At 74.6% G+C, this 115343-nt stretch carries 98 protein-coding genes, 4 tRNA genes and 5 pseudogenes (2 of these 107 running past the window's edge); 51 read left to right on the forward strand and 56 right to left on the reverse strand.

Features of this window, described 5'->3' with window-relative positions:
* The 5 genes from IE271_RS00850 to IE271_RS00870 form a co-directional block, all read left to right on the forward strand.
* A protein-coding gene (locus tag IE271_RS00850) for a sirohydrochlorin chelatase (RefSeq protein ID WP_190188131.1) crosses the window boundary here: on the forward strand, positions 1-411 show its end. It extends 498 nt beyond the left edge of the window; only the last 411 of its 909 coding nucleotides appear in the window; its start codon lies beyond the left edge, outside the window; it ends in the stop codon at positions 409-411.
* A gap of 169 nt (positions 412-580) precedes the next feature.
* On the forward strand, positions 581-1969 hold the full coding sequence (locus IE271_RS00855; protein ID WP_190188132.1) for a deoxyguanosinetriphosphate triphosphohydrolase: 1389 nt from the start codon (positions 581-583) through the stop codon (positions 1967-1969).
* 117 nt (positions 1970-2086) lie between these two features.
* A complete protein-coding gene (locus IE271_RS00860) occupies positions 2087-3352 on the forward strand; it encodes an NAD(P)/FAD-dependent oxidoreductase (protein ID WP_190188548.1) in 1266 nt (421 codons plus the stop codon).
* 57 nt (positions 3353-3409) lie between these two features.
* The gene (dnaG, locus tag IE271_RS00865) at positions 3410-5332 is read left to right on the forward strand and encodes a DNA primase (RefSeq protein WP_190188133.1); all 1923 of its coding nucleotides are present in this window, start codon (positions 3410-3412) and stop codon (positions 5330-5332) included.
* Between the two features lie 244 nt (positions 5333-5576).
* Positions 5577-6887, forward strand: a complete 1311-nt coding sequence (locus tag IE271_RS00870; protein WP_190188134.1) for an RNA polymerase sigma factor — start codon at positions 5577-5579, stop codon at positions 6885-6887.
* Positions 6888-6995: 108 nt separating this feature from the next.
* Here the strand turns inward: IE271_RS00870 and IE271_RS00875 are convergent, their stop codons facing one another.
* From IE271_RS00875 to IE271_RS00890, 4 genes are all read right to left on the reverse strand, one after another.
* A complete protein-coding gene (locus IE271_RS00875; RefSeq protein ID WP_190188135.1) occupies positions 6996-8921 on the reverse strand; it encodes an ABC transporter ATP-binding protein in 1926 nt (641 codons plus the stop codon).
* Positions 8921-10654, reverse strand: a complete 1734-nt coding sequence (locus tag IE271_RS00880) for an ABC transporter ATP-binding protein (protein WP_190188136.1) — start codon at positions 10652-10654, stop codon at positions 8921-8923. Before IE271_RS00880 ends, IE271_RS00875 begins: the two co-directional genes overlap by 1 nt.
* A gap of 247 nt (positions 10655-10901) precedes the next feature.
* A complete protein-coding gene (locus IE271_RS00885) occupies positions 10902-12353 on the reverse strand; it encodes an FGGY family carbohydrate kinase (RefSeq protein WP_190188137.1) in 1452 nt (483 codons plus the stop codon).
* Between the two features lie 76 nt (positions 12354-12429).
* The gene (locus IE271_RS00890; RefSeq protein ID WP_190188138.1) at positions 12430-12738 is read right to left on the reverse strand and encodes a YtxH domain-containing protein; all 309 of its coding nucleotides are present in this window, start codon (positions 12736-12738) and stop codon (positions 12430-12432) included.
* A gap of 148 nt (positions 12739-12886) precedes the next feature.
* Between IE271_RS00890 and IE271_RS00895 the strand changes: the two genes are divergently transcribed.
* From IE271_RS00895 to IE271_RS00930, 8 genes are all read left to right on the forward strand, one after another.
* A tRNA-Asn gene (locus IE271_RS00895) sits at positions 12887-12959 on the forward strand.
* 5 nt (positions 12960-12964) lie between these two features.
* Positions 12965-13037: transfer RNA gene (locus tag IE271_RS00900), tRNA-Asn, on the forward strand.
* Between the two features lie 166 nt (positions 13038-13203).
* Positions 13204-13277 (forward strand) — tRNA-Ile (locus IE271_RS00905).
* 161 nt (positions 13278-13438) lie between these two features.
* Complete coding sequence (locus tag IE271_RS00910) at positions 13439-15103, forward strand: SWIM zinc finger family protein (protein ID WP_229919071.1); 1665 nt, start codon at positions 13439-13441, stop codon at positions 15101-15103.
* A 114-nt stretch (positions 15104-15217) separates the two neighbouring features.
* Positions 15218-16627: a type I glutamate--ammonia ligase gene (gene glnA, locus IE271_RS00915; protein ID WP_190188139.1), complete on the forward strand. Its 1410-nt coding sequence runs from the start codon at positions 15218-15220 to the stop codon at positions 16625-16627.
* A gap of 408 nt (positions 16628-17035) precedes the next feature.
* Positions 17036-17350: a hypothetical protein gene (locus IE271_RS00920; RefSeq protein ID WP_190188140.1), complete on the forward strand. Its 315-nt coding sequence runs from the start codon at positions 17036-17038 to the stop codon at positions 17348-17350.
* Between the two features lie 216 nt (positions 17351-17566).
* Positions 17567-17947 (forward strand): STAS domain-containing protein, encoded by a 381-nt coding sequence (locus tag IE271_RS00925; protein ID WP_190188141.1) that lies wholly within the window; start codon positions 17567-17569, stop codon positions 17945-17947.
* Positions 17944-18873: an anti-sigma factor RsbA family regulatory protein gene (locus IE271_RS00930; RefSeq protein ID WP_190188142.1), complete on the forward strand. Its 930-nt coding sequence runs from the start codon at positions 17944-17946 to the stop codon at positions 18871-18873. The genes IE271_RS00925 and IE271_RS00930 overlap by 4 nt, the downstream gene beginning before the upstream one ends.
* Positions 18874-19034: 161 nt before the next feature.
* Here the strand turns inward: IE271_RS00930 and IE271_RS00935 are convergent, their stop codons facing one another.
* The 5 genes from IE271_RS00935 to IE271_RS00955 all read right to left on the reverse strand — a co-directional run bounded on the left by IE271_RS00935 (position 19035) and on the right by IE271_RS00955 (position 25935).
* On the reverse strand, positions 19035-20633 hold the full coding sequence (locus IE271_RS00935; RefSeq protein WP_190188143.1) for a sensor histidine kinase: 1599 nt from the start codon (positions 20631-20633) through the stop codon (positions 19035-19037).
* A 136-nt stretch (positions 20634-20769) separates the two neighbouring features.
* Positions 20770-21807 (reverse strand): rod shape-determining protein, encoded by a 1038-nt coding sequence (locus tag IE271_RS00940; protein ID WP_190188144.1) that lies wholly within the window; start codon positions 21805-21807, stop codon positions 20770-20772.
* A gap of 186 nt (positions 21808-21993) precedes the next feature.
* Positions 21994-23463, reverse strand: coding sequence for a carboxyl transferase domain-containing protein (locus tag IE271_RS00945; protein WP_190188145.1), 1470 nt, complete (start codon positions 23461-23463; stop codon positions 21994-21996).
* Positions 23456-24928, reverse strand: coding sequence for an acyl-CoA synthetase (locus tag IE271_RS00950; protein ID WP_190188146.1), 1473 nt, complete (start codon positions 24926-24928; stop codon positions 23456-23458). Before IE271_RS00950 ends, IE271_RS00945 begins: the two co-directional genes overlap by 8 nt.
* A gap of 365 nt (positions 24929-25293) precedes the next feature.
* On the reverse strand, positions 25294-25935 hold the full coding sequence (locus IE271_RS00955; RefSeq protein WP_190188147.1) for a hypothetical protein: 642 nt from the start codon (positions 25933-25935) through the stop codon (positions 25294-25296).
* Positions 25936-26394: 459 nt separating this feature from the next.
* Here IE271_RS00955 and IE271_RS00960 point away from each other — a divergent pair, with 459 nt between their 5' ends.
* The 7 genes and pseudogenes from IE271_RS00960 to IE271_RS00985 all read left to right on the forward strand — a co-directional run bounded on the left by IE271_RS00960 (position 26395) and on the right by IE271_RS00985 (position 30181).
* Positions 26395-27168: an IclR family transcriptional regulator gene (locus tag IE271_RS00960; RefSeq protein ID WP_190188148.1), complete on the forward strand. Its 774-nt coding sequence runs from the start codon at positions 26395-26397 to the stop codon at positions 27166-27168.
* Positions 27165-28040 (forward strand): SMP-30/gluconolactonase/LRE family protein, encoded by an 876-nt coding sequence (locus IE271_RS00965; protein ID WP_373308678.1) that lies wholly within the window; start codon positions 27165-27167, stop codon positions 28038-28040. The genes IE271_RS00960 and IE271_RS00965 overlap by 4 nt, the downstream gene beginning before the upstream one ends.
* A gap of 193 nt (positions 28041-28233) precedes the next feature.
* Positions 28234-28422: pseudogene (locus tag IE271_RS41590) on the forward strand (extracellular solute-binding protein); the annotation flags it as partial.
* 1 nt (position 28423) lies between these two features.
* Positions 28424-28909: pseudogene (locus tag IE271_RS00970) on the forward strand (carbohydrate ABC transporter permease); the annotation flags it as partial.
* A 2-nt stretch (positions 28910-28911) separates the two neighbouring features.
* Positions 28912-29171: pseudogene (locus IE271_RS00975) on the forward strand (alpha-L-arabinofuranosidase C-terminal domain-containing protein); the annotation flags it as partial.
* Between the two features lie 73 nt (positions 29172-29244).
* Positions 29245-29703, forward strand: coding sequence for an RrF2 family transcriptional regulator (locus tag IE271_RS00980; RefSeq protein ID WP_190188149.1), 459 nt, complete (start codon positions 29245-29247; stop codon positions 29701-29703).
* A gap of 64 nt (positions 29704-29767) precedes the next feature.
* Complete coding sequence (locus tag IE271_RS00985; RefSeq protein WP_229919072.1) at positions 29768-30181, forward strand: hypothetical protein; 414 nt, start codon at positions 29768-29770, stop codon at positions 30179-30181.
* Position 30182: 1 nt separating this feature from the next.
* On the opposite strand, the gene IE271_RS00990 is transcribed toward IE271_RS00985, so the two are convergent.
* Together IE271_RS00990 and IE271_RS00995 are read right to left on the reverse strand one after the other, a co-directional pair.
* Complete coding sequence (locus IE271_RS00990; protein WP_190188150.1) at positions 30183-30365, reverse strand: DUF397 domain-containing protein; 183 nt, start codon at positions 30363-30365, stop codon at positions 30183-30185.
* Entirely contained in the window at positions 30362-31180 is an 819-nt protein-coding gene (locus IE271_RS00995; RefSeq protein ID WP_190188151.1) for a helix-turn-helix domain-containing protein, read from the reverse strand. The genes IE271_RS00990 and IE271_RS00995 overlap by 4 nt, the downstream gene beginning before the upstream one ends.
* Before the next feature lie 130 nt (positions 31181-31310).
* Between IE271_RS00995 and IE271_RS01000 the strand changes: the two genes are divergently transcribed.
* Positions 31311-31808 (forward strand): ATP-binding protein, encoded by a 498-nt coding sequence (locus IE271_RS01000; RefSeq protein ID WP_190188152.1) that lies wholly within the window; start codon positions 31311-31313, stop codon positions 31806-31808.
* Position 31809: 1 nt separating this feature from the next.
* Positions 31810-32172 (forward strand): annotated as a pseudogene (locus IE271_RS01005) (family 43 glycosylhydrolase); the annotation flags it as partial.
* A 183-nt stretch (positions 32173-32355) separates the two neighbouring features.
* Here the strand turns inward: IE271_RS01005 and IE271_RS01010 are convergent.
* The 8 genes from IE271_RS01010 to IE271_RS01045 form a co-directional block, all read right to left on the reverse strand.
* The gene (locus tag IE271_RS01010) at positions 32356-33891 is read right to left on the reverse strand and encodes a pyridoxal phosphate-dependent aminotransferase (RefSeq protein ID WP_190188153.1); all 1536 of its coding nucleotides are present in this window, start codon (positions 33889-33891) and stop codon (positions 32356-32358) included.
* A 127-nt stretch (positions 33892-34018) separates the two neighbouring features.
* On the reverse strand, positions 34019-35170 hold the full coding sequence (locus IE271_RS01015; protein ID WP_190188154.1) for an aldose epimerase family protein: 1152 nt from the start codon (positions 35168-35170) through the stop codon (positions 34019-34021).
* A 105-nt stretch (positions 35171-35275) separates the two neighbouring features.
* Positions 35276-36520 carry a multiple monosaccharide ABC transporter permease gene (gene mmsB, locus IE271_RS01020; protein WP_190188155.1) on the reverse strand — a complete coding sequence of 415 codons (1245 nt, stop codon included), beginning with the start codon at positions 36518-36520 and terminating at the stop codon, positions 35276-35278.
* On the reverse strand, positions 36517-38067 hold the full coding sequence (mmsA, locus tag IE271_RS01025) for a multiple monosaccharide ABC transporter ATP-binding protein (RefSeq protein WP_190188156.1): 1551 nt from the start codon (positions 38065-38067) through the stop codon (positions 36517-36519). Before mmsA ends, mmsB begins: the two co-directional genes overlap by 4 nt.
* A 31-nt stretch (positions 38068-38098) precedes the next feature.
* Positions 38099-39208, reverse strand: a complete 1110-nt coding sequence (gene chvE, locus IE271_RS01030; protein WP_190188157.1) for a multiple monosaccharide ABC transporter substrate-binding protein — start codon at positions 39206-39208, stop codon at positions 38099-38101.
* Between the two features lie 6 nt (positions 39209-39214).
* Positions 39215-40210, reverse strand: coding sequence for a hypothetical protein (locus tag IE271_RS01035; protein ID WP_190188158.1), 996 nt, complete (start codon positions 40208-40210; stop codon positions 39215-39217).
* 311 nt (positions 40211-40521) lie between these two features.
* Positions 40522-41544 carry a zinc-dependent alcohol dehydrogenase gene (locus tag IE271_RS01040; protein WP_190188159.1) on the reverse strand — a complete coding sequence of 341 codons (1023 nt, stop codon included), beginning with the start codon at positions 41542-41544 and terminating at the stop codon, positions 40522-40524.
* Positions 41541-42698: a mandelate racemase/muconate lactonizing enzyme family protein gene (locus IE271_RS01045; RefSeq protein ID WP_190188160.1), complete on the reverse strand. Its 1158-nt coding sequence runs from the start codon at positions 42696-42698 to the stop codon at positions 41541-41543. The genes IE271_RS01040 and IE271_RS01045 overlap by 4 nt, the downstream gene beginning before the upstream one ends.
* Positions 42699-42961: 263 nt before the next feature.
* Here IE271_RS01045 and IE271_RS01050 point away from each other — a divergent pair, with 263 nt between their 5' ends.
* Positions 42962-43744, forward strand: coding sequence for an SCO2400 family protein (locus tag IE271_RS01050; RefSeq protein ID WP_190188161.1), 783 nt, complete (start codon positions 42962-42964; stop codon positions 43742-43744).
* A 265-nt stretch (positions 43745-44009) separates the two neighbouring features.
* Here IE271_RS01050 and IE271_RS01055 read toward each other — a convergent pair whose 3' ends face one another.
* Positions 44010-44450 carry a MarR family winged helix-turn-helix transcriptional regulator gene (locus tag IE271_RS01055; protein ID WP_190188162.1) on the reverse strand — a complete coding sequence of 147 codons (441 nt, stop codon included), beginning with the start codon at positions 44448-44450 and terminating at the stop codon, positions 44010-44012.
* Positions 44451-44575: 125 nt separating this feature from the next.
* On the opposite strand from IE271_RS01055, the gene IE271_RS01060 reads away from it, so the two are divergent.
* From IE271_RS01060 to IE271_RS01075, 4 genes are all read left to right on the forward strand, one after another.
* A complete protein-coding gene (locus tag IE271_RS01060; RefSeq protein WP_190188163.1) occupies positions 44576-45598 on the forward strand; it encodes an NADP-dependent oxidoreductase in 1023 nt (340 codons plus the stop codon).
* 113 nt (positions 45599-45711) lie between these two features.
* On the forward strand, positions 45712-45933 hold the full coding sequence (locus IE271_RS01065) for a hypothetical protein (protein WP_190188164.1): 222 nt from the start codon (positions 45712-45714) through the stop codon (positions 45931-45933).
* Positions 45934-46257: 324 nt separating this feature from the next.
* A complete protein-coding gene (locus IE271_RS01070; RefSeq protein WP_190188165.1) occupies positions 46258-47121 on the forward strand; it encodes a hypothetical protein in 864 nt (287 codons plus the stop codon).
* 163 nt (positions 47122-47284) lie between these two features.
* Positions 47285-48136 (forward strand): EI24 domain-containing protein, encoded by an 852-nt coding sequence (locus IE271_RS01075; protein ID WP_190188166.1) that lies wholly within the window; start codon positions 47285-47287, stop codon positions 48134-48136.
* Positions 48137-48182: 46 nt separating this feature from the next.
* Here the strand turns inward: IE271_RS01075 and IE271_RS01080 are convergent, their stop codons facing one another.
* From IE271_RS01080 to IE271_RS01090, 3 genes are all read right to left on the reverse strand, one after another.
* Complete coding sequence (locus tag IE271_RS01080) at positions 48183-49520, reverse strand: pyroglutamyl-peptidase I (RefSeq protein WP_190188167.1); 1338 nt, start codon at positions 49518-49520, stop codon at positions 48183-48185.
* Positions 49521-49789: 269 nt separating this feature from the next.
* On the reverse strand, positions 49790-50770 hold the full coding sequence (locus IE271_RS01085; RefSeq protein WP_190188168.1) for an aldose epimerase family protein: 981 nt from the start codon (positions 50768-50770) through the stop codon (positions 49790-49792).
* 30 nt (positions 50771-50800) lie between these two features.
* Positions 50801-51697 (reverse strand): SGNH/GDSL hydrolase family protein, encoded by an 897-nt coding sequence (locus tag IE271_RS01090; protein WP_190188169.1) that lies wholly within the window; start codon positions 51695-51697, stop codon positions 50801-50803.
* 306 nt (positions 51698-52003) lie between these two features.
* Here IE271_RS01090 and IE271_RS01095 point away from each other — a divergent pair, with 306 nt between their 5' ends.
* Positions 52004-52498, forward strand: coding sequence for a DUF3145 domain-containing protein (locus IE271_RS01095; protein ID WP_190188170.1), 495 nt, complete (start codon positions 52004-52006; stop codon positions 52496-52498).
* Positions 52499-52708: 210 nt separating this feature from the next.
* Here the strand turns inward: IE271_RS01095 and IE271_RS01100 are convergent, their stop codons facing one another.
* From IE271_RS01100 to IE271_RS01120, 5 genes are all read right to left on the reverse strand, one after another.
* Complete coding sequence (locus IE271_RS01100) at positions 52709-53980, reverse strand: beta-ketoacyl-[acyl-carrier-protein] synthase family protein (protein WP_190188171.1); 1272 nt, start codon at positions 53978-53980, stop codon at positions 52709-52711.
* Between the two features lie 82 nt (positions 53981-54062).
* Complete coding sequence (locus tag IE271_RS01105; RefSeq protein WP_190188172.1) at positions 54063-54311, reverse strand: acyl carrier protein; 249 nt, start codon at positions 54309-54311, stop codon at positions 54063-54065.
* A 69-nt stretch (positions 54312-54380) separates the two neighbouring features.
* Positions 54381-55448, reverse strand: a complete 1068-nt coding sequence (locus tag IE271_RS01110) for a ketoacyl-ACP synthase III (RefSeq protein WP_190188173.1) — start codon at positions 55446-55448, stop codon at positions 54381-54383.
* Between the two features lie 4 nt (positions 55449-55452).
* The gene (locus IE271_RS01115; RefSeq protein ID WP_190188174.1) at positions 55453-56400 is read right to left on the reverse strand and encodes an ACP S-malonyltransferase; all 948 of its coding nucleotides are present in this window, start codon (positions 56398-56400) and stop codon (positions 55453-55455) included.
* Positions 56401-56489: 89 nt separating this feature from the next.
* Entirely contained in the window at positions 56490-57695 is a 1206-nt protein-coding gene (locus IE271_RS01120) for a PucR family transcriptional regulator (RefSeq protein ID WP_190188175.1), read from the reverse strand.
* A 98-nt stretch (positions 57696-57793) separates the two neighbouring features.
* Between IE271_RS01120 and IE271_RS01125 the strand changes: the two genes are divergently transcribed.
* Entirely contained in the window at positions 57794-58444 is a 651-nt protein-coding gene (locus tag IE271_RS01125; protein ID WP_190188552.1) for a pirin family protein, read from the forward strand.
* A 56-nt stretch (positions 58445-58500) separates the two neighbouring features.
* On the opposite strand, the gene IE271_RS01130 is transcribed toward IE271_RS01125, so the two are convergent.
* Together IE271_RS01130 and IE271_RS01135 are read right to left on the reverse strand one after the other, a co-directional pair.
* Positions 58501-59325 (reverse strand): serine hydrolase domain-containing protein, encoded by an 825-nt coding sequence (locus IE271_RS01130; RefSeq protein WP_190188176.1) that lies wholly within the window; start codon positions 59323-59325, stop codon positions 58501-58503.
* 9 nt (positions 59326-59334) lie between these two features.
* Entirely contained in the window at positions 59335-59814 is a 480-nt protein-coding gene (locus IE271_RS01135) for a GNAT family N-acetyltransferase (RefSeq protein ID WP_190188177.1), read from the reverse strand.
* A 93-nt stretch (positions 59815-59907) separates the two neighbouring features.
* Here IE271_RS01135 and IE271_RS01140 point away from each other — a divergent pair, with 93 nt between their 5' ends.
* Positions 59908-60390 (forward strand): MerR family transcriptional regulator, encoded by a 483-nt coding sequence (locus IE271_RS01140; protein ID WP_190188178.1) that lies wholly within the window; start codon positions 59908-59910, stop codon positions 60388-60390.
* Positions 60387-61403 (forward strand): aldo/keto reductase, encoded by a 1017-nt coding sequence (locus tag IE271_RS01145; protein WP_190188179.1) that lies wholly within the window; start codon positions 60387-60389, stop codon positions 61401-61403. Before IE271_RS01140 ends, IE271_RS01145 begins: the two co-directional genes overlap by 4 nt.
* 38 nt (positions 61404-61441) lie before the next feature.
* Here the strand turns inward: IE271_RS01145 and IE271_RS01150 are convergent, their stop codons facing one another.
* The 3 genes from IE271_RS01150 to IE271_RS01160 form a co-directional block, all read right to left on the reverse strand.
* Positions 61442-62302, reverse strand: a complete 861-nt coding sequence (locus tag IE271_RS01150; protein ID WP_190188180.1) for a DUF4429 domain-containing protein — start codon at positions 62300-62302, stop codon at positions 61442-61444.
* 67 nt (positions 62303-62369) lie between these two features.
* Entirely contained in the window at positions 62370-63596 is a 1227-nt protein-coding gene (locus IE271_RS01155; protein WP_190188181.1) for an alpha/beta hydrolase, read from the reverse strand.
* 161 nt (positions 63597-63757) lie between these two features.
* Positions 63758-64426 (reverse strand): TetR family transcriptional regulator, encoded by a 669-nt coding sequence (locus tag IE271_RS01160; protein ID WP_190188182.1) that lies wholly within the window; start codon positions 64424-64426, stop codon positions 63758-63760.
* Positions 64427-64574: 148 nt separating this feature from the next.
* On the opposite strand from IE271_RS01160, the gene IE271_RS01165 reads away from it, so the two are divergent.
* Positions 64575-66194 (forward strand): MFS transporter, encoded by a 1620-nt coding sequence (locus tag IE271_RS01165; protein WP_190188183.1) that lies wholly within the window; start codon positions 64575-64577, stop codon positions 66192-66194.
* Between the two features lie 259 nt (positions 66195-66453).
* A complete protein-coding gene (locus tag IE271_RS01170; RefSeq protein ID WP_190188184.1) occupies positions 66454-66762 on the forward strand; it encodes a small hydrophobic protein in 309 nt (102 codons plus the stop codon).
* A gap of 607 nt (positions 66763-67369) precedes the next feature.
* Here IE271_RS01170 and aceE read toward each other — a convergent pair.
* A complete protein-coding gene (aceE, locus tag IE271_RS01175) occupies positions 67370-70117 on the reverse strand; it encodes a pyruvate dehydrogenase (acetyl-transferring), homodimeric type (protein WP_190188185.1) in 2748 nt (915 codons plus the stop codon).
* A gap of 539 nt (positions 70118-70656) precedes the next feature.
* Between aceE and IE271_RS01180 the strand changes: the two genes are divergently transcribed.
* The 6 genes from IE271_RS01180 (at position 70657) to IE271_RS01205 (ending at position 75359) form a co-directional block, all read left to right on the forward strand.
* The gene (locus tag IE271_RS01180) at positions 70657-71094 is read left to right on the forward strand and encodes a DUF3052 domain-containing protein (protein ID WP_190188186.1); all 438 of its coding nucleotides are present in this window, start codon (positions 70657-70659) and stop codon (positions 71092-71094) included.
* Between the two features lie 183 nt (positions 71095-71277).
* Complete coding sequence (locus tag IE271_RS01185; RefSeq protein ID WP_190188187.1) at positions 71278-71736, forward strand: peroxiredoxin; 459 nt, start codon at positions 71278-71280, stop codon at positions 71734-71736.
* A gap of 112 nt (positions 71737-71848) precedes the next feature.
* Positions 71849-72424, forward strand: coding sequence for a TerD family protein (locus tag IE271_RS01190; protein ID WP_190188188.1), 576 nt, complete (start codon positions 71849-71851; stop codon positions 72422-72424).
* A 123-nt stretch (positions 72425-72547) separates the two neighbouring features.
* Positions 72548-73123, forward strand: coding sequence for a TerD family protein (locus tag IE271_RS01195; RefSeq protein WP_190188189.1), 576 nt, complete (start codon positions 72548-72550; stop codon positions 73121-73123).
* A gap of 192 nt (positions 73124-73315) precedes the next feature.
* Entirely contained in the window at positions 73316-74461 is a 1146-nt protein-coding gene (locus tag IE271_RS01200) for a DUF475 domain-containing protein (protein ID WP_190188190.1), read from the forward strand.
* 160 nt (positions 74462-74621) lie between these two features.
* Positions 74622-75359, forward strand: coding sequence for a TerD family protein (locus tag IE271_RS01205; RefSeq protein ID WP_190188191.1), 738 nt, complete (start codon positions 74622-74624; stop codon positions 75357-75359).
* A 61-nt stretch (positions 75360-75420) separates the two neighbouring features.
* Here IE271_RS01205 and IE271_RS01210 read toward each other — a convergent pair whose 3' ends face one another.
* Positions 75421-76314 (reverse strand): TerD family protein, encoded by an 894-nt coding sequence (locus IE271_RS01210; protein ID WP_190188192.1) that lies wholly within the window; start codon positions 76312-76314, stop codon positions 75421-75423.
* A 190-nt stretch (positions 76315-76504) separates the two neighbouring features.
* On the opposite strand from IE271_RS01210, the gene IE271_RS01215 reads away from it, so the two are divergent.
* The 3 genes from IE271_RS01215 (at position 76505) to IE271_RS01225 (ending at position 81755) form a co-directional block, all read left to right on the forward strand.
* On the forward strand, positions 76505-77668 hold the full coding sequence (locus IE271_RS01215) for an HpcH/HpaI aldolase/citrate lyase family protein (RefSeq protein WP_190188193.1): 1164 nt from the start codon (positions 76505-76507) through the stop codon (positions 77666-77668).
* A gap of 221 nt (positions 77669-77889) precedes the next feature.
* A complete protein-coding gene (locus IE271_RS01220; RefSeq protein ID WP_190188194.1) occupies positions 77890-80685 on the forward strand; it encodes a phosphoribosyltransferase in 2796 nt (931 codons plus the stop codon).
* Between the two features lie 218 nt (positions 80686-80903).
* Complete coding sequence (locus IE271_RS01225; RefSeq protein WP_190188553.1) at positions 80904-81755, forward strand: HAD family hydrolase; 852 nt, start codon at positions 80904-80906, stop codon at positions 81753-81755.
* Positions 81756-81830: 75 nt separating this feature from the next.
* Here the strand turns inward: IE271_RS01225 and IE271_RS01230 are convergent, their stop codons facing one another.
* The 3 genes from IE271_RS01230 to IE271_RS01240 form a co-directional block, all read right to left on the reverse strand.
* Positions 81831-82052, reverse strand: coding sequence for an FmdB family zinc ribbon protein (locus IE271_RS01230; RefSeq protein ID WP_190188195.1), 222 nt, complete (start codon positions 82050-82052; stop codon positions 81831-81833).
* Between the two features lie 157 nt (positions 82053-82209).
* Complete coding sequence (locus IE271_RS01235; RefSeq protein ID WP_190188196.1) at positions 82210-83679, reverse strand: hypothetical protein; 1470 nt, start codon at positions 83677-83679, stop codon at positions 82210-82212.
* A 74-nt stretch (positions 83680-83753) separates the two neighbouring features.
* On the reverse strand, positions 83754-84491 hold the full coding sequence (locus IE271_RS01240) for a DUF4097 family beta strand repeat-containing protein (RefSeq protein WP_190188197.1): 738 nt from the start codon (positions 84489-84491) through the stop codon (positions 83754-83756).
* 345 nt (positions 84492-84836) lie between these two features.
* Here IE271_RS01240 and IE271_RS01245 point away from each other — a divergent pair.
* Positions 84837-84911, forward strand: a tRNA-Val gene (locus IE271_RS01245).
* A 486-nt stretch (positions 84912-85397) separates the two neighbouring features.
* Positions 85398-85781: pseudogene (locus IE271_RS01250) on the forward strand (VOC family protein).
* A gap of 76 nt (positions 85782-85857) precedes the next feature.
* On the opposite strand, the gene IE271_RS01255 reads toward IE271_RS01250, so the two are convergent.
* Positions 85858-86217, reverse strand: a complete 360-nt coding sequence (locus IE271_RS01255; protein ID WP_190188198.1) for a DUF8825 domain-containing protein — start codon at positions 86215-86217, stop codon at positions 85858-85860.
* 97 nt (positions 86218-86314) lie between these two features.
* Between IE271_RS01255 and IE271_RS01260 the strand changes: the two genes are divergently transcribed.
* Positions 86315-86542 (forward strand): DUF2277 family protein, encoded by a 228-nt coding sequence (locus IE271_RS01260; protein WP_190188199.1) that lies wholly within the window; start codon positions 86315-86317, stop codon positions 86540-86542.
* A 227-nt stretch (positions 86543-86769) separates the two neighbouring features.
* Here the strand turns inward: IE271_RS01260 and IE271_RS01265 are convergent, their stop codons facing one another.
* From IE271_RS01265 to IE271_RS01280, 4 genes are all read right to left on the reverse strand, one after another.
* Complete coding sequence (locus tag IE271_RS01265; protein ID WP_190188200.1) at positions 86770-87387, reverse strand: DedA family protein; 618 nt, start codon at positions 87385-87387, stop codon at positions 86770-86772.
* 396 nt (positions 87388-87783) lie between these two features.
* Positions 87784-88218, reverse strand: a complete 435-nt coding sequence (locus IE271_RS01270) for a DoxX family protein (protein WP_190188201.1) — start codon at positions 88216-88218, stop codon at positions 87784-87786.
* Between the two features lie 341 nt (positions 88219-88559).
* Positions 88560-90356 carry an alkaline phosphatase D family protein gene (locus IE271_RS01275; protein ID WP_190188202.1) on the reverse strand — a complete coding sequence of 599 codons (1797 nt, stop codon included), beginning with the start codon at positions 90354-90356 and terminating at the stop codon, positions 88560-88562.
* 160 nt (positions 90357-90516) lie between these two features.
* Positions 90517-91161, reverse strand: a complete 645-nt coding sequence (locus IE271_RS01280) for an HNH endonuclease family protein (RefSeq protein WP_190188203.1) — start codon at positions 91159-91161, stop codon at positions 90517-90519.
* Between the two features lie 524 nt (positions 91162-91685).
* Here IE271_RS01280 and IE271_RS01285 point away from each other — a divergent pair.
* Entirely contained in the window at positions 91686-92360 is a 675-nt protein-coding gene (locus tag IE271_RS01285) for an HAD-IA family hydrolase (RefSeq protein WP_190188204.1), read from the forward strand.
* A 179-nt stretch (positions 92361-92539) separates the two neighbouring features.
* Here the strand turns inward: IE271_RS01285 and IE271_RS43230 are convergent, their stop codons facing one another.
* Positions 92540-93328 (reverse strand): peptidoglycan-binding domain-containing protein, encoded by a 789-nt coding sequence (locus IE271_RS43230; protein WP_190188205.1) that lies wholly within the window; start codon positions 93326-93328, stop codon positions 92540-92542.
* Positions 93329-94361: 1033 nt separating this feature from the next.
* On the opposite strand from IE271_RS43230, the gene IE271_RS01295 reads away from it, so the two are divergent.
* A complete protein-coding gene (locus tag IE271_RS01295) occupies positions 94362-96479 on the forward strand; it encodes an MDR family MFS transporter (RefSeq protein WP_190188206.1) in 2118 nt (705 codons plus the stop codon).
* Positions 96480-96646: 167 nt separating this feature from the next.
* Here the strand turns inward: IE271_RS01295 and IE271_RS01300 are convergent, their stop codons facing one another.
* Entirely contained in the window at positions 96647-97165 is a 519-nt protein-coding gene (locus tag IE271_RS01300) for a GNAT family N-acetyltransferase (RefSeq protein ID WP_190188207.1), read from the reverse strand.
* A gap of 323 nt (positions 97166-97488) precedes the next feature.
* Between IE271_RS01300 and IE271_RS01305 the strand changes: the two genes are divergently transcribed.
* Positions 97489-98211, forward strand: coding sequence for a hypothetical protein (locus IE271_RS01305; RefSeq protein ID WP_190188208.1), 723 nt, complete (start codon positions 97489-97491; stop codon positions 98209-98211).
* Positions 98212-98213: 2 nt separating this feature from the next.
* A complete protein-coding gene (locus IE271_RS01310) occupies positions 98214-98987 on the forward strand; it encodes a hypothetical protein (protein ID WP_190188209.1) in 774 nt (257 codons plus the stop codon).
* A gap of 174 nt (positions 98988-99161) precedes the next feature.
* On the opposite strand, the gene IE271_RS01315 is transcribed toward IE271_RS01310, so the two are convergent.
* Positions 99162-99608 (reverse strand): DnaJ family domain-containing protein, encoded by a 447-nt coding sequence (locus tag IE271_RS01315; RefSeq protein WP_190188210.1) that lies wholly within the window; start codon positions 99606-99608, stop codon positions 99162-99164.
* 126 nt (positions 99609-99734) lie between these two features.
* On the opposite strand from IE271_RS01315, the gene IE271_RS01320 reads away from it, so the two are divergent.
* Positions 99735-100130, forward strand: coding sequence for a hypothetical protein (locus IE271_RS01320; RefSeq protein WP_190188211.1), 396 nt, complete (start codon positions 99735-99737; stop codon positions 100128-100130).
* Positions 100131-100177: 47 nt separating this feature from the next.
* Here IE271_RS01320 and IE271_RS01325 read toward each other — a convergent pair whose 3' ends face one another.
* A complete protein-coding gene (locus IE271_RS01325; RefSeq protein WP_190188212.1) occupies positions 100178-100846 on the reverse strand; it encodes an O-methyltransferase in 669 nt (222 codons plus the stop codon).
* Between the two features lie 55 nt (positions 100847-100901).
* Positions 100902-102329 (reverse strand): glycine betaine/L-proline transporter ProP, encoded by a 1428-nt coding sequence (gene proP, locus IE271_RS01330; protein ID WP_190188213.1) that lies wholly within the window; start codon positions 102327-102329, stop codon positions 100902-100904.
* 400 nt (positions 102330-102729) lie between these two features.
* Between proP and IE271_RS01335 the strand changes: the two genes are divergently transcribed.
* Positions 102730-104946, forward strand: coding sequence for a bifunctional glycosyltransferase 87/phosphatase PAP2 family protein (locus tag IE271_RS01335; RefSeq protein ID WP_190188214.1), 2217 nt, complete (start codon positions 102730-102732; stop codon positions 104944-104946).
* Here IE271_RS01335 and IE271_RS01340 read toward each other — a convergent pair.
* The 8 genes from IE271_RS01340 to IE271_RS01375 all read right to left on the reverse strand — a co-directional run.
* Complete coding sequence (locus IE271_RS01340; protein ID WP_373308681.1) at positions 104900-106531, reverse strand: DUF8823 domain-containing protein; 1632 nt, start codon at positions 106529-106531, stop codon at positions 104900-104902. The genes IE271_RS01335 and IE271_RS01340 overlap by 47 nt on opposite strands.
* A gap of 224 nt (positions 106532-106755) precedes the next feature.
* Positions 106756-107613: an ECF transporter S component gene (locus IE271_RS01345; RefSeq protein ID WP_190188555.1), complete on the reverse strand. Its 858-nt coding sequence runs from the start codon at positions 107611-107613 to the stop codon at positions 106756-106758.
* Between the two features lie 194 nt (positions 107614-107807).
* Positions 107808-109841, reverse strand: a complete 2034-nt coding sequence (locus IE271_RS01350; RefSeq protein ID WP_190188215.1) for an ABC transporter ATP-binding protein — start codon at positions 109839-109841, stop codon at positions 107808-107810.
* Entirely contained in the window at positions 109838-111028 is a 1191-nt protein-coding gene (locus IE271_RS01355) for a CbiQ family ECF transporter T component (RefSeq protein ID WP_190188216.1), read from the reverse strand. Before IE271_RS01355 ends, IE271_RS01350 begins: the two co-directional genes overlap by 4 nt.
* Before the next feature lie 15 nt (positions 111029-111043).
* On the reverse strand, positions 111044-111724 hold the full coding sequence (locus tag IE271_RS01360) for an SCO2322 family protein (protein WP_190188217.1): 681 nt from the start codon (positions 111722-111724) through the stop codon (positions 111044-111046).
* Positions 111721-112968 carry an SCO2321 family membrane protein gene (locus tag IE271_RS01365; RefSeq protein WP_190188218.1) on the reverse strand — a complete coding sequence of 416 codons (1248 nt, stop codon included), beginning with the start codon at positions 112966-112968 and terminating at the stop codon, positions 111721-111723. Before IE271_RS01365 ends, IE271_RS01360 begins: the two co-directional genes overlap by 4 nt.
* A gap of 346 nt (positions 112969-113314) precedes the next feature.
* Complete coding sequence (locus IE271_RS01370; RefSeq protein ID WP_190188219.1) at positions 113315-114400, reverse strand: PP2C family protein-serine/threonine phosphatase; 1086 nt, start codon at positions 114398-114400, stop codon at positions 113315-113317.
* A gap of 445 nt (positions 114401-114845) precedes the next feature.
* Positions 114846-115343, reverse strand: the 3' portion of a protein-coding gene (locus IE271_RS01375) for a TetR family transcriptional regulator (protein ID WP_190188220.1). The gene runs 147 nt beyond the window's last position; 498 of the gene's 645 nt are visible here — the last part of the coding sequence; its start codon lies off the right edge, out of view; its stop codon occupies positions 114846-114848.

Consider the following 115343-nt stretch of genomic DNA (forward strand, 5'->3'; position numbering starts at 1 on the left):
GCGGGCTGGCACGCGGGCCGCGACGAGGCCGAGCGGCGGGCGAGCGGCGTCGTCCTCGCGGCGGCCGGCTCGCGCGACCCCGAGGCGGCCGCCGACACCGGGCGCACCGCGCGGGCGCTGGCCGAGCGCCTCGGCGTGCCGGTCGTCCCCGCGTACGCCTCCGCCGCCGCGCCCACCGTCCCGGAGGCGGTGCGCGCCCTCGCCGCGGAGGGCCGCCACCGGACGGCCGTGGCCTCGTACTTCACCGCCCCGGGCCGCTTCGCCGCCGAGTGCGCGGCCGCCGCGCCGTGGCTCGCCTCCGCCCCGCTCGGCACCCACCCCGCGATGGCCCGCCTCGTGCTGCACCGCTACGACCAGGCCCTCGCCGTCCCGGAGCCCGCGGCCGGGACGCCCCGTCCCGCCCTGGTCTGACCCGGGACCCGGGTCCGCCCCGGGGACCGGGGGCCGCCGCCCGTCCCGGCCCTCCCGCACGTTCCGGCCGACCCGCACGTCCCGGCCGGGACGGGGATCCCTGTTCGAGTTCGGCCGACGACTCGGGGGAATGTCCTCATCGTCCCTGCCTGCGTCTACTGTTCGGAGCATGGAAGGCAGCACCGCACCCGAGGCGGCACCGGTACACGAGGACGGCGCGCTGGGCGCGTACGACGAGGCGGCCCTGGAGCGGTGGGCGCCCGAGCCGGACAAGCGGCCGGGCCGCACCGCCTTCCAGCGCGACCGGGCCCGCGTCCTGCACTCCGCGGCGCTGCGCCGCCTCGCGGGCAAGACGCAGGTGGTCACGCCGGGCGCCCTCCCCCAAGGCCCCGGCTCCGCTCGGACGGGGGGGACCCCCACCCGGATGTGGGACGCCAGCCCCCGCACGCGGCTGACCCACTCCCTGGAGTGCGCCCAGGTCGGCCGCGAGCTGGGCGCCGCCCTCGGCTGCGACCCGGACCTGGTGGAGGCGGCCTGCCTCGCGCACGACCTGGGCCACCCGCCGTTCGGGCACAACGGCGAGCAGGCGCTGAACGAGTTCGCGCGCGACTGCGGCGGGTTCGAGGGCAACGCGCAGTCGCTGCGGCTGCTCACCCGCATCGAGCCCAAGCGGTTCGTGCGCGGCGGGACGGTGCCCGCGGCCGGCGCCCCGGACGACGCCGAGTTCGTCGGCGTCGGGCTCAACCTCACCCGGGCCTCCCTCGACGCCGCCACCAAGTACCCCTGGCCGCGCGGCGCCCACCCCACCGACCCCGCGTCGCCCAAGTTCGGCGTGTACGAGGACGACCGCCCGGTCTTCGACTGGGTCCGCGCGGGCGCCCCCGGCCGGCGCACCTGCTTCGAGGCCCAGGTCATGGACTGGTCCGACGACGTGGCGTACTCCGTGCACGACGTCGAGGACGGCCTGCACGCCGGGCACATCGACCCCGGCTGCCTGCACGCCGAGCCCGAGCGGCAGGAGGTCTTCGCCGTGGCGGTCGGCCGGTACGTGCCCGCCGACACCGACCCCGGGGAGCTGGCCGAGGCCCTGGACCGGCTGCTCGGCCAGGAGTGGTGGCCGCACGGCTACGACGGGTCGGCCGTCGCCCAGGCCCGTCTGAAGGACGCCACCAGCCAGCTCATCGGCCGCTTCTGCCTCGCGGCGGAGACCGCCACGCGGGAGGCGTACGGAGGGGGGCGGCTGACCCGCTACGCGGCGCGACTGGTCGTGCCGCGCGCCGCGCGCATGGAGTGCGCGGTCCTCAAGGCCGTCGCCGACCGCTACGTCATGCAGCGCGCGGAGCAGGAGCTGCTCCGCGCCGACCAGCGGGTGGTGGTCCTCGAACTGGCCGAGGCGCTGACCGCGCGCGCCCCCGACGGACTCGACCCGCAGTTCCGCGCCCTGTTCGACCGGGCGGCCGACGACCGGGCCCGTCAGCGGGTGGTCGTCGACCAGATCGCCTCGCTCACGGACGCCTCGGCGCGCTCGTTGCACGCGCGGCTCACGGGACGCGTGTGACCCCCGCCCGGCGGGGAGTGTGACAGTGCGTGGCCTGATCGGGCCACCACCCCTTCCCGCATCACGCTGCGTGCGGGACGCTCGCTGGGGAGCGGCACGTTCATGAGGAGGCATCAAGTGGTCGACGCGGACCAGACGTTCGTCATCGTCGGAGGTGGCCTGGCCGGGGCCAAGGCGGCGGAGACGCTCCGCGCGGAGGGCTTCACGGGGCGGGTGATACTGATCTGCGACGAGCGCGACCACCCCTACGAACGGCCTCCGCTGTCCAAGGGCTACGTGCTCGGCAAGGAGGAGCGCGACACCGTCTTCGTGCACGAACCCTCCTGGTACGCGCGCCACGACGTCGAACTGCACCTGGGCCAGACCGTCGACGCGATCGACCGCGCGGCCCGGACGGTCCGCTTCGGCGACGACGGCACCCTCGTCCACTACGACAAGCTGCTCCTGGCCACCGGCGCCGAGCCGCGCCGCCTGGACGTCCCGGGCACCGGCCTCGCGGGCGTGCACCACCTGCGCCGGCTGGCCCACGCCGAGCGCCTCAAGGGCGTCCTGGCCGCCCTCGGCCGGGACAACGGCCACCTCGTGATCGCCGGCGCCGGCTGGATCGGCCTGGAGGTCGCGGCGGCCGCCCGCGAGTACGGCGCCGAGGTCACCGTCGTCGAGGCCGCGCCCACCCCGCTGCACGGCGTCCTCGGGCCCGAGCTGGGCCAGCTCTTCACCGAGCTGCACCGCGAGCACGGCGTCCGCTTCCACTTCGGCGCCCGCCTGACCGAGATCGTCGGCCAGGACGGCATGGTGCTCGCCGCCCGCACCGACGACGGCGAGGAGCACCCCGCGCACGACGTGCTCGCCGCGATCGGCGCCGCCCCGCGCACCGGGCTCGCCGAGGCCGCGGGCCTGGAGCTGGCCGACCCCGCGCACGGCGGCGGCATCGCCGTCGACGGGACGCTGCGCACCTCCGACCCGCACGTCTACGCCGCCGGGGACGTGGCCGCCTTCCCGCACCCCCTGTTCGGCGCCCGGCTGCGCGTGGAGCACTGGGCCAACGCCCTCGACGGCGGCCCCGCCGCCGCCCGCGCGATGCTGGGCCGCCCGGTGACGTACGACAGAGTGCCGTACTTCTTCTCCGACCAGTACGACGTGGGTCTGGAGTACTCGGGCTGGGCGCCCCCCGGCTCGTACGACCAGGTGGTGATCCGGGGGGACGCGGGCAAGCGGCGGTTCATCGCCTTCTGGCTGTCCGGGGGACGCGTGCTGGCCGGGATGAACGTGAATGTGTGGGACGTCACGGAGCCGGTCCGGAAGCTGGTCCGCTCGCGCGCGGAGGTGGACGCCGACGCCCTCGCGGACCCGTCCGTCCCGCTGGAGAACCTGCTTCCCTGAGGCGGCCGGCGGGACCGCGTGCGGCCGCCTGTCATAGGGCCCCCGTAGAATCACCTCGTGGCAGGCAGGATCAACGACGAGGACGTGAAGGCGGTCAGGGACGCGGTCCCCATCGACGCCGTCGTGTCGGAGTACCTGCAGCTGCGCAACGCGGGCGGCGGGAACCTCAAGGGCCTGTGCCCCTTCCACGACGAGAAGTCCCCGTCCTTCCAGGTCAGCCCGAGCAAGGGGCTCTTCCACTGCTTCGGCTGCCAGGAGGGCGGCGACACCATCACCTTCGTGATGAAGGTGGACCACCTCTCCTTCTCGGAGGCGGTCGAGCGGCTCGCCGCCCAGGCGGGCATCACGCTGCGCTACGAGGAGGGCGGGTACAACCCCTCCCACCAGCGCGGCGAGCGCATCCGCCTGGTCGAGGCGCACAAGGCCGCCGCGCAGTTCTACGTGGAGCAGCTCGACACCAGCCCCGAGGCCGACGCGGGCCGCGCGTTCCTCGCCGAGCGCGGCTTCGACCAGGCCGCCGCCGCCCACTTCGGCGTCGGCTACAGCCCCCAGGGCTGGGACCACCTCACCCGCTACCTGCGCGGCAAGGGCTTCAGCGACAAGGAGCTGCTCCTCTCCGGGCTCTCCCAGGAGGGCCGCCGCGGCCCTATCGACCGCTTCCGCGGCCGCCTGATGTGGCCCATCCGCGACATCGGCGGCGACGTCGTCGGTTTCGGCGCCCGCAAGCTCTACGAGTCGGACAACGGCCCGAAGTACCTCAACACGCCCGAGACGGCGATCTACAAGAAGTCGCAGGTCCTGTACGGCATCGACCTCGCCAAGAAGGAGATCGCCAAGACCTCCCGCGCGGTCGTCGTGGAGGGCTACACCGACGTCATGGCCTGCCACCTGGCCGGGATCACCACCGCCATCGCCACCTGCGGCACGGCCTTCGGCGGCGAGCACATCAAGATCCTGCGCCGGCTGCTGATGGACAACGGCAGCGCCCGCGTGATCTTCACCTTCGACGGCGACGCGGCCGGCCAGAAGGCCGCGCTGCGCGCCTTCGAGGACGACCAGAAGTTCGCCGCCGAGACCTACATCGCCATCGCCCCCGACGGCATGGACCCCTGCGAGCTGCGCCTGGCCAAGGGCGACGAGGCGGTCGCCGAGCTGGTCGAGCCGCGCACCCCGCTCTTCGAGTTCGCGCTGCGCCAGATCGTCGCCCGTTACGACCTGGAGACCCCCGCCGGGCGCGCCGCCGCGCTCGACGAGGCCGCGCCCGTGGTCGCCCGGATCAAGAACAGCGGCGCCCAGCACGAGGTGGCCGTGCAGCTCGCCGGCATGCTCGGCATCCTCGACACGCAGTTCGTCGTCAAGCGGGTGGCCCAGCTCGCCCGGTGGGCCCGCGAGCGCGGCGGCCGCGCCCCCGAGCCCGGCCGCGGCGGCCCCGGCGCGGGCCGCGGGTCCCGGCAGCCCTACGAGGCCGCGCCCCGGCCCGCGGCCTCCGGACCCGCCCTCACCCTGCGCAACCCCGTCTACGCCACCGAGCGCGAGCTGCTCAAGCTCGCCCTGCAGCGCCCGGAGCTGGTCTCCCCCGCCTTCGACGCCTACGGGGTCGACGAGTTCACCGCAGCGCCGTACGCCGCCGTCCGCCAGGCGATCATGGACGCGGGCGGCGCCGAGTGGGGCGTGCAGGACCCGCAGGAGTACCTGCGGCGGGTGCGCGAGGCCGCCCCGGACGACACGGTCCGCGCCATGGTCACCGAGCTGGCCGTCGAGGCCATCATGCGCAGGACGGTCGACGAGGTGTACGCGGGGGCCCAGCTGGTCACCGTGCGCCGCCGGGCCGTCGAGCGCCGCGTCCGCGACATCCAGTCCAGTCTCACGCGTCTCGGCCAGCACGCCGACCCGGCCCACTTCGCCGCGGTGCAGAACGAGTTGTGGGTCCTCCAGCAGTACGACCAGGCCCTGCGCGAGCGGGGCGTCGCCGCGCTCTGACGCACCGTCCGAGGCCCCGGACCCGCCCCTGGTGAGGCCCGCGCCCGCCCGTACCATCGGCGCCCCGCCCGCGCGTCCGCGCCCCGGAAGGGGCGCCCTGCCCGGGTCGGCTTGCTTCCTCCGTTTGGAATCCGCCCCGCCGCGCACCCGTACGGCAGGGTAACCGCACGGTCACGGACCGGACTCAAAAAGTCACCGCACGCCCCTCGTGGCGGCGATGTGTCGTACTCCACACTGGGTTCCGGTGCCTGAGTCCTCGGAGCGCGGCCGTCCGGCCCACAACGGGTCCCACACCCCCGCGGTTCCACTCGCCGAGTACGGGACGGACAGCGGCACGGCCGCCGGCTCCGCCCCCGACGTACCGCTGCCGCACGCCTCAGCAGCGATCATCCTGGAGGTCGCCCCCGTGCAGACCCAGACCCTCACGCAGAACGACATCAGCAGTACGGAGACGGAGGCGGAGACCGACGCCGTCCCGGCGGCCCCGGCACAGGGCCGGCCCGCCGCCCGGACCGGGGCGGAACACGCCGCCGCCCCCGACGAGGCACCGGATCCGGACGGACCGCCCGCCGACCTGGCGGCCGAGGCCGCCGAGGCGCCCGACCCCGTCGACCCGCCCCGCGGACGCGCCCAGGACACCGGCGGTCCCTCCTCCGACCTCTTCCGCCAGTACCTGCGGGAGATCGGCCGCATCCCCCTGCTCACCGCCGCCGAGGAGGTCGAGCTCGCCCGCCGCGTCGAGGCCGGCCTGTTCGCGGAGGAGAAGCTCGGCACCGCCCCGGACCTGGACACCGAGCTCGCGCTCGACCTCGACCGGCTGGTCGTCATGGGCCGGATGGCCAAGCGCCGCCTCATCGAGGCCAACCTGCGGCTCGTCGTCTCCGTGGCCAAGCGCTACGTCGGCCGCGGCCTGACCATGCTCGACCTGGTCCAGGAGGGCAACCTGGGCCTGATCCGGGCGGTGGAGAAGTTCGACTACGCGCGCGGCTACAAGTTCTCCACGTACGCGACCTGGTGGATCCGGCAGGCCATGTCCCGGGCCCTGGCCGACCAGGCCCGCACCATCCGCGTCCCCGTCCACGTCGTGGAGCTGATCAACCGCGTCGTCCGCGTCCAGCGCCGCATGCTCCAGGAGCGCGGCTACGAGCCCACGCCCGAGGAGGTCGCCGCCCACCTCGACCTGCCCAGCGAGCGCGTGAGCGAGGTGCTGCGCCTGGCCCAGGAGCCGGTCTCGCTGCACGCGCCCGTCGGCGAGGAGGACGACGTGGCGCTCGGCGACCTCATCGAGGACGGCGACGCCGCCTCCCCCGTGGAGTCCGCCGCGTTCCTGCTGCTCAGGGAGCATCTGGAGGCCGTCCTGTCGACGCTGGGGGAACGCGAGCGCAAGGTCGTGCAGCTGCGCTACGGTCTGGCCGACGGCCGCCCCCGCACGCTGGAGGAGATCGGCCGCATCTTCGGCGTGACCCGCGAGCGCATCCGCCAGATCGAGTCCAAGACCCTCAACAAGCTGCGCGACCACGCCTTCGCGGACCAGCTGCGGGGCTACCTCGACTGAGGCCGCCCGGGGCCGCGCCGGGCGCCGGGCCGCCGACGCCGGGTGCCGGGCCGCCGACGCCGGGTGCCGCCACGCGGCGGCGCCCCGGCGCCCGGACGCCCGCCCGCGTCAGTCGACCTCGGCCACGGCCTGCGCGAACTGCGCCTCGTACAGCCGCGCGTACGCCCCGTCGGCGGCGAGCAGCTCCTCGTGCGCGCCCTGCTCCACGATCGAGCCGTTCTCCATGACCAGGATCGTGTCGGCGTCGCGGATCGTGGACAGCCGGTGCGCGATGACGAACGACGTCCGCCCGTGCGCCAGCTTCGCCATGGCCTTCTGGATCAGCACCTCGGTACGGGTGTCGACCGAGCTGGTGGCCTCGTCGAGGACCAGGATCACCGGGTCGGACAGGAACGCCCGCGCGATGGTGATCAGCTGCTTCTCACCCGCGCTGACGCCGGTGCCCTCGTCGTCGATGACGGTGTCGTAGCCGTCGGGCAGGGTGCGCACGAACCGGTCCGCGTGCGCGGCCCGCGCCGCCGCCTCGATCTCCTCGCGGGTGACCTCGCGCGCCGCGCCGTACGCGATGTTCTCCGCGATGGTGCCGCCGAACAGCCAGGTGTCCTGGAGCACCATGCCGATGCCGGAGCGCAGTTCGTCCCGGGTCATCGACGCGATGTCGACGCCGTCGAGGGTGATGCGCCCGCCGGTGACCTCGTAGAACCGCATCAGCAGGTTGACCAGCGTGGTCTTGCCCGCGCCCGTGGGGCCGACGATGGCGACGGTCCGCCCCGGCTCGACGGTCAGCGACAGGTCCTCGATGAGCGGCTTGTCGGGCTCGTAGCGGAAGGACACCTTCTCCAGCGCGACCCGGCCGCGCAGCCTCTCCGGCTTCGCGCCCGGCACCGGGTCGGCCTCCTGCTCGTCGGCGTCCAGCAGCTCGAAGACCCGCTCGGCGGAGGCGACGCCGGACTGCACCAGGTTGGCCATCGACGCGATCTGCGTCAGCGGCATCGAGAACTGCCGCGAGTACTGGACGAAGGCCTGCACGTCGCCGATGGACAGCGCGCCCGAGGCGACCCGCAGCCCGCCGACGACCGCCACCAGCACGTAGTTCAGGTTCGACACGAACATCATCAGCGGCTGCATGACGCCGCTGTTGAACTGGGCCCTGAACCCGGCCTCGTACAGCGCCTCGTTCTGCTCGGCGAACTGCCGGGCCGACTCCTCCTGCCGCCCGAAGACCTTCACCAGGGTGTGCCCGGTGTACATCTCCTCGATGTGCGCGTTCAGCGCGCCGGTGGTGCGCCACTGCGCCACGAACTGCGGCTGCGACCGCTTGCCCACCCGCGTCGCCACGACGAACGACAGCGGCACGGTGACCAGCGCCACCAGGGCCAGCAGCGGCGAGATCCAGAACATCATCGCCAGCACGCCGACCACGGTCAGCAGCGAGTTGACCAGCTGGCCCAGCGACTGCTGGAGGGTCTGGCCGATGTTGTCGACGTCGTTGGTGGCCCGGCTGAGCACCTCGCCGCGCTGGCGCCGGTCGAAGTACGACAGCGGCAGCCGCGCCAGCTTGGCCTGGATCTCCTCGCGGACGCGGTACACCGTCCTGTTGATGGCCCGGTTGGACAGCCGGGTGGTCACCGCCATCAGCAGGCCGGCCACCAGGAACGTCACCAGCGCGAGCAGCAGGACCGAGCCCACCGCGCCGAAGTCGACGCCCCGGCCGGGCGTGAAGTCCGTACCGGAGAGCATGTCGGCCATGCCGCCGTCGCCGCGCTCCCGCATCGCCTCCAGCGCCTGCTCCTTGGTGAGGCCCGCGGGCAGCTGCCGTCCGACGATGCCCGCGAAGACCAGGTCGGTGGCGCGGCCCAGGATCTTGGGGCCCACGACGGACAGCGCGACGCTGAGCACGCCGCACACGAGCATCGCGGTCATCGTGGGGCGCTCGGGCCCGAACAGCGTCAGCAGCCGTCTGCCCGACTTCTTGAAGTCCATCGAGCGCTGGCCGGGGCCGCCGGCCGCCATCCGCCCCATCGGACCGGCCATCAGGCTGCCTCCGCTTCCGTCAGCTGGGAGAGCACGATCTCCCGGTAGGTCTCGTTGTCCGCCATCAGCTCCTGGTGGCGGCCCGTGCCCACGACCCGGCCCTCGTCCAGGACGACGATCCGGTCGGCGTCCCGGATGGTCGACACGCGCTGCGCCACGATGACCACCGTGGCGTCGGCGGTCTCCCGGGCCAGCGCCGCCCGCAGCGCGGCGTCCGTGGCGTAGTCCAGCGCCGAGAAGGAGTCGTCGAAGAGGTAGATCTCCGGGCGCTGCACCAGGGTGCGGGCGATGGCGAGCCGCTGGCGCTGGCCGCCGGAGACGTTGGTGCCGCCCTGCGCGACGGGGGAGTCGAGGCCGTTCTCCAGGCCCTCGACGAACTCCTTGGCCTGCGCCACCTGAAGCGCGTGCCACAGCTCCTCGTCGGTGGCGTCCGGATTGCCGTACCGCAGGTTGGTCGCCACCGTGCCCGCGAACAGGTACGGCTTCTGCGGCACCAGGCCCACGGTCCGGGCCAGCACCTCCGGGTCCACCGTGCGCACGTCCACGCCGTCGACCAGCACCTCGCCCTCGGTGGCGTCGAACAGCCGGGGCACCAGGCCGAGCAGCGTCGACTTGCCGCTGCCGGTGGAGCCGATGACGGCGGTCGTCTCGCCGGGCCGGGCCACCAGGTCGACGGCCCGCAGCACCGGCTCCTCGGCGCCCGGGTAGCGGAACCCGGCGCCGCGGAGCTCCAGGTGGCCGCGGCGGCGCAGCTCCCGCACCGGGACGGCCGGCGGTACCACGCTGGACTCGGTCTCCAGCACTTCCTGGATGCGCTCGGCGCAGACCTCCGCGCGCGGCACCATCATGAACATGAAGGTGGCCATCATCACGGACATGACGATCTGCATCAGATAGGCCAGGAACGCGGTGAGCGCGCCGATCTCCATCCCGCCGCTGTCGATGCGGTGCGCGCCGAACCACACCACCGCGATCGACGACAGGTTCACCACCGTCATGACCAGCGGGAACATCAGTGCCATCAGCCGGCCGGTGGCCAGCGACACCTCGGTCAGGTCGCCGTTCGCCGTGCGGAAGCGCTTCGTCTCGTACGCGTCGCGGACGAAGGCGCGGATCACGCGGTTGCCGGTGATCTGCTCGCGCAGCACGCGGTTCACCGCGTCCAGGCGCGTCTGCATGGTGCGGAACAGCGGGCGCAGCCGCCGCACGATCAGGCTCACCCCGAGCAGCAGGACGGGCACGACGGCGAGCAGCACCCCGGACAGCGGCACGTCCAGGCCGAGCGCCAGCACGATGCCGCCCACGCACATGATGGGCGCCGACACCATCAGCGTGAACGTCATCAGGACGAGCATCTGCACCTGCTGCACGTCGTTCGTGGTGCGGGTGATCAGCGACGGGGCGCCGAAGCGGCCCACCTCGCGGGCGGAGAAGGACTGCACCCGGTCGAAGACGGCGGCCCGCAGGTCCCGGCCGAGCGCCGAGGCGGTCTTCGCGCCGTGGTGGACGGCGCCCATGTTGCAGACGAGCTGCACCAGCGAGATGCCGATCATCAGCGCGCCGAAGGTCAGGATGTAGCCCGTGTCGCCCTTCACGACGCCGTTGTCGATGATGTCGGCGTTGAGGGTGGGCAGGTAGAGGGTGGCGCAGGTCTGCAGGAGCTGCAGCAGCACCAGGGCGGCGACGGGCTTCTTGTAGGGCCCCAGACGGGCCCGCAGGAGTCGTATGAGCACGCTGGTCTCTCGGTCGACGGCGGGACGGGTGGGCGGCGCCCCGCGCCGTCGGGGGCGTGGGCGGGAACACCCCCGCGCCCCCGTCGGCGGAGGGCACCGTGCCCCATCGTCGGGCACTCCACCGGTGTCGCCTCAACCGATTAAGCCAAGAGCCGTTCAAGAACCACCGCGAAGGGGGCGGACCGCGCGGTTCCGCCCCCGTCGCCCGCCGCACGGCCGCCGCGCCGCCCGGCGGAGCCCGGCCCCGCTACCCGAACGCCCCCGGGTGGGTCTGCTCGCGCACCGCCACGTACTGCTGCCGTACGGCCTGCCCCACCGCCAGCTCCTCGCCCGGCTCCAGCACCTGGGCGACGGGTCCCGGCCACAGCGGCGGCTGCCGCGGGTCGAGCGTGCCCTGCGACACGCCGAGCGCCCAGGCCGCCTGCCGGGCCGCGCCCAGCGCCGCGTAGTCCGCCGGCTGCGGCACCACGACCGGCACCCCCAGCAGCGGGGGCGCCGCGGCCTGCACCGCGGGCAGTTCGGCCGCCGCGCCGAGCAGGAAGATCCGCCGCACCTCCACGCCCCGGCCGCGCAGCACGTCCAGCGCGTCCGCGAGCCCGCACAGCATGCCCTCGAAGGCGGCCCGCGCCAGGTGCTCGGGCTTCATCGACTCCCGCCGCAGCCCGGCCAGGGTGCCCGCGGTGTGCGGCAGGTTCGGGGTCCGCTCGCCCTCCAGGTACGGCAGCATGACCAGGCCGTGGGAGCCGGGCGTCGACTTCATCGCCAGGTCGGACAGGCTCTCCAGGTCGGGGACGCCGAGCAGCTCGGCGGTGCCGCGCAGCGCCCGCACGGCGTTGGAGGTGGTGACGACCGGCAGGTGCATCCCGGTCGCGTCCGCGAGCGAGGTGATCATCCCGGTGGAGTCGGTCAGCGCCTCGTGGTGCACGGCCATCACCGAACCCGAGGCGCCCAGCGACACCACCGCGTCCCCGAGCCCGAGGCCGAGCCCGAACGCGGCGGCCATCGTCTCCCCGGTCCCCGCCGAGATCAGCAGTCCCTCGGGGGTGGTCCCGGCCGCGTCCGAGGGGCCCAGCACCTCGGGCAGCATGGCCTGGTGGCCGAGCGCCAGCTCGACGAGGTCGGGGCGGTACGCGCCGGTCGCCGCCGACCAGTAGCCGGTCCCGGAGGCACCGCCGCGGTCGGTGGTGCGCCGCACCGGCCGCCCCAGCAGCTGCCACACCAGCCAGTCGTGCGCCTGCATCAGCATCGCGGTGCGCGCCGCCGCCTCCGGCTCGGCCCGCAGCAGCCAGCGCAGCTTCGTCACCGGCTGCGCCGCCTGCGGGACGCAGCCCACGGCCTGGGCCCAGGCCCCGCGACCGCCCAGGGAGTCGATCAGGTCTGCGGCCGCGACCTGGGCGCGCCGGTCGCCGCCGACGAGCGCCGGCCGCACCGTGCCGCCCTGGGCGTCCAGCGGCACCAGCCCGTTCTGCTGGGCGGACACCCCGATCGCCTGGACGCCCTCGAGGAGTCCGCCGCCCGCCGCCTCGCCCAGCGACAGCAGCCACGCCTGCGGGTCCACGTCGGAGGGCCGGCCCCCATCGGGACCGGCCTCCAGCGGATGCGCTGCGTAGCCCTGCCTCAGCACGGCCCCCGTGTCCGCGTCACAGACGACGATGCGAGTGAAATCGGGCGAACTGTCCAACCCGGCGACTATCCCCATGGCGGAAATTCTGCCGTACCGCCGACGGTGGCCGTGCCGTGCCGGCGGGGGCGCCGGGCCGGTCAGGTGGTCCTCGTCACGTGCTGCTGGTGCCCCAGTCGTCCGAGGCGCCGGCGCCCTTGCCGGTGCGCTCGCGCAGCGAGCGGACGCGCTCGGCCACCGAGTCGGGGACGCGGTCGCCGACCTTGTCGCTCACCGCGTGGTACGCCTTGCCCGCGAACTGGCGGCCCTGCTGGGCGGCGGATTCGGCGGTGTTGCGCACCGCGGGGTTCTGCGTCATCTGCCGGGCGGACTTCTTCAGCTGCTCGTAGCGCTCGCGGCCGGCACGTGTTCCCAGTACGTAACCGACGGCGAGTCCGGCGATGAACGTGAGCCGTTTGAGCATGGCGGCCACCCTTCCCTTGAGGTCGGCATCGGTCGTCGGGGGGTACCGATTGGCGGAGCACCCCCCGGCTTGCGCTAATGTATGTGTCGCAGCGAGCGCACGCCCTCTGGCGATTACCCAGGTGGAAGCGTTCGATGCGACGAGGCTTTCCTCCGTAGCTCAATTGGCAGAGCAGCCGGCTGTTAACCGGCAGGTTACTGGTTCGAGTCCAGTCGGGGGAGCTCGGTCCTCCGTAGCTCAATTGGCAGAGCAGCCGGCTGTTAACCGGCAGGTTACTGGTTCGAGTCCAGTCGGGGGAGCAGCCGAAGAGGACCCCTGTGGGGTCCTTTTTCGCGTCCGGGGGAACCGCGCGGCCCGCGGCACGGTCCTCCTGTGCGTGCGGAGCCGCCCGGCCGAGGCAGGAGATCGTATGAGCGGCTATGCTGCGGCAGACGGCGCGCACACTTGTGCGCGACGCGCCGTAACGGGGCGGTAGCTCAGCCGGTTAGAGCAGCGGACTCATAATCCGCCGGCCGTGGGTTCGAGTCCCACCCGCCCCACTTCGCGCTACGCGTGCAGAATCGATCTGACGTGCGCCGAGTGACCCGTCGAGGGCCCCCGCGACCACCGCGGGGGCCCTCGCGCCGTTTTTCGGGCCCCGGCCGGGACGGGGAGGGAACGTGCCTGGCCGACGGCCCGGCGCGCGCGGTTGAATGGCCGTGTGGTGGGCGCGGCCGGATTCGACGAGGACGATCTGCGGAACCTGGCGGGATCCCGCTCCTTCACGCGGGGGCTCGGCTACCTGGACGCGGTGAGCGGCCTGGACGTGGGCGCGTGCTCGGTCACCGCCGTGGTGCGGGGCACGGACTCCTACGGGGTGGAGCTCCTCCTGTGCGAGGGCGGCGGGGTGCTCGGCGCGTGCGACTGCCCGTACGGGCAGCAGGGCCACTTCTGCAAGCACTGCGTGGCCGTCGGGCTGGCCGTGCTGCGCCGGGGCGACGAGATGCCGCGCCGCAGGGCCGCCGCCGTCGCCCGCGAGGGCGCCCTGGAGACCTGGCTGGAGGAACGGTCCCGCGGCGAACTCCTCGCGCTCGTGCGGGAGCTGATCGCCGGGGACCGCGGGGTGCGCCGCCGCCTGGAGCTGCGGGCCGCGGCCGCCCGCGCGGACCCCGACGCGGTCGGCGAGCGCGTCGCGACGCTGGTCGACCCGCGGCCGTTCGCCCGGTACGGGTACGTCGAGTGCGCCGACGCGCCCGGGTACGCGCGGCAGGTCGCGGAGGCCGCGGACGCGCTGCGCGCGCTCACCGCCGGCGGGCGGGCGGAGCGGGCGGTGCGGGCGGCGCAGGAGGCGCTCGGGGTGCTCGACCGGGCGCTGGAGGAGGTCGACGACCCCGAGGGGGTGGTGGCCGAGGCCGCCGCCGTGCTGGCCGGGGCCCATCTGGAGGCATGCCGCGCCGCGCGCCCGGACCCGCGGCGGCTGGCCGAGTGGCTGGCGGGGCGGGTGCTCGGCGACGGCGCCGTGACGGACCTCGACCCGCTCGACTACGCCGGGGTGCTCGGACCCGAGGGGCTGGCCCGCCTGCGGAACCTGGCGGACGGGGCGCGGCGCGGCGGAGCGGCGGACCGCCCCGCGGCGTACCTGCTGGAGCGACTGGCCGGAGCGCGGGACGCCCTGGACGCGCTGATCGCCCGCCACGCCGCGGACCCGGACCCGTCCGGCGCCACGCACCTGCGCATCGCCGGGAGGCTGGACGCGGCGGGCCGCTCCGACGAGGCGCTGGCGTGGGCGGAGCACGGGCTGCGGGAGGCCGGCGCCCGCGCCGACGGCCGCCTGGTCGACTACGTGGGCGACCGCTACGCGCGCGGCGGCCGGGCGGACGAGGCGCTCGCCCTGCGCCGGGACCGGCTGCGCGCCGAGCCCTCCCTGGCCGCGTACCGGAGCCTGCGGGCCGCCGCGCTGGCCGCGGACCGCTGGAAGGACGAGTGCGAGGCGGCCCGCGCGGTCCTGCGGCAGGACGCCCGCGCCGGGCACCGGGACGGCGGCTCCGTGCTGCTCGACGCGCTGCTCGACGACGGGGACCTGGACGCCGCCTGGCGGGAGGCGGCCGCCGGCGCCGACGACCGGCAGTGGCGGCGGCTCGCCGACCTCTCGCGCGCAACGCGCCCGGCCGACGCGCTCGCGGTGTACCTGCGGCTTGCCGACGCGCTGCGGCGGCCGACCGGGGACCGCGCCTACGAGCGGCTGGCCGGGCTGCTCCTCGACGTCCGCGCCTGCCACCGGGCGCTGGGCACCGAGGAGCGGTTCACCGCGTACCTCGCCGCCCTGCGCGCGGACCTGGGGCGCAGGCGCCGGCTGCTGGCCGTCCTCGACCGGCACGGACTCTGAGGCGCGCCCGGCCTTCCCCGCCCCCCGGCCCGTCCCTACAGTGCTCGTGAGGGCGGAGCCGGCGGGCCGCGCCGGCGGCCGGGCGCGCGCCAGGGAGCGGGCGGAGGGAAACCGATGTTCCGGAACGCCGACGACGCCAGGAAGTTCGTCTCGGACATGGACGTGAAGTTCGTGGACGTCCGCTTCTGCGACCTGCCCGGGGTGATGCAGCACTTCACCGTGCCGGTGGAGATCTTCGACCCGGAGGGCGAACTCGCCTTCGACGGCTCGTCGATCCGCGGGTTCCAGGCCATCCACGAGTCCGACATGGCGCTGCGCGCCGACCTGTCGACGGCCCGCCTCGACCCGTTCCGCACCGAGACCACGCTGAACGTCAACTTCTTCATCCACGACCCCGTCACCGGCGAGCAGTACAGCCGCGACCCGCGCAACGTGGCCCGCAAGGCCGAGGCGTACCTGCGGTCGACCGGCGTCGCCGACGCCGCGTACTTCGGGCCCGAGGCGGAGTTCTACGTCTTCGACAGCGCGCGCTTCAGGACCGCCGAGAACGAGGCGTACTACCACGTCGACTCCGAGGCGGGCGCCTGGAACACCGGGGCCCTGGAGGACAACCGCGGCTACAAGGTGCGCTACAAGGGCGGCTACTTCCCGGCCCCGCCCGTCGACCACTTCGCCGACCTGCGCGCCGAGATGACGCTGGAACTGATCAGGAGCGGCATCCTGGTCGAGAAGCAGCACCACGAGGTGGGCACCGCGGGCCAGGCCGAGATCAACTACAAGTTCAACACCCTGCTGCACGCCGCCGACGACCTGATGCTCTACAAGTACATCGTCAAGAACGTCGCCTGGCGCAACGGCAGGACCGTCACCTTCATGCCCAAGCCGATCTTCGGCGACAACGGCTCGGGCATGCACGTCCACCAGTCGCTGTGGCGCGGCGGCGAGCCCCTCTTCCACGACGAGCGCGGCTACGCGGGCCTGTCCGACACCGCCCGCCACTACATCGGCGGCCTGCTCAAGCACGCCCCGGCGCTGCTGGCGTTCACCAACCCGACGGTGAACTCCTACCACCGCCTGGTGCCCGGCTTCGAGGCCCCGGTCAACCTGGTGTACTCGCAGCGCAACCGCTCCGCGGCGGTCCGCATCCCGGTCACCGGTCCGGAGCCCCGGGCCAAGCGGATCGAGTTCCGCGTGCCCGACCCGTCCTGCAACCCCTACCTCGCCTTCCCGGCCATGATGCTCGCCGGTCTCGACGGCGTCCGCGCCAAGACCGAGCCGCCCGAGCCCGTCGACAAGGACCTGTACGAGCTGTCGCCCGACGAGCACGCGGGCGTCCCGCAGGTGCCGACGTCGCTCCCGGCGGTCCTGGACGCCCTGGAGGCCGACCACGAGTTCCTGCTCCAGGGCGGCGTCTTCACCGTCGACCTGATCGAGACGTGGATCGACCTCAAGCGCTCCCACGAGATCGCGCCGCTGCAACTGCGGCCGCACCCGCACGAGTTCGAGCTGTACTTCGACGTCTGAGCCGGTCCGGACCCCGGACCGGGGGAGACGGGCGGGGGAGTCCGGCTGCGCGCGGCAGATGCCGCCGCCTCCGTCACCCGGCACATGCCGGACCCGCCGGCGCACCGACCCGGCGCCGTACGCGCAAGGATCCGCGGGACCGGTCCGCCTACGCCGTCCGCTCCCCGCGCGGCGCTCCCGGACCGGCGGTCCCGAGGTCGCGGGCGGGCGGGGCGGCGTAGGCCGTCTGCACTCCCCGCGGGCCGGTCCGGGGCGGGACGGCGCACGGCGGACGCCGGCCGCGGCGGCCGACGGCGAAGGCCGTCCCATGGCGCGGAGCCGCCGTTACGGGGCAGGGGGCCCGGGTACTGGCTGGGAGCCCGGCATCCGCCGGGTGCAGTCGAACACAGCCGAACCCAGGAGGACACGATGTCCGCTGCCACGCCGGCCGGTTACCCCGAATCCGGCGCTCCCCGCAGCACCTACACCGCGGAGCGGCCGGCCACCAGGGAGACGGTCAAGGAGACCAAGCCCTCGTACAAGACCACGGAACTGATGGCCTATGTGGCGGCGGTCGTCGCCGTGCTCGTGGCCTCGGCGGTGGTGGGCGACGGCGCGTCCGGCGTCGACCGGTTCCCGGCCGACCGGGCCTGGCTCTACATCACCCTGCTGACCATCGGTTACATGGTCAGCCGGGGTCTCGCCAAGTGCGGTGCGGGCCAGGGGGACGACCGCCGCGCGTGACGGCGCCGCCGTGACGGCCCTCCCCGGGTGACGCGGGGAGCCCGCACGGGCCCGCCCCGGCACCGGTCACATGGGGCGCACCGGTGCCGGGGCGGGCCGCCGGTCGTACGCGCCGGTCGCGCACGGTCGCGCCGTGCACCACCGCCCGGATCCCCTCGCGCCCCGCCGTACGCGCCGGACTCCCGCGCGACGGGCGGCGGAGCATACTGGACCCCGATGTCCGGACAGCGCCGAGGAGAACCGGTGGACGCGGCGGCCCCGCCGACCGGGACGCCCGCCGCGCGGGCGGGAGCCGGGCTGACGGTCCGTCCCCTGGACGGGCGGGCCGGCGTGCGGGTGGCCGGGGAGATCGGTCTGGCCACGCGTGCGGCCTGGGAGAGCCTTCTGGAGCGGGTCCTGCACGAGGGGGAGGACGTGTACTGCCTGGAGCTGTCGGAGGTGGCGTTCGCCGACGTCGCGGGCGCCACGGCGCTCGCGGTCGCCGCGCAGCGCCTGGACGCCCGCCGCCGGATCGTGCTGCACCGCCCGCCCGCCGCGCTCCGCCGGACGCTGGAGGCGTTCTGGCCCGGCCTGCGGGCGATCGAGGTGACGACGTGACCGACGGCACGGCGGCCGGCCCGTTCCTGCACCCGGCCCTGTTCTACGCGGGGGAACGGGAGTACCTGGCGGGCACGGTCCCGTTCGTCCGTGAGGGGCTGGCCGCGGGCGAGCCGGTGGCGGTGGCCGTCCCCGGCGCCAACCTCCGGCGGATCCAGGAGGCGCTGGGGGCCGACGCCGACGCGGTCACCTGCCTGGACATGGAGAGAGCGGGACGCAACCCCGGCCGCATCATCCCCGGGGTCCTGCGCGCGTTCGCCGACGCGCAGCCGGCCGGCCGGGTCCGGATCATCGGCGAGCCGATCTGGGCGGGGCGCACCGCACTGGAGTACCCCGCCTGCGTCCAGCACGAAGCGCTGATCAACGCGGCCTTCCGGGGCCGTCCGGTGACCATCCTGTGCCCCTACGACGCGCGCGCCCTCGATGAGCACGTCCTCGCCGACGCGTACGCCACCCATCCGACCGTCATCGACGCCGCAGGGGAGAGCGACAGCGCGGAGTACGCGCCCGAGCGGATCGTCGCGCGCTACAACGAGCCCCTGCCGCCCGCCCCCGGAGCGGCGTCCTTCGCCTTCAAGGCGACCACCCTGCCCGACGCCCGGTACTTCGCCACCGGCCGGGCGGCCGGGCTCGGCCTCGCCGGCGCCCGCCTGGACGACCTGGCGCTGGTCACCGCCGAGCTGACCACCAACAGCGTGCTGCACGGCGGCGGCACGGGCGTGCTGCGCGTCTGGCGGGAGGGCGGGCAGGTGGTCTGCGAGGTCCGCGACACCGGCCGGCTGCGGGACCCGCTGGCCGGCCGCCGCCCGCGGGCCCCCGACCGGCGCGGCGGACGCGGGCTGCTGATGGTGCACCTCATCGCCGACCTCGTCCGCGTCCACGCCGGCGGGCGGGGGACGACGATCCGGTGCTACATGGGGTGCTGAACGGCGGGGCGCCCCTCGGAGGCGGAGCGTACGGGGGGGCGTACTCGAACGGCGCGGCGGCGGGCTGTGCGCCCGATGGTGAGCCGTGCGGTCCACAGGGCCGACAGGAGCCGACAGGACTCACGGGCCGGCAGGGCTGACGGGGCGTAGGGCCCACAGGCTCACAGGGGGGCCTGCCAGGTCACCGTTCCGCCGGTCCCGTCGGCGGGGGTGCCGACGGCGCCGGGTGCGCCGCAGGACGTGCCGGGCCCGGTGTCCGCGGCCACCGTCAGGCGGACCGCGGGCCGGCCGTCGGGCAGGGCGGCCGTCGCGTCGACCGTGACCGTGACGCCCGTGACGCCGGGGCGCGCGACGGCGTCGGCGAGGGCGCGGCGCAGCACCCGGACGAGGTGGTCCGCGGTGGCGTCCGGGACACGGGTGTCGACCGGGCCGCCGAACCGCGCGGACGGCCGGAAGCCGAGGACCGCGGCGGCGCCCGCCGTCTCCCGCAGCACCCTGCCGCGCAGCGACGCCGGGGCGGCGGCGGGCGGCTGCTGCAGCGCGAAGATCGCCGTACGGACCTCCTGCACGGTGGACTCCAGCTCCTCCACCGCCCGGCCGAGCCGTGCCCGCACGGCCTCGTCGCCCGCGGCGCGGCGCCGGGTGGACTCCAGCATCATGCCGGTGGCGAAGAGCCGCTGGACGACCAGGTCGTGCAGGTCGCGGGCGATGCGGTCGCGGTCCTCGTAGACCGCGAGGCGGGCGCGGTCCCGCCGGGCGTCCGCGAGCACCAGGGCGAGGGCGGCCTGCGAGGCGAACTGCGTCGCGAGCAGCTTCTCCACCGGGGTGTACGGGCTCCCGCCGCGGCGGCGCGGCAGGGCGAGCGTGCCGATCAGCCGGCCCTCCGCCCGGAGCGGGAGCATCATGCTCGGTCCGAACCGGTGCCGCACGTGCGTCGTCATCCGCGGGTCGGTCGCCGAGTCCTCGAGGAACACCGGCTCCCCGCCCAGCAGCTGGTCCAGGACCGGGCTGCCCGGCGCGATGGTCGCGCCGACGATCCCGCCCGGGTCGTCGGGCGCCGACGCCGTGACGATCTCCATGCCGCCCTCGGCGGTGGGCTGCAGGATCACCCCGGCCGCGGCGCCGGCGAGCACGCGGGCCCGCTCGGCGACCGTCGCCAGGGCGTCGTCCGGCGGCTCGCCGGCGAGCAGCGCGGTGGTGACCGCGGCGGCGCCCTCGATCCAGCGCTCGCGCCGGCGGGCGGTCCCGTACAGCCGGGCGTTGCCGAGCGCGATGCCCGCCTGCACGGCGAGGACGCGCAGGACCTGCTCGTCCTCGTGGGTGAAGGGGCCGTCGCGCTTCCCGGCGACGCGGAGGGAGCCCGGCTCCCCGTCGCCGGCGCGGACGGGGACGCACAGGGAGGCGCGCCCCGGCGGCCCGCCCCCGGCCCGGCCGCCGGACAGGCCCCCGGGCGGGCCCCCGGACAGGCCGTCGCCCGGGTCCGTGGGGCGGGGCTCCCGCGGGCTCGTGGGGCGGGGCTCCCGCGGGTCTGTCGAGTCGGGTTCCGGCGGGTCCTCGTACGGACCCGCCGAGCGCAGCTCCGTCGGACCGTCCCGGCCGGGGACCGGGACGGCCAGCTCCGCGCGGCGGGCGCCGGTCAGCTCCGCCGCGCTGTCCACGATGTGCTGCAGGGTGTCGCGCAGTTCGACGTCGCTGCCCACGTCCAGGACCGCCTCCAGGAGCAGCGCGAGGGGCAGGCGTCGCCCGGGAGGGCCGGTCATGGCGGTGGGCCTCCCGGGAGGTGCGGCGCCCGGGGAGGACGGGAAGCGCGCGGAGCACGGGGAACACGAGGAGTACGAGGAGCGGGAGGACGGAGGTGCGGGACGGGGGACGGGGACATCCGCGCCTGACGGAGTGTCAGGAAGCCAGCGGGTCGAGGACCATCGGCTCGATCTTCCCCTCCAGCATCGCGCCGAGCCCGAGGACCGCGCAGACGTCGGGCCGCTCGGCGATCTGCACCGGCATGCCCGTCGCCTCGCGCAGCATCTCGTCGAGCCCCGGCAGCAGCGCGCTCCCGCCGACCATCATGATCCCCCGGTCGACCAGGTCGGCCACCAGGTCGGGCGGGCAGTCGCGCAGCACCTTGCCGATGCCGTCGAGCACCGACGTCAGCGGGGTGTGGATGGCCTCCCGCACGGCCGCCGTGTCGATGCGCACGGAACGGGTGAGCCCGGTGGACACGTCGCGCCCGTGGATCTCGGTGGTCGCCGGGCCCTGCGGGGTGATGCCGTTGCCGGAGAGGGTCAGCTGCAGCGGGCGCACGGACTGGGAGGGGAGCATCAGCTCGTGCTGGGTGCGCAGGTGCTGCACGATCGCGTGGTCCACGGCCTCGCCGCCGACCGGGACGCGCTCGGCGGTGACGATCGACCCCAGCGACAACACCGCGACCTGCGTGGCCGCCGACCCGCACACCATGATCATGCTGGCCTCGGCCCGCTCCACCGGCAGCCCGCAGCCCACCGCCGCGGCGATCAGCGTGTCCACCAGTTCCACCCGGCGCGCGCCCAGGCCCACCAGCGTCTCCATGGCCGCCCGCTGCGCCAGCGGATCGGCGTCGTGCGGCGTGCAGACCGCGGCCCGCAGCCGCGGCTTGCGGCGCAGCGCGCGGCGCAGCTTGTCGCCGAGCAGGTGGCGGAGCATGCGCTGGGCCATCTCGATGTCCACCACGGTGCCGCCCGAGACCGGCCGGACGACCCGGATGTAGCCGGGGGTGCGGCCCGTCATCCGCTCCGCGAACTCACCGACGGCGATCAGCGAGCCGGTCCGCGTGTTCACCGCGGCGACGCTCGGCTGGTCGACGACGAGACCGGCGCCGCGCACGTACACCCGGGTGCGGGCCGCCCCCAGGTCGACGGCGAGGTGGCAGCGGTGCAGCTGCTCCAGAGTGGCGGTCATGGCAGATCCTCCCGAGAGCGCAAGACCGTGGAACGGGCCGCCGGACGACGGTCCTCTCCTGGCATCGTGCGGCGGAAGGCGCGCCGCCGCACTCCGCGGGGGGCCGGGCGGGGTGCGGCCGGGCGAGTGATTCGTACGAGGGGAGGAGAGGGGGCCGCACGGTGCCGATGGGGCCGCCGGGCGGGGTCAGGCCGGGGGCACGATGCCCCGGACGACCCCCAGGTCCACCAGGTCCTGCGGGCGGATGCGGAGTTCGTCGGCCGTGGCCCGGACCCGGTCGGGGGACCGCTTGAGGATCGCGGCCGCGAGCTCCGGGGCGATGACGGAGAAGTAGCTGTCGGGCGTGGCCCAGGTGTTGTCCGGGGCGGCGAGCGCGAGCGCGCCGCCCGAACCGCCCTCGCCGATCAGCAGCGTGGTGACCGGCGTACGGGCGGTGGCCACGGCGGCGAACAGGTCCGCGATCGCCGCGCCGGCGCCCTGCCGTTCGGCCTCCGCGTCGTTGGCGGCGCCCGGCGTGTCCACCAGCGTCAGCACCGGGACGCCCAGCCGCCCGGCGAGGCGGACGAGACGGGCGGCGGCGCGGTGGCCGGCGGGGCGGACGGCCGTGCCGCGCTGCGCCGCGTACGCGACCGTCCGCCCGTCCTGCGCGCACACGCCGAACCCGCACAGCATCCCGTCGTCGGTGCCGCCGCAGCGGTCGCCGCCGAGCGCCGCGCGGCGGGCGAAGAAGGCGTCCAGGTACGCCTCGGCGCGCGGCCGCTCCGGGGAGCGGGCCAGCAGGACCGCCTCCCAGCCGGTGGCCGGCGGGCCGGCCCGCCCCAGGGCGGGAGGGGGCGGGACGGCGCCGCCTCCGTCCTCCCGGCCCTCGGGGCCGGCCCCGGCCGAACCCCCCGTCAGCAGCCGCAGCCACAGCGCCAGCGCATCCGGGAGGTCCTCGCAGGGGACGACCGCGTCGACCGCGCCCGCCGCGAGCTGCGCCTCCGCTGTGTACGCCGCCGGGTCCGCGTCCGGCGGGCGGACGCGGGAGCCCGCGAAGCCGACCTGGGCGCCGGGCAGCGCGAGGACCACGTCGGCGCCCGCGCCGAGCGTGGCCCAGCCGCCGCCCGTCGTCGGGTCGCGCAGGACCGCGACCTGCGGCAGCCCGGCCGCGCGGACGAGCGCCGACGCGCGGGCCACGCGCTGGAGCTGCACCAGCGCCCGCATGCCCTCCTGCATCCGGCTGCCGCCCGTCGCCACGAGCGACACCAGCGGCAGCCGGTGCCCGAGCGCGTGCGCGTACGCCGCCGCCAGCCGGTCCCCGGTGCGCTCGCCCAGCGACCCGCCGAGGAACCCGAACTCGAAGGAGACCAGCACGGCGGCCGTGCCCCCGACGGTGCCCGTGCCGCACAGCACGGACTCCTCCTCGCCGGTGCGGGCCGCCGCCCGGGCGCGCGCCTCGTCGTAGCCGCGCCAGGACAGCGGCCCGTCGGGCGGGTACGTGCCGTCGGGGCGGGGCAGTTCGGTGAAGTCGTCCGCGCGGGCGAGCAGGGCGACGGCCTCGCGGGCGGTGTACCGCCGCGCCGCGGGTCCCGCCCCGCCCGTGCCCGGTCCGCCCGCCGCCGAGCCCGTGCCCGCCGAGTCCGTGCCCGGTCCGCCCGCTCCCGCCGGCTCAGCCATCGCCCAGCGCCCGCTTCATGATCTTGCCCATGTCGTTGCGGGGCAGCGCGTCGAGCCAGCGCACGGTGCGCGGGCGCTTGTGGGGCGCGAGCCGCCGGGCCACGTGGTCGGCCAGCTCCCGGTCCAGTCCCGGGTACGGGTCCTCCGCCGGCACCACCCAGGCCACCACGCGCTCCCCGAGGTCGTCGTCGGGCTCGCCGGTGACCGCGGCCTCGCGCACCGCCGGGTGTTCGAGCAGCGCGTTCTCGATCTCGCCCGCGCCGATCTTGTAGCCGCCGCTCTTGATGAGGTCGGTGGCCTTGCGGCCGACGATGCGCACGTACCCGTCGAGGTCGCGCACCGCCACGTCGCCGGTGCGGAACCAGCCGTCCTCGGTGAACGCCGCGGCCGTCGCCTCCGGCCGGTTCAGGTACTCCGTGAACAGGTTCGGCCCGCGGACCTGGATCTCCCCGACCGTCTCCCCGTCGTACTCCTCCACGACCTTCCCGCCCTCCTCCACCAGCCGCAGTCCGACGCCCGGCAGCGGCACCCCGACGGCGCCCGCGCGCGGCTCGCCGTCCGCGCGGACGCTCGTGTTCATCAGGGTCTCCGTCATCCCGTACCGCTCGATCACCCGACGCCCGGTCGCCGTCGCGATCCGCTCGTGGTCGTGCACCGGCAGCGCGGCGGAGCCGGACACCAGCAGCCGCGCCCGGGCGAGCGCCGCGGCCAGCTCCCGGTCGCCCTCCAGCGCCTCCGCGACGCGGTGGTACATGGTGGGCACCCCGAACAGCATGGTCGCCCCGTCGTTCAGCTCCCGTGCCACGGCGTCCGTCGAGAATCTCCCCAGGTGCCGTACGGAGCCGCCCAGGCGCAGCGGCCCGAGGACGCCGAGCACCAGGCCGTGCACGTGGAAGAGGGGCAGCGCGTGCACGAGGACGTCGTCGGCGGTCCAGTGCCAGGCGTCGGCCAGCGCGTCCAGGGTGGCGGCGACGGCCCGGCGCGGGATGACGGCGCCCTTCGGCGGGCCGGTGGTGCCGGAGGTGTACACGACGAGGGCCGGGGCCGACTCGTCCGGTTCGGCGGCCGGGACCGCGTACGGGCCGGCCGCGCCGGCCGCGCCCGCCGCCCGCACCTCGACGTCGAGCCGCCGTACGCCGGACAGCGCGTCCGGCAGCGGTGCGCCGGGCGCGGCCAGGACCAGCGACGGCGCGCTGTCGCCCACGATGTGCCCCAGCTCGGCCCCGCCCGACTTCGGGTTGAGCGGCACGGCGGGCACCCCGGCCAGCAGGGCGGCGACCACGCCCACCGCGGTCTCCAGGTCCGGGGTGGCCCACACGGCGACCCGCCCGGCCCCGCCGATCCGCTCCGCCAGGGACCCGGCCTCGGCGGCGAGCTGTGCGTACGTCAGCGAGCGGTCGCCGAAGCGCAGGGCGACCCGCTCGCCCGCGTCGTCCGCCGCGAGGGCCGGAAAGAGAGAGGACACGCGTCGTGCTCCTTGTCGTCGGGGCGGTGCCGTACCTGTGCCGTGCGGCTCTGCCGGTGCCGGGCGGGGCGGCGCGGCGGCCGCCCCCGTCCCTCCCTCCGTACACCAGCGGCCGCTGGAAGAAACGCCTTCGGCCGTCCCCGGCCGCGGCCGGGGACGGCACCGGCGCCCCGACGGGTCACACGGACACCCCCACGGCCACCCGGCTCACCCGGCCGCGGACGAGGAGGGCGGCCGGGTCCCGGCGGCGCCCGTCCCGGCCTCCGCCCGCGCCCGGTACGCGCGGACCTCCCGGGCCGCGGCGGCCGGCTCCGGCGCCCGGACGGACCGGTCCCGCGGGGTCGGTCACGCGGGACCGGGGCCGCTCATGCCGGGCCGTGCCGTCCGGGCGCCGGGGCGTCGGGCGCGGGCCGCCCGTCGACGGCGACCCGCTGCAGCAGCCCCCAGGTGAACTCCGCCGCGACGGTGCGGCGCACGCCGCGCGCGTCCGGCGCGGTGAAGGACAGTCCCCAGCGGGTGGGCGCGGTGCCCTCCAGCGGGCGGGCCGGGGCGAAGGCGCGGGCCACCTCGTCGACCGTCGCGGACCAGGGGCGCAGGTCCTCCACCGCGCGCAGCGCGGGAGCGGGGGCGCCGGGCGCGCGGACCAGCCACTCGTTCCACAGGGCGCCGTTCGGGGCGAGGAGCGCCTCGAAGCGCAGGTCCGGCCAGAGGGGGACGGGCCACCGCCACGCCGCGGCCTCCAGGTCGCCGACCCGCCGCGCGGACACGGCCTCCGGCTCGCCGAGGACGGAGCGGAAGCGGGCGGCCGCCGACCGGCCGCCCGGCGCCCGCAGCATCGCCTGCCAGCGGCGGTTGGCCTCGCGCAGGTCGGCCGCGGAGGCGCCGAGCGCGCGGCGGGCGTCGTCGACCAGGTCAGGGTTGTGGTCGGCCATGCGGCGCAGCAGGACGAGCTGGAAGTCGAGCGGGGTGAACGGTCGGACGGGTCGTTTGGCCGGCATGGACCCCATGGTCGCGCACGCCACCGGGTGGGCGGCCGTCGGACACCGGCCACGCACCGGCCGGGGCGGCCACTGGATGGGGCGGCCACCGGGCGGGGGCGGCCGCCAGGCAGGACCAGGCGGGGGCGGCCGCCAGGCAGGGCGGTCACCGGGCGGGACGGCCATCGGGTGGGGTGAACACCGAGCGGGGCGGGCCTCGGCCGGGGCCGCCGTCGAACAGCCGCCGCCGGCCGGCCGCCGTCGACCAGCTGTCGCGGAAGGCGTGTGCGGAAGGCGCGGTGAGGCCGCGCCGAGGTGTCCGCCCCGGCGGAGGGGCGCGGTCCACCCCGCGCAGCCTCCGGTCGGCCCGGCCGGCCCGCCCGGCCGCCGCTTTCCGGGCCATTGCCCGGGCAAACGCACTATGAGTAGCCTGTGTTCGTCATTCCGACCGTCTGTTGAAATCTCGAACGAACAGAGAGGGGGCCGGTCGTGGGACGCCTCGTACCTGCCGTGACCCGGGCTCTCGACATACTGGAGCTCTTCCTCGACGGGGACGGGACGCTCTCCGCCCCCGACATCGTGCGCAGGCTCCAGCTGCCCCGCACCACCGTGCACGAGCTGGTGACGACGCTCGCCGCGCGCTCCTACATCGTGCCCGTCCAGGGCCAGCCCGGGCGCTACCGGCTGGGCGTACGGCCGTATCAGCTCGGCAGCCGGTACGCGGAGCAGCTCGACCTCGCCGCCGAGGGCCAGCAGGTCGCCCGGTCCGTGGCCGAGACCTGCGACGAGACGGTGCACGTGGCGATCCTGGAAGGCACGGACGTCATCTACATCGCCAAGGTCGACTCCACGCACGCCGTGCGCATGGTCTCCGCGGCGGGCCGCAGGCTGCCCGCCCACTGCACCTCGGTCGGCAAGATGCTGCTGGCCTCGCTGCCCGAGCCGGAGCTGGCCGCCCGCATCCCGGACGGCGCGGACCTGATCGCGATGACGCCCAACAGCATCACCGAGCCGGTCGCGCTGCGCGAGGCCCTCGCGGAGATCCGCCGCCGCGGCATCGCCGTGGAGAGCCGCGAGTCCAACCCGGACGTCTCCTGCGTCGCCGCCCCGGTGCGCGACCGCACGGGGCAGGTCGTCGCCGCGCTCTCCATCTCCGTGCCGATGATCCGCTGGAGCGACGAGCGGGTCGGCGAGCTGGAGCAGCTGGCCGCCAAGGGCGCCGCCGAACTGTCCGAGCGGCTCGGCCACCGGAGCGCGGCGTGAGCGGCGTGGGCGGAGCGACGGCGTACGAGGTCGCGGTCCGCGCGCAGGCGGTGCTCGGCGAGGGGCCGACCTGGGACGCGCGCACCGGCCGCCTGGTCTGGGTCGACATCCTCGCCTCGCGCGTGCACACCTACGACCCCGCCTCCGGGCGGCGCACGGTCATGGTCACCGAGCAGCACGTGGGCGCGGCCAGGCCCCGTGCGAACGGCGGCCTGGTCGTCAACCTCCGCGACGGCGTGGGCCTGTACGGGCCACCGGGGTCGGGGGAGCCCTTCCGCTGGCTGCACCGCGAGCCGGTGCCGGGCCGCCGCGGCAACGACGCGGCCGTCGCGCCCGACGGCTCCCTGTGGACCGGGACCATGCGCTACGACGAGGCGCCCGGCGGCGGCACGCTGACCCGGTTCGCCGCCGACGGGACGGCCGCGGCCGTGCTGGACGACGTGACGGTCAGCAACGGCCTCGGCTGGAGCCCGGACGGCCGGCGGATGTACTACATCGACACCCCGACCCGGCGCGTGGACGTCTTCGACGTCGACGCCGCCGGAGCGGTGGCGAACAGGCGCCCGCTGGCGGAGATCGAGGAGGGCGCGGGCTTCCCGGACGGGATGACCGTCGACGCGGACGGCTGCGTGTGGGTGGCGCTGTGGGACGGCGGCGCCGTCCGCCGCTACACGCCGGACGGGGCGCTGGACCGCGTGGTCGAGCTGCCCGTGCGCCGCCCGACCGCCTGCGCGTTCGGCGGCGCCGGCCTCGCCGACCTGTACGTCACCACGGCCCGGGTCGGCCTCGACGCGCCGCACCCGCTGTCCGGTTCGGTCCTCGTCCTGCCCGGCGCGGGAAAGGGCTTGCCCCAGCCGGCCTTCGCGGGCTGACCCTTCGCTGCTCCCGGGAGCCCCTGTACCGCAAGCCGGTACGGGGGCTCCGCTGTTCCCGCCGCTCCCTTCGCATTCCCGCGCGACCCATTGAGGTGAAATCGCTTCTCCCTACGGTCCGTTCGAAGTTACGGGCGTCATTCGGTACTCCGGGCAGTACGGACAGTGGGCATCCGAACAGCAGGGGCAGGGCATGGGACGACCTGGCCTGGACCGCAGGCAGCTTCTGACCGGGCTCGGCGGGCCGGCCGTCGCGGGGAGCTTCGGCTTCGCGGCGCTCGGCACCGGTGCGGACGCGCCGGCGTCCGGCGCGGGCACCCGGGTCCGCTGCTGGAACCTCTTCAGCGGCGGCGACGGCTACAGCATGATCGCGACGCTGGACGTCGGGCAACCTGGGGCAGTGGCTGTTCAACCCCGGCGCCGGCATGGTCAACCACGTCTCCGGCATCGAGACGCCCTGACTGACCGACCCGTCGTACGCCCTGCTCGCCGTCGTCGTCTGCACCCTGTGGTGGACGGCCGGCTTCAGCTTCCTGCTCCACCTGGCCGCGCTCCAGGGCATCCCCGCCCACCGGTACGAGGCCGCCGGGCTGGACGGCGCGAACGCCTGGCACCGCACGGCGCACATCACGCTGCCGATGCTGCGCGACATCACCGGCCTCGTCGTCGCCCTGCAGGTCCTCGCCTCGCTCCAGGTCTTCGACCAGGCCGTCGTGATGATGGACTTCGGGCCGGGCCCCGAGGACTCGACGCGCACGTTCGTGCGGTCCACGCTGGAGGAGGGCTTCACCAGCCACCGCGTGGGCCACGCCTCCGCGATCTCCGTCGTCTTCTTCGTGCTCATCGCGGCGGTCGCCCTCGTGCGGATGGGGACGGCTCCGTCACCGTCTTCGCCGTCAACCGCGACCGCGCCGCACCGCGCCGCTGCCCCTCGAGGTCTCCCTCGCGGGACTGGGTCCGACGTCCGTCGCCGGGCACAGCGTCCTCTCCGACGCCGGCCCCGACGCGCGCAACACCGTCCAGGACCGGGAGCGCGTCAAGCCCCACGAGGCCACCGGCACCACCCTGGAGGGCGGCGTCCTCAGGGCCGTGCTCGAACCGCTGTCCTGGAACGTGATCCGGCTCGTCTGACCGGGGCACCGGGACGGGCGTACGGCGCACCCGGTGCGCCGCCGCGCGGGCGGCGCACCGGACAATGCCTTGCATGAGGATCTCGGCAAGGGCGGACTACGCGGTGCGCGCGGCGCTGGAACTGGCCGCCCGGCAGGACGGGGAGCCCCTGAAGGCGGAGGCCATCGCCCTCGCCCAGGACATCCCGCACAAGTTCCTCGAGGGCATTCTGGGCGACATGCGGCGCGGCGGCCTGGTGACGAGCCGGCGCGGCGGTCAGGGCGGCTACCGGCTCGCCCGCCCCGCCGACGCGATCACGGTCGCGGACGTGATCCGCACCGTGGACGGCCCCATCATGACCGTGCGCGGCGAACGCCCCACCCACCTCGCCTACACGGGCCCCGCCGCCCCCCTGCTCCCGCTGTGGATCGCCGCGCGCGCCCACGTGCGCGCGATCGTCGACGTCGTCACGCTCGCCGACATCGCGGCGGACGCCCTGCCCGACGGCGTCCGCGCGCTCGCGGAGGACCCGGAGGCCTGGGTCAATCCCTGAGGGCCCCGACGACGGGGGCGGCTGGGGACCGGTCGGCACCCCGGCGCTGCTGGCCAGCGGGCGGATGGAGCCGCGCAAGGTGATCGGCTCGGTCGACACCGGCGAGTTCCTGGTCGCGGTCGCCGCGAGCCTCGGCTCCCTCCTCTCGCTCGGCTCCCAGGAGCTCAAGTGGGACTGGGTGGCCGCGTTCCTCGTCGGCGGCCTGATCGCCGCGCCGGTCGCCGCCTGGCTGGTCCGGCTGGTCCCGCCGCGCGTCCTCGGCTCCGCGGTCGGCGGCGTCATCGTCGTCACCAACGTCCGCACCCTGCTGGACAGCGACTGGGCCGGTGTGCCGGGCACGGCCGCCGCCTGCGTCTACGTCGCGCTGTACGCCCTGTGGGCCGCGGCCCTCGCGTACTCGGTCCGTGCCCACCTCGGGGAGCGGACGGCACGGGCCGCCGCCGCGGAGGAGGAGCGGCGGCCGGTCGCCGCGCGGTGACTCACTCCGTGACGTACGCGAGGAACCCGGCCCAGGCGGCGGGGGAGAGGGCGAGCTGCGGCCCCTGCCTGTCCTTGGAGTCCCGGACGTGGACGGCGCGGGGGCAGGGGGCTATCTCGACGCAGTCGCCGTCACCGCCGCTGCTGTAGCTCGACTTGAACCATTCCAGATCGCTGCTGCTCATGGCGCTCCTCGCATCCGTTGCAACAGGCTCACGGAGTCATCAAGGGTAAGAGCCTGCGAGCGCATCCTGGCATAGCGCCTCTGGAGGACGCTCACCTCCTTGGAGTCCGAGATGAACAGTCCTCCTCGCTGCCCCTCGCAGTAGGCGAACCACCTGTTGTCAGGGGTCTCCAGCAGTTGCATGGGCCCGTCGAGCCCCGCGTGGGTCTCCCTCACCTGCGGCATGATCTGTATTTCTACGTTGCGCAGACGACTGATCTCCAGCATGTGGTCGATCAGGTTCCGAGTGATCTCCGCACCGCCCATGCGTCGCAGGAACAGGCCCTCCTCCAGGATGAAGCCGAATGCCGTGTTCGGCAGTTCTCCCAGAAGTCGTTGTCGCTCCGCCCTGGCGGCCCACTGGGCCTCGATCTGCCCGTCGTCCAGCGGCGGCAATTGGTTGGTGAACAGCGTCCGCGCGTACGCCTCCGTCTGCAGCAGCCCGGGAACCAGCCGGCATTCGTACGTGTACAGCGTGATCGCCGATGCCTCCAGTCCCGCCCACCGCCGGAACCACGCCGCCAGCCCCGGCTGCCGCGCCAGACAACCCGCGGCCCGCCGCAACGCGCCCGTGTTCCCGAGGGCCTCCTCCGCCCGTTCCACGAACGCCGCGTCCGGCATCCGCCTCCCCAGTTCCACGGACGCCACCGTGTGCCTGGAGAACCGCACCCGCCGCCCGAACTCCTCCCGGCTCAGCCCCGCGTGCTCGCGCAATCCCTGGACCACCGCGCCGAACGTCCGCAGACTGTCCGACGACTCCGGTTCACCGTCGACCACCGTCGGTCACCTCCCGCGCCCATGCTCACGGCCGGTGACGAGTACTGTCCATGCCGTGAGTGCGTACGCTGCCGCAGCGTACGCGGTGCCGGGCTGGTGAACAGGCCGTTCCCGCCGCCAGATTGGGCGCATGGAAGCACCGTCCACTCCGCGCTCCCCGGTCACCGTGCGTGTGTTCGCCCAGCGGCTCAGCGCCACTCCGCGAGGCGCCCGGCTCGCCCGGCGCCTCGCGCTGGCCCAGCTGCACGACTGGGGCGTCCCGCACGGGACGGGCCCCTCGGACGCCGTCGCCGCGATCGTCGCCGAGCTGGCGGCGAACGCCGTGACCCACGGCCGCGTCCCGGGGCGGGACTTCGAGCTGCGGCTCCGCCTCGACGCGGGCGGCGTGCGCGTCGAGGTCACCGACACCCGTGCCGAGCCGCGCCCGCCCGGCCCCGACGCCGTACGGCCCCCGCGCCCGCTCGACGAGCACGGGCGCGGCCTGCTGCTCGTCGACGCGCTCGCCGACCGCTGGGAGGTGCTGGAGAGGGAGGCGCCCGGTAAGACGGTGCGGGCCGAGGTCGACCTGCCGGGGCGGACGGCCGCCGTACGCGGGCCGGCCGCCGGGGACGGCCGCCGGCCCGGCTAGCCCGACCGGCACGAGGGCCGTCGAGGCCCCGTACGTCGTCAAGCGGAACGGCTACTACTACCTGTTCGCCTCGTACGACACCTGCTGCGCCGGGACCGGCTCCGCCTACAAGGTGAAGGCGGGGCGGGCGACGAGCGCCACCGGGCCGTACCACGACAGGAACGGTGTCGCGATGACGGACAGCGGAGGTACGCCGGTGCCGGAGTCGCACGGCAGGGTCATCGGCCCCGGCGGGCGGTCGATCATGAACGACGTGGACGGCGACCTGATCGTCCACCACTACTGCGACGGCAACGACAACGGCACCCCGAAGCTCGGGATCACCCTGCTGGACCGGAGCGGCGGGTGGCCGGTGGCCTACTGAGGCCGCACCGCCCGCGCGCACGCCCTCCCCGCGGTGCGCACCGTCGGCCGGGAGGCCATGGAGCCTCCCGGCCGCGGCGCCCTCCCGCCGGCCGGGGAGCAGCGGGTTCTCCCGGCCGGCCGGGGTGTCCCCCGGAGGGGGTGCCGGATCGGTGGTGGACCGGTCCGGCGACCGGGCCGGTGGTCAGCCGACCCGGTCGACCGCGGCGGCCGCCGGCCATCCGGCGCCGCTCGACGGGGCGCCCGCGGCCGGCCAGCCGCCCTGCGGCAGCGGCTGGGGCCGGGGCGGCACCTGCGGCGGCATCTGGGCCTGCGCCTGAGCGGCCAGTTGAGCCTGTGCCTGTGCCTGCGCCTGTGCTTGTGCCTGTGCCTGGGCGGTCAGCTGGGGCTGCGGCTGGGCCGTCAGCTGAGGCTGCGGCTGGGCCTGCGCGGTCAGCCGGTGCTGGGCCTGGGACCCGGTTCTCATCCGGTGCTGGGCCGCGGCGTGGGCGACGGCCGCGAGACCCGTCACGCCCGCCCCGTTCGTGCTGTGCACCAGGCGGTCCACCGCCGCCGTGCCCGAGCTGTAGGGGGTCCCTCCGTCCGGCTCGGGCACGGCGGCTCCCCTCCCGGCCCCGTAGAGCACCGACTCCAGGCCGGACACCAGACGACGCACGTCTGCCTGGGGGCGCACCACGAGACGCAGGAAGCGGCTGGACGAGCCGATCTTGTTGCCGCACTCGCGGACCAGGACCCGGTGCTCGGTGAGCAGGCGGTCCCGGACCACGGTCCCCTCGGCGCCCACGGGCAGGCGCACGAAGAGGAAGTTGCCCTGCGACGGGTAGACCGTCAGACCGGGCAGCGCGGAGAGCTGCCGGGCCATGTCGAGCCGGTCCCGGCGCACCATGTGCAGGCTCTCCAGGTACTCGGGGCCGTGGTCCTTCAGCATGAACACCACGGTCTCCGCGAAGGAGTTGAGGTTCCACTTCGGCAGCATCGAGCGGACCTTGCCGGCGAGCGCCGGGTTGGCCACGAGGTAGCCGAAGCGCACGCCGTGCAGGCCGAAGTTCTTGCCGAGGCTGCGCAGCACGACGACGTTGGGCCGCAGCACCGCCTCCTCGACGACGCTCGGCTCGGCCTCCGCGTCGGCGAACTCCAGGAACGACTCGTCGATGACGATCAGGTCCAGGTCGGCCAGGGCGTCGCAGAAGGCGAGGACCGTCTGCCTGGGCAGCATGCCCCCGTCGGGGTTGTTCGGGTTGCAGATGACGGCGGTGCGCGAGCCCCGGGAGCGGATGAACTGGATGTACTGGGCCGGGTCGAGCGCGAAGCCGTTGCTCTCCTGGAGCGGGAACATGTCGACGCGCTTGCCGGTCTCCATCGGCTGGTCCGTCCAGCGGCCGAAGGTGGGCACGGGCACCGCGAGCGACTCGCGCACCAGCAGGTGGTCGATCCAGGTGATCAGCTCGGTGGAGCCGTTGCCCATCGCCACGCAGCTCGGCGGCAGCTGGAGCAGCGAGCACAGCTCGGCCGTGATCGTGTCGGCGCTGCTCGGGTAGTACGTGAGGATCTCGCGCAGCCGGTGCGTCAGCTCGTCGAACATCGCCGGCGTCGGAAAGTAGGGGTTGCACGGAATGCAGAAGTCCAGCGGACCCTCCCCGTCGCCCTCCCGGGCCAGTGCGGCCATCGAGGGGCTGTGCGCCGCGGTGCTGCGGAACAGCGACGTGACCTTGTCGGCCATGGAACCTCCGTCGTGGGGCGGCCCGCGCGGGGGTGCGGGCCGCCCTCTGGTACGGACGGGGGACCGGCCGTGTTCAACCCGTGCCGGAACGTGTGAAGCGGATCTTCACGCCCGCCGGACGCCTCCGTCAGGCGTCGAAGGAGTGCACCGTCGTCGTCCGGTACGTCTGCCCCGGGCGCAGCACCGTCGACGGGAACGACGGCTGGTTGGGGGAGTCCGGGAAGTGCTGGGTCTCCAGGCACAGCGCGTCGCCCTGCCGGTAGACGCGCCCGCCGGTGCCGACGAGCGTGCCGTCCTGGAAGTTGCCGGAGTAGAACTGCAGCCCCGGCTCGGTCGTGGCGATCCGCAGGGTGCGCCCGGACGCGGGGTCGCGCAGCGTGGCGACGTGCTCGGGCCGCCTCGTGATCCCCTTGTCCAGCACCCAGTTGTGGTCGTAGCCCTGGCCGTACAGCAGCTGCTGGTGGGCCGTGCGGATGTCCTCGCCCACCGTCTTCGCGCGCCGGAAGTCGAACGGCGTCCCCGCGACCCCCGCCCGCTCACCGGTCGGGATCAGGCCCGCGTCGACGGGCGTGTAGCGGGAGGCGGCGATCGTCAGCTCGTGGTCCTCGACCGTGCCGCTGCCCTCGCCGCCCAGGTTCCAGTACACGTGGCTGGTGAGGTTCACGACCGTCGCCCTGTCGGTGGTCGCCTCGTAGTCGACGCGCCAGTCGCCGGACCGGGTGAGGGTGTAGGTGACCTTCACCCGCAGGGTGCCCGGGTAGCCCATCTCGCCGTCGACGCTCGTGTAGTGCAGGTGCAGGCCGACGTCGGAGCCCTCGGTGAAGGGCTCGACGTCCCACACGCGCTTGTCGAAGCCCTGCGCGCCGCCGTGCAGGCTGTTCTCGCCGTCGTTGACGGACAGCTGGTACGCGGTGCCGTCCAGCGTGAAGCGGCCCTCGGCGATGCGGTTGCCGTACCGGCCGATCAGCGCGCCGAAGTACGGGCTGGAGGCGACGTAGTCGTCCAGGTTGTCGAAGCCGAGCGAGACGTTGCGGTACCGGCCGCGCCGGTCCGGGACCTCCAGCGACTGCACGACGCCGCCGTAGGACAGGACCTTCAGCCGGGTGCCGCCGTTCCGCAGCGACCACCGGTACACCTTGGTGCCGTCGGCCAGCCTTCCGAAGAGTTCTCTCACCGGTCCGCCGCCGGCCGGTGCCGCGTGCGCCGTGCCCGCCGCCGCGGCGAGTCCCGCCGCCGCTGCCGCCGCGATGACCGTGCGCCTGCTGGTGCTGCTCCCCATGTTTTACGGCTCCCTGTTCTCTGTGGCCCGGACCGCCTCAGGGGCGCCGCACACGGGTGGTGCGACGCCCCTGAGGTCCACCGGGCCGTGGATGGGTGGGTGCTGTTACGAACCGACCTTGCGCTTGTTCCACACGTCGAAGCCGACCGCCGCCAGGAGCACCAGGCCCTTGATGACCTGCTGCCAGTCGGTGCCGATGCCGACGAGGTTCATGCCGTTGTTCAGGACGCCGAGGACCAGGCCGCCGATGATGGCGCCGAGGACCGTGCCGACGCCGCCGCTCATCGAGGCGCCGCCGATGAACGACGCGGCGATGGCCTCCAGTTCGAAGTTGAGGCCGGCCTTGGGCGAGGCCGCGTTGAACCGGGCGGCGAAGACCAGACCCGCCAGGGCCGCGAGCATGCCCATGTTCAAGAAGACCAGGAAGGTGACCTTCTTGTCCTTCACGCCCGACAGCTTCGCCGCGGGCAGGTTGCCGCCGATGGCGTACACGTGGCGGCCCACGACCGCGTTGCGCATCAGGTAGCCGAAGCCGACCAGGAGCGCGGCGAGGATGAGGAGCACCACCGGGGCGCCCTTGTAGCTGGCGAGCAGCAGGGTGAAGACCAGCACGGCGGCGGTGAGCGCGGCCAGCTTCACCGCGAACAGCTTGGCCGGCGGCACCTCCAGCGAGTACTCCTGCTGGCGCCTGCGGTCGCGGACCTCCTGCCAGATCACCGCGGCGACCAGCACGAGGCCGAGCAGCAGGGTGAGATTGTGGTAGTTGGTGTCCGGGCCGACCTCGGGCAGGAAGCCGTTGGCCACCTTCTGCAGCCCCTCCGGGAACGGGCCGAGCGTCTGCCCCTTGAGGAAGACCTCGGTCAGACCGCGGAAGACCAGCATGCCGGCGAGTGTGACGATGAAGGACGGCATCCCCGCGTACGCGATCAGGAAGCCCTGCGCGGCGCCCGCCGCGGCGCCGATGGCCAGGCACAGCAGCACCGCGAGGGGCCACGGTATGTCGTGCTCGACCATCAGCACGGCGGCCACGCCGCCGACGAACGCCGTGATCGAGCCGACCGACAGGTCGATGTGGCCCGCGATGATGACGATCATCATGCCGATCGCCAGGATCAGGATGTAGCTGTTCTGCAGCACCAGGTTGGAGACGTTGCGCGGCAGCAGCAGGTCCCCGCTGGTCCACACCGCGAACAGCGCCACGATCACGCCGAGCGCGATCAGCATGCCGTACTGGCGCATGTTGCGGCGCAGACCGTCCAGCATCAGCCTCGCCAGGCCGTCGGCCCCGGCCTTTCCGCTGCCGCCCGGCGGCGCGGGCGCCGGGTTCGGGGCGGTCACATCGGTGCTCATCGCGTTACCTCTTTGTCCTTCGTCATCTGGCGCATCAGCGCGTCCTGTGTCGCCTCGCCCCGCTGGAACTCGCCCGTCAGCCGTCCCGCGGCCATGGTGTAGATGCGGTCGCACATGCCCAGCAGCTCGGGCAGCTCCGAGGAGATGAACAGGACGGCCTTGCCCTCGGCGGCCAGCTTGTCGATGACCGTGTAGATCTCGTACTTCGCGCCCACGTCGATGCCGCGGGTCGGCTCGTCCAGGATCAGCACGTCCGGACCCGTGAAGATCCACTTGCTGAGGACGACCTTCTGCTGGTTGCCGCCGGACAGCTTGCCCACCGGCTCGAAGACGGTGGGCGCCTTGATGTTCATGGTCTTGCGGAAGCCCTCCGAGACCCGGCGCTCCTCGTGCTCGTCGACCACGCCGCGCCGTGCCACCTTGCCCAGCGCGCTGAGCGAGATGTTGCGGTTGATGGTGTCGATGAGGTTGAGCCCGTAGTGCTTGCGGTCCTCGGTGACGTAGGCGATCCCGTGCGCGACCGCGTCGGCGACGGTCCGCGTCCTGATCTCCGTGCCGTCCTTGAGGACCGTGCCGCCCGCGTGCCGCCCGTAGGCGCGGCCGAAGACGCTCATCGCCAGCTCGGTGCGGCCGGCGCCCATCAGCCCCGCGATGCCGACGATCTCCCCGCGGCGCACGTTGACCGACACGTCGTCGACGACCTTGCGCTGCTGGTCGATGGGGTGGTGGACGGTCCAGTTGCGGATCTCCAGGGCCGGCGCCGAGCCGGCCTCCGGCTCGTGCGGGGTGCGGTCGGGGAACCGGTGGTCCAGGTCCCGGCCGATCATGCCGCTGATGATCCGGTCCTCGGTGGTCCCCGCGGCCTTCACGTCGAGGGTCTCGATGGTGCGGCCGTCCCGCAGGATCGTGACGGAGTCGGCGACCCTGCGGATCTCGTTGAGCTTGTGGGAGATGATGATCGCGGTGATCCCCTGCTCCTTGAGTTCCAGGATCAGGTCCAGCAGCTTGGCGCTGTCCTCGTCGTTGAGCGCGGCCGTCGGCTCGTCCAGGACGAGCAGCCTGACCTCCTTGGACAGCGCCTTCGCGATCTCGACGAGCTGCTGCTTGCCGACGCCGATGTCGGCGACCCGGGTCTGCGGGTGCTCGTCGAGCCCGACCCGGCGCATCAGTTCGCTGGCCCGCCGCAGGGTCTCGTTCCAGCTGATGACGCCCCGGGTCGCCTGCTCGTTGCCGAGGAAGATGTTCTCCGCGATGGACAGGTACGGCACCAGCGCCAGCTCCTGGTGGATGATCACGATGCCGCGCTGCTCGCTGGCCCGGATGTCCTTGAACCGGCAGACGTCCCCCTCGAAGAGGATCTCGCCCTCGTAGGTGCCGTGCGGGTGGACGCCGGAGAGCACCTTCATCAGGGTCGACTTGCCGGCGCCGTTCTCCCCGCAGATGGCGTGGACCTCGCCCGGACGGACGGTCAGGGTGACGTCCGACAGCGCCTTGACGCCGGGAAAGGTCTTGACGATCGAGCGCATTTCCAGGACGGGTCCCGCCATGGTCGTGCCTTTCTGCTCCGGTGGGACGGGGTTACTTGAGGTCGCTTTCCTTGTAGTAGCCGCCGTCGACCAGGACCTCCTTGTAGTTGTCCTTGTCGACGCTCACCGGTTCGAGCAGGTACGCGGGCACGACCTTCGCGCCGTTGTCGTACGTCTTGTCGTCGTTGATCTCGGGCTTCTTGCCGTTGAGCGAGGCGTCGACCATGTTCGCGGCGACCTCGGCGAGCTTGCGCAGGTCCTTGAAGACGGTCTGCGTCTGCTGGCCCATGGCGATCGACTTGACCGAGGCGACCTCGGCGTCCTGGCCGGTGACGACCGGCAGCGGCTTGCTCTTGGAGCCGTAGTCGTCGGACTTCAGCGCCGACAGGATGCCGATGGAGATGCCGTCGTAGGGCGAGAGCACCGCGTCCACCTGCTCGCTCTTGTACGCGGAGGTCAGAATGTCGTCCATGCGCTTCTGCGCGGTGCCGCCGTCCCAGCGCAGGGTGGTGACCTGGTTGAGCGCGGTCTGCTTGGACCTGACGACCAGCTGCTTCTTGTCCATGTACGGCTTCAGGACGTTCATCGCGCCCTGGAAGAAGTACTTGGTGTTGTTGTCGTCGTTGGAGCCGGCGAACAGCTCGATGTTGAACGGCCCCTTCTCGCTGCCGTCCTTCAGGCCGAGCTTCTCGACGATGTAGGTGCCCTGCAGCTCGCCCACCTTCTCGTTGTCGAAGGAGGCGTAGTAGTCGACGTTCTCCGTGCCGAGGATCAGGCGGTCGTAGGAGATGACCGGGATGTCCGCGTCCTTGGCCTGCTGCAGCACGTTGTTGAGCGACTTGTTGTCGATGGCCGCGACGATCAGGGCCTTCACGCCCTGGGTGATCAGGTTCTCGATCTGCGAGACCTGCTGGTCGGGGTCGTCCTCGCCGTAGACCAGCTTGGTCTTGTAGCCGGCCTTCTTCAGGTTCGCCTCGACGTTGGCGCCGTCGGCTATCCAGCGCTCGGAGGATTTGGTGGGCATGGCGATGCCGATGGTGGCGCCCTTGGTGTCCCCGGCGCCCTCGTCGCTGCCGCCCTCGCTGTTCTGGCCGCAGGCGGCCAGGGTCAGGGCGAGGGAGGCCGCCGCCACGGCGGAGAGAGCAGCTCTGCGGTTGCGCATGGTGAATCAGTCCTTGTTCTCGTCGTTGAGAGGCGACACGTCGGTCGGGAAGCGGTGGAGCGAACCGGGCAGCCGGGAGCCGAGCGGCGCCATGTCGCCGTCCGCGCCGTGCCGGGCGAGCAGGTCCAGGGCGAGGCGGCCGCGCCGCACCCGCTCCCGGGCGGTGTCCAGGGTCACGTCCCGCAGATGGGTGCCGTACGGGTAGATGCCGGGAGCCTTGGACAGGCCGAACTTCAGGTACAGCGGTGCGCCGCGCCGGATCAGCTCGGCCACCTCGTACATCCGCACATAGCCGCCGAGGTCGTCGGGGGCCTCGATGTACATGTCCATGGGCGCCGCGCTGACGCGTCGGATCTCGGTCAGATGCGCCAGGGTCAGGTCGCTGGGCACGTTGAGGGAGTCGGCGCCGAGCCGCTCGTACACGGCGTACGAGGCGGGGTTGACCGGGCCGATCAGGGCGGAGACCTTCAGGGTGGTGTCCGCCGGGAGGAGACCGGCCTCGCGGGCGCGGTGCAGCGTCCACAGCACGCCCTCGTCGGCCACCAGCAGGCACTTCACGCCCAGTTCCGTGGCGCGGACGGCGTCCTCCACGCAGCCGGCCACCGCGTCGTGGCCGCGGGCGCGCAGCCCGCCGCCGCGCGAGTCGCTGCGCGTGGAGCCGCCGATGTCCCAGGTGCCGCGCGGGCCGGTGAACAGGCACAGCTCGATGTCGCGCTCGGCCGTCGCCTCCACCATCTCGGTGATCTCGGCGTCGGTCAGCATCCACACGCCGCTGCCCTGGCTGATCCGGTGGATCGGCACGTCGAGCCGCGAGGACTCCTTGAGCACCGCGGCCAGCGCCTCGGGCCCCTCGACGGACGGGATCTCGGTGCGCCAGCGGCCGCCGCCGGGGAAGGTGTGCGGCGAGGCGTCGGCGGGGGAGAGGGCGGGCGCGCCCAGGCCGAGCGCGGCGAGCGCCCGCTCACCGGGCCGACGGGCCGCCGTGGAGGAAGCGTCGGTCACAAGCTGTCCTTCGTGTTCGATGGGGCGAACGTCGTACGTCGCTCGGGTCGGGGGAGGGGCACCGGCACGGCCCGTGGCGTACGTCCGCGGCGGTACCGGTGCGCGGACCGGGTGGTCCAGGGCCGTGGCCGGAAAGGTCTGCCGTGGGCTCGCGGCGTCCGGTGCGGTGCGTCGCGAGGCGGAGGACCACCCTCGTACCGGACGTACTCGGGTGGCTCCGGCAACGCGGCGTGGGGGTCCTCCCTGCTCGAGGAGCCAGGGGGAGTGCCGTGCCGGGCGTCGTGAGCCGGTGAACCCTTCCGGTCACGGCACTAGGGCTTGAGCAGGACCTTGCCGACCCGCGGGTCGCCGGCGCCCACCAGCTCGATGGCGTGCGCGAACTCCGCGAGCGGCAGCTCGTGCGTCACCAGCGGCAGGGGGTCGAGCAGCCCGGCGCCGAAGACGCGGACGGTGTGCGCCCACGCGTCCGGCGGCGCCCCGAACACGGTGTGCACCTCCAACTGGCGCACGACGAGGTCGGTCGGGTCCAGGCCGTCGGCGCCCGGGGCCGGGATGCCGGTGAGGACCAGCCGGCCGCCGCGCCGCAGCAGCGAGGCGGCGGTGCGCGCGGCCGACGCCGAGCCGGCCGTCTCGATCACCACGTCGACGTCGTCGGGCAGCGCCTCGTCCCGGGTGCGGAAGTCGGTCGCGCCGAACCGCTTCGACAGCTCCGCCCGGTCCGGCCGGGTGCCCACGACCAGCAGCGAGGCCGGTGAGGCCGCCGCCAGGAACTGCACCGCGAACATCCCGAGCGTGCCGGTGCCGACGACCGCCACCCGCTCGCCCGGCAGGGCGTTCGCCTTGATCGCCGCGGCCGCGACGCAGGCGGCCGGCTCCAGGAGGGCCGCCGCCGTCAGGTCCGCGTCGTCGGGCAGGACGTGCAGCAGCCGCGCGGGCAGCGTCAGCGTGCCGGCCATGGCGCCGGGCTCGGTGAACCCGGTCTCCTCGTAGCCGGCCGTGCACAACGTCGTCTCGCCCGCGTGGCAGCGGTCGCAGACCTGGCAGTTGCGGAAGCCCTCGCCCACCACCTTGCGGCCCACGAGGCCCCGGGGGACCCCGGCGCCGACCGCCGCGACCGTGCCGGACCACTCGTGGCCGGGCGTCAGCGGGTAGCGGACGTACCCTTCGGGCCGGTTGCCCTGGTACACCTCGCGGTCGCTGCCGCAGATGCCGCTCGCGTGCACCCGGACCAGGGCCTCGCCCGGACCCGGCTCGCGCGGCTCGTGGGGCACGAGCCGGTGCTCGCCCGGCGCCTCGACGACGACGGCGGTGCCGCCGGCAGCGGTGGCGCTCACTTCGTGCCCTTGGGCTTGCGCTGCTCCCAGCCCTCGGCCCACAGGTCGAAGCGGGCCTGCTGCTGCGGGAACTCGGCGGCCGCGTCCACGTCCAGCTCGACGCCGAGGCCCGGCGCGTCGGAGAGGTGGAAGTAGCCGTCCACGACCTGCGGCGCCCCCTTCACGACCTTCTTGATCTCCGCGTCCGCGAAGTCGTTGAAGTGCTCCAGGATCTTGAAGTTCGGGGAGGTGAAGCCGACCTGGAGGGAGGCGGCGGTGAGCACCGGGCCGCCCACGTTGTGCGGGGCGACCAGCATGTAGTGGGTCTCGGCGGTCGCCGCCAGCTTGCGGGTCTCCCAGATGCCGCCGATGTGGCCGACGTCCGGCTGGATGATGTCCACGGCCTGGTTCTCGAACAGCTCGCGGAACTCGATGCGGTCGTGGATGCGCTCGCCGGTCGCCACCGGCATGTCGACCTTGGCGGCCACCTTCTCCAGCGCCTTGAGGTTCTCCGGCGGCACCGGCTCCTCCAGCCAGGCCGGCTTGAAGGGGGCCAGCTCCTTGGCGAGCCGTACGGCCGTGGCGGGGGAGAAGCGCCCGTGCATCTCCAGCATCAGCTCGGCGTCCGGCCCGATCGCGTCCCGCACGGCCTCGATCAGCGAGACCGCGTACAGGCTCTGCTCGTGGTCGAGCTCGAAGTGCCCGGTCCCGAAGGGGTCGATCTTCAGCGCCCGGTACCCGCGCTCCATGACCCCCTGGGCGGCCTTGTGGTACGCCTCCGGGGTCCGCTCGGTCGTGTACCAGCCGTTGGCGTACGCCTTGACCCGGTCGGTGACCTTCCCGCCCAGCAGCTGCCACACCGGCACCCCGAGGGCCTTGCCCTTGATGTCCCAGCAGGCCATCTCGATCACGGCGATGCCGGACATCACGATCTCGCCCGCGCGCCCGTAGTCGCCGTACTTCATCCGGCGGACCAGATCCTCGACAGCGAAGGGGTCGGACCCCAGAATGTGGTTGGCCTCCGCCTCCCGCAGATAGCCGAGCAACGCGTCGGTGTGGCCCAGCATCCGGGTCTCGCCGACTCCGGTCAGTCCCTCGTCGGTGTGCACCTGAACGTAGGTCAGGTTGCGCCACGGCGTCCCTACCACGTGCGTGCTGATTCCCGTGATGCGCACGGCTGTTGCCCCTTGTGCTCGTCGGCTCTGTTCGAGATTTCGTCACGCGTTCGAAATGCTGGCGTGACAGTAAGGAGGTCTCCCAGGGGGTGTCAATGGGTCGAACACCACCGCGTGGCAAGGATTTCGGCGGGGTGGTCCGTCCGTCGCGCGCGCGATGCCGCGACGGCGCGGCGCGGAGCCCGGCAACGGGGAGTTCCCTACACAACCTTCACGGCTGAAACCCTGAACCTGACCTGTCAAGAACCTAGTCTTCCGGCGTCATGGACTACTGCCACCCGTGCCGACGCCACCTCAACGGCGCCCTCGCCTGTCCGGGGTGCGGCACACCCGCCGAACACGTCCGCGCGTACGCGGAGTCCCTCGCGGCGCGCGACGGCCGGGACGGGTCCGGCCACGCGTCCGAGGGCGACGGGCCGCAGGGCCGTTCGGTCCGCCGCGGCCGGGGCGGGCCACGGGCGGGGCGGCGCGACCGCAGGAGCGCGGCGCACCGCCGCCGGCGCCGCAGGGTCCTGTTCGCCGGCGCCGGGCTGCTGCTCGCCGCGGGCGGCCTGAGCCTGGCCGAACTCGGCATCGAGTCCTCCTCCTCGGCCCCCGAGGCCGCCGCGGAGGACGCCGGCGCGCGGGCCTCCTCCTCCGCGGACGGCACGCCGGGCACGGGCGGCGGCACGGCGCCGGCCGCCGGCGCCGGCACCGGCGCGGGCTCGCCCGGCGCGTCCGCCTCCCCCTCGGGCTCGGGCCCGGGCGAGGACGGGAAGGCGAAGAAGGGCGGCGAGGGCGAGGACGGCGAGGGTGCGGAGGACGGTGGGGACGGGGACGGCGAGGACGGGAAGGGCGGGGCGGGCGGTACGGGCGGGGAGGCGACCGGAGGGGCGTCGGCGTCGCAGGCGCCGACCTCCGGGGCGCCCGACCCCGCGCCGACCTCGCCGGGCGGCGAGCCGACCGGCGACCCCGCCCCCTCGGACCCCGAGCCGCCGGCGTCCGAACCGGACCCCACGCCCACGCCCACGCAGACGTGCGACCGGTTCCTGTGGTGGTGCACCTGAGCGCGGGGCGGTGGGCCCGAGTCCCCGGCGGTGCACCCGGCCCCGGCGGACCGGCCGCCCCGGCGGCACGCGGAGGCCGACGCCCCGCCGCGGCCGTGACCGACGCCTGACCGGAACCGTCGCCGGGGTCCGTCGTCCGGGCCGGGTCGCGTGGTGCGGGCCGGGTTCCGGGGTTCGTCGTCCGGGCCGTGACGCCGTTCGGGTCGTGACATCGATCGGGTCGTGACGCCGATCGGGTGATTCGGCCGGGGCCACGGCCCGGAGTTCAGGCCCCCTCGTCCAGCATCCGCCGCAGCAGGTCCCGCAGGGACAGCCGCTCCTCGTGGGACAGGCCGGCCAGGGGCTCGCGGGCGAAGTGGAGGGCCTCGCGCAGACCGCGGGCGACCTCGCGGCCCTCGTCCGTGGCGGCCGCCAGTTTGACGCGCCGGTCCGCCGGGTCGGGGCGGCGCTCCACCAGGCCCCGCGCCTCCAGGCGGTCCACGATGCCCGTCACGTTCGACGGCTCGCACTTCAGCTTCTGCGCCAGGCGCCGCATCGGCAGCGGCTCCAGCGAGAGCAGGCCCAGCAGCCGCGCCTGCGCCCCGGTCAGGGAGTGCCGGGCGGCGGCCTCCTCGTAGTCCTCGTGGTACCGCGCCACCACCGATCCGACGAGGTCGACGACCTCCAGGGTCAGCGCGTCGGGTCGGGTCTTCCGTTGGGCGGCCATGACGTCCAGGCTACCCGCTTGCTTGACACACTGAAATATTCAGACGCATGGTTGTTTCACTTGATGAAACATTGGAACAGGGGTACACAGAGACCCCGGAAAGCCCCCGTCGGAAAGGCGCCCGCATGCCCCCCACCTCCGAGCCCCCCGCCACCAGCCGTGAATGGCACCTGGTCAGTCGCCCCGTCGGCGCTCCCGAGCCGAAGGACTTCGACATGGTCGAGGTCCCGGTCGAGCGGCCGGGCAAGGGACAGATCCTGGTGCGCAACGCGTACGTGTCCGTCGATCCGTACATGCGGGGAAGGATGAGCAGCGCGAAGTCCTACGTCGCCCCGTACGAGCTCGGCAGGCCCATGCAGGGCGGCGCGGTCGGCGAGGTCGTCGCCTCCGAGGCCGAGGGCATCGAGCCCGGCGACCACGTCCTGCACTTCTTCGGCTGGCGCGAGTACGCGACGTTCGACGCCGAGCACGCCACCAAGGTCGACCCCGAGGCCGCGCCCCTGAGCACGTACCTGGGCGTCCTCGGCATGACCGGCCTGACCGCGTACGCCGGTCTGCTGCGCGTCGCCTCCTTCAAGGAGGGCGACTCCGTCTTCGTGTCGGGCGCCGCGGGCGCCGTCGGCAGCCAGGTCGGCCAGATCGCGAAGCTCAAGGGCGCCTCGCGGGTGATCGGCTCGGCCGGCTCCGACGAGAAGGTGCGCCTGCTGACCGAGGAGTACGGCTTCGACGCCGCGTTCAACTACAAGAACGGCCCCGTGCACGAGCAGCTCAAGGAGGCCGCCCCCGACGGCGTCGACGTGTACTTCGACAACGTCGGCGGCGACCACCTGGAGGCCGCGATCGCCCGGCTCAACCGGAACGGCCGCATCGCCGTCTGCGGCATGATCTCCGTCTACAACAACACCGAGCCGGCCCCCGGCCCGCGCAACCTCGCCCGGCTCATCCAGACCCGCGGCCGCATCGAGGGCTTCCTCGTCGGCGACCACTACGACCTCCAGCCCGACTTCCGGCGGGAGGTCGGCGCGTGGGTCCGCTCCGGCGAGCTCAAGTACCGCGAGACGGTGGTCGAGGGCATCGAGAACAACCTCGACGCGTTCCTCGGCGTCCTGCGCGGCGACAACACCGGGAAGATGGTCGTCAAGCTCTGACGTGCGCCGGCGCCGGCGGTGCCGGCGCCGGTGAGGAGGCCCGTATCGGGTGCCGGGTCGCGGGTACGCGGAAGGGGACGTCGTCCATCGTCCGACCCGGCACCGGAGGGCCCATGACGGAGAAGGAAGCACGTACCGAGCAGGCGCGGGGTGCCCAGGAGGCGGGGGAGGCCCGGGGCCGGCGGTTCTGCAAGGCGTGCGGAACGCCCGCCGGGGACGGCGGGCTGTGCCCGCACTGCGGCGCCGTGCTGGACCTGCCGGAGGCGGGCGGCCTGGTCGAGGACGAGGGCGCGGGGGTGCGCCGCGCCTTCGAGGGACGCGGCGGCCGCCACTAGCTCCTGCGGACCCGGATGTCCCGCGGACCCGGGCGTCCCGCGGACCCGGGTGTCCCGCGGACCCGGGTGTCCCGCGGACCCGGGTGTCCCGCGGACCCGGGCGTCCCGCGGACCCGGTATCCCGTGAGTCCGTGATGCCCTGGGGGCGCCGTGGGCCGTACGGGGCTGTGGTCCTCTCCGACTCGGCCACAATCAGGGGCAGTTGGCGTCACGGCCGTCCGGGGCGGTCCGCGCCCGGCGGCCGGCGGGGCATGCTGGGGGCGGGCACCGGCGCGACGGCGGACCGGACCGGCCCGCCGCAGGCGCGCGAGGCGAGGAGGGCTCATGGCAACGATCCCGTCGCTTCCCAGCAGGGACGAGGTGGCGCGCATCGCGCGCAACACCACCGACATCACCGGACAGCTCCTGGACACCGCGGGCAACATCACCCGCATCGCCATCAACACCTTCGACCCCCGCGACGGCTCCGGGGCCGAGGTGCTGCGGGTGCTGCGCGAGACCACCGCGGAACTGGCCGAGGCCAGCGCCTCGCCCCGGGCGCAGGACGCGTTCTACCGGATCGTGGACACCCTGACGCGGCTCGGCACGAGCGGCGCCCCGCTCGCCGCGCACCCCGTGAGCGAGCCCGCGCAGGCGCTGCTCACCACGCTGGGGGACAGTCTGCTGCCGGTCCTCGACGCGGTCGAGCCCGCGGTGGAGGAGGCCGCGGAGGCGCTCGGCGACCTCGTGGAGGCCGGCTCCCCGCTGCTGCCCGCCGCGGCCGGGGCGGCGGCCGGCCTGCTCCTCGCGCTCGCCCCCGTGCTGCGCGCGGCGGCCGACGTCCTGCGCGACTCCTCGCCCGAGCTGCGGCGCGTGGCCGACGCGCTCACCGCCGCGCTGGCCCCGCTGCTGCCCCTCCAGGTCGCCCTCGCCGAACGCGCGGCCGCGGCCGGCGCGGGCGCGGTGCGCGCGGCGCTGCCGCCCCTCGCGGACCTCACCGAGGCGGCGGCCTCGGTGGTGCAGGCCGGGCGCCCGCTGCTGGCCGCGGGCGAGGAGCTGGTCGTCTCGGGCCTGGAGCAGCTCCAGCCCGCCCTGCTCGCCTCCGCGACCCGCGCGGGCCGGGCCGCGCGGGCCGTGGGCGTACGGGTGTCCGCGGCGGTGGCCCCGGCCGCGGACACCGGGATGGTGGTCACGGTCCATCCCGTGTGAGGCCCCGCAGGGCCGCGGCGGGCGCCGGCCGGGAGCGCCGGGCCGTCGCGCGGAGGGCGGCACGGGACGGTCCCGGTGTCACGAGGGTCTCCGTCCGTCACCGGCTCGGTCACGCGCCGGTCACACACCGGACGGCGGACACCCGCCCCGGTAGGGTGCCCGTATGCGTGATCTTGGAGTGGGATTCGGCTATCTGCTGCGGGGCCAGAAGTGGGTGGCGCGACACCGTAGGCAGTACGGCTTCGGTCTGGTGCCCGCCCTGATCACCCTCGTGCTGTACGCCGCCGTCCTGGTCGCCCTGGCCGTGTGGGGCGCGGACCTCGTCGGCTGGGCCACGCCGTTCGCCGACGACTGGGGCAGCCCCTGGCGCGGTCTCTTCCGCGGCTTCCTGACCGTCGTGCTGTTCGCCCTGGGCCTGCTGCTGGCCGTCCTCACCTTCACCGCCGTCACGCTCCTGGTCGGCCAGCCCTTCTACGACAGCATCTCCGAGAAGGTCGACCGCGACGTCTCGCCCGACGGCAGCGCGCCCGAGTCGGACCTGCCGCTCTGGCGCGAGCTGTGCATCTCCGCGCGCGACAGCCTGCGCATCCTCGTCCGGGCCGCCGTGTGGGCGGTGCTGCTCTTCGCGCTCGGCTTCGTGCCGTTCCTCGGCCAGACCGTCGTCCCGGTGGTCGGCTTCTTCGTCACCGGGTTCTTCCTGACCGAGGAGCTGACCTCGGTGGCCCTGCAGCGCCGCGGCGTCCAGCTGCGCGACCGGCTGGCCCTGCTGCGCTCCCGCAAGACACTGGTCTGGGGCTTCGGCACGCCGCTGGGCCTCGCCTTCCTCGTGCCCCTCGTCGCCGTCCTCCTGATGCCCGGCGCGGTCGCGGGCGCCACGCTGATGGCCCGCGACCTGCTGGGCGAGGAGACGGCCGGCGGCAGGGACGGCCGGGACGACGGCGACGGCCGTGGCACCGGCGTCGACCTGGGCAAGGACACCGGTACCGACGGACGGCGGACCGCCGCCGGCCGGTGAGGGCCCCTTCCCTCCCACCGGGCGCCGGCGGCGGCCCGTACGGCCGTCAGCCCGTGTGCTCCACGGCCACCCGGAGGACCGCCCGCACCTGGGCCACGATGTCGAGCCGGTTCCGCACGAACTGCGGGTCGGTCACCGTCCCGGTCGCCGGGTCGGTGTTGCCGGCGCCGAACTCCAGCACCGGCGTGTGGACGTGGCCGGCCGGCAGCGTGTCGTGCAGTCCGAGCCGGTCGCGCAGCAGCGTCGCCCGGTACGCGATCTCGTTGGACAGGTAGTTCCCGCCGCCGCCCGCGCGGGCCGCCGAGCCCGGCGTCGGGCCGTCGGCGCGGTTCACCGGCTCGGTGCCGCCCGCGGGGACCTCCGTCACCGCCGTGTTGTCGTACACCGGGAAGCGGCCCGTGTCCGCGGCCGTGATCGCCGCGTACGGCAGCGTCGTCGACGTCCACTGCGGCTGCGTGGCCGGGTCGGCGACCGGGGCGACCCCGGTGCGCGAGACGTCGGCGTTGTCGAGGGAGCCGCCCCGCCAGGCGCCGTTGGTGCGCTCGATGTCGAAGCGGCCCACCCGGCCCTGGCTGACCGTCGTGAGCAGGTCCACCTCCGGCAGGTGCGGGCGCAGCGTGCGCTCCACGGTGCCTTCCCCGGTGCCGGAAGCCCGGGAGGTGCTCCCGGCGAAGTCGTCCCAGCGGACCGGGAAGACGGCCGTCTCGACGCGGACCGGGCCGTCCGCCGTACGGATCACCGTGCCGTCCAGCGCCAGGGCGCTCGCTCCCGAGGGGTTGGAGATGCGGATGTCGCGGTCCAGCGTGAACGGGTCGAAGCCGGTGAGCAGGACGCGCCCGACGCCCCCGGCGCGCGGATAGTCGATCGTGGTCTGGCCGCGCGAGGTCCGCTCCAGCAGGTCGAGCAGTGCGGCCCGCCGCTCTTCGGAGAGGGCGAACCCCGGCTCCCACGTACGTACTTCGCGGGTCATGCCGAGGCGCGCCCAGTACAGCGGCCGGTCGTCGTCCCGGCTGAGGCCCGCCCCTCTCCCGCCGTCACCCTGCCGGGGAAGCGCTTCGCGCCTTTCGTCTTCCGCCGGGCCCCTGCCCTGCGCCCGGTCCACCGCCCGCCGCCACAGCCGCTCGCCGTGGCGCTCGACGGCCTTCTCGGCCTGCCGGTAGGAGTGCGCACCGGCCAGCGCCCGCGCGAAGGAGGGGGCCACCGAGTCGAACCCGGAGCGGCGCAGGATCTCCTGCGGGACCGCCTGGTCGAGCCGCTGCTCCTCCACGGTGGGGGCCGCGGCCGTGACCGCGGGGGCCCCGGCCGCGAGCGCGGGCGGGGCCGTAAGGCCGGTCAGCAGGGCCGCCAGGCCGAGGACGCCGAGCCGAACGCGTATCGATTCCACAGGTGTTCAGGTCCTTCCGTCGCGCGTGGGGTCGCCGGACGGCCGCAGTATCACGTGACGGGCGGGGCGTGCGCCATGGTGCGTGACGGGAGGGAAAGGGGGGACAAGCGGAGGTACCGGACGCCGGGCGTCGCCCAGCGGCGCCGAGCAGGTCCGCACGGCGCCGGGGCGCACGGCCCGGGCGGGCCGTCGGCCGCCGGCCACCGCGGCACGGCCACGGTGGGGGTCTGACCGGGCCCGCCGGTCCCGGGGGCCCGCGGGGCGCCGTCCTAGCGGGCCGAGAAGCCGTACACCGTCTCCGAGCGGTACACCTGGCCCGGCCGCAGTTCCGTCCCCGGGAACTCCGGCCGGTTCGGGGAGTCGGGGAAGTGCTGCGTCTCCAGCGCGATGCCCTCGCCGGGCGCGTACGGCAGCGAGGCGTCCAGGCCGTCGGCCGTGTAGACCTGAATGCCGGGCTCGGTCGTCGCCACGGTCAGCACCCGCCCGGACGCCGGGTCGTGCAGCTCGCCGACCTCCTCCGGGGCGGCGGTCACACCCTTGTCGAAGACGAAGTTGTGGTCGTAGCCGGAGCCCACCTTCCGCGGCTGCCGGAAGTCGAAGCGGGTGTCCTCGACGCCCGCGAGCTCGCCGGTCGGGATCAGCCCCGCGTCGACGGGCGTGTAGCGGGAGGCGGCCAGGCGCAGCTGGTGGCCGCCCGCGTCGCCCGAGCCCGCCAGGTTCCAGTACGCGTGGTTGGTCAGGTTCACCACCGTCGGCGCGTCCGTGACCGCCTCGTAGGAGATGCGCAGCGCGCCGTCCCCGCCCAGCGTGTACGCCACCGTCACCGCCAGGCGGCCCGGGTAGCCCTCCTCGCCGTCCTCGCTCACCAGGGAGAGCCTCACGCCGTCGGCGAGCGGCTCGGCGTCCCACACGCGCTTGTCGAAGCCGCGCTCGCCGCCGTGCAGCGCGTTCGGGCCGTTGTTGGCCGCCAGCCGGTACGTCCGCCCGTCCAGCGTGAACGTGCCGCCCGCGATCCGGTTCGCGTACCGGCCGACCAGCGCGCCGAAGTACGGCTCGGGGTGGGCCACGTAGTCCTCGACCCGGGGGAAGCCGAGCACCACGTTCGCGCTCCTCCCGTCCCGGTCGGGGACCTCGACCGACTGCACGGTCCCGCCGTAGGTCAGGACCCGCACGCGCGTACCGCCCCGCTCCAGGGTCCAGCGGTGGACGGGCGTGCCGTCGGACAGGGTGCCGAAGAGTTCGCTGCGCATGATCCGCACACTACGCCGGGCGGACGCGGCTCACGCCACCGGGCGCTTCGCGGTCACGGTCCGGTAGGCGATCTCGGCCAGCCGCGCCTGGCCGTCCTTGCTCGGGTGGAAGTAGTCCCAGCTGCTCAGCTGCGCGGTGCCGAACCGGTGCTCGAAGACGGCCCCGCCGTCGTAGCGGCACAGCCGGTCCTCGGCGCAGACCTCCTCCAGGACCTCGTTGTAGGCGACCACCCGCGCCCGCACCCGGTCCCGTCTCTCGTCCGACGCCGCGTCCAGCGCGTCGGCGTCGCCCAGCATCGACGGGCAGATCCCCAGCGACCAGATCTTCTTGACCGCCGGGTCGTCGCGGCCCGCGGACCACAGCCGCTTCAGGTCCGGCACGCTCGCCACGTACACCTGCGCGCGCGGCAGCGCCTCGCGCAGTGTGCCCAGCGCCTTGACGAACTGCGCGCGGAAGTCGGCGACCGGCGTCATCGCCGAGGTCGTGGCCCGGCAGGCGTCGTTGGCCCCGGCCAGCACCGTGACCAGCTCGGGTCTGTGGGCGACGGCCTTCTTCATCTGCGCGTCCAGATCGGCCATGCGGGCGCCGGACACCGCGTCGTTCCAGCTGTTCCCGGCGGCTTCGGCCTTGCCGAGCAGCCGGACCGCGAGGCTGTCCACCGTGGTGTCGCCACCGGTCGCCCAGGACGCCTCGGGGCAGTCGGAGAGCACCTGGCAGGCGTTGAGGGCGCGGGTGATGGAGTCGCCGACGGCCGCCACCGACTTCGGGGCGCGGTCCCAGCCCGAGGGGGAGGGCGACGCCGCGGGCGAGGAGCCCGAGCCGGGCGGGCCGTCGCCCGCGTCGCAGCCGGCCAGTCCGGCCCCGCACAGCAGCGCGGCCGCCGCCGCGACGGCGGCGCCGCGGGAACGCCGGCTTCGCTCGCGCATCCCTGGTCCCCTCTGTCGTGCTTCCGGAGTCCTTCGCTCCGGAGCGGCAGGCCATGTGAACGTGACGGCGGCGCCGGGAGTTCCCCGCGGGGCGCCCGCGGGAGGTATCTCACACGGAAGGGGCGCCGGACCCCGGTCCGGGGTCCGGACAGGCGTCCCGCCGGGTGAAACCTCGGCGTTTCGGGGCACCGGGACCGACGGTACGTCACACTCCTTGCGCCGCCGCACGATAGCCTCGCACCGTGGCTGCCCTGCCACTGACGTTCCGCTAAGTTACAAGATGCCCCGCTCTGTCCGGAGGTCCCAGTGACGACACGTGGAGTTCTCTACGTGCACTCCGCGCCGCGCGCGCTGTGCCCGCACGTCGAGTGGGCAGTCGCCGGCGTACTCGGCATCCGCGTCAACCTCGACTGGATCCGGCAGCCGGCGGCCCCCGGCACCTGGCGCTCGGAGTTCTCCTGGCAGGGCCGCGCCGGCACCGCCTCCCAGCTCGCCTCCGCGCTGCGCGGCTGGCAGATGCTGCGCTTCGAGGTCACCGCCGAGCCCTCCGCGGCGGCCGAGGGCGAGCGCTACAGCTGCACGCCCGAGCTCGGCATCTTCCACGCCGTCACCGGCGTCCACGGCGACATCCTGATCCCCGAGGACCGGCTGCGCGCCGCCCTGGGCCGCTCCCAGCGCGGCGAGACCGACCTGGAGGCCGAGATCGGCCGGCTGCTCGGCAAGCCCTGGGACGACGAGCTGGAACCCTTCCGGTACGCGGGTGAGGGCGCTCCCGTCCGCTGGCTCCACCAGGTCGTCTGACGCTCCCGCGGGACCCGGGGCGGGCCCTGGCACCCCGGCGACGCGAGAGGGCCCCCACCGTGCGGTGGGGGCCCTCTGCCATGCATGTCCGCGGGCGGGCGGGAAACAAGATCCGTCGAGTGGAACAGGACCGCCGGGCGACGCCCTCCCGTACGAAGAGGGCGTCGCCCGGCGGTGCCGCTGTCCGCGGGGCCCGGCCCCGCGGCGGGATCAGACCGTGCGGAACGCGAGCACCACGTTGTGGCCGCCGAAGCCGAACGAGTCGTTCAGCGCGGCGATGCGGCCCTCCACGGGCAGCTTGCGGGCCTCGTCGCGGACGACGTCGGCGTTGGCCTCGGCCTCCGGGTCGAGGTTCTCGACGTTGATGGTCGGCGGGGCGATGCGGTGGTACAGGGCGAGCACGGTCGCGACCGACTCCACGCCGCCCGCGCCGCCGAGGAGGTGCCCCGTCATCGACTTGGTCGCGGAGACCGCGATGTGGTCGGTGTCGTCGCCGAAGACGCTGCGCAGGGCCTTCAGCTCGGCGATGTCGCCGGCCGGGGTCGAGGTGGCGTGCGCGTTGACGTGCACGATCTCGGCCGGGTCCAGGTCGGTGTTGTCGAGCAGGTGCCGCAGCGCCTGCGAGATGCCGCGGCCCTCGGGCTCCGGCTGCACGATGTCGTGGCCGTCGGCGGAGATGCCCTGGCCGACTGCCTCCGCGTAGACGCGGGCGCCGCGCTGCGCGGCGTGCTCGGCCGACTCCAGGACCAGGACGCCGGCGCCCTCGCCCAGGACGAAGCCGTCACGGGCGGTGTCGTAGGGGCGCGAGGCGCCCTGCGGGTCGTCGTTGTTCTTGGACATCGCCATCATGTTGCCGAAGGCGGCGATGGGGAGCGGGTGCACGGCGGCCTCGGTGCCGCCCGCCACGACCACGTCCGCGCGGCCGGTGCGGATCATCTCGATCGCGTACCCGATGGCCTCGGCGCCGGAGGCGCAGGCGGAGACCGGGGTGTGCACGCCCGCACGGGCGCCCACGGCGAGGCCCACGTTGGCGGCGGGGCCGTTGGGCATCAGCATGGGCACGGTGTGCGGGGAGACACGGCGGACGCCCTTCTCCTTCAGCACGTCGTACTGGTCGAGCAGGGTGGTCACGCCGCCGATGCCGGAGGCGATCACCGCACCGAGCCGCTCCGGCTCGACGTTCCCGTCCTCACCGGCCGGACCGGTGAAACCGGCGTCGGCCCACGCCTCCTTGGCCGCGATCAGCGCGAACTGCGCCGAGCGGTCCAGGCGGCGGGCCTGCGGGCGCGGGATGACCTCGCCCGGCTCCACCGCGGCCTGCGCGGCGATGCGGACCGCCTGCTCGGCGGCCCACTCCTGCTCCAGGGGGCCGACGCCGGAACGACCGGCGACCAGACCCTCCCAGGTCGATGCTGCGTCGCCACCCAGCGGTGTGGTTGCGCCGATACCGGTGACGACCACGGTGCGATTGGTCGGGCTCACGGGAATTCTTTCTCCAACGGATACGAGGATTCAGCGGCGCCACCGCCGGGTGGCGGGGCAGGGCCCTGGGGACCGGGAAGGGTCAGCCCTGGTGCTTGAGGATGTACTCGGTCGCGTCGCCGACCGTCTTGAGGTTCTTGACGTCGTCGTCCGGGATCTTGACGTCGAAGCGCTCTTCGGCGGCGACGACGACCTCGACCATGGACAGCGAGTCGACGTCCAGGTCGTCGGTGAAGGACTTGTCCAGCTGGACGTCCTCGACCGGGATGCCGGCGATCTCGTTCACGATCTCTGCGAGACCGGCGACGATCTCTTCCTGGGTGGCGGCCATGTTGGGCGCTCCTTCTTGTGTATCCAGCGGTGTGGCGGTACTCCGCCCGGAGTGTTCCGGACGGTGTGCCTAGGGGAGGGTAACGACCGTGGCGGCGTAGACGAGACCCGCCCCGAAGCCGATGACGAGCGCGGTGTCGCCGCTCTTCGCCTCGCCGGTCGCCAGGAGCCGCTCCATGGCGAGCGGGATCGAGGCGGCCGAGGTGTTGCCGGTGGTGCGGATGTCACGGGCGACCGTGACGTGCTCCGGCAGCTTGAGAGTCTTCACCATCGAGTCGATGATCCGCACGTTGGCCTGGTGCGGGATGAAGACGTCCAGGTCCTCCGGGCTGATCCCGGCCGCGTCCAGCGCCTGCTGGGCGACCTTCGCCATCTCGAAGACGGCCCAGCGGAAGACCGCCTGGCCCTCCTGCGTGATGGCGGGGAACTTGACGTTGCCCTGGGAGTCGAGGGGCAGGTCGGAGACGTCGCCGGCGGGGGTGCCCCCGCTCGGGCGAAGCCGAGAGTGGGGGAAGAACTTGTCCCACGGCACGGTCTGCTTGATCGTCTCGGACTTGTCGCCCTCGGAGCCCCAGACCGTGGGGCCGATCGCCGGCTCCTGCGAGGGGCCGACCACGACCGCGCCCGCGCCGTCGCCGAACAGGAAGGCCGTCGCGCGGTCCTCCAGGTCGGTCAGGTCGGACAGCCGCTCCACGCCGATCACCAGGACGTACTCGGCCGAACCCTCGACGACCATGCCCTTGGCGAGGGTGAGCCCGTAGCCGAAGCCCGCGCAGCCGGCCGAGATGTCGAAGGCCGCGGCCTTCTGCGTGCCCAGCTTGTCGGCGATCTCGGTGGCGACGGCGGGGGTCTGGCTGAAGTGCGAGACGGTCGAGACGACGACCGCGCCGATCTGCTCGGCGGCGATGCCCGCGTCGGCGATCGCCTTGCCGGAGGCCTCGACGGACATCGCGGCGACGGTCTCCTCGGGGGAGGCCCAGTGCCGGGTCTCGATGCCGGAGCGCGAGCGGATCCACTCGTCGGAGGAGTCGATCCTTTCGAGGATCACCTCGTTCGGCACGACCCGGGTCGGGCGGTAGCCGCCGACACCGAGGATGCGCGCGTACGGGGCGCCCTTGCTGGGCTTGATCTTCGACATGCTCTCAGGCTCCTTCTCGGACGCCCGCCGGGTCGGCGGACGCGGCCGTCTCCGCGATCAGCTCGCGGGCGGCGTCGAGGTCGTCGGGGGTCTTCAGCGCCAGGGTCCGGACGCCGGGCAGGGCCCGCTTGGCGAGTCCGGTGAGGGTGCCGCCCGGGCACACCTCGATCAGCGCGGTCGCACCCAGCTTCTCGAACGTCTCCATGCACAGGTCCCAGCGGACCGGGTTGGCCACCTGGCCGACCAGCCGGGCGACGACCTCGGCGCCGGCGGTGACGGTCGCGCCGTCCTTGTTGGAGACGTAGGTCACGCGCGGGTCGGCGGGCGTCAGCTCCGCCGCGGCCCGCCGGAGCGTCTCGACGGCCGGCTCCATGTGGTGCGTGTGGAAGGCGCCCGCGACCTTCAGCGGCACGACGCGGCGCACGCCCTCGGGCTTGTCCTCCGCCAGGGCGGCCAGTTCCTCGGCGGTGCCGGCGGCCACGATCTGGCCCGCGCCGTTCACGTTCGCCGGGGTCAGGCCCAGCTTCTCCAGGTGCGGCAGGGTCGTGGCCGGGTCGCCGCCCAGGAGCGCCGACATGCCGGTCCGCGTCACGGCGGCGGCCTCGGCCATCGCCAGACCGCGGGTGCGCACCAGCTTCAGCGCGGCGGTGTCGTCCAGGACGCCCGCGAGCGCGGCGGCGGTGATCTCGCCGACGCTGTGACCGGCGACGACGTCCGGGGCGGTGTCACCCAGCGCCGCGGCGGACAGGAGGCCGGCCGCGACCAGCAGCGGCTGCGCCACCGCCGTGTCACGGATCGCGTCGGCGTCGGCCTGCGTGCCGTAGTGGGCGAGGTCGAGCCCGATGGCGTCCGACCACGCGGCGACGCGGTCGGCGGCGCCGGGGAGGTCGAGCCAAGGAGTCAGGAAGCCGGGCGTCTGGGCGCCCTGGCCGGGAGCGACGAGTACGAGCACTCTCACACTCTCTCTTGTGGGCGGCCCGGGCCGCCCGTGGGGACAGGGACGAAGAACAGGAACCCAAATTGTAGATGTTCAACAACGGGCTACGACTGGGAATCACCGTCGGTGAGACGTCCCAGGATCAGCGCGATGCGCAGAGTGAAGGCGGACCGGACGTCGGAGGGCGACCACCCGGTGACGTCTGTCACACGTCGGAGCCGGTAGCGCACGGTGTTGGGATGCACGAACAGCATCCGCGCGGCGCCCTCCAGACTGCTCGCCTGCTCCAGGTAGACGCTCAGCGTCTCCAGGAGGGCGGACCCGGCCTCCTCCAGCGGTCTGTAGATCTCCTCCACCAACTGCTCGCGCGCGGAGGGGTCGCCCGCGATCGCGCGCTCCGGCAGCAGGTCGTCGGCCAGCACCGGGCGCGGGGCGTCCTGCCAGGCGGAACACGCCTTGAGCCCGGCCGCCGCCGCCTGCGCGGACCGGGTCGCGGCCAGCAGGTCCGACACCACGGGACCGGCCACCACGGGCCCCGGGGCGTACGGGCCGATCAGCGACCTGGCGACGCCCAGCGGGTTGTCGCTGCCGCCGGCGATGACGACGAGCCGGTCGCCGAGCACGCCGGTGAGGACCTGGAGCTTGGCGTGGCGCGCGGCCCGGCGGATCGCCTCGACGGTCAGCTCGCTGTCGCCGTCGGGCGCCGTGCCGAGGACCACGCACACGTGCTCGGGGCTGTTCCAGCCCAGGGCGGCGGCGCGGCTCACGGCGCCCTCGTCGGCCTCGCCGGACAGCACGGCGTTCACGACGAGGGACTCCAGGCGGGCGTCCCAGGCACCGCGTGCCTCGGCGGCCTGCGCGTAGACCTGGGCGGTGGCGAAGGCGATCTCCCGCGCGTACACCAGCAGCGCCTCGCGCAGCACGGACTCGTCGCCCGGCGCCGCGACCTCGTCGATCGCGGACTCCATGACCTCGATCGTGGTGCGCACCATCTCGACGGTCTGGCGCAGCGTGATCGCTCTGGTCAGCTCGCGCGGCGCGGTGCCGAAGACGTCGGTGGAGATCGCCTGCGGGGCGTCGGGGCGGCGGAACCACTCGGTGAAGGCGGCGATTCCGGCCTGGGCGACGAGGCCGATCCAGGAACGGTTCTCCGGCGGCATCGCCCGGTACCAGGGCAGCGTCTCGTCCATCCGCGCGATGGCCTGCGCGGCGAGACGTCCCGACGACTTCTCCAGGCGTTTCAGGGTCGCTGCGTGGTCGTGGACGGGGCGCGCCGCGGGATCGGCGGCACTGACTTCGGGTTCGGGCACGGGGACAAGAGTGCCTCATCGGGACAAGTGCGTGGGGCGCCGGGTCCGGCCCGGGGCCGTCGGCCGGTCCGCGTGGCGGGACTACGGTGGGAGGCGTGATGGACGTACGGCGCGCCGACGAGCGCTACCGCGGAGGTGACCCGGCGACCGGGATCGAGTCCTGGCACGCCTTCTCCTTCGGCCCCTACTACGAGCCGGACAACCTGCGGTTCGGGGCCGTCATCGCCTGCAACGAGGAGAGACTCGCCCCCGGCGCGGGGTTCGACGAGCACCCGCACAGCCACACCGAGATCGTCACCTGGGTCGTCGAGGGCGAGCTGACCCACCGCGACTCGGCGGGCCACGAGACGGTGGTGCGCCCCGGCGACGTGCAGCGCCTCAGCGCCGCCGGCGGGGTCCGGCACGTCGAGCGCAACGACGGCTCGAAACCGCTGGTCTTCGTCCAGATGTGGCTGGCCCCGCTGGAGCCGGGCGGCGAGCCCGCGTACGAGATCGTGCGCGGCATAGCCGACTCCACGCCGTACGCGGTGCCGGAGGCGGCCGCGATGCTGCACGTGCGGCGGCTCGCGGCGGGCGAGCGCACGGCGGTCCCGGAGGCGCACCACGTGTACGTGCACGTGGTGCGCGGCGAGGTCCTGCTCGACGGCGTCCTGCTCGGCCCGGCCGACGAGGCCCGCCTGACCGGCGAGAAGGGCCTGGAACTGGAGGCCGCGACCGAGGCGGAGCTGCTGATGTGGGAGATGGCCTAGACCCGCCTGGCCCGGCGCTGTCGGCCCGGCCCCCGGCCCCCGCCCGGGCCGCGGGGCTAGGCCCCGCGCAGCTCCGCCAGGACCGCGTCCGTGAACGGGGGCCACGCCTCGACCGCCCACGGGCCGAAGGCGCGGTCGGTCAGGGCCACGCAGGCCGCGCCCGCGACGGGGTCCACCCACAGGAACGTGCCGGACTGGCCGAAGTGCCCGAAGGTCCGCGGGGAGGACGAAGCGCCCGTCCAGTGCGGGGACTTGCCGTCGCGGATCTCGAAGCCGAGGCCCCAGTCGTTGGGGTTCTGGTGGCCGTAGCCCGGCAGGACGCCCTTCGTGCCCGGGTACTGGACGGCCGTGGCCCCGGCGACCGTGCGCGGGTCCAGCAGGCGCGGCGCCTGCAGCTCGGCGGCGAAGCGGACCAGGTCGTCGACGGTGGAGACGCCGTCCTTCGCGGGCGAGCCGTCGAGCGTGGTCGCCGTCATCCCGAGGGGTTCGAGCACCGCCTGGCGCACGTACTCGGGGAAGGGGATCTCGGTGGCCTTGGCGATGTGGTCGCCGAGCTGCTCGAACCCGGCGTTGGAGTACAGCCGCCGCTCCCCGGGCGCGGACATGACCCGGTGCTCGTCGAAGGCGAGGCCCGAGGTGTGCGCGAGCAGGTGGCGGACCGTGGCACCCTCGGGCCCGGCCGGCTCGTCCAGCTCGATCGCCCCCTCCTCGTACGCGACCAGCGCGGCGTACGCGGCGAGCGGTTTGGTGACGGAGGCCAGCGGGAAGCGGTGGCCGGCGGGGCCGTGCGACCCGGCGACGGTGCCGTCCGCGCGGACGACGGCCGCGGCGGCGGTGGGGACGGGCCAGTTCTCGATCAGCGCCAGGCTCTGCAAGGACATGCCCCGAGCCTAAGTGGACCGCAGGTGCAGGCGCATCGAGGGGTCGGGCTTGCGCACGAAGCCGAGGGAGGCGTAGAGCGGCTCCGCCTCGGCGGAGGCGTTGAGATCGACGTGGGCCGCGCCGATCTCGCGGAACCAGTCCAACAGCGCCTCCACGCAGGCCCGGGCGTAGCCCCGGCGGCGGACGTCCGGGTCGGTGGCGACGCTGAAGACGTGGCCGACCCGGCCGTGCGGGTTGTCCGCGCGCCCGATCCGGTACTCCAGCGTCCCGGCGGCCAGCGCCGCGAGCGTGCCCGGCCGCTCCGGGTGGTCCACGACGAACGCGGCGAAGGTGCCGTCCGGCCCGGCGAGCCGGGCGCGCACGGTCGGCAGCGACAGCGCGTGCCAGTCCGTGGACGGATCGCCGGCGTGCACGGAGTCGATCATCACCTGGCGCAGGCGCAGCACTTCGGCGGCGTCCTCGGGCGTGGCACGGCGTACGAGGCTCATGATCCGCACGGTAGCGGCCGCCCCCGCCCGGTGTCCTGCGGGTTTCCCGGCGTGCTTGCCTGGAGTGCACTCCAGGGTTCTAGCGTGGTGGCCATGACGGTGATGGAGACCACGGATCGAGCGATTCCGGCCGACACCAGGACGGACGTCTGCGCCTCGGCCCCGCCGCGCCACCCGCGCCCGGACGGCCAGGACGCCTACACCATCAGCGAGGTCGCCGCCTTCACCGGGCTGACGGCCCACACCCTGCGCTGGTACGAGCGGATCGGCCTGATGCCGCACATCGACCGCTCGCACACCGGCCAGCGCCGCTACAGCAACCGCGACCTGGACTGGCTCGGCTTCGTCGGCAAGCTGCGGCTGACCGGCATGCCGGTCGCGGACATGGTGCGCTACGCGGAGCTGGTGCGCGCGGGCGAGCACACGTACGGCGACCGCCGCGAGCTCCTGGAGGCGACCCGCCGGGACGTCCTGACCCGGATCGCCGAGCTGCAGGACACGCTCGCCGTACTCGACTTCAAGATCGGTTTCTACGCGGACGCCGGACGGCGCCCGGTGACGGAGGGGGCCCGATGACGGACGGCACACTCGAGACGGTGCGGCTGGGGGACACCGGACCGGAGGTCGGGGTGCAGGGGCTCGGCTGCATGGGCATGAGCTTCGCCTACGGACCGGCCGACGCGGAGCAGTCGCGGGCCGCCCTGGAGCGGGCACTCGACCTGGGCGTGACGCTCTTCGACACGGCCGACTCCTACGGGGCGGGTCAGAACGAGACGTTCCTCGCGCCCTTCCTCGGCAAGCACCGCGACGCCGTGGTGATCGCGACGAAGTTCTCCCTGACGATCCCGCCGGACGACCCGACGCGGCGGATCATCCGCAACGACCCGCCGTACATCCGCCAGGCGGTCGAGGCCAGTCTGCGGCGCCTGGACGTCGACGAGATCGACCTCTACTACATGCACCGGCGCGACGTGAACGTCCCGATCGAGGAGACGGTCGCCACCATGGCCGAGCTGGTCCGCGAGGGCAAGGTCAAGCACCTCGGGCTGAGCGAGGTCACCGGGGACGAGCTGCGCGCGGCGGCGGCCGTGCACCCGATCGCGGCCGTGCAGTCGGAGTGGTCGCTGTTCAGCCGGGACATCGAGGCCGGCGTGGTGCCCGCGGCCAAGGAGCTGGGCGTGGCCCTGGTGCCGTACTCGCCGCTCGGCCGCGGCTTCCTGACCGGCTCCTTCACCGACGCCGACCGGGACCTCGGGCAGGACGACTTCCGGCGGCAGCAGCCGCGCTTCACGGGCGGCAACGCGGCCGCCAACGCCGCGCTGCTGGAGCCGGTGCGCGCGATCGCCGCCGCCCGCGGCGCCTCGGCGGGCCAGATCGCGCTCGCCTGGGTCCAGCAGCGGGCCGCGGTGCACGGCCTCCCGGTCGTCCCGATCCCCGGCACCACCAAGCCCCACCGCGTGGCGGAGAACACGGCGGCGGCGCGCATCGTCCTCACGGACGAGGAGCTGGCGTCGCTGGAGCCGATCGCCGCCCGGGTGGCGGGCGACCGCTACGCCGACATGTCGTTCACGTCGGCGGGCCGGGAGTAACCGGGAGCGGCGGCGTCCGCCGCGGGCCGCGGCGGGCGTCACAGCTGCGCCAGCAGCTCCGCCTTCTTCGTGCTGAACTCCTGGTCCGTGACCAGGCCCGCCTCGTGCAGCTCGCCGAGGTGGCGGATGCGGTCGGCGATGTCGGCCGGGTCGCGGCGCGGCACGGCGGCGCCGGTCTGGGCGGCGGGCCCGGCCGCGCGGATCGCCGCCAGGACCGACGCGGCGAACGGCAGCGACTCGTGCACCGGGCCGTAGCCGAGGCCGAAGACGACCGCCGCCGGGTCCTGGTCGGGCTGCGCCGCCGCGCCCGCCGCGCCCGCCTCGCGCGGCAGCAGCCGCAGGTGCCCCTCGAACACCTCCGGCGAGCGCCACTCCACCCCGCTCAGCGACGAGACGGGGAAACTCTGGTCGCCCGCCTTCCACTTGGCGGAGGACGCGCCCGTCCAGAACCAGCGGAAGGACACGGCCGAGCCGTCGAAGCTCGCCTTCGCGTCGTAGGCCTTGAACTGCTGCGGCGCCGCGGGCGCCGCCACCAGGTGCCGGTCCGTCGGCCCCGCGTCGTTCTTCGCCGCCAGCGCCCGCAGTTCGTCCGCGTAGTACTCGGCCAGCAGCGCGCGCTCGGCCGGCAGCACCAGGCGGTAGGGGTCGGAGGTCTCCTTCAGCTGTCCCGCGGCCGCCTCCAGGAGCGGGTCCGCCCCCGGTCTCAGTTCCGCGCGCAGCACCACGGTGCCGCGCCTGCCCTCGGTGAGGGTCACCCCCGCGATCGCGTCGACGGGGACGTGGCGTTCACCGAGCGCCTGGAGCAGCTTCGGCGTACGGATCCCCCGTTCGAAGCGGATGAGCACGGAGTCGGACTCGAACTCCCAGGCGGCATGAAATCCGGCCAGTACGTCACCCATGCGCTTCATCGTATGCGGCAGGCCCCCTTCCGTCGCTACCCCCGGAGGACCGCACTTCCTGCTGTTTCTACGCGTGTCCGCCCGTTGTTGCATCGGTCAAACCCTGCTGGCACACGCCATCCTCACGGGCGCACGAGACCGCACGGTATGCGCCAACGCCGATCTGCGCGAAGTTGCGCAGGCTGTCGGTGCCGGGCTCGAAGTACCCGGCGTGCCCTCTCGCGTCCCGCGCGGACAGCACCCGCGCCCCGAACGCCGCGGACACCGGGTCGGCGCCGTGGCCGAGCCCGCCGACCTCCAGGTACGGCACGTCCTGGATCCAGTCGTCGGCGTCCCGCATGGCCCACACCCGGGCCGGGGTGTCCAGGTGCGCGACCCGTTCGGCGCGCATCCCGGGGCTGCCGGCGACCGCTATGTCGGTGACGCGCGACGGCAGGCCGCGCGCGGCCACGCCGCAGACCACCGAGCCGTAGCTGTGGCAGTACAGGGCGACGGGCGAGCGGCCCGGCAGCGCGCCGACCAGCGAGTCGAGCCGCGCCGCGCCCTCCTCCGCGCGCATGGCGGTGGCCGCGTCCATGCCCAGGCCGCTGGGCGCGGTGTAGTCGGCCCAGGCGATCACGGCCGTGCGGGTCGAGGGGTCCGCCGCGCGCTCCGCCCCGTACAGCGCCCGCGCCATGCCGACGGGCGCGGCGTACCGGCGCTGGGTGCGCTGGAAGGTGAGCACGTCGGTGTCGACGCCCGGCACCACCACCGAGACGCGCTCTGCGGCGGACAGGTCGCCGAAGACCTCGGCGACCCGGCCGGAGCCGTTGGGGTCGAAGGCGAGGATCTGCCGGTCCCGCGCCATCAGGTCGGTGAAGCGGTGCAGACGCCGGGCCGCCTCGTGCTGGCCGGCCGGGGAGAGCCGCTTGTCGTGCACGAGTTCGCGCTCGACCGCGCGCGCCCGGCCGAGCGCGACGCGGTTGGCGCGGTAGCGCAGTTCGGGCGGGGCGCCGTTCATGTTGCCGACCGCGAGCGGATAGCGGTGGACGAGCTCGGTGCGCCGGCGGTCGGTGAGCGAGGCGAAGAAGCGGGCGAGCGGGACGGGGCCCGCGCCGGGGTCGGGCAGCCGGTGCCCGCCGATGCGGCCGTGCTCCCAGGCGGAGAGGGAGGCTTCGAGCGGGGACGGCGACCGGTGGGCGCGCACGGCGGTCCAGCCGGTCGTCGCCAGCATCACGAACACCACGGCCAGCGCGAGGAGCATGCGCCACACGCCGGCCTGGTCGAGTTGGGGGGACGAGTCGAAGGAAGTCACTGGGAGGACACCCTAGGAGAAGCGGAGGGCCCGCCGTCACATGAGTGAGGGGGATCACGTTTCCCAGTGGCGAACGGGGGCATGGAAAGTGGATTTACCCACTCTTCCTCACGTTGTGTGTGCGACTCCTGTGCCGTTCACGTCCGTATGTACGGATTGCGTCACCGCGCGTGCTCGCGCCAGCCTCCCGTCAACGCGGGCGCCACGGCGTCCAGGTGCTCGGTCGTCAGCCGCCGGATGGCCGCGACGCTGAGGTCCTCGCCGGTGCTCCACAGCCGCTCGGTGGCCCGCAGCACCCCGCCGAACAGGGCCACCGCCACCCGCGGCCGCGGATCGGTCGCCGCGTCGAGGCCCTCCCGCTCGGCGATCAGCCGCGCGACGCGCTCCTCCAGCTCCATCGAACGGCGCAGGTGGGCGGCGAACAGCACGGGCGTCGACTCGATCAGCTGGCAGGTGCGCATGAGCACGTCGACCGGTACGACGGACCCGACGGTCTCGCCGATCGTGTCCCAGCTCTCCAGGGCGGCCCGCCGCAGCGCCTCCAGCGGGGCCTCACCGGGCGGGCGGGCGCGCAGCGTCCGGACGAAGTGCTCCTCCGCCATCTCCGCGACGGCGAAGACGGTCTCCTCCTTGTTCGCGAAGTAGCGGAAGAACGTGCGCTGCGAGACGTCCACCGCGTCCGCGATCTCGTCGACGGTCGTCCCCTCGTACCCCTGGACCGCGAACAGTTCGAGCGCGGACCGCAGCAGCGCGTCCCGGGTGCGCCGCTTCTTGCGCTCCCGCAGTCCCGGCCCCGCCGCCGTCTCCACGACCGACGTCGCCGTCTCCATCCCCGACCGCCTCTCGTCCGTGTTCCCGCAGTTCAGGGTGCCACTAGTGGACTCCTCGACTCCGTTCGGGTGCCTGTGGGTGACGTGACAGTTACCGACTTGTGAATTGGTTTGTCAACTGTCAGCGGCTGACATTAATTTGAGCCGCATGACTAGTCAGACCACCGTCGACACGACCGGCCCGGCGGAGCAGGGCCCGGCCGTCGCCTCGGGTCCCGCCCCCGCCAAGGGGCTGCGCGGCCACCCCTGGCTGACGCTCATATCCGTGGCGATCGGCGTCATGATGGTGGCCCTCGACGGCACCATCGTGGCGATCGCCAACCCGGCCATCTCGGACGACCTCAAGGCGAGCCTGGCGGACGTCCAATGGATCACCAACGCCTACTTCCTCGCCCTCGCGGTCTCCCTGATCACCGCGGGCAAGCTCGGTGACCGGTTCGGCCACCGGCAGACCTTCCTCATCGGCGTCGTCGGCTTCGCGGCCGCCTCCGGTGCCATCGGCCTCTCCGACAGCATCGCCTTCGTGATCACCTTCCGGGTGTTCCAGGGTCTCTTCGGCGCCCTGCTGATGCCGGCCGCGCTCGGCCTGCTGCGGGCCACCTTCCCCGCCGAGAAGCTGAACATGGCGATCGGCATCTGGGGCATGGTCATCGGCGCCTCCACCGCGGGCGGCCCGATCCTCGGCGGCGTACTGGTGGAGCACGTCAACTGGCAGTCCGTCTTCTTCATCAACGTGCCGGTCGGCGTCCTCGCCCTCGTCCTGGGCCTGGTGATCCTCGTCGACCACCGTCCCGAGAACGCGCCGCGCTCCTTCGACCTGCCGGGCATCGCCCTGCTGTCCGCCGCGATGTTCGCCCTGGTCTGGGCGCTCATCAAGGCCCCCGAGTGGGGCTGGGGCGACGGCAGGACGTGGGCGTTCCTCATCGGCTCCCTCGTGGGCTTCGCGCTCTTCGCCCTCTGGGAGAAGCGGGTGGGCGAGCCGCTGATCCCGCTCGCGCTCTTCCGCTCGGTCCCGCTGTCGGCGGGCGTCGTCCTCATGGTGCTCATGGCCATCGCCTTCATGGGCGGCCTGTTCTTCGTCACCTTCTACCTGCAGAACGTGCACGGCATGAGCCCGGTCGACTCCGGCCTGCACCTGCTGCCGCTCACCGGAATGATGATCGTCGGCTCGCCCCTGGCGGGCGCGATGATCACCAAGGTGGGCCCGCGCGTCCCGCTCGCCGGCGGCATGGCCCTCACGGCCGCCGCCATGTTCGGGATGTCCACGCTGGACACCGGGACCGGCAGCGGTGTCATGTCGCTGTGGTTCGCACTCCTCGGCCTGGGCCTCGCGCCGGTCATGGTCGGCGCCACCGAGGTCATCGTCGGCAACGCGCCGCTGGCGCTCTCCGGCGTCGCCGGCGGCCTCCAGCAGGCGGCCATGCAGATCGGCGGCAGCCTCGGCACGGCCGTCCTCGGCGCCGTGATGGCCTCCAAGGTCGACAACGACCTCGCGGGCAACTGGGCGGACGCGGGGCTCCCGCCGCTCACCCCCGAGCAGCAGGCGGCCGCGAAGGAGGCGGTCCAGGTCGGCGTCCCGCCGGTCGCGCCGGGCACGCCCGAGGCGATCGCCGCGAAGATCACCGGAGTCGCGCACGACACGTTCATCTCCGGCATGGGGCTGGCCTGCCTCGTCGCCGCGGTCGTCGCGGTCGTGGCCGTCCTCGTCGCCCTCCTCACCAAGCGGGGCGCGAACCCGGAGGCGGCGATGGGCGGAGCGCACATCTAGCCCCTCCCGCCCGGGACTTCGCCCCGGCCGAGGCCCGCTCCCGCACCGCGCGGGAGCGGGCCTTCGCGCTGCTCGGGGTCCGACCGGCCGCACTGGTACGGGAGTCGGGCGGGCCGGACGGGACCGGACGGAGGGAAGTCGGTGACCATGCCGCGGGCTTCGGCGGAGACGGCAGGTCTACCGGGCGCGGGCCGGGGTAACCGGGTCGACAGAGCCCGAACCGGCCGGAGTTCGGCCGGCTCTGAGGTCCAGGGAGTTGATGATGGCGGGCTTCGGCCACACATCGCGCAGGCACCCTCGCTCACGCGGCCGGACGGGGTCGCGGAGCGGGCCGGATCGCGCGACGCTGGGAATCATCGGAGTCATCTGCGCGGTCGCCGGATTCTTCGTGCTGGGCATCGTGCTCGGCCCGGTGGCGGTCGTCTGCGGCTGGCTCGCCATGGGGCGCAGCTGGAACGGTGCCCGTCCGCTGCCGGCACTCGTCGCGCTGGTACTGGGCGCCATCGACACCGTTCTGGCGATCGTCGCGCTCGCCGGAACCGCCTCCCCCGGGTACGGGGTGTTCTGACCCCCGGGGAGCGGAGAGAGCCGCCCGGCACAGGAACACCTGGGGAGGTGGGCCGCCGGACGGAAAGGGCCCACGGCACCGCCGGGGGCCCTTTTTCCGTGGGGACCTGCGCGGACAGCGGCACGGGGACGGCCGGTCCCCGGTTTTTTCCGTGGGTCCCTGTGGAGGAGGAGCACGGGAATGGCCGGTCCCCGGCTTTTCCGGGGCCGTTGGGGGGAACGGCACGGGGACGGTCGGCCCCGGCTTTTCCGGGGCCCCTGGGTGAGCGGCACGGGAATGACCGGTCCCCGGCTCTTCCTGGGTCCGTCAGGGGAGCGGCACGGGACAGCCGGTTCCCCGGCGGGCCGGGCGCCGTACAGGCGCGACTCCGCCTCCGGCGGCCGACGGGCGCCGGGCGGCGGTCCGGCCGCCCCGCGCGTCCGCGGCGCGGCCGGACCGCCACCGCGCGGCCGTCTGCCACGGCGGGGCGCCCGCCGCGCCGGCGGACGCCGGCCGGCGATCGGCCGCGCGCCGTCCGCCCGCCCCGCGGCCCCCGCGAACGCCGAGGGGCGGCGGGGCCGCAGCCCCGCCGCCCCTCGGACGGCTCCGCCGACGCGCTCCCGCGGGGCTACGCGTCGCCGCCCGCCGCGCCCGGATCCGCCGCGGTGACGTCGAGCAGCCGGTAGCGGTCGATGGCCTGCTTCGGCGCCGAGCGGTCGACCTTGCCCTCGCGGGCCAGCTCCGTGAGGACCGCGACCACGATCGACTGGGCGTCGATGTGGAAGTGGCGGCGGGCCGCGCCCCGCGTGTCCGCGAAGCCGAAGCCGTCCGCGCCCAGCGACTGGTAGGTGCCGGGCACCCAGCGCGCGATCTGGTCCGGCACCGAGCGCATCCAGTCCGAGACGGCCACGAACGGCCCCTCGGAGCCGGAGAGCTTGCGCGTCACGTACGGGACGCGCTGCTCCTCCTCCGGGTGCAGGAGGTTGTACCGCTCCGTCTCGACGGCGTCGCGGCGCAGCTCGTTCCAGGAGGTCGCCGACCAGACGTCCGCCTTCACGTCCCACTCCTCGGCCAGGATCCGCTGCGCCTCGAGGGCCCACGGCACGGCCACGCCGGACGCCATGATCTGGGCGGGGACCGAGCCGGCCGTGCCCGGGGCCAGTCGGTGGACGCCCTTGAGGATGCCCTCGACGTCCACGTCCTCCGGCTCGGCCGGGTGCTGGATCGGCTCGTTGTAGACCGTGAGGTAGTAGAAGACGTCCTCGCCGTGCGGGTGTTCCTGCGAGGAGCCGTACATCCGGCGCAGGCCGTCCTGCACGATGTGCGCGATCTCGAAGCCGTACGCCGGGTCGTAGGCGACCGCGGCCGGGTTCGTCGAGGCGAGCAGCTGCGAGTGCCCGTCCGCGTGCTGGAGCCCCTCGCCCGTCAGGGTCGTGCGGCCCGCGGTCGCGCCGAGGACGAAACCGCGCGCGAGCTGGTCCGCCATCTGCCAGAACTGGTCACCGGTGCGCTGGAAGCCGAACATCGAGTAGAAGACGTACACCGGGATCAGCGGCTCGCCGTGCGTGGCGTACGCCGAGCCCGCCGCGATCAGCGAGGCCGTGCAGCCCGCCTCCGAGATGCCGTCGTGCAGCATCTGCCCGGTCGGCGACTCCTTGTAGGCGAGCAGCAGCTCGCGGTCGACCGCCTCGTACTGCTGGCCGAGCGGGTTGTAGATCTTCGCGCTCGGGAAGAACGAGTCCATGCCGAACGTGCGGTACTCGTCCGGCGCGATCAGCACGAACCGCTTGCCGATCTCCTTGTCCCGCATGAGGTCCTTCAGGAGACGCACGAAGGCCATGGTCGTCGCGATGGACTGCTGGCCCGAGCCCTTCTTCACACTCGCGTACGTCTTGTCGCCGGGCAGCTCCAGCGGCTTCGACCGCACGACGCGGGTCGGGACGTACCCGCCCAGGCCCTTGCGGCGGTCGTGCATGTACTGGATCTCCTCCGAGTCCCGGCCCGGGTGGTAGTACGGCGGCGCGCCGGACTCCAGCTCCTTGTCGGGGATCGGCAGGTGGAGGCGGTCGCGGAAGCGCTTGAGGTCGTCGACCGTCAGCTTCTTCATCTGGTGCGTGGCGTTGCGGCCCTCGAAGTTCGGGCCGAGCGTCCAGCCCTTGACCGTCTGCGCCAGGATCACCGTCGGCTGGCCCTTGTGCGCCTTGGCCGCCGAGAACGCCGCGAAGATCTTCTTGTGGTCGTGGCCGCCGCGCCCCAGGTGCAGGATCTGGTCGTCGGTCATGTTCTCGACCATCTTGCGCAGCCGGTGGTCGTCGCCGAAGAAGTGCTCGCGGATGTACGCGCCGGTCTCCGTGGCGTACGTCTGGAACTGGCCGTCCGGTGTCGTGTTCAACCGGTTGACCAGCACGCCGTCGCGGTCCTGGGCCAGCAGCGGGTCCCAGGTGCGGTCCCAGACCAGCTTGATCACGTTCCAGCCGGCGCCGCGGAAGACCGACTCCAGCTCCTGGATGATCTTGCCGTTGCCGCGCACCGGCCCGTCGAGCCGCTGGAGGTTGCAGTTGACGACGAAGGTGAGGTTGTCCAGGCCCTCGCGGGCGGCGATGGACAGCTGGCCGAGCGACTCCGGCTCGTCCATCTCGCCGTCGCCGAGGAACGCCCAGACGTGGGACCTGGAGGTGTCCGCGATGCCGCGCGCCTCCATGTACCGGTTCATGCGCGCCTGGAAGATCGCGCCCAGCGGGCCGAGGCCCATGGAGACGGTAGGGAACTCCCAGAAGTCCGGCATCGAGCGCGGGTGCGGGTACGACGACAGGCCGTTGGGGGCCTTGGAGTGCTCCTGCCGGAACCCGTCGAGCTGGTCCTCGGAGAGCCGGTCGAGCAGGTAGGCGCGGGCGTAGATGCCCGGCGAGGCGTGGCCCTGGAAGAAGACCTGGTCGCCGCCGTCGCCCTCGTCCTTGCCCCGGAAGAAGTGGTTGAAGCCCACGTCGTACAGGGAGGCGGAGGAGGCGAAGGTGGCGATGTGGCCGCCGACGCCGATGCCCGGGCGCTGGGCCCGGGAGACCATCACGGCCGCGTTCCAGCGGGTGGCGTTGAGGATCTTCCGCTCGATCTCCTCGTTGCCGGGGAAGAACGGCTCGTCCTTGGTGGCGATGGTGTTGACGTAGTCCGTGCTGCGCATCTCGGGCACGGCCACGCGCTTCTCGCGGGCCCGCTCGATCAGACGCAGCATCAGGTAGCGGGCCCGCTCCCGGCCGCGCTGGTCGACGGCGGCGTCGAGCGAGTCGAGCCACTCCTGGGTCTCTTCGGGATCGAAGTCCGGGACCTGACTGGGCAGACCGCCAATGATGATCGGGTTGCGATCGGATCCGGAAGCCACGCTGTTCCTTCGCTCTCGGAGGGGCTGTACGGGGACTTTCCTGCGCTGGTTCTCGGGATGCCGCCAGGGCTCCGTCAGGACTGGCTCGGGGGCTCCCCGGCGGCTTGTTTCCACCGGTGCGCGCCGGTCCCCATCGTCCACCGCGGGGCCGGAAACGTCATCTCTACCAAGGGGTAACCGACTCGTTCCCCTCACTCCTTTCACGGGTGCCCCGTTCAAATCGCAACGATACGCCCCAGTCCGTGACGTGTTCCGCAAAGCCGTTCGCCCCTCGTACGGGCAGAGGGTTCCGAATTCCGCAAAGCGGGCACAAAGCTGTGGCGTGCGTCACGCTGGGATGTGTTTCCGTGGCAGGAGTTGCGGCGACACGGCCGGGAACGTCACCGTTTCGGCGGTCTCGGCGGCCGGGTACTTGCGCGATCCGTCGCGCCCGTGTGGACTACGGCCAATGCTTCGCGCACGCGCGTGGCTGAAGACGTCCCCCAGCTCCCGACGAGCCGGGGGAGACCTCATACCGAAACATGATCAGGAGGCAACCCGTGAGCGCGACCGCGGACCACGCGGAGGAGCGGACGAGCCTGGCCGCGAGGCTGGGATTCCAGCCCGAGCAGGTGGTCCAGGAGATCGGCTTCGACGACGACGTCGACCAGGAGCTCCGCGAGTCCATCGAGGAAGTCATCGGCAGCGACCTCGTGGACGAGGACTACGACGACGTCGCCGATGCCGTGGTGCTGTGGTTCCGCGACGACGACGGCGACCTGACGGATGCGCTGGTGGATGCCACCACGTACATCGAAGAGGGTGGCACCATCCTGCTGCTGACGCCGAAGACCGGCCGGGACGGCTACGTGGAGGCCAGCGACATCGCCGAGGCCGTGTCCACCGCCGGCCTGTCCCAGACCAAGTCCGTCAGCGTGGGCAAGGACTGGAGCGGCAGCCGGCTCGCCACACCGAAGGCGGCCAAGTCCAAGCGCTGAGCCCCACGGCCCCGCACGGCCCGCGCCGCGGGCCCCGGCGGCGCGCGACACGGCCCCGCAGGCCGACGCCCACCCCAGCAGCCCCCGCCCGGCCCAGGCCGGCGGGGGCTGCCGCGCAGCGGCCCCGCGGTCGCTGCGTAGGGTGGAGATCACCCGAACAGCCCCAGGAAGGGAAGCAGGACCATGGCGATCGAGGTCGGCACGCAGGCTCCGGACTTCGAACTCAAGGACAACCACGGCGCCACCGTGCGGCTCTCGGACTTCCGCGGCGAGAAGAACGTGGTGCTGCTCTTCTACCCGTTCGCCTTCACCGGCGTGTGCACCGGTGAGCTGTGCGCCCTGCGCGACGAGCTGCCGAAGTTCGTCAACGACGACGTCCAGCTGCTGGCCGTCTCCAACGACTCCATCCACACCCTGCGCGTCTTCGCCGAGCAGGAGGGCCTGGAGTACCCGCTGCTCTCCGACTTCTGGCCGCACGGCGCCGCCTCCCGCGCCTACGGCGTGTTCGACGAGGACAAGGGCTGCGCGGTGCGCGGCACCTTCATCATCGACAAGGAGGGCGTCGTCCGCTGGACCGTCGTCAACGGCCTGCCCGACGCGCGCGACCTCAACGACTACGTCAAGGCGCTCGACACCCTCTGATTCCCGTGTGCGGGGACTGCGGAGGCGGGGAACCCGTCACTAGGATCGAGTCGTTGATCCGACACCAACGCACGACGGGGCTCCCCGCCCCTGAACACCAAAGGGAGGACTCGTGGGAGTCAGCCTCAGCAAGGGCGGCAACGTATCGCTGACCAAGGAGGCCCCGGGCCTCACCGCGGTCATCGTCGGCCTGGGGTGGGACGTGCGCACCACCACCGGCACCGACTTCGACCTCGACGCCAGCGCCCTGCTGACGAACGCGGAGGGCAAGGTCGCCAACGACCAGAACTTCGTGTTCTTCAACAACCTCAAGAGCCCCGACGGCTCGGTCGAGCACACCGGTGACAACCTCACCGGTGAGGGCGAGGGCGACGACGAGCAGATCAAGGTCAACCTCGCGGCGGTCCCGGCCGACGTGGAGAAGATCGTGTTCCCGGTCTCGATCTACGACGCCGAGACCCGCCAGCAGTCCTTCGGCCAGGTGCGCAACGCGTTCATCCGCGTCGTGAACCAGGCCGGCGGCCAGGAGATCGCGCGGTACGACCTCTCCGAGGACGCCTCCACGGAGACCGCCATGGTCTTCGGCGAGCTGTACCGCCACGGCGCGGAGTGGAAGTTCCGCGCCATCGGCCAGGGCTACGCCTCGGGTCTGCGCGGCATCGCGCAGGACTTCGGTGTGAACGTCTGAGCCCGAGAGCACCACGCTTCCCGTCCGGCGCCGCACACGACACGAGTGCGGCGCCGGACGCGCTGGACCGCCGGCGCCGGACGCGCCGTCCAACCGCATGTCTGAACGGGGAGGACCAGGAACATGGGCGTCACGCTCGCCAAGGGAGGCAACGTCTCCCTCTCCAAGGCCGCGCCGAACCTCACCCAGGTGATGGTCGGGCTCGGCTGGGACGCGCGCTCCACCACCGGAGCCCCCTTCGACCTCGACGCCAGCGCCCTGCTGTGCGCCGGCGGCCGGGTGCTGGGCGACGAGTGGTTCGTCTTCTACAACCAGCTCAAGAGCCCGGACGGCTCGGTGGAGCACACCGGTGACAACCTCACCGGTGAGGGCGACGGCGACGACGAGTCGCTCCTCGTCGACCTCTCCAAGGTGCCGGAGCGGTGCGACAAGATCATTTTTCCGGTCTCCATCCACGACGCGGACAACCGCGGGCAGACCTTCGGCCAGGTCAGCAACGCCTTCATCCGCGTGGTCAACCAGGCCGACGGCCAGGAGCTCGCCCGCTACGACCTCTCCGAGGACGCCTCCACGGAGACGGCCATGATCTTCGGCGAGCTCTACCGGTACGGGGGTGAATGGAAGTTCAGGGCGGTCGGCCAGGGGTACGCATCAGGTCTGCGGGGCATCGCACTCGACTTCGGTGTGAACGTCTCCTGACGCCGGCCGGAGGAGGCGCCGGCGGATCCCCTTCCGCGCCCGTCCTCTCCCGGCGCACGGGCCCGCCCCCGTGCTCCGGGCGGCGGGCGCTCTAGACTTCTGGTCAATGTTGGGTAAAGCCGCTTACGGCGCGGGGGAACCCCCTCCCGGACGACGTCCGGAAGGGGCCCCCAACACACGATTGGGTAGCCAGTGCTTCTGAAAACCTTCGGCTGGTCGTTCGCCGTCACGGCGATCGGCCTCGTCGCGGCGGTGTTCTACGGGGGGTGGACCGGCTTCGGCGTCGTGGCGATCCTGTCCATCCTCGAGATCTCGCTGTCCTTCGACAACGCGGTGGTCAACGCCGGAATCCTGAAGAAGATGAACGCCTTCTGGCAGAAGATCTTCCTCACGGTCGGCGTGCTGATCGCCGTCTTCGGCATGCGACTGGTCTTCCCCGTCGTCATCGTCGCCATCAGCGCCCAGCTCAACCCGATCGACGCGGTCGACCTCGCGCTGACCGACAAGGACCAGTACCAGCAGTACGTGACCGACGCCCACCCGGCGATCGCGGCGTTCGGCGGCATGTTCCTGCTGATGATCTTCCTCGACTTCATCTTCGAGGACCGCGACATCAAGTGGCTGGCCTGGCTGGAGCGGCCGCTGGCCAAGCTCGGCAAGGTCGACATGCTGTCGGTCTGCATCGCCCTGATCGTCCTGCTGATCTCCTCCATGACCTTCGCCGCCCACGCCCACCAGCACGGCGGCACGCACGTCGACAAGGCGGAAACGGTCCTGCTGGCCGGCATCGCCGGACTGATCACCTATCTCGCGGTCGGTGGCCTGTCCAGTTACTTCGAGGACAAGCTGGAGGAAGAGGAGGAGCGCGAGCACGAGGCCGAGGAGCAGGCCAAGCGCAGCGGCAAGCAGCAGTCCGCGGTGCTGCTGGCGGGCAAGGCCGCGTTCTTCATGTTCCTCTACCTGGAGGTCCTGGACGCGTCCTTCTCCTTCGACGGTGTGATCGGCGCCTTCGCCATCACCAACGACATCGTCCTGATGGCGCTCGGCCTGGGCATCGGCGCCATGTACGTCCGCTCCCTGACCGTCTACCTGGTCCGCCAGGGCACCCTGGACGACTACGTCTACCTGGAGCACGGCGCCCACTACGCCATCGGCGCCCTCGCCGTGATCCTGCTGGTCACCATCCAGTACGAGATCAACGAGGTCATCACCGGCCTCGTCGGCGTCGTCCTGATCGCCGCCTCCTTCTGGTCCTCGGTCCGCCGCAACAAGCGGCTGGCGGAGGCCGAGGGCAGCACCGAGGGCTCCGGCAAGGCGGAGGTCTCCTCGGGCGTCTGAAGTCCGCGCCCCCGCGCGAGGGACCCGGTTCACCGGCCACCGCCTCCGGTGGTATGAATCGGGCTCCGGCGAGGAACGCTCTGATCGGGGCGGCCACGAGGACTTCCTCGCGGCCGCCCCGACGCACGGACGGACGGAGCAAGGGGTGTGGGGGCGGAGTATGGGCTTCTGGGACGGTCTGTTCCGCGGGCGCTCGGCGCAGTACGAGGCGGGCAGCGCGGCGACCAACTCCATCGAGCTGACCAAGCGCAACCGGACGGTGTCGCTGACCAAGCAGGGCGCGGCGACCGGCCACCTGCGCATCAACCTGTCCTGGCGCATGCGCACCTCCGACTTCGGCGGACCGCCCCGTCCCAGTCTGCTGCGCCACCCCCTGCAGGCCCTCAAGCCCGACGTGGTGCAGGCGCACACCCAGAGCATGGTCAACGTCGACCTGGACCTCGGCGTCCTGTACGAGCTGCAGGACGGCGCCAAGGGCGTGGTCCAGCCGCTCGGCGGCTTCTTCGGCGAGCTCAACGGCCCGCCGTACGTCAAGCTCAGCGGCGACGACCGGTTCGGCTCGGGAACCGGCGAGACGGTCTACGTCAACCTCGACCACCGCGACGCCATCAAACGGCTGCTCGTCTTCGTCTACATCTACGACCAGACACCGGCCTTCGACCGTACGCACGCCATCGTGACGCTGTACCCCAGCAACGGCCCGCGCATCGAGATCGGCCTCGACGAGCGCCACCCCCAGGCCCGCTCCTGCGCGGTCGTGCTGATCGAGAACAACAAGGGCGAGCTGATCGTGCGGCGCGAGGCGCGCTTCGTGTACGGCTTCCAGGCCGAGCTCGACCGGCTCTACGGCTGGGGACTGCAGTGGGGCCGCGGCTACAAGTCCAAGGTGGAGCGCTGAGCGCACCGCCGCCGGGCGGGACGCGCCGGCCCCGGCCCGTCCCGCCCGTGCGTGAGCGGACTCAGCGGCCTATGAACTGCGGACCCTGCGGCGGAAGTCTGAAGTCCGGGTCCGGCAGCGCGCCCACCGGCTGCGGATAGCCGTACGCGGGCTGCCCCGCGGCCGCCGCCGGCTGCACGGGTGCCGTCGCCCCCTGCGGCTGCGGATAGCCGTAGGCGGGCTGCGACGACGGCTGGGGGTAGCCGTACGCGGGCCGGTGCGGCGGCTCGGGCGGATAGCCGTACGCCGGGCCGTCGGGCTGCGACGGCACCGGCTGCGACGGCACCGACGGGGGCTGCTCGGGCGGCAGCGGCGCCGAGGCCTCGGGCGGTACGGGGGTCACCGTGGTCGGGGCCTCGGAGCCGGGCTCCTCCGACTCGTCGACCGTGATCCCGAAGTCGCCCGCCAGGCCCTCCAGGCCGTTGGAGTAGCCCTCGCCCAGCGCCCGGAACTTCCAGCTCTCGCCGCGCCGGTACAGCTCGCCGCAGATCAGCGCCGTCTCCGCGCCGGTCTCCGGCTTGACGTCGAAGAACGCCAGCGGCTCGTCCTCGGGGGCCGCGGCGTCGTACAGGGCGATCCGCAGCCCGCGCACCCGGTCGAAGGCGACGCCGTCGGCCGAAGCGACAAGCAGAATCCGGGCGACCCCGTTGTCCGCGCCCGCCAGATCCGCCTGAATGGTGTCCGTCAGGCCCTCGGTGACGCGTTTCTTGCCGAGCCGCCAGACCGTGCCCGAGGGGTGCCGGGGCTGGTTGTAGAAGACGAAGTCCTCGTCGGAGCGCACACGGCCGTCGGGGCCGAGGAGCAGGGCCGAGGCATCGACATCGGGCACGTCCTGCCCCGGCGACCAGCGCAGCACGGCGCGCACCGCCGTGGCGTCCAGCGGGACGTTCGACCCCTTCAGCATCGCGTGCGTCATGCGGTCATCCTGCCCCCTCGGTCCTGGTCACGACAACGTGGGGGCGACCGCGCGCCCCACCGGGACCAGGGACGTCCCGCACGGCCGGGTTACCTGAAATTCATGCCCCGCGGGAACCCGCGACACGGATCCCTACGTACTATTACCGGCCACATGCCGTCGGGCCGTCCAGTCGCCACAGGGGAGTCTTATGCGTCATTTCGGGCACATCGCCCCTGAGGTGCGGCAGCGCCTCTTCCACCGGGAACCGTGCGTCTTCACCGCGGACTCCCCGGCCCGCGTGCTCTCCGCGGCCCTCGGGGCCACGCTCTACAGCCCGGCGACCCGGCCGCGGCTGGCCGACGACATCGTGAAGCAGGCCGGCCGCGGAGTCGTCTCCATGGTCCTGTGCCTGGAGGACTCCATCGACGACGCGGACGTGCCCGCCGCCGAGGAGAACCTGGTCCGGCAGTTCGAGCGCCTCGCGCAGCGCCCCGGCTCGGAGCTGCCGCTGCTGTTCGTCCGGGTGCGCGCCCCCGAGCAGATACCCGACCTGGTGCGCCGCTTCGGCCCCACGGTGCGGCTGCTGTCCGGATTCGTACTGCCGAAGTTCACCGAGGAACGGGGCGTGCCGTTCCTGGAGGCGCTCGCCGCGGCCGAGGCCGCGGGCGGCCGGCGGCTGTTCGCGATGCCCGTCCTGGAATCCCCCGACCTGCTGCACCTGGAGACCCGCCGGGACGCCCTCGCGGGCATCTACCGCGCCGTCGACAAGTACCGCGACCGCGTGCTCGCCCTCCGCCTCGGCGTCACCGACTTCTGCTCCGCCTACGGACTGCGCCGGGCGCCCGACATGACCGCCTACGACGTCCAGATCGTCGCCTCCGTGATCGCCGACGTGGTCAACGTGCTGGGGCGGGCGGACGGCACCGGCTTCACCGTGACCGGGCCCGTGTGGGAGTACTTCCGGCTCCAGGAGCGGATGTTCAAGCCGCAGCTGCGCCGCAGCCCCTTCACCGGCGAGGCCGAGGAGCTGCGCACCGCCCTCATCGAGCACGACATGGACGGCCTGCTGCGCGAGATCTCCCTCGACCGCGCCAACGGCCTGCTCGGCAAGACCTGCATCCACCCCTCCCACGTGGCGCCCGTGCACGCGCTGTCCGTGGTGAGCCAGGAGGAGTTCAGCGACGCGCAGGACATCCTGCGGCCCGAGCGCGACGGCGGCGGCGTGCTGCGCTCCGCGTACACGAACAAGATGAACGAGGTGAAGCCGCACCGGGCCTGGGCCGAGCGCACCCTCCTGCGCGCCGAGGTCTTCGGCGTCGCGCGCGAGGAGGTCGGCTTCGTGGACCTGCTCGCGGCGGGGCTGCCGGGCTGAGCGCGTGCACACCGGAGCCCGGGAGCCGGAACCCGGGAGCCGGGAGCCGGGCGCGGAGAACCGGGGACCGAGGACCTGGGACGATCCCCGGCCGGCAAGGACCCGGGACGAATCCCGGCGGGCAAGGACCGGGGGCCGCGGGCCCCGACCACGAGGGCCGGGCGCGGAACGCGAGCGCCGCACGGGCGCCGCGGGCGCCGGGCGCCGAACGCAAGGAAGGCATGAACACGTCTGTGAACTCCGAGGTGTGGTCCGGCACCTGGGTCGCCGAGCGGCTGGGCGTCGCCCTCGACGGCGACGACCGGCTGCGCGACCTGCTGGGACTCGCGCTGCGGCGCAACCCCAAGCGCGCCCACCTGCTCGTGTCGAACGTGCTGGGCAAGCACGTGCCGCAGTCCCCGGCCGTGGTGTACGGGCACGGCGTCGACCTGGGCAGGCGCGTCCGCGCGCTGCTCGGCGACGAGGAGGCCCGGCGCGCCGTCGTGCTCGGCTACGCCGAGACCGCCACCGGGCTCGGCCACGCGGTTGCCGACGGGCTGGCCCTGGCGCCGTACCTGCACTCGACCCGGCGCCCGGTCCCCGGCGTCGCCCGGGCCGGCGGCTTCGAGGAGTCCCATTCGCACGCGACCTCGCACCTGCTGCTGCCCGAGGACCCGGCGCTGCTCGCCGGGGACGGGGCCCTGGTCCTGGTCGACGACGAGTTCTCCACCGGCAACACGGTCCTCAACACCATCCGCGACCTGCACGCCCGCCACCCCCGCCGCCGCTACGTGGTCGTGGCCCTGGTCGACATGCGCTCGGCGGCGGACGCCGGGCGCCTGGAGGAGTTCGCCCGCGGGATCGGCGCCCGCGTGGACCTGGTGGCCGCCGCCGGCGGCACGGTCCGGCTGCCCGAGGACGTGCTGGCCAAGGGGCAGGCGCTGGTGGCACGGCACGAGGCGGAGGCCGACGGCGCGCGGACGGCGGACGGGCACGCGGCGCCGGACGGGCGTGCGGCGTCGGATGCGCGAACGGCGCCGGCCGGTGCCGGGACCGGCGCCGGTGCCGGGGCTGGCGCCGTGCCCTCCGCGGCCGCCGCGCCGGTCGTCCGGGTGCCGCTCGACTGGCCCGAGGACCTGCCCGACGGCGGCCGGCACGGGTTCACGCCCGCGCACCGGGCCCGGCTGGAGGACGCCCTGCCCGCCCTCGCGGACCGGATCGCGGCGGCGCTGCCCGACGGCGCCCGGCGCGTCCTCGTCCTCGGCTTCGAGGAGCTGATGTACGCGCCGCTGCGGCTCGCCGTGGCCCTGGAGGAGCGGCTGGCCGCGCCGGGGACGGACGAGGAGCGGACGGCGGACGGGGGACCGGCGGCGGACGAGGGGCTGACAGCGGAGGGACGGGCGGAGGAGGGGCGGACCGGCGTCGGCGCGCGTGCCGGCACGCGCGCCGAGGTGCGCTACTCGACCACCACCCGGTCGCCCGTCCTGGCCGTCGACGACCCCGGCTACGCCATCCGCACCCGCCTCGTCTTCCCGGCCCACGACGACCCGGACGACGGCCCCGGCGAGCGGTACGCCTACAACGTCGCGGGCGCCGGCTTCGACGCCGTCGTCGCCGTCGTCGACTCCGTGGCCGACACCCCCGCCCTGCACGCCCCCGGCGGCCTGGTGGACCGCCTCGCCGCGCACACCGGAAGCGTCCTGCTCGCGGTGGTCCCGTCGTACGTCCCGCCGTACGCCCGCCCCGCGCTCCCGGCCCTCCCATCCCCCCGGCCGCGGTGCACCGCGGTCCCGTACGCCGCCCCGCAGACCCCCGAAAGGCCCGCCATGCTGCCCGACCCCCTGCGCGGTCCCGCCTTCTCCTCCTACGCCCCGGACGAGGTCGGCTGGCTGCTGCAGGACCTGTCGCACGTCCGGCTGGAGGCCCCGACCGAGGAGCGCGAGGAGGCCGTCCAGAGCGGCGGCGCGCACTACGCCGAGTCGCTGCCGGTGGAGTACCAGCCGAGCGAGCGCTACCAGGAGCTGTTCCACGCGGCGCTGCGCGCCTCCGCCGCCCGCATCGCGCGGGCCGTCGGCACCGTCACGGAGACGGTGCTGGCCGAGCGGTCCGGCTCCGGAGCCCGTACGGGCTCCGGAGGAGGAGGAGGGGACACGTCCGGACGGCGGCCCGTCCTGGTCTCCCTCGCCCGGGCCGGCACCCCGGTCGGCGTGCTGATGCGCCGCTGGGCGCTGCACCGGCACGGTCTCGACCTGCCGCACTACGCCGTCTCCATCGTGCGCGGCCGCGGCATCGACGCCAACGCGCTGCGCTGGCTGGCCGCCCACCACGACCCCGCCGACGTCGTCTTCGTCGACGGCTGGACCGGCAAGGGCGCCATCACCCGCGAACTGGCCGACGCGATAAGGGAGTTCGAGAAGTCCGACGGCGTCACCGGCTTCGACCCGGAGATCGCCGTGCTCGCCGACCCGGGCTCGTGCGTACGCACGTACGGCACCCGCGAGGACTTCCTCATCCCCTCCGCCTGCCTCAACTCCACGGTCTCCGGGCTCGTCTCGCGCACCGTGCTCCGCGCCGACCTGGTGGGGGAGCACGACTTCCACGGCGCGAAGTTCTACCGGGAACTGGCCGGCTCCGACGTCTCCGGCGCCTTCCTCGACGCGGTCTCCGCGCACTTCGAGGAGGTGTACGAGGCGGTCGACGCCCAGGTCGCAAAGGTGCTGGCGACCGACCGCACGCCCACCTGGGAGGGCTGGGCGGCGGTCGAGCGGATCAGCGAGGAGTACGGCATCCACGACGTGAACCTCGTCAAGCCCGGCGTCGGCGAGACGACCCGCGTCCTGCTGCGCCGCGTCCCGTGGAAGATCCTCGCGCGGGCCGGCGCGGGCGCCGACCTCGACCACGTGCGCCTGCTCGCCGAGCAGCGGGGCGTGCCCGTCGAGGAGGTCGCCGAGCTGCCGTACAGCTGCGTCGGGCTGATCCACCCCCGCTACACGCGCGGCGCCACCGGCGCGGACGGCCGGACGGTGACGGCCCGATGACGGACACGACGCCCGGTTCCGGGACGACCAGGGGTACTGCTGCGGCGGTGACCGGTCCCGGGAGCGCTGCGGGGGCTGCTTCGGTGACGTCCGGTTCCGGGACCGGCCCGGTGGGGTCCGGCTCCGGGGCTGCTGCGGCGGTGACCGGTTCCGGGGCGACCGCGGGGGCTGCTGCGGCGGCGCCCGGCTCCGGGGCCGTCCCGGCGGCCGCTCCGGTCGTGGCGGCCGCCGCGGCCCCCGCGCCCTCGGGGGCGGCCCGCCCCGCGACCGTCCTGGTCGCCAGCGACCTCGACCGCACGCTCATCTACTCGGCCGCGGCCCTCGGCCTGACCATGCCCGACGCCGAGGCCCCCCGCCTGCTCGGCGTGGAGACGTACCGGAGCAGGCCGCTGTCGTACGTCACGGAGACGGCGGCCGGGCTGCTCCGCGAGCTCACCGGGCGCGCGGTCTTCGTCCCGACCACCACCCGCACCCGCGAGCAGTATCACCGCGTCCGGCTCCCGGGCGCCCCGGCGCCGTACGCGATCTGCGCCAACGGCGGCCACCTGCTCGTCGACGGCGTCTCCGACCCCGCCTGGCACGCGCGGGTCACGGGTCGGCTGGCCGAGGAGTGCGCCTCGCTGGCGGAGGTGCGCGACCACATGACCGCCACGTCCGACCCGGCGTGGGCGCTCAAGCACCGCGTCGCCGAGGACCTCTTCGCGTACGCCGTCGTCGACCGCGAGCTGCTGCCCGAGGACTGGGTGAAGGAGCTGGCCGGGTGGGCGGAGGAGCGGGGCTGGACCGTCTCGCTCCAGGGCCGCAAGGTCTACGCCGTGCCGCGGCCGCTCACCAAGAGCGCCGCGATGCGCGAGGTCGCCCGCCGCACCGGCGCCGACCTCACCCTCGCGGCCGGCGACTCGCTCCTGGACGCGGACCTGCTGCTCGCGGCCGACCGCGCCTGGCGCCCGGGCCACGGCGAACTCGCGGACGCCGGCTGGACGTCCGCGAACGTCACCGCGCTGCCCGAGCGCGGCGTCCTCGCGGGCGAGCGGGTGCTGCGGGAGTTCCTGGCGGCCTGCTCGGGCTGAGCCACGCGCGGTGAGCGTGCCCGGCGCGCCCGGCCGCCGTTCCGCCCGGGGACCGGACGGAACGGGGGAGGCGGCTCAGCCGCAGCAGCCGCCGCCGCAGCAGCCCCCGTCACCGCCGCCGGCCCGGGGCGCGGGGGAGGGGGCGGACGCGGTACCGGCGACCGCGACCGTCGACAGCAGTTTCACGGTGTCGTCGTGCCCGGCGGGGCAGCTTGCCGGAGCCGAGGACTCGGCCATCGGACGGCTCTTCTCGAAGGTGTCGCCGCAGGTCCGGCAGCGGTACTCGTAACGAGGCATGGGCACAGGTTAACGGCCGCGGCCCGGTCGGCCCGGGTGCGCGCGGAGAACCGGCGGACCGTGACGGGCCCACAGCAGCCCCCAGCCCGGTGCCGGGCCCGCGGCCTCGCGCTCCGGCGCCGGGCCCGCCCCTGCACCCCGGTGCCGGGCCCGCGGCTCACGCCCCGGTGCCGCCGCCGCGCTCCTCGCGGATGCGGGCGACCACGTCGGCCACCGTCCGCCGCACGGCCTCCGTCTCGGTGAGGAAGTGCCAGTAGTCGGGGTGGCGGCCCTCCAGGCCCGCGACCGCGCGCTCCAGGCGCGCCACCGAGTCGTCGAGGGGACGGGCGTGGCGCGGGTCGGGGGTGGTGCGGCCGGTCATCGCCAGCCGCTGGGCGTCGCGGATCGCGAAGCGCGTGCGCTCGATCTCCCGCTGCGGGTCCTTGGACACCTCGTTCAGCCGCCGCAGCCGGTCGCCGGCCGCCGACACGGCCTCGTCGGTGGTGTTCAGCAGCGCCCGTACGGTGGACAGCAGGGCGGTCGCGTCCGGCCAGCGCTGCTCCTCGCGCGCCGCCCGGGCCTCCGCCAGTCTCCGCTCGGCCTGCCGTACGCTCTCGGCGGCCTGCTCCGGCACGTGCTGCAGGTCCTGCCAGCACGCGGCCGTGAACCGCCGCCGCAGCTCGCTCAGCACCGGCTCGACCTGATCGGAGCGGGTGGTCAGGGCCTGGGCGCGGGTCCGCAGGGAGACGAGCCGGCGGTCGATCTCGGCGGCCCGCTCGGGCAGCCGCTCGGCCTCCGCCCGCACCCCCTCGGCATCCCGCGCGACCCGCTCGGCGCGCTCCAGCGTCTCCGGCACGCCGTGCTGCCCGGCGCCCTGGTTGAGCTTGGTCAGCTCCGGGCCGAGGGCGGCGAGACGGGCGGCCAGGTCGTCGGCGCGCAGGCCCGCCGCGCGGGTGGCGTCGAGGGCGTTCGTGGCGGCGAGCAGGGCCTGGCGGGCGCGCTCGACGGCCGGGGCCAGACGGGCGAGCTGCGTCTCGGCCTTGCCCAGCAGCGGCCCGAGCCCGTCGGTGAAGCGGTCCAGCTCCTGCTTGACCCGTTCCAGCTCGTCCTTGGCCTTGTTCAGGTCCGTACGCGCCCGTGCGGCGGCGGAGGTCTCCAGGTCGTCGCGGTCCAGGTCGTGCGCGTCGACCGCCTGGATGTACGTGTGGCTGACCTCGTCGATGCGCCGGCCCAGCGCCTCGAAGCCGGCGACCGCGCGGCGGGCGGCGGGCGAGTCGTCGACGGCGGTGATCGTCTCTATGGAGATGCGCAGGTCGCGCTGGGCGGTGTCGAGCTCGTAGAACGCGGCCGCGGCGGCGTCCTTCGCGGCCTGCGCCTCGGCCCGCTGGCTCTCGGCCCGGCCGCCGAACCAGCGCCGCGTACCGCCTCCGGCGAAGGCTCCGGGGACGGCGAGGCCGAGCAGGGGGAGGGGCAGGAGGGCGAGGCCGGCGAGGTCACGGACGGCGGCCCGGACACCGGGCCGGGAGGGACGGGCGGGACGCCGCCGCGCGGCCTCCTCCTCTGCCGCCCTGGGACGGCGGATCGTGGCTGCTGCTGGCTGTGCGCATGACTCAAACGGCGTGTACGGCTGTGAAGGTGTCGCCGTCACATCCCTCTCCCGTGCTGTCTTCAGCCCTGCCCGATGTCATTCTCCCACCAGGTGAGGACGAACACACGGGTCGGTCAGTTCGCGCTCCGCACGGTGACTTCTCCGTCCTGGCTGCGGGCGGACACGACGTGGGCGCCGGTGGGATCGCGCGGCACGGACACGTCGACGGCCCCGTCGTCCGTCTCGGCCGTGACCCGGTAGACCGCCCGCACCCCGTCCCCGTCCTCGCGCGGCAGCTCGACGGTGACCGAGCCGTCGTCGCTGCCGGCCTCGACCCGGTCGGGCACGGCACGGAGCCCGAGCCGCACCGAACCGTCCCGGGTGCTCGCCCGCACCTGCCGCGACCCGACGCCGAGCGCCCTCACCGAACCGTCGTCGCTGCGCAGGTCCAGGGGCCCGGTGGAGTCCTCGACGGTGACGGAACCGTCCTCGGTACGGATACCGAGGGCCTCCTCGAAGCCGCTCGCGGTGACCCGGCCGTCCTTCTCCTCCACCTTCACGGCCACGCCGCGCGGCACCTCGATGCGGTGCCGGGCCGAGCAGTCGGCGACGAGGCCGTCGCACCTCACCCGCAGTACGAGCCGGTCGTCCCGCATCGCCCAGGTCACGCGCGGTTCACCGCCGGCCACGACGGAGCCCCGGAACCACCGGGTGACACGCACCTCGCGCACGTCGGCGGCGACGACGTCCAGCGCCGAGTCGTCGGAGTCGACGGTGAGCGTCGTGCCCTCGAGAGCGAAGGACCGCCGGTCGGGGTCCTTGTCGTCGTCGGCACTGGCGCACCCGACGGCGGCGAGGGCGACGGCGGTCACGAGACCGACGACGGCGAGATCCCGCGCCCGCCGGTTCCGCCGGCTCCGAGGGGCGGAGCCGCCCGGACGGACACGCCCCGCACGGGCCGCGGGAACGGTGAGGAACGCACGAGTCACAGAAATCTCCCCCAAGAACCAGGAACGGACGACGCCAGGACCCCGGACGCTTCCCCGGTCACCCGGGTCCTCCCACGCCTCCTGCCGCTCCTCGACCGTACGGACCGGGGGCCCGCCGCAGGATCCGGCACGCTCCCGGACCGGGGGTGGGGAAAACCCCCGCAGCTCACGGCCCGGTCACGGTTTGCGGGGGACTGCCCTCGGCCATGTAGGCTGTCCACTCGTCCCGGGCGCGTAGCTCAGCGGTAGAGCGCCGCCCTTACAAGGCGGATGTCGGCGGTTCGAAACCGTCCGCGCCCACCAGTGCCAGGACGCACTGAAGGCCCAGGCCGTCGGGGAACACCCGAAGATCTGGGCCTTCTTCGTTGTCGGCGGACCGGAGCCGCCGTGCCGCTTACGTGCCAGACGGGCCGTGCGGAGGCCGCTTCACCCGTGCTCCGCGGTGTGTGATCGGCGCCGCCACCGTCCTCGTCACCGCCTTCCGCCGCAGGGGCCGTCGCAAGCGGTTGCTCGCCGAACGCGGCGGCTCCGGCGGTGGCCGGCCCGCCGGCCCGCTCCGAGCCCCGGTGCCGGTCCCGGCCGGGAGCGAGGCGTCCGCCGGCGGCCCGGGCCTCGGCCGCGCCTCCGAGGCGGCCGGACAGGGACGCCGCGCCCAAGGCCGGTCGACTCCCGCCGAAGGAGCCGCAGGAGCAGTTCGCGAGGCCGAGCGGTCAGCCGCTGCACGGCCTTGGCCCCGGCGTTTCGAGCAGCTGTATGCGAAGCCCCGGCAGGCCCGGACCCGGCTGATGGGTGTGGAGTAGGAAACAGGTAATCGTTCACGCGGAAGACCCGGTGGCCCTGGGGCAGTAGTGGGTCGAGGCCCTCGGCTGGGTCGTGGTCCGTTCCTCCGACGAGGAGTTCGGGATCCGCCCGGAGCCGGACCGCCTGCCGGGGCCGGACTTCGTCCGGCTCGACGAGAGCAAGAAGGCCACGAGCCGGCTGCATCTCGACCTCGGGCCCGACGACCAGGACGCCGAGGCGGCCCGCCTCGGGCCGCATGGCGCGAAGCGCGTCGACATCGGCCGGGGCGAACAGTCGTGGGTGGTCATGGCGGACCCCGAAGGCGACGAGTTCTGCGGCCTCGGCCGATTTTCGGCTCGTATCCGCCGTTTCGTCGCCGCCGTGCCGCGGTGACGGCGGCCGGGAGAAGGGGCGGGCGGGAAGCAGGCGGGCGGCGCGGAGCGTCGGCAGCCCGGGGGCCCGGGCGCGGTCACGACGCGCTCTCCTCCGTCGGTTCCGCCGGCGGCGTCCCGTGGGCGTGCTTGAGGGTCATACGGGCGTCCACCTTGTCGGCGGCCGCGACCTCCGACCAGAAGCGATGGCAGGTCACGAAGACGGCCAGTTCGCGTTCGCGCTCGCGGAGCTTCTCCACCTCGGCCTGTTCGTCGGCGGTCCAGCCGGGGGAGGCGGGGCGCTCCACCCTGCGCCAGCCGTGGTCGTCGCTGAAGCCCTCCAGCGGCTCGACCGACCAGGGAAGCCGCTTCAGAAGGGCCAGGAGCTCCGCTCGGACCTGATGCAGCTCCTCCTGACCGGCCAGGAGATCACTAGGGAAGTCATACGTCGCTGCCACGGCCCAATGCTACGCCTGTTCGATTTTGGGATGCGAGTTCCTCCGGGCACTTCACACGTTCGTGTCAGCCCGTCCTCGGCAGGGGCACACTGGCCCTATGTGCCGCAGTATCAAGACACTTCGCCCGCCCGCGCTGCCCGCCGAGGCCACCGAGGAGGACGTCCGCGCCGCCGCCCTGCAGTACGTCCGCAAGGTGTCCGGCTTCCGCGCTCCCGCCGCCCACAACCGGGAGGCGTTCGACCGGGCCGTCGACGCCGTCGCCGCGGCGACGGCCCGACTGCTCGGTGATCTGGAGGTGCGGGGCGGACGCGCGCCCCGTACCTGAACCGGCCCCCGCCCGTCGCCGGCCCCGCCGTCCGGGCCGCCGCCGTGCCCGTTCCGCGGCCCGGTACCCACTCGCCCGTCCCACGGTCCGCCGCCGGTCCGCCCGTTCCGCGGCCCGCCGTCAGCCGGTGCTCGTGGACCGGCGTCGCCCGGTTCCGCGGTGCGACGCCGCTCGTCCGCGCCGCGTGGACCGGCGCCGCACCTGCCCGCGCGGCCCGGTGCCGCCGGCTACTTCTGCCGGGCCGGGCGCCGCACCATGTACGCCGCCCCGGCGCCCGCGCCGAACAGCGCCAGGACCGACACCCCCGTCGCCAGCCACGTGGCGCCCAGCCACTGGCCGCCGAAGTAGCCCAGGGCGACGCTGTACGCCGCCCAGGCCAGGCCCGCCAGGACCGACCAGGGCAGGAACTCGCGGACGCGGCGGTGCGCGGCGCCCGCGACGAGGGAGACGACCGAGCGGCCCGCCGGGGCGAACCGCGCGAGGACGACCAGGGCGCCGCCGCCGCGCGACAGGGCCGCGCCGAGGCGCTCCTGTGCGACCGTCAGGCGGCGGGAGCGGGCGATGGCGCGGTCCAGGCGCGCTCCGCCGCGCCGGGCCAGGCGGTACGCGACCATGTCGCCGAGGACCGAGGCGGTCGCCGCCGACAGCAGCAGCGCGAGGACGTCGGGTACGCAGCTCGTCACCTGTCCGGCCGCGGCGCCGGACCCCGCCGCGGCCGCCGTCGCCGCCGCGATGACGAGCACCCCGCTCGGCAGGACCGGAAGGAAGACGTCCAGCAGGACCGACGCGGCGACCACCGCGTAGATCCAAGGGCTGCCGGTCAGCGACCCCACACTCTCAAGCACCCGAACTCCTGTGAACTCCCCCGTGGACCGGACCCGTACTGCGGTGCCGCGACGTCGCGGGGGAGCGGCAGGGCGGCCTGTGACAGCCATACAGCGTACGCGTCGGGAGGTGCGGAAGGTTCGCAGGGGGATCGTGTGTTCGCCATGTCTCATTCACTCCGCGGTTCTCTTCACAGGAGGGTCCTGGTGTCCTCCGGCTTCCGCCTTCCGGCTTCCGCCTTTCGGCTTCTGTCCTTCGGCCTCTGTCCTCTTCGCGGGGAGTCCCGCTTTCCGTCGCGCGGGCGCTCTTCGCCTGTGCGCTCCTCGCGCGCCCTCCGCGGTGTCCTGCACATGCGGCGGCGCCCGCCCCCGGTGTGCGGGTGCGGGCGCCGTGCGAAAGGGGGCGCGGGGCCGGGGTCAGGCCGCCACGGGCTCCGAGGAGCGCTCCTGGACCGTGGACGAACGGTTCTTCGCGAACAGCTGGTCGAGGCCGAACGCGCCCGAGCCGGTGAACACGAGCAGCAGCAGGGCCCAGCAGAACATCGCGGAGGCCTCGCCGCCGTTCTCCATCGGCCACAGGGCCTCGGGCTGGTGGACCTTGAAGTACGCGTAGGCCATCGAGCCGGACGAGACGAACGCCGCGGCGCGGGTGGCGAGGCCGACCAGCACCAGGGCGCCGCCGACGAGTTCGATCACGCCCGCGTACCAGCTGGGCCAGGTGCCGGCCGCGACCTTCTGACCGCCCAGGACGCCGAAGAGCAGGGCGGCGCCGTGGCAGGTGAAGAGCAGTCCGACAACGATGCGGAACAGGCCGATGGCGTACGGCTGGGCGCTGTTGAGGCGTCCGGTCATGTGGGGGAACTCCTTCGGTCTCGGCCCGCGCGGGGCCGGTCGGGGACAACCGAGCGGGCGGCCAGGTTAGGCGAGCCTAAAACATGCTTGCAACTTCAACATTTAGCCAACGTTCCGCTTCCGCCCCGGGTTCCACCCCAGCCCCTGGAGTCCGGATTCCTCTCAGCGCGACCTCAATGGCGGCTCTGAGCTGCGGTGTTGATACGTCGGCCGATGCGGCCGAAATCCGCCATTGACTAGCGCATGTCATTCAATAGGTCACGTTCCGTCACACAGTTTTAACGGGCGATCAGGGCGGGGACGTCCTCGCGCTCCTGGTGTGACGTTCCCGCCCTCCCGTCTCAGGCCGACAGCCCGGTCCGCATGACCGTCTCCAGCCGGGTCGTCCCGTCGCGCGTGGCGCGGGCCTGTTCCAGCCGCAGTTCCGCCGCGCGGCCGCGCAGCGTCAGCGTCATCAGCTGGTTGCCGAACCAGGGCCCGCCCGTCTTGCGCCAGCGCACCGGCGGCGGGGCGCAGCGGCCGTGCCGGGCGATGCGGCGGCCGAGCGCGCGGCCGACGGCGCTCCAGCCGAAGCGGAACCCGAACCGCATCGACAGCGGAACGGAGTTGTGCACGGGGGAGCAGGTCAGCTGCAGCACGCGGGCGGAGGGGCCGCCCGCCCCCGGCGCTCTCGCCGCCTGCGAAGCGCCTGCCGTGTCCGCCGCGTTCACCACGCTCGCCACGTCCGCGGCGGTCGCCGCGCCCCTCGCTCCGTCGGTCGCGGGGGCCGTGCCGACCGCGTCCGCGGCCGTTCCGTCCGCCGCGTCCCCGGGCCAGGTGGCCTCCGCCACGTAGGCGTGGTGCACGTCCCCGGAGAGCACGCACACGGTCGCCGGCGCCTCCGGGCCGCTGCCCGCCTCGGCGATCAGGTCGGCCAGCCCGGCGAACGACTCCGGGAACGCCGCCCAGTGCTCCAGGTCGGCGGCCCGCCGCAGCTTCTCGCCGAAACCGGCCCAGCGCGCGCCCCGCTCACCACGGCACAGCGCCGCGTCCCACGCCTCGGCGTCGTGGATCAGGTGGGGCAGCAGCCAGGGCAGGGAGGCGCCGATCAGCAGGTGGTCGTAGGAGGAACGGTCCGCCAGCGCCTGCGCGCGCAGCCACTCCGCCTCGCCGGGGTCGAGCATCGAGCGCCTTTGCTCGTCCAGGACGCGAGCCGCCCGGTTGTCCACCATGAGCAGCCGTACGCGGCCGAAGTCGCGCCGGTAGCTCCAGCGCACCGAGGCGGGGTCGGTGTCGGCCCGCGACGCGAACTCCCGCAGGACGTCCGTGGCGTCGCCGTCGGATGCCGCGAGCACCTTCGCGTACGCGGGGTCGTCCGCGAGGTCCGCGGGGGAGAGGTTGCCCAGGTGCTGGTGGACCCAGTACGACATGAGGCCGCTGAGCACGCGCTCGCGCCACCACGGGGTGGCCCGCATGTCCTCCACCCAGGCGCCGCTGGTGTTCCAGTCGTCCATGACGTCGTGGTCGTCGAAGATCATGCAGGTCGGCACGGTGGACAGCAGCCAGCGGACCTCGGGGTCCAGCCACGACTCGTGGTACAGCCGGGTGTACTCCTCGTAGTCCGCGACCTGCTCGCCCGGCGGCTCGGAGAGGTCGCGGCGGCCGGCGAGCCAGCGCTGGACGTCCTCCGAGGTCTCGTCGGCGTAGACCTGGTCGCCCAGCAGGAGCAGGACGTCCGGGCGTTCGCCGTCCGGGTCCGCGGCGATGCGGCCGGCCAGCGTGTCCAGGGCGTCCGGGCCCACGGGGTCGTGGCCGTCGGCGGGCGGCGCGGCCCACCGGCAGGAGCCGAACGCGACCCGGACGTCCGCGCCGTCGCCGGCGGGCGTCCGGACGGCGGAGGGCGGGAAGGGCGAGTCGGGCAGCGGCCACACCGTCTCCCCGTCCAGCAGGACCTCGTACGCGGTCGACGTGCCCGGTGTCAGGCCGGTGACCGGTACCAGGGCGTAGTGGTGCCCGCAGACCTGGAAGGTGCGGGCCTCGCCGCGGGCGCCGTCCGCACAGCGCACCTCGGCGGTGCACGGACGGCCCGCCTCGACCCACACGGTCGCGGACGAGCCGTCGACGTACCTCAGGAGCGGCCCCAGCCGCAGCTCCGCCATGAGATCACCCTCTCTTTCGCACGTACGGTACGTAAGGAAGGGGCCCGGGGTGCGGATTCCCGCGGACCGGGCGGGAGCGGTCTCCCGTGGCAGTGCGGGCCGGGAGGCCGCCGTCGCCGGCCGGCGGCCCCCGGTCGCCCGGTGTCACCGGCGGAGGGTGTCAGCAGCCGTTGAGCACCGAGGTCAGCTTGGACTTCTCGGCCGAGTCCACCGACAGCTTGTAGTAGTACTTCACCTGGACCCAGGCGCGGACGTAGGTGCAGGCGTAGGCGGTGCGCGACGGCATCCACTCGGCCGGGTCCTGGTCGCCCTTCGCCTGGTTCACGTTGTCCGTGACCGCGATGAGCTGCGGGCGGGTGAGGTCGTTGGCGAACGCCTGACGCTGCGCGGTGGTCCACTTGCTCGCGCCGGAGTCCCACGCCTCCGCGAGCGGGACGACGTGGTCGATGTCGAGGTCGGACGCGGCGGTCCAGGTGGCGCCGTCGTACACCGAGTACCAGCTGCCGCTCGTGGAGGCGCAGGCCGAGTCGGTGACGACGTTGGAGCCGTCGCGCTTGAGGACCGTCTCGCGGGTGTTGCAGGCACCGCTGATGGTGATCCAGTGCGGGAACAGGTCGCGGTCGTAGCCGGTGCGGTTCTCGGTGGCCACGGTGAGCGACGCCAGGTACGTGCGCGCGGTGGCCGCGCTCACGGGGGTGGGGAGGGCGGCGGAGGCGGACGGGCCGGTGAAGAGTCCGGCGAGGGCTGCCGTTCCGGTGAGTCCGGCGAGTACGCTGAGTCGTCGACGCGCGTAGAACCTGGGCATGCGAACTCCCTTGGGGTGTGGGGACGTTGGCGGTGCGAGCGAGTGAAGGGTCGCGGCGCCGTATTTCCGGGGGGTGTGCGTCAGGTGAGAAGTTAGTGACGCGTCCATGACAGGACAAGAGTGCGCGGAAAGGTTTCACCCATGTGGTCACCGGGGTGGGGTGGTCGGGGTGGGTTTGTGTGGTGTCCGGGGCGGTCGGGGGCTGGTGGCTGACGGGCGGCGGTGGTGGCCGGTGGCCGGTGATCGGCGGTCGGGGACTCGTGGCCGGTTCGGCGGATGTAGGGGAATGCGCGTGCGGGCGGCGTCCGGGAAGGGGTGCCGGCGGGTGGGCCCTCGGGATGGCGGGGTGTTCCCGCGCCGTTCGCGTGCCGTTCGGCGGCCGCTCGACGGGGGCGGTGGCGTCATCGCGGGTTTGTTTTGTACCGTAGGGAAACAAAGTGGCTCCCGCCCGCACTCCCTGACCGGCGGGCGGGGCCGCCTTGTCCCCGGGCCAGCCGCCCGGCCACCTTCTCCGCCCTGGGAGCATGCCGATGCCGGCCACGACCGTTCTGACCGCCCGCGCCCTCCTCCTCGACATGGACGGCACCCTCGTGAACTCGGACGCCGTGGTGGAGCGCATCTGGCGCCGCTGGGCCGACCGGCACGGGCTGGACGGGGACGAGGTCATGAAGGTCGTCCACGGGCGGCAGGGGTACGCGTCGATGGCGGTCCTGCTGCCGGACCGGCCGATGGAGCAGAACCACGCCGACAACGCGCGCATGCTGGCCGAGGAGACCGCCGACATGGACGGCGTCGTGGCGATCCCCGGCGCCCCGGAGTTCCTCGCCTCCCTGCGGGGGTCCGGGCTGCCGCACGCGCTGGTGACCTCGGCCGACGTGCCGCTGTCCACGGCGCGGATGGCGGCGGCGGGCCTGCCGCTGCCGGACGTGCGCATGACCGCCGAGTCCGTGGGCGCGAGCAAGCCGGACCCCGAGGGCTTCCTGAAGGGGGCCGCCGAACTGGGCGTCGCCGCCGAGGACTGCATCGTCTTCGAGGACTCCGGCGCGGGCATCGCGGCCGGGCGCGCCGCGGGGATGCGCGTCGTCGGCGTCGGCCCGCGGGCCGGTCTCCACCGTCCCGACGTCCTGGTCGAGGACCTCACGCGGGTACGGGTCGAGGCAGCCGGGGACGGCACGATCCGCCTGCACGTGGAGCAGTAGCGGCAGCCGTTGCCGCACAGGGCGGGGCGGGAGCCGCGCGGTGGGCTCACGGCTCCCGCGCGGCGGGCCGCGCCGGGTGCCGGGACCGCGCCGGGCCGTGCTCCCCGCACGTCCCGGCCGCCTCAGGGCTCCCTGACCGCCTCAGGGCTCCCTGGCCGCCTCAGGGCTCCCTGGCCGCCTCAGGGCTCCCTCGTCTCCGCCTCCAGGCGCCGGCGGGTCTCCTCGCCGTACACCCCCGCCTCGTCGCCCCTGATACCGCGCGACCACTGGTAATCGCGTACGGCGTCGGCGACCCGGTCGCTGTAGCGGCCGTTCGCGTCGCCGTGGTAGAGCCACACCTGCCGCAGCCGCTGCTGCAGCTCGGCCACCTCGGGGCCCTGGTCGCCGCGCCGGAGGACCTGGACCGCCACCACGGTCGACGGGGTGGCGGAGGGTTCCGCCCGGTCGTCGGCGGGGGCGCTCGACGCGGCGCGGGACGGGGTGGCCGAGGAGGTCGGCGACGCCTCGGCGGACGCCGTCTCCGTGGGCGTCGGGTCGGCGCTCGCGCTCGCGGACGCCGACGCGGACGTCGGCGGCGCGGAGGACTCGGCGGCCGTCGGGGCGGCGGCCGAGGTGGTGGCGGCCGCGTCCGGCACGCTCGCGCGGATGTCGTCCGGATAGGCGCTGTCGCGCGTCGGCCCCTCGTAGGAGAGCAGGCCGCCCGCGAAGCCGGCCGCGGCGGCCACGACGACGGCGGCCCCCGCCCCGGCCAGCGCGAACCGCCGCCCGCGGCCCCTGCGCCCGGTGTGTTCCCCGCGGTCCCCCGCCGACGGGGCGAAGGACGGGACCGTGACCGGTTCGGCGACCTCGAAGAGGCGGACGTCGGAGGCGTTCGGCGGGGCGGCCGCCGGGGCCAGGGGAGCGGTGAGCGCGCCGGCGGCGGCCGGCGCCGCGCCGGGGGCCTGCGCCGCCGCAGGTGTGCCGGGCACCGGCTCCGCCGCCGTTCTCGCCGGGTCCGGCCCGGATGCCGGTCCCGATCCCAGGTCCGGTCCCGGTCCCGGTTCCGATCTCGGGTCCGGGGCTGCCGGTGCGGAGGCGTTCGCGGGGGTGGGGGCCGTGGGGGCGGGTGTGGCCACGGGCGGCTGCTCGGCCGCTGCAGCAGCCGCAGCCGCAGTCCCGATCGTATTCGCGGCCGCAGCCGCGCCCGCCCGTGCGTCCGCCTGCGCGGCCGTGGGCTCGGAGGCCGGCCGCAGGGCGGGCAGGGCCATGGTGGGGTGATCGGCGGCGGGCGGGGTGCCGCCGGGGGCTCCGGTCCCGTGCTGCCGCGCGGCGGCGGCCCCGGCCGTGGCTCCGGCTGCGGCGGCCGCGTCGCCCTGCGGGCCCGCCGCGGTGGCCGCGCCGCCGGTGGGGCCGGTGGGGCTGTTCGCGGTGGCCGCGGTGTCCTTCGGGGCGGCTGCGGTGGCGGCCGGTCCGCGGGAGCGGTCGGCCGTACCCGATGCCTCACCGGTTCCGGGTCCGGCTTCCGCTCCGGCCTCTGGAACCGCTCCGTCGGCGGCCCCGGTCCCTGGCCCGGTCGCGGCCCCGGTCCGGGCCGCGTTCCCCGCCTCGGCCCCGGCCCTTCCGGCCCCTCCGGGTGTCCCCGTGCCCTCCCCGTCCTGCCGGCCGGAGGCCGTGTCCAGGGCGACGTACGGCCGGATGCGGAGCGGGTCGAAGTCCTCGGCCGCGGCGGCCTCGGCCGTGCGGGCGTCTCTCAGCGCGTCGGCGACGCGTCGCGCGCAGGGACAGGTGGGTGTGCCGGCCGGCCCCCTGGCCGCGCCGCATTCCGGGCATACGTGCCCGCTCTCGCCGCTCACGCGTGGATCCCCTCCCCAGCGAACTGCAGCGATTATGCAGACATCCTCCACGGAATCTCCCGCCAACCCCCTGATTCGTCGATCACGCGCAGGATTCAACAGGCCATAAGCGGTCACACCGGCCAGGATGGAGAGGGGGCCCAAGTCGTCCGCGGCACGGGAGGTCGCCATGGCGCACGAAGCGCACGGTTCACCGGTACGGCGGACCCACGGCCCGCCGACGCGGGAGGCCCGCGGCTCGCACGTCCCGCGCTCGCGGCGGACGGCCCCGGGCGCCGTCCCCGAACGCGCGCCGGGTGTCCTCGTCCCCATCGGCGCCCTGCTCCTCGGCCTGCTGCTGGCCGCCCTGGACCAGACGATCGTGGCGACCGCGCTGCCGACCGTCGTCAGCGAGCTGGGCGGCCTGGACCACCTTTCCTGGGTCGTCACCGCGTACCTGCTCGCCTCGACGGCGGTCACCCCGCTGTGGGGCAAGCTCGGCGACCAGTACGGGCGCAAGCGGCTCTTCCAGGCCGCGATCGTGCTCTTCCTGATCGGGTCGGCGCTCTGCGGGGCCGCGCGGAACATGCCGGAGCTCATCGCCTTCCGGGCGGTGCAGGGGCTGGGCGGCGGCGGGCTCATCGTGCTGTCCATGGCGATCGTCGGCGACCTGGTCCCGCCGCGCGAGCGAGGCCGCTACCAGGGGCTGTTCGGGGCCGCCTTCGGTGCGGCCAGCGTGCTCGGGCCGCTGCTGGGCGGGCTGTTCACGGAGCACCTGAGCTGGCGCTGGGTCTTCTACGTCAACCTCCCCCTGGGCGCCGTCGCGCTCGTCGTCGTGGCCGTCGCCCTGCGCATCCCGGCCCGCGCCCGCCGGCACACCATCGACTACCTCGGGACGCTCCTGATCGCGGCCGTCGCCACCTGCCTGGTGCTCGTCGCCTCCCTCGGCGGCACCACCTGGGCCTGGGGCTCGCCGCAGGTGATCGGGCTCGCGGTGCTCGGCGCCGTCCTCGCGGCGGCCTTCGCGGCGGTGGAGCGGCGGGCGGCCGAGCCCGTGCTGCCGCCGAAGCTGTTCCGGATCCGGACCTTCGTCCTGGCCGCGGTCATCGGCTTCGTCGTGGGCTTCGCGATGTTCGGGGCGATGACGTACCTGCCGACGTTCCTCCAGGTCGTCCACGGGGTCTCGCCGACCATGTCCGGGGTGCACATGCTGCCGATGGTGCTCGGCCTGCTGCTCGCCTCGACCGGCTCCGGGCAGATCGTCAGCCGGACCGGCCGCTGGAAGGCGTTCCCGATCGCGGGCACGGCCGTCACCACGGTCGGCCTGCTCCTGCTGCACCGGCTCGACGAGGGCAGCTCGACGGCCCTGATGAGCGCGTACTTCTTCGTCTTCGGCGTCGGACTCGGACTGGTCATGCAGGTGCTCGTGCTCGTCGTGCAGAACGCCGTCTCCTACGAGGACCTCGGCGTCGCCACCTCCGGGGTGACCTTCTTCCGGTCCATCGGCGCCTCGTTCGGCGTCGCCGTCTTCGGGACGGTCTTCGCGAACCGCCTCGGCGACGAGCTGCGCGGCGCGTTCGGCGGCCGCGCGCTGCCCGGCGGCGTCACGGCCGGCACGCTGGAGACGGACCCGCGCGGCATCGCCCTGCTGCCGCCGTTCCTGCGGCCGCCCGCCCTGCACGCGTACTCCTCCGCGATCACCGACGTCTTCCTGTACGCCGCCCCGGTCGCGCTGCTCGGCTTCCTGCTGGCCTGGTTCCTGCGCGAGGACCGGCTGCGCGGCGCGGTCCGGGCGCCCGACGTCGGGGAGGCGCTGCCCGCCGGACCGGTGGACCGGTCCTCGTACGACGAGGTGTCCCGGGTGCTGTCCGTGCTCGGCTCGCGGGAGGGGCGCCGGAGGGTCTACGAGGACATCACCGCGCGGGCCGGGTACGACCTGCTGCCCGCGGCGAGCTGGCTGCTGCTGCGGACCCGGCGCTGCGGCCGCGAGGAGCCGGCCTTCCTCGCCGAGCGCGGCCGCGTGCCGCTGGACGTGATCATGGCGGCGGTCCGGCAGGCCGAGGAGCGGGGGCTGGCCCGGCGCGAGGGGCTCGGCCTCGTCCTGACGGAGCGGGGGAGCGAGGCGGCGGACCGGCTCGCCCGGGCGCGCGAGGAGTCGCTGGCCGGGCTGCTCGGCGACTGGTGGGCCCCGGACCGGCCCGCCGAGCTGTCCGAACTGGTCGGGGAGCTCAACGCGCAGCTGTGCGGCTGCGACGCGGAGCGGCCCCACGAGCGCTCCGGGGCGAGGCGGCACAGCAGGGCGGCGTGACGCGCCCCGGCGGCGCGTGAGGGGCGGGGAACGGGAAGGGGAGGGGAGGGAAGGGGAGGAGTGGGAAAGGGCCGGGCGAGCCGGAAGGCGGAGAAGCCGGAAGGGGAGGGACTGCCGGCGGCCACGGGGTCCTGGAGCCGGCCGGTCACGGGGTCTCGGGCCGGTGGTCACAGGTCCTTGGCGAACCAGTGCTCCGCGTACACGTCGTCGTTGTGCGGTTCCGTCTCCACGTAGCCGTGGCGGGCGTACAGGGCGCGGGCCTCCACCAGGTCGTGACGGGTGTCGAGGACCAGCCGGACGGCGCCGAGAGCGCGCGCGGCCTCCTCGGCCGCCGCGAGGAGGGCCGCCCCGCCGCCCCGGCCGCGCAGCTCCTCGCGGACGAAGACCCGCTTCAGCTCCCCCTCGACGCGGCCCGTGCCGCCGGTCCGCAGCCGGACGCCCGCCGTGCCGCCCGGCTCGCCCCCGTACCGCGCGACGAGCAGCACCCCGCCGGGCGGGGCGAGGTCGTCGCCGGACTCGGCGGCGATCCCGCGCTCCAGCTCGGCGGGGTCGGTCGCGCGGCCCTCGTGCAGCCGGTACCAGCGGTCGCTCACCTCGGTGTAGTACGCGCGCCAGAGCGCGGTCGCGGCCGGGGAGTCGTGGGCCTCGGCGGCGACGGTCCAGGACCTGGTCGTACGGGTCGTCATGGCGGGCATTGTCGGCGGGCGCACCGTGCCGTCCGCAAGTGGATTCGGACGGCCGCCCGCGAGCGGGCCGCGTGAAGTCGGCCGATGCGCACGGGACTTGTGCGGGGCCCCGGGAAACGGTGCGGCGGTGTGCGGGAGCGCAGCGGGGGTCTTCTGCGCGCGCCGGGTGCAACCGCCGTGCGCGGCTTGCGAGTTCGGTAGCGGGGCGCCCGCGACCGGTGCCGTTTGAGGGGCGGTTCGCGGGCAACCCGAAGTGCACCGAACCAGTGAAACTCTGGGCCGCACGGCCCATGGTGACGAGAATCCGGAAGGCATCCGAATCCATGTCCACAGGCGTGATCATTCTTTTGATCGTGATCGTGGCAGTCGTTCTCGCCGTCGCGGCCATGCTCGTCGTGCGGTCCCGCTCCCACGAGGGCGGCCGGGGCCTGAAGCGGCGTTTCGGGCCCGAGTACGACCGGGCCGTGGCCCACCACGACGGTGACACGAAAGCTGCCGAACGAGAGCTCGCCGAGCGCGTGAAGACGTACGGCTCGCTGGAGCTGCGGCCACTGGAGGCGGCCGAGCGCGAGCGCTTCGCGGCCCGCTGGACGGCCGCGCAGGAGCGGTTCGTCGACGCGCCGCGCGAGGCCGTCGTCGAGGCCGACCGGCTGATCGGGGAGGTGGCCGCCGCGCGCGGCTTCCCGGAGGGCGGGAGCTACGCCGACCAGCTCTCCGCGCTGTCGGTGCACCACGCGCGCACCGTCCACGGCTACCGCCGCGTCCACCGCGTCGCCCACCCGCCGATGGACGCCGCGGCCGAGGCCCGCGCCGACGCGACCGGCGCCGCCGATCCCTCCGGCACGGAGGACCTGCGCGAGGCCATGGTGGAGGCCCGCGCGCTCTTCGAGGACCTGATGGCTCCGGACCGCCGGGGCGACGGCGCGGCGCGGCGCGAGCACGCCGGGCACGGCGCCGGCCGCCGCGAGTCCGCCGCACCGGACCGCGGCCGTTCCCGGGCCCCGTGGGACGGCGCTCTGAACCGACGTCACGTGAAGGGGAGTTGAGCATGACGGAGAACACGCCGGACGCGCGCACGTCCCGTCCCGGAACCGGTGGGCAGGGGCGGACGAACCCCGCCGACGGTCCCGGCCGCGACACGGCGCCCCACGGCATACCGCGGCAGACCCCGGCCGCCGGCGCGACGGCGCCCGGGTACGAGGGCGGCGTGGCCGCCACCGGTGCCGCCGACCGGCCGTACGACACGGCCGGGACGAGCGGCACCACGTCCGCGGCCGGTACGACGCCCGCGACCGGCGCCGGGTCCGGTCCCGCCCGGGGCGCGGGCGCCGGCCCCCGGACGGACGGGACCGCGCACGGCGCCCACCGGGACGGCTCTCCGGAGACGGGCGCCGGCACGGGCACGGGCGTGGCCCCGGAAGCCGCCGAGGCCGCGGTCTCGCGGGTCCGGGAGAGCGCCGCGGCGCACGGCTCCGGCCACGACGGCGGTGTCCCGACGGGCGCCGAGGACGGTGTCCGGACGGGGACCAGGACCGGTGCCGGGACGGGCGGTTCGGTCATCGCGCGCGAGGAGACCGACGAGCTGGAGCGGCAACTGCACCACGCCGTCGCCGGTTTCGTGGACGAGCCGCGGGCCTCGGTGGAGGAGGCCGACCACGTCCTGCAGGAGGTCGCGGCCCGCTTCACGGACGCCGTCGACCGGCGCCGCCGGTCCCTCCGCACGTCCTGGCAGGCCGCCGGCGACGGGAAGACCGACACCGAGCAGCTGCGGCTGGCCCTGCGGGACTACCGCGAACTCGCGGAGCGCCTGCTGAAGGTGTGATCACGGGCCGGGGTGCGATTCCGCCCCCGGAGGTGTGATCACGCCCGGGTGCGGGCGTGCGGGACGCGCGCCGCGCGCGCGACGGGGCTCCGGCCCGGAACGGTCACCGTTCCGGGCCGGAGCCCCGTCGCGTCGGCGGGACCGGCGGCCGGGGCCCGCCGCACCCGTCCGGTCTCAGTCCGGGCCCGCCCCGCCGCCGTCCCGCGCGCGGCTTCCGGGGCCTTCGCGGCGCTCGCGCCGGTCGCGCAGCACCGCCTCCACGTCGTACGGCTTCATGCCCAGCGGCGGGCCGGGCGGCGGCCTGAACATCATGTCGCGGATCTTGACGTTGACGTCCTCGACGATCCTCCGGGCGGCCCGCTCGGACGGCGCGGCCAGGGCGGCCGCCGGCGCGTCCTCCGCCTTCTTGCGCAGCGCGAGCGTGGGCGGCAGGACGGACAGCCCCTCGCGGGCCGTCTTCCGCTTGACCCACCACATCTCGTCGTACGCGGTGTCGGCGCCGCCCGGCAGGGGCTTGCCCGCGCCGGGCAGGCGGGCGAAGTCGCCGCGCCGCTCCGCCTCGCGGATCTGACGGTCGACCCAGGACTCGAAGCCGACCCCGGGGGGTTTGCGCTCGGTCATGGGTCCATTCTGCCGGACGGTGCGCGCCCGGGCGATTTATCATGCGGCGGCGACGCGTGCCCGGCGGCCCCGAACCGCCCCTCGGCGCGCGCCGGTTCGAACGGCGGGAACTGCGAAGGAGCGCACGTGCTCGAACTCACCATGGCCTCGGTCTCCGGGGCGGACGCCGGGGCGACGGCCGGCATGCTGATGGCCGACGCGCCGAGCGATCCCGGAGCCGTGCTGCGGGTGGGCCGCGACGCGAGCGTGTGCCGCCTCGCGACGCCCGACGACTGGCTGTTCGTCTCCCGCGTCCACCTGGAGTTCCTGTGCGGCCCGGAGGGGACGTGGCAGGTGACGTGGCTGCGCGGCTCGCAGGACGACCCGTCCGCCGAGGTGCGGATCGGCCTCACCGGCGAGGACGTGCGGCTGCTGCCGTACGGGAGCACCCTGCCGCTGCCCCGGGGCGCGTCCGGTGAACTCGTCATCCAGGACCGCACCGGACCGCGCAGCGTGAACGTGGGCTTCTTCCACGAGGTGTGAGACCGGGACGCCCCGGCCTCCGGGAGGCCGGGGCGTCCCGCGTCCCGTCACGGCAGGACGCGGGCCAGCGCGAAGCCGTCGTAGCCCTTGCCGCCCACCGTCTGCAGGGCCGTCGCGGTCAGCTTCGGGTGGCCGGAGACGAGTTCGAGGGCCGCGCGGGTGCCGCGCACGGCCGGGTCCTCGCCGGCCGGGTCGACGACCCTGCCGTCGCGCACGACGTTGTCCAGGACGATCAGCGAGCCGGGGCGGGTGAGCCGCAGCGCCCACTCCACGTACGGCGGGTTGTTCACCTTGTCGGCGTCGATGAAGACCAGGTCGAACGGGTCCGGCTCCTCCTTCGCCAGGGCGGCCAGCGACTCCAGGGCCGGTCCCACGCGGACCTCCGCGATGCCGTCCAGGCCGGCGCGGGCGAGGTTGCCGCGCGCGACGCCGGCGTGGACCGGGTCGTACTCCAGCGTGATCAGGCGGCCGTCGGCCGGGAGGGCGCGGCCCAGCCAGATGGTGCTGTAGCCGCCGAGGGTGCCGATCTCCAGGATCCGCCGCGCGCCCTGGATCTGCGCCAGGAGCTGGAGCAGCTTGCCCTGGGCGGGGGTGACGTTGATGGACGGCAGGCCCGCCGCCTCGCTGTCGCGCAGCGCGGCGGTCAGGACGTCGTCGGACAGGGCGAGGAGGGTGGTGAAGTAGTCGTCCACGTCGTTCCAGACGGACTCGCTCATGCACCGTGCCTTTCGTCTGCCTAGTTAGCGGCGCTAACTAGTTTCCCTCGCGAATCTAGTCCCGGAGCGGACCCGGGGCCAGTGCATTCGGGGACTTCGGGCGTGCCCGGTGCGCGGCCGGGCAGCGCTCCACCGAGGGTGCCGACCCCGGCAGCGGGCGGCCCGCCGACTCCGCCATGAACCAGACGGCCACGCCGCCCACCACGGCGGCGGCCATCATGTAGTACGCGGGCGTCATCATGTCCCCGGTCGCGCCGATGAGGGCCGTGACGGCCAGGGGCGTCGTGCCGCCGAAGAGGGACACCGAGACGTTGAAGCCGATGGACAGGGAGCCGTAGCGGACCCGGGTCGGGAACAGCGCGGGCAGCGCCGAGGGCATCGCCGAGGTGAAGCAGACCAGGAGCAGGCCGAGCGCGGCCGTGCCGAGGGCGACGGCGAGGAGGCTGCCCTGGCGGATCAGCAGCAGGGCCGGGACGGACAGGACGAGGAAGCCCAGGCAGCCCGCCGCGATCACCGGACGGCGGCCGACCCGGTCGGTGAGGGCGCCCGCGAACGGCTGCACGACCATCATCAGCGCCATCACGGCGAGCACCACCAGCAGCCCGTGCGTCTCGTCGTACCTCAGCTCGCTGGTCAGGTAGCTCGGCAGGTACGACAGGAGCATGTAGTCGGTGACGTTGAAGACCAGCACCAGGCCGACGCAGAGCAGCAGCGCCCGCCACTGGCCCGCGACCGTCTCGCGCAGCGGCACCTTCGGGCGCTCGCGCTCGGCCCTGTCCGCCTCGGCCGCGAACGCCGGGGTCTCCTCCAGGCGCGTCCGCAGGTACAGGCCGATCAGGCCCATCGGGCCCGCGACCAGGAACGGCAGGCGCCAGCCCCAGGAGAGCAGGTCGTCCTCGGAGAGCAGCGCGGTGAGCAGGGTGACGAGGCCGGCGCCGCCGATGTAGCCGGCCAGCGTGCCGAACTCCAGCCAGCTGCCGAAGAAGCCGCGCCGCTCGTCGGGGGCGTACTCGGCGATGAAGGTGGAGGCGCCCGCGTACTCGCCGCCGGTCGAGAAGCCCTGCACGAGGCGGGCCGCGAGCAGCAGCAGCGGGGCGCCGACGCCGATCGACGCGTACGACGGGATCAGGCCGATCGCGAAGGTGCCCGCCGCCATCATGATCATGGTGAGGGCGAGGACCCTCCGGCGGCCGACGCGGTCGCCGAGCGGGCCGAAGACCAGGCCGCCGAGCGGGCGCACCAGGAAGGCGGCGGCGAAGGCGCCGAACGTGGACAGCAGCTGCGCGGTGGCGTCGCCGGACGGGAAGAAGACCTTGCCCAGGGTCACCGCGATGTAGCTGTAGACGCCGAAGTCGAACCACTCCATCGCGTTGCCGAGGGCGGCCGCCCGCACCGCGCGCCTGACCAGCGCGGGGTCGGTGGCGGTGACGTCGGGCCGGTCGGGGGCCCCGGTCCTGGGTGCGACGGTGGTTGCGGTCGCCAAGATCCGCTCGCCTGCCTCTCTTCGGGAACACGGACGGGCCCGCTGCGCGGAAACCGCGAGGCCGGCGGGCCGAAAATCGACCATAGGCACATCGTTGTCAGCACGTTGCGTGACGGCGTCGCGGCGCAGGGCGCCGAAAGGCCGCGCGAACAGGGGTGATGTGACCTGCGAAAACCGACAGGTGCACACTCCGTTGTGACTCATGTCGCGCCCTTCGGGTGGAACCGCGCGCACACCCGGGGCATCTTCAACCGGACAAAACCCAGGGGGACGCCAGGTGAAGCAGGGGTTGCCCGCGTCTCACAGCGGGGGTGGTGCGAGCCTCTTAGGGTTCGGACAGCGGACAACGCGGTGAACCCGCGGAAACACGAGGGACGGGAACGGGGAGGGCCGACGGCGCGTGGCGAACGTGGAACACACCGGACGACCGGGTGACGCCTTCGGGACGGGGGCCGGCGACCCGGCGCGGGCACGGCTGAGCGCGGTCCGCGCCGGCCTCTGGCTGATCGCCGCCGTCCTGGCCGTGCGGCAGCTCGCCGCCGTCCTCGGCACACCCAGGGGCGACCGCCTGACGGACCTGGAGACCTGGGTCGGGCCGGAAGGCGTCCTGCACGTGAACGGGTCGCTGTACGACTCGACCCGCTTCACCGGCACCCCCTTCGGCGGACTCGTCCTCAAACCGCTCACCCGGGCCGCCGAGCAGGCCCTCGGCTGGGGCTGGACCTTCGGCACGCTGCTGCTGGTCGTCGCGATCGGTCTGATCGCCGCGCGCGCCCTGCCGCAGCCGGTGACCCGGCGCACGGCCCTGCTCGCCGCCCCGGTCGCGATCAGCCTGCTGATGCTGTCGCTGCCGGTGCGCAACACGCTGCACCTCGGCCAGACCAGCATCATCCCGGTGCTCCTCGTCCTGCTCGGCTGCCTCACCGTGCGCGGTGAGCGCGCGAGCGGCGTGCTCATCGGCGTCGCCGCCGCGCTCCAGCCGGCCGTGCTGCTCTTCGCGCCGCTGCTGTGGTTCACCGGCCGCCGCCGCGCCGCCCTGTCCGCCGGCGCCACCTTCGCCGTCTGCACCGCGCTCGCCTGGGCCGCGATGCCGCGCGACTCCATGACGTACTGGGTGCACCACCTGGCCGGGGTCGGCCTCGGCGGACCGGCCGACGGGCTCGCCAACCAGTCCCTGCACGGCGCGCTGCTCCGGTCCGGCCTCACCGGCCCGCTGGAGATCGCCCTGTACGCGCTGCTCGCCGCGGCCGTCGCCGTCGTGGGCCTGCGCCGCTCCGTGCGCTACGCGCGCGACGGGCAGCTGCTGCTCGCCGTCGCGCTCACCGGCTGCGTCGCCGTCGCCGTCTCGCCCACCACCTGGCGGCACCAGCTGCTGTGGGTGCTGTTCGCGCTGGTCGGCCGGGTCGGCAGACGGGCGTCCGACCGCTACGTGTGGCCGGTCGCGGTCGTCCTCGTGATGACGCTGCCGGCCACGATGATGCTGCCGAACATGCCCGTGCTCCACCCGCTGCGCGACAACGTGGTGCTGCTGGCCGCGCTCGCCGCCGCCTGCGCCGTCCCCTTCCTGGCCCGCAGCTCCCCCTACTACACGGCCCCGGTCCCCACCGAGTACGCGCCGCCCGCGCCGGGCCGCCGGCGCCTCGTGCCGCTGCCGCCGTTCCTGCGCCGGGTCCTCACCCGCCCCAACCTGCTCCTCGAACTGCTCCTCATCCGCGTCGGCTACTCCGCCTACCAGCAGGTCCGGCTCGCCGCCGCCGACGAGGGCAGCGCGGACGCCCGGGCCACCGCCGAGCACCACGGCGACCAGCTCCTGTCGCTGGAGCGGTTCCTGGGCATCGACATCGAGCACACCGTCAACCACGCGGTCGTCGGCGTCGGCTGGCTGCGCCACTTCTTCGACTTCTACTACGAGTCGTTCCACTTCGTCGTGCCGCTGACCGTGCTCGGCGTGCTGTACGCGCGCCGGCCCACCGAGTACCGCTGGGCCCGCTCGGCGCTGGGCTTCGCCACCCTGCTCGCCCTGGTCGGCTTCTGGCTCTACCCGCTGGCCCCGCCGCGCCTGATGCCGCACCTCGGCGTCATCGACACCGTCCACGGCGTCCAGGACTTCTCCAAGCCGGACTACGGCACCCTCACCGCGCTGACCAACCAGTACGCGGCCATGCCCTCGCTGCACTTCGGCTGGTCGCTGTGGTGCGGCCTGGTGATCGCGATCCTCGCCCCGAAGGCGTGGATGAAGGCCCTCGGACTGCTGCACCCGCTGTTCACCGTGTCGGCGATCGTGGCGACCGGCAACCACTGGGTGCTCGACGCCGTGGGCGGCGCCGCCGTCGTCGGCGCGGGCTTCGGGCTGACCCACCTGCTCCAGGGCCCGCGCGCCCGCACGCCCCGCCCGGCCGTCGCGACGGTCGGCGGGGGCGGTGCGACCGCCGCGGCCGGTGCGACCGTCCCGGAGGGCAGGAGCGCTCCGGGCGGCGGGCCCGCCCCGAGCGGTGCGGCCGCACCGGACGGCGGGGCCGGCACGCATGCCGGGGCCGGCACGGACGGCGGCGCCGCACCGGACGGCGGGGTCAGCACGGGCAGACCCGGGTCCGCGAAGGACCGTACTCCGAGCTGATCCGGTACTCGCCCGGCCCGGGCACCGTCAGCCGGGTGAACTCGCCGCTCCGACCCAGGCAGCCGCCGCCCCCGGCGCGCAGCCACGGCGAGTACGCGATCCGCACGGTGACCGAGCCGGGCCGGTCCATCCGCACCACGAGCCCGGCGGCCGTGGCCCGCACCACCGCGGCGGGGGAGGACGCCAGCGGCTCCGCGCCGCGCACCCGGTACACCCGCCAGTGCGCGTCCCGCCACACCGGCTCCAGCCAGTCGGGCCCGCCGCGCACCAGCCGCGCCTCCGCCCGGGCGGAGGCGTCGGGCCGCCCGGAGGGCAGCACCACGAGGCCGACCGCCCACCGGTCCAGCCACGCCCGGTACGTCGCCGCCGAGAACGTCCCGTCGTAGAAGAGGCGGCCCCGCTCGACGTCCAGCCGCCGGTCCCAGCCGCGCGCCAGGTTCACGTACGGGGCCAGCGCGGCGGCCTCGCGGTGGTCGCGGCCCGGCACCACCTCGACCCGGGTCCGGTCCGCGCCCAGCCGCTCCAGCGCGCGTACCACGCCCCGCGTGTCGCGGGCCCAGGCCGGTACCGGCACGGAGACCGCCAGGCCGTCGGCCGTCTCCCGGCCCACCCAGGCCACCGAGCACACCAGCGCCGTCACGAGCGCCACCCGCCGGTGCCGGCCGCCGGGCGCCGCCACCAGCGCGGCCAGCAGCACGGCCGGGGCGAACAGCTCCGCGAGCCGCCCCACGTCCGTGCCGACCGGCGAGGGCACCAGGTACGTCAGCGCCGCGCAGGCCGCGTACACCGCCGCGCCCCAGCGCGGCACCCGCCACTCGCGCGGCGCGAGCACCACCACGGCCGCGCAGCACAGCACCGGCCCCCACAGCGCGGCCGCCGGCACCACCTGCCCGCCGCGGGACGGGAACAGCACCGCCGTGAACGCCAGGACCGCGGCCGGCGGCACCAGCAGCGCGGCGGCGCGCCGCCGGTCGCGGGCGAGCCCGTACCCGGCGCCCGCGACCGCGAGGAACAACCCGGCGACCGGGCTCGCCGCCGTCGCCAGCACCGCGCACAGCGCCGCGGGCGGCAGCCGGCGCCGGCGTGCCAGCAGCACGCAGGAGGCCAGGCCGAGCGCGGCCCCGAGCGCGAAGGCGGTCCGCCCCGAGGCGGCGTTGCACCACAGCCCGAGGGACGCCAGCAGCGCGGGGCCCAGCGGGCGGCGCGGCACGGCGCGCGCCAGCAGGACCGCGGCCGGCCAGGAGGCCGCGAGACCGGCCGCGACCGTGACCGTCCGGACCCCGAGCACGGCCGTGACGTACGGCGACACGAGGCCCTGGTCGGCGGTGTGCGTCCCGCCGTACCAGAACAGGCCGTACGCCGAGCCGCCGTGCCGGGCCGCGAAGTCCGCCCACGCCTCCTGCGCCGCGAGGTCCCCGCCGCCGGTGGCGAGGAACACCCACCACACCGCGTACGCCGGCAGCGCGGCCAGGACGGCCGTCAGCGGGACGCGGTGCCGGTGGCAGAACGCGCGGACCCGGTGCGGGACTCTCCCGCGCGGCGGGAGGGCCGGACGGGCGGGGGACAGCTCGGCGGCGGGGACCACGGGTCGGCGCTTCCGGTCGACGGCTACGGGGGTGCGTACCTGGTGCGGGGGTGCGTACCTGTCGTTCCTGTCGCTGTGCCGGCGGGCCCGCCACGGGGGCGCGTGCCTGCCGTTCCGCACCGGAAGACGGCGGGCCGGGCGGGGCCGTTGACCGCTTTTCGGCCGGAGACGCGGCAAGGGGCGCGGGCACGGCGGGGGGCGGCGGCCCGCTGCGAGGGGAACGGCTACAGCGGGTCGCGGCCGGATGCGACCGGCGCCGCACCGGAGGCGTCCTCCGCGCGGGCGCCCTCCTCGAAGGCGACGGGCGCCTCGAAGGAGGCCCGGCGCGTGGCGCGGCGCAGGGCCTTGAGGACGGCCGGTCCCAGGAGCAGGGTCAGGGTCACCGTGACGACCGCCCGGCCCAGGTCCCAGCCGAGCGAGGTGGCCAGGCAGTACGCGGCGAAGCGGACCAGGTCGGCGGAGAGGGGGGCGTCCGGGTCGTAGGCGATCGAGGAGGCCAGTCCGTTCAGGAAGGGCCAGCCCGCGAGGTTCGTCATCGTCCCGTACGCGAAGGCGGCGGCGAAGCCGTAGGCGGCGAGCAGCAGCAGCTCGCCGCGGCCGCGCAGCCGCTCCGCGCCCGGCAGCAGCCCCGCTCCCATGGCGAACCAGCCCATGGCCAGCATCTGGAACGGCATCCACGGGCCGACCCCGCCGGTGAGCAGCGCGGACGCGAACATCGTCAGGGAGCCGAGGACGAAGCCGAAGCCCGGCCCGAGGACGCGCCCGCTCAGCACCATGAGGAAGAACATCGGCTCGATCCCGGCGGTCCCGGCCCCGATCGGGCGCAGCGCCGCGCCGGTCGCGGCGAGCACGCCCAGCATGGCGACGGCCTTCGCGCCGAGCCCGGACTCCGCGACGGTCGCGGTGACCACCCCGACCAGCAGCACCAGCAGGCCCGCGAAGAGCCAGGGCGCGTCCTGCGCGTGCGCGGCGACCTGCGACCCGGGGCCCGCGACGAGCGGCCAGAGGAACGCGGCCAGACCCACGGCGCTGACGAGGAGCAGGGCGGCGACGGACCGGGGGCCGAGCCGGACGGCCCGCACCCGGGCCCGGCGCCCGGGGCCGGCCGCGGACGGGGCCGCGCCGCGCGGACGTCCGGCCCGGCCGCCGTGCGGGCCTCCGCCCGTGCGGGCGCCCGTGCTTCCGCCCGAGCCGCCGCGCGTGCCGGTGCCGGTGCCCGCGGCCGTGCCGGCGTTCCCGCCGCCGTGCGCGCCCGTCCTTGCGCCGTCGTCCCGGCTCACGCGTCCGCCTCCCCGTCCCCGGCGGCCCCCAGGGCGGCGCGGACCTGGGCGACCGTCAGCCAGCGCTGCGGCGCCAGCACCTTGGTGACCTGCGGGGCGAAGGACGGGGAGGCCAGGACCACGTCGTCGGCCGGGCCGTCGGCGACCCGCTCGCCGTCGGCGAGGATCACCACGCGGTGCGCCAGCTCCGCGGCGAGCTCCACGTCGTGGGTCGCCAGGACGATGGCGTGCCCGTCGGCGGCCAGCCCGCGCAGGACCGCGACCAGCCGGGCCTTCGCCGCGTAGTCCAGGCCGCGGGTCGGCTCGTCCAGCAGGAGCAGCGGGGGCCGGGCCGCCAGCACCACGGACAGCGCGAGCGCCAGCCGCTGGCCCTCGGACAGGTCCCGCGGATGCGCGTCGTCGCCGACGCCCGGCAGCAGCCGGGTCACCAGCGCCCGGCAGGTGCCCGGCGCCGCCCCCGCGTCCCGGTCGGCGGCGGCGCACTCGGCGGCCACCGTGTCCGCGTACAGCAGGTCGCGCGGCTCCTGCGGCACGAGGCCGACCAGGCGCACGAGGTCGCGCGGCGCCGTCCGGTGCGGTGCCGCACCGCCGACGCGCACCCGGCCCGCGGCCGGTTCGACCAGCCCGACGAGGGCGCTCAGCAGCGTGGACTTGCCCGCGCCGTTGCGCCCCATCAGCGCGACGGTCTCGCCGGCCGCGACGTCCAGCGCGACCCCGCGCAGCGCCTCGACGCGTCCGCGCCGGACGACGAGGCCCTCGACGGAGGCGGCGGGCGCGGGACCGGCGGCCCCCGGCCCCGCGGTGGGCGGGGCGGCCGCCGGCCCCGCGGTGGGGGAGGCGGCGGTGGCACGGCCGCGGAACAGGCCCGCGCGCAACCCCGCGAGCAGCCCCGGGCGACGCGGCCCGGCCCCCGCGGCGGTCCCGCCCGGCGCGGACGCGGGCCCGTCCGCCCCGGTGGCCGAGGGGGCGCCCGGCCCCGTGGCCCCGAGGCCGCCGGACCCGGCCGCCCCGGGACCTGACGGGCCCGCGGCCGTCCGTCCCCCCGGCGTACCGGGGACGGGCCCGGCCGGTGTTCCGTGCGTCGGCGGCACCGCGGCCGCGGTGCGGGACGGGTGCGTGGCCACCCGGGAGCCGGGGGCGCCGGGGCCCGCTTCGGCCGGTGCCCCGCCCGGCGTTCCGTGCGCCGGCGGTTCCGGTGGCCCGTCCGGTGCCACCCGCGCCAGCCGCTCCCGCAGCGCCCCGGCCCGCCGCCGGGCGTCCCGCACCGTCAGCGGCAGGGGCGACCAGCCGGCGAGCCGGCCCAGGGACACCACCGGCGGGTGGACCGGGGAGACCGCCATGACCTCGGCCGGCGTGCCCGTCACGGGGGCGGCGCCGGGGGCGGGCAGCAGGACGACCCGGTCGGCGTGGTGCACGACGCGCTCCAGGCGGTGCTCGGCCATGAGGACCGTCGTGCCGAGGTCGTGCACGAGGCGCTGGAGCACGGCGAGCACCTCCTCGGCCGCCGCCGGGTCGAGCGCCGAGGTCGGCTCGTCCAGGACCAGCACCCTGGGGTGCGGGGTGAGCACGGACCCGATCGCCACCCGCTGCTGCTGGCCCCCGGAGAGCGCGGCGACGGGCCTGTCCCGCAGGTCGGCGAGGCCCAGCAGGTCCAGGGTCTCCTCGACGCGCCGCCGCATGACGTCCGGGGCGAGCCCGAGCGACTCCATGCCGTACGCGAGCTCGTCCTCGACCGTGTCGGTGACGAAGTGGGAGAGCGGGTCCTGGCCCACCGTGCCGACCACGTCGGCGAGTTCGCGGGGCTTGTGCAGGCGGGTGTCGCGGCCCGCGACCGTCACCCGGCCGCGCAGCGTGCCGCCCGTGAAGTGCGGCACGAGCCCGCTCACCGCGCCGAGCACGGTCGACTTGCCGACGCCGGACGGCCCGACGAGCAGCACCAGTTCGCCCTCGGGGACGGTCAGGTCGACCCCTCGGACGACGGGTGCGTCCTGCCCGTCGTACGTCACGGAGACGTCCTCGAAACGGATCATGACGGCTCCCTGGGGATCGGGGCGGCGAACGCGGGGACCAGGCCCAGCAGGACCGCCGCGGCCGGCCACAGGGGCAGGACCGGCGCGGTCAGCGGGACGACGGAGGGGTGCAGGGCGGCGGAGCCGTACGCGCCGGCCAGGAGCGGCAGGACCGCGGCCGCCGCGCCGGAGGCGGCGACCAGCCAGGCGCGCACGCCCCACGCGTCGGGCCGGTAGCGGGTGCGCGGCGAGCGGCGGCCGCCCAGCCACAGCCCGGCGAGCACCGCGGCCGTCCCGGCGAGCAGCAGGGGCGGCCCGTACCCGGAGCCGTCCGCGGTGAGCAGCCCGTACGTGCCCGCGCAGACCGCGGCCAGGCCGCCCAGGGTGAGGACGGCGGTGGTGCGGCGGACGGCGGCCGGAACCGGCAGCGTGCGCCCGTACCCGCGCGCGTCCATCGCCGCCGCGAGGGCCACCGAGCGCTCCAGGGCGCCCTCCAGGACCGGCAGTCCGACCTGGAGCAGTCCGCGCAGGCCCCGGTCCGGGCGGCCGCGCAGCCGGCGCGCGGCCCGCAGCCGCCGCACGTCCGCGATCAGGTTCGGCGCGAAGGTGAGGGCGACGACGGCCGCGACGCCCGCCTCGTACAGGGCGCCCGGCAGGGACTTCAGCAGCCGGGCCGGGTGGGCGAGGGCGTTCGCGGCCCCCACGCAGATCAGCAGGGTGGCCAGCCGCAGCCCGTCGTACAGGGCGAAGACCACGCCCTCGGCGGTGACCCGGCCGCCGATCCGGACGCCCTGCGCCCAGCCGGGCAGCGGCACCTCGGGCAGGGTGAGGAGGGTGTGCGTGCCGGGGACGCCGGAGCCGAGCAGGACGGCGAAGGCCAGCCGGACGCCCAGCACGGCGAGGGCGAGGCCGACGAACGCGCCGTAGGAGCGCGACCAGGGCGCCCGGGTGCGGCGGGCCGCGACGACGTAGCAGACCACGCCGACGACCAGGGCGAGCAGCAGCGGGTTGGTGGTGCGGGACGCGGTGGCGCCCAGGCCGAGGGCCCAGAGCCACCAGGCGCCCGCGTGCAGGGCGTTGGACCGGTGGGCCTCAGGGGCGCGCGGGAACCACCGGGCCCGGGGCCCCGCGCCGGTGTCCCGCACGGCCGCGCGGGACACCGCGGTCCCCGGGGTTCTCCGGTCCCTTCGGTCCTTCGGAGGCTTCATGGGGGAACGTGCCTCCTAGCCGCGGCGCCGCCGCGCCTGCCACACGCCGGCGGCGCCGAGCACGGCCACGACGGCCACGCCCGCGACGATCCCCACCGACGGGCCGCCGGCGTCCGGCGACCCGGCCGGGGACGCGGACGAGGCGTCCGTGCCCCGGGCGTCCGCGCCGCCGCCGTCCGGTACCCGCTCGCCGCACCCCGTACGGGGATATCCGGCGATGGCGCACAGCAGCGCGTTGGCGTCGTAGCGCAGCGGCGGGGCGACGGCGGCCAGCGCGTCCGCCGTCGTCGCGTCCTCGGCGACGCTCGCGCAGGCCGTCCGCGGCCGCGGCGGCGTCCCGCCCGGCGGGGCGTCCGCGGCCGTGCCGAAGTCGAGGACCAGCGCGATCCGCTTGCGGTCCGCCCGCTTTGGCGTCCGCGCGCAGATCGGCGCGAAGCGCGCGGCCCCGCGCGGCCGCGCGGTGTCCCCGGCGCCCCCGGACTCCCCGGCGTCCGCGCTCACGGCGAACCGGAACCCCTGCACGGAGCCGTCCGCGGGCCGCGAGGACGCGGGCCCCTGTGTCGCGTACACCCACGAGCCGCCGTCCCGCTCCCAGAAGGACCAGTAGCGGTAGCCGGCCGCCTGCGCGGGCGCGGCCGCGGCGAGCACGGCCACGACGAGCCCCGGGACCAGCGCGCACACGCGGCGGCGGGTCACGGCCGCCGCCTCCCGCCGCGCAGGCTCAGCAGCAGGCCGCCGAGCACGCCGACGGCCAGGCCGCCGCCGATGAACCAGCCGACGGAGACCCCGTCGTCGCCGGTCTCCGCCGCGGCGGTCCGCTCGCCGGAGGCACGGGGCGCGGGACCGGTGGCGTTCAGCCGCTCGACGAGGTCGGTGCCGCCGAAGTCGCGCGGGTCGGCGCCGGTGGCGTGCGCGGCGAGGACCAGCTGGGCGTACGCGGCCGGGCCGCTCTTCGCCGCCCAGGACGCGGCGTTCTCCTCCAGCCAGGTCAGCGGTTCGCCGGCGTCGGCCGTGCGGCCCGCGGCGGCGAGCGCGACGACCGCGTCGGCGGTGTTGCCGTAGTCGGGCCGGTCCTCGGCGCCGGGCAGGGCGGAGGTCAGGTGCCCGTCGGCGGCCAGCGCGCCGGCGAGGTACGCGGCGCCGTTGCGCGCGGCGTCCGCCGCGGTGGACCCGGCGGCGCACCCGCCGCCGGCCTCCTCCTGCCCCGTCTCGCCCTTCTCGCCCTTCTCGTCCTTCCCGGACTTCCCGGGCGCGACCACGAAGCCCTCGCCCAGGGCGCCGAGCACGCCCGCCGCCGTCGCGTCGGCGTTCGCCGTCAGCGCGCCGCCCTCGTCCGGCTGGAAGGCGAAGGCGCCGCCGCCGTCCCGGCCGCAGGGCACGGCGAGGGCGCGCAGCGCGTCGTAGGGGGACCTGCCGCCCGAGCGCACCTGCCGCGGCTCCTCACCGGCCGCCGCGAGCGCGCCGACCACGGCCGAGGTCGAGTTCGTGTCGCTGGCGCCGCCGGGGGTGTAGCCCCAGCCGCCGTCCTCGTTCTGCACGGACTTCAGCCAGGTCACGGCCTTGCCGGTGGCCGCGTCGTGGCCGCCGAGCGCCGCCAGGGCCTGGACGGCGGCGGCGGTGCTGTTGGTGTCGACGGCCGTCTTCGCGTCGCACGCCGCGTCCGGGTCGGCGCGGTAGGGGGCGAAGGCGCCGTCCGCGCACTGCTGCCCGGCCAGCCAGCCGACGGCCGCGGCGGCGGGCGCCACGCCGGCGGTGTCCTGGGCGAGCAGCGCGAGCGACTGCCGCCACACGCCGTCGTACGTCGGGTCCCCGCTGCCGTACAGGGCGGAGGGGAGCTCCGGGGACGCGGAGGGGGACGCGTCGGCGAGGGCCGCCGGCGCGAGGGCCGCGCCGATCACGGCGGTGGCGGCCAGGACCGCGGCGCTGCGGCGGACGAACATGATCGGCGGGTGCCTCTCCCTGCGAGGAGCCGGGCGGCACGGGCCCGCGGGGCACCCGGCGGCTCGGCTCCGGACGAACTCTCGACGGTGCCGGTCACCGGGGGGCCGGTGACGCGAGCCGGTCACGTCCGGGACGGGACGCACCGAACCCGCCGTCCGGAGGGACGGCATGCGACCTGGGTTTCCCCTGTGCGAACGGACCGGCGGCGCGGGAGGCGAGGTGCCGGGTGCGCACCGGCTCTCCCCCGTACGGGCGTGATGACGACCTGCCCACTCTACCGGCCCGCCGCCGGGTCCCCGAAGGGGAGGGCGGCACGGGACCGGTGCGGCGTCCGCGCCGCGGGTCTCAGAGCGCCGGCTGCGGGGCGGGGACGGACGTCTCCGCGGGCTGGCACAGCACCAGCGCCAGGTCGTCGCCGGGCGCCATGCCCGTGTGCTCCAGCAACCGTGCGTACAGCAGGTCGAGGGCGTCGTCGGGCAGCGGCTCGCGCAGCGCGAGGGCGGCCTCGCCGAGCAGCGGGAAGACGGCGCCCTGCGGGTCGCGCGCCTCGGTGACGCCGTCGGTGTAGAGCAGCAGCCGGTCGCCCGGCTGGAGGCGCACCCGGTACTGGCGGGGCTCCGGGCCCAGGCCCAGCGGCGTGGTCGGCACGGCCGGTTCGAGGAACTCGACGCGCCGGCCCGAGCGCAGCGGCGCCGGGTGGCCGCAGTTGACCAGCCGCACCTCGCCCGGCGCGAACTCGGCGAGGACCGCCGTGACGAAGTCCTCGGGGCCCAGCTCCGGGGCGAGCCCGGCGTCGAGGCCCGCCGCGAGGGTGGGCAGGTCGGGAACCGTGTACGCCAGTTCGCGGAAGCCGGTGACCGTGCCGGCGGCCAGCCGGACCGCGTCCAGGCCGTGCCCGCGCACGTCCCCGACGAGGACCCGCAGCCCGAACGGCGTGACCGCCACGTCGTACAGGTCGCCGCCGGCCCGCGACTCGCGCGCGGCGCAGTGGTGGCGGGTGCACACGTGCGTGCCGCCGAGCCACCGGGACAGCGGCCGCAGGATCGCCTCCTGGGCGACCCGGGCCACCTCGCGGACCTCGCCGAGCGTCGCCGCGAGGCGCTCCTGCCGCCGGGCCGCGTGCACGGTGAGGCCGCAGGTCAGCAGCAGCCCGCCGTACCGGACGGCGAACCCGGGCGTGGTGACGGAGCCGTCGGTGACCCCGCCGGCCAGGCCGAGCAGCGCCGCCCAGCCGCACACCCGCGCGGTGGCCCGCGTCCCCGGCCGTGCGCAGGCCAGCAGCGGGCCCGCGGACAGCAGCGCGGTCAGCGGGGGGAGCCGGTCGAGGAGCAGGTCCGCCGCGGCGATCAGCGTGCAGACGAGCCAGGGGAGGAGCGGTGCGCGGAACCGCACCCGTCCCGGTGCCGGCCGCTCCCGGACGCCGTCCCCCATGACTCCCCAGCCTCCTCAGCCTTCCAGAGGCCGTTCCGCACCGCACCCGACGATCTCGACTATCCCCCTCCTCACCTGCGCCGATGAACCATTGATCGGTTTCGGCCGCAATGTGCCCGGAAGTGATGGGGCCCGGTGATCCTTCTGAACGAGTCCCCCGACCGTCGTACGGCGTACGGGCGGCCCGCCCGGACTCGCCCGGCCTCGTCGCCCGCCGCCGCCACGAGCTGTGCGTACGCGCCGGGATCGGCGACGCGGCCTACGACGAGACCCACCGGGAAGGGCTGTCGATGTCGTACGAGGCGGGCCCGGCGTACGCGGTGGACGACGGGGGTGACCCGTACCGGGCGCCCTGCGCACGCGCGTACACCGGCTCGCCGGCGGCCGCGAGGACCGCAAGGACCGGGCTGACCGGGCTGACCGGGCGCGGGGAGGGCCGCGGGGGTCAGGCGCGGGCGGCCGGGTCGGCGGGGTCGATCAGCCGGCACGCCGTCTCGATGTCCGTGCGCACCTGCGCGATCGAGGCGCGCCCCGACAGCCAGGCGATCAGCGCCGAGTGCCAGGTGTGCTCGACGACCCGGACCGCCGCCAGCTGCCGGGGCGCGGGGTCGTCCAGGCCCATGGCGTCCAGGACGATCGCCGTCGTCTGCCGTGAGACCTGCTCCACCTCGGGGCTGACGCTGCGGTCCGCGAAGGTCAGGGCGCGCACCATCGCCTCCGCGAGGCGCGGCTCGCGCTGCAGCGCGCGGAAGGCCCGCATCAGCGTCTCCGCGACCCGCTCCGCCGGGGTGTCGCCGGCCGGCGGCCGCCTGCGCAGCGTGGCGTGCAGCTCCGCGAGCTGGTCCTGCATCACGGCGACCAGCAGGTGCACCTTGGACGGGAAGTAGCGGTACAGCGTGCCGAGCGCGACCCGGGAGGACTCGGCGACCGCCCGCATCTGCAC

The sequence above is a fragment of the Streptomyces minutiscleroticus genome (assembly GCF_014650875.1).
In the GTDB taxonomy this organism is placed as follows: domain Bacteria; phylum Actinomycetota; class Actinomycetes; order Streptomycetales; family Streptomycetaceae; genus Streptomyces; species Streptomyces minutiscleroticus.

Bases quoted from the DNA above. Each gene is read 5' to 3' on its own strand.
- IE271_RS01055 (WP_190188162.1), bottom strand. From the start codon at position 44,450: ATGGCCGCCCAACGGAAGACCCGACCCGACGCGCTGACCCTGGAGGTC.
- IE271_RS00990 (WP_190188150.1), bottom strand. From the start codon at position 30,365: ATGAGCAGCAGCGATCTGGAATGGTTCAAGTCGAGCTACAGCAGCGGC.
- IE271_RS01355 (WP_190188216.1), bottom strand. From the start codon at position 111,028: ATGAAGCCTCCGAAGGACCGAAGGGACCGGAGAACCCCGGGGACCGCG.
- IE271_RS01275 (WP_190188202.1), bottom strand. From the start codon at position 90,356: ATGGCGGAGCTGCGGCTGGGGCCGCTCCTGAGGTACGTCGACGGCTCG.
- IE271_RS00945 (WP_190188145.1), bottom strand. From the start codon at position 23,463: ATGGCTGAGCCGGCGGGAGCGGGCGGACCGGGCACGGACTCGGCGGGC.
- IE271_RS00935 (WP_190188143.1), bottom strand. From the start codon at position 20,633: ATGACCGGCCCTCCCGGGCGACGCCTGCCCCTCGCGCTGCTCCTGGAG.
- IE271_RS01150 (WP_190188180.1), bottom strand. From the start codon at position 62,302: ATGGGTGACGTACTGGCCGGATTTCATGCCGCCTGGGAGTTCGAGTCC.
- IE271_RS01105 (WP_190188172.1), bottom strand. From the start codon at position 54,311: ATGGCCGCCACCCAGGAAGAGATCGTCGCCGGTCTCGCAGAGATCGTG.
- IE271_RS01070 (WP_190188165.1), top strand. From the start codon at position 46,258: ATGGCAACGATCCCGTCGCTTCCCAGCAGGGACGAGGTGGCGCGCATC.
- IE271_RS00985 (WP_229919072.1), top strand. From the start codon at position 29,768: ATGGAGCCGCGCAAGGTGATCGGCTCGGTCGACACCGGCGAGTTCCTG.
- IE271_RS00920 (WP_190188140.1), top strand. From the start codon at position 17,036: ATGTCCGCTGCCACGCCGGCCGGTTACCCCGAATCCGGCGCTCCCCGC.
- mmsB (WP_190188155.1), bottom strand. From the start codon at position 36,520: ATGAGCACCGATGTGACCGCCCCGAACCCGGCGCCCGCGCCGCCGGGC.
- IE271_RS01130 (WP_190188176.1), bottom strand. From the start codon at position 59,325: ATGTCCTTGCAGAGCCTGGCGCTGATCGAGAACTGGCCCGTCCCCACC.
- IE271_RS01220 (WP_190188194.1), top strand. From the start codon at position 77,890: ATGAACACGTCTGTGAACTCCGAGGTGTGGTCCGGCACCTGGGTCGCC.
- IE271_RS01230 (WP_190188195.1), bottom strand. From the start codon at position 82,052: ATGCCTCGTTACGAGTACCGCTGCCGGACCTGCGGCGACACCTTCGAG.
- IE271_RS00890 (WP_190188138.1), bottom strand. From the start codon at position 12,738: ATGCTCAAACGGCTCACGTTCATCGCCGGACTCGCCGTCGGTTACGTA.
- IE271_RS01195 (WP_190188189.1), top strand. From the start codon at position 72,548: ATGGGCGTCACGCTCGCCAAGGGAGGCAACGTCTCCCTCTCCAAGGCC.
- IE271_RS01295 (WP_190188206.1), top strand. From the start codon at position 94,362: ATGGCGCACGAAGCGCACGGTTCACCGGTACGGCGGACCCACGGCCCG.
- IE271_RS01370 (WP_190188219.1), bottom strand. From the start codon at position 114,400: ATGGGGGACGGCGTCCGGGAGCGGCCGGCACCGGGACGGGTGCGGTTC.
- IE271_RS01075 (WP_190188166.1), top strand. From the start codon at position 47,285: ATGCGTGATCTTGGAGTGGGATTCGGCTATCTGCTGCGGGGCCAGAAG.
- IE271_RS01085 (WP_190188168.1), bottom strand. From the start codon at position 50,770: ATGCGCAGCGAACTCTTCGGCACCCTGTCCGACGGCACGCCCGTCCAC.
- IE271_RS01000 (WP_190188152.1), top strand. From the start codon at position 31,311: ATGGAAGCACCGTCCACTCCGCGCTCCCCGGTCACCGTGCGTGTGTTC.
- IE271_RS01315 (WP_190188210.1), bottom strand. From the start codon at position 99,608: ATGACCGAGCGCAAACCCCCCGGGGTCGGCTTCGAGTCCTGGGTCGAC.
- IE271_RS01185 (WP_190188187.1), top strand. From the start codon at position 71,278: ATGGCGATCGAGGTCGGCACGCAGGCTCCGGACTTCGAACTCAAGGAC.
- IE271_RS01305 (WP_190188208.1), top strand. From the start codon at position 97,489: ATGTCCACAGGCGTGATCATTCTTTTGATCGTGATCGTGGCAGTCGTT.
- IE271_RS01350 (WP_190188215.1), bottom strand. From the start codon at position 109,841: ATGATCCGTTTCGAGGACGTCTCCGTGACGTACGACGGGCAGGACGCA.
- IE271_RS01125 (WP_190188552.1), top strand. From the start codon at position 57,794: ATGGACGTACGGCGCGCCGACGAGCGCTACCGCGGAGGTGACCCGGCG.
- IE271_RS01205 (WP_190188191.1), top strand. From the start codon at position 74,622: ATGGGCTTCTGGGACGGTCTGTTCCGCGGGCGCTCGGCGCAGTACGAG.
- IE271_RS01135 (WP_190188177.1), bottom strand. From the start codon at position 59,814: ATGAGCCTCGTACGCCGTGCCACGCCCGAGGACGCCGCCGAAGTGCTG.
- IE271_RS01015 (WP_190188154.1), bottom strand. From the start codon at position 35,170: ATGGGGAGCAGCACCAGCAGGCGCACGGTCATCGCGGCGGCAGCGGCG.
- mmsA (WP_190188156.1), bottom strand. From the start codon at position 38,067: ATGGCGGGACCCGTCCTGGAAATGCGCTCGATCGTCAAGACCTTTCCC.
- glnA (WP_190188139.1), top strand. From the start codon at position 15,218: ATGTTCCGGAACGCCGACGACGCCAGGAAGTTCGTCTCGGACATGGAC.
- IE271_RS01260 (WP_190188199.1), top strand. From the start codon at position 86,315: ATGTGCCGCAGTATCAAGACACTTCGCCCGCCCGCGCTGCCCGCCGAG.
- IE271_RS01060 (WP_190188163.1), top strand. From the start codon at position 44,576: ATGCCCCCCACCTCCGAGCCCCCCGCCACCAGCCGTGAATGGCACCTG.
- IE271_RS00940 (WP_190188144.1), bottom strand. From the start codon at position 21,807: ATGACCGCCACTCTGGAGCAGCTGCACCGCTGCCACCTCGCCGTCGAC.
- IE271_RS00885 (WP_190188137.1), bottom strand. From the start codon at position 12,353: ATGGGGATAGTCGCCGGGTTGGACAGTTCGCCCGATTTCACTCGCATC.
- IE271_RS01365 (WP_190188218.1), bottom strand. From the start codon at position 112,968: ATGTTCGTCCGCCGCAGCGCCGCGGTCCTGGCCGCCACCGCCGTGATC.
- IE271_RS01300 (WP_190188207.1), bottom strand. From the start codon at position 97,165: ATGACGACCCGTACGACCAGGTCCTGGACCGTCGCCGCCGAGGCCCAC.
- IE271_RS01170 (WP_190188184.1), top strand. From the start codon at position 66,454: ATGATGGCGGGCTTCGGCCACACATCGCGCAGGCACCCTCGCTCACGC.
- IE271_RS01140 (WP_190188178.1), top strand. From the start codon at position 59,908: ATGACGGTGATGGAGACCACGGATCGAGCGATTCCGGCCGACACCAGG.
- IE271_RS01210 (WP_190188192.1), bottom strand. From the start codon at position 76,314: ATGACGCACGCGATGCTGAAGGGGTCGAACGTCCCGCTGGACGCCACG.
- IE271_RS01160 (WP_190188182.1), bottom strand. From the start codon at position 64,426: ATGGAGACGGCGACGTCGGTCGTGGAGACGGCGGCGGGGCCGGGACTG.
- IE271_RS01270 (WP_190188201.1), bottom strand. From the start codon at position 88,218: ATGACCGGACGCCTCAACAGCGCCCAGCCGTACGCCATCGGCCTGTTC.
- IE271_RS00875 (WP_190188135.1), bottom strand. From the start codon at position 8,921: ATGGCCGGTCCGATGGGGCGGATGGCGGCCGGCGGCCCCGGCCAGCGC.
- IE271_RS01110 (WP_190188173.1), bottom strand. From the start codon at position 55,448: ATGTCGAAGATCAAGCCCAGCAAGGGCGCCCCGTACGCGCGCATCCTC.
- IE271_RS01090 (WP_190188169.1), bottom strand. From the start codon at position 51,697: ATGCGCGAGCGAAGCCGGCGTTCCCGCGGCGCCGCCGTCGCGGCGGCG.
- IE271_RS01010 (WP_190188153.1), bottom strand. From the start codon at position 33,891: ATGGCCGACAAGGTCACGTCGCTGTTCCGCAGCACCGCGGCGCACAGC.
- IE271_RS00855 (WP_190188132.1), top strand. From the start codon at position 581: ATGGAAGGCAGCACCGCACCCGAGGCGGCACCGGTACACGAGGACGGC.
- IE271_RS00980 (WP_190188149.1), top strand. From the start codon at position 29,245: ATGAGGATCTCGGCAAGGGCGGACTACGCGGTGCGCGCGGCGCTGGAA.
- IE271_RS01310 (WP_190188209.1), top strand. From the start codon at position 98,214: ATGACGGAGAACACGCCGGACGCGCGCACGTCCCGTCCCGGAACCGGT.
- IE271_RS00955 (WP_190188147.1), bottom strand. From the start codon at position 25,935: ATGGGGTCCATGCCGGCCAAACGACCCGTCCGACCGTTCACCCCGCTC.
- IE271_RS01145 (WP_190188179.1), top strand. From the start codon at position 60,387: ATGACGGACGGCACACTCGAGACGGTGCGGCTGGGGGACACCGGACCG.
- IE271_RS01325 (WP_190188212.1), bottom strand. From the start codon at position 100,846: ATGAGCGAGTCCGTCTGGAACGACGTGGACGACTACTTCACCACCCTC.
- IE271_RS01050 (WP_190188161.1), top strand. From the start codon at position 42,962: ATGGACTACTGCCACCCGTGCCGACGCCACCTCAACGGCGCCCTCGCC.
- chvE (WP_190188157.1), bottom strand. From the start codon at position 39,208: ATGCGCAACCGCAGAGCTGCTCTCTCCGCCGTGGCGGCGGCCTCCCTC.
- IE271_RS01165 (WP_190188183.1), top strand. From the start codon at position 64,575: ATGACTAGTCAGACCACCGTCGACACGACCGGCCCGGCGGAGCAGGGC.
- IE271_RS01285 (WP_190188204.1), top strand. From the start codon at position 91,686: ATGCCGATGCCGGCCACGACCGTTCTGACCGCCCGCGCCCTCCTCCTC.
- IE271_RS00925 (WP_190188141.1), top strand. From the start codon at position 17,567: ATGTCCGGACAGCGCCGAGGAGAACCGGTGGACGCGGCGGCCCCGCCG.
- IE271_RS01215 (WP_190188193.1), top strand. From the start codon at position 76,505: ATGCGTCATTTCGGGCACATCGCCCCTGAGGTGCGGCAGCGCCTCTTC.
- IE271_RS01280 (WP_190188203.1), bottom strand. From the start codon at position 91,161: ATGCCCAGGTTCTACGCGCGTCGACGACTCAGCGTACTCGCCGGACTC.
- IE271_RS01065 (WP_190188164.1), top strand. From the start codon at position 45,712: ATGACGGAGAAGGAAGCACGTACCGAGCAGGCGCGGGGTGCCCAGGAG.